At 47.6% G+C, this 115,343-nt stretch carries 110 protein-coding genes, 1 tRNA gene and 1 pseudogene (1 of these 112 cut by a window edge); 44 read left to right on the top strand and 68 right to left on the bottom strand.

Translation table 11 applies throughout. The features are described 5' to 3' along the window. The first annotated feature begins 46 nt into the window (after positions 1-46). From PKOR_RS05100 to PKOR_RS05110, 3 genes are all read left to right on the top strand, one after another. A complete protein-coding gene (locus tag PKOR_RS05100) occupies positions 47-679 on the top strand; it encodes a thioredoxin family protein (protein WP_046309506.1) in 633 nt (210 codons plus the stop codon). 463 nt (positions 680-1,142) lie between these two features. Further along, the gene (locus PKOR_RS05105; protein WP_046309507.1) at positions 1,143-2,444 is read left to right on the top strand and encodes an acetylxylan esterase; all 1,302 of its coding nucleotides are present in this window, start codon (positions 1,143-1,145) and stop codon (positions 2,442-2,444) included. Between the two features lie 98 nt (positions 2,445-2,542). Beyond that, the gene (locus PKOR_RS05110; protein ID WP_148561634.1) at positions 2,543-2,992 is read left to right on the top strand and encodes a hypothetical protein; all 450 of its coding nucleotides are present in this window, start codon (positions 2,543-2,545) and stop codon (positions 2,990-2,992) included. 40 nt (positions 2,993-3,032) lie between these two features. Here PKOR_RS05110 and PKOR_RS05115 read toward each other — a convergent pair whose 3' ends face one another. After that, on the bottom strand, positions 3,033-3,410 hold the full coding sequence (locus PKOR_RS05115; protein ID WP_046309510.1) for a hypothetical protein: 378 nt from the start codon (positions 3,408-3,410) through the stop codon (positions 3,033-3,035). Positions 3,411-3,662: 252 nt separating this feature from the next. Here PKOR_RS05115 and PKOR_RS05120 point away from each other — a divergent pair, with 252 nt between their 5' ends. The 4 genes from PKOR_RS05120 to PKOR_RS05135 all read left to right on the top strand — a co-directional run bounded on the left by PKOR_RS05120 (position 3,663) and on the right by PKOR_RS05135 (position 6,490). Further along, positions 3,663-4,277, top strand: coding sequence for a C40 family peptidase (locus PKOR_RS05120; RefSeq protein ID WP_046309511.1), 615 nt, complete (start codon positions 3,663-3,665; stop codon positions 4,275-4,277). 419 nt (positions 4,278-4,696) lie between these two features. Next, complete coding sequence (locus tag PKOR_RS05125; RefSeq protein ID WP_046309513.1) at positions 4,697-5,248, top strand: YkvA family protein; 552 nt, start codon at positions 4,697-4,699, stop codon at positions 5,246-5,248. Between the two features lie 18 nt (positions 5,249-5,266). Continuing rightward, the gene (locus tag PKOR_RS05130) at positions 5,267-5,491 is read left to right on the top strand and encodes a hypothetical protein (RefSeq protein ID WP_046309514.1); all 225 of its coding nucleotides are present in this window, start codon (positions 5,267-5,269) and stop codon (positions 5,489-5,491) included. Positions 5,492-5,749: 258 nt separating this feature from the next. Beyond that, entirely contained in the window at positions 5,750-6,490 is a 741-nt protein-coding gene (locus tag PKOR_RS05135) for a M48 family metallopeptidase (RefSeq protein WP_046309515.1), read from the top strand. 186 nt (positions 6,491-6,676) lie between these two features. Here the strand turns inward: PKOR_RS05135 and PKOR_RS05140 are convergent, their stop codons facing one another. The 8 genes from PKOR_RS05140 to PKOR_RS05175 form a co-directional block, all read right to left on the bottom strand. Beyond that, positions 6,677-6,928: an acyl carrier protein gene (locus PKOR_RS05140; protein ID WP_046309516.1), complete on the bottom strand. Its 252-nt coding sequence runs from the start codon at positions 6,926-6,928 to the stop codon at positions 6,677-6,679. 6 nt (positions 6,929-6,934) lie between these two features. Continuing rightward, positions 6,935-10,348 carry an efflux RND transporter permease subunit gene (locus tag PKOR_RS05145; RefSeq protein ID WP_046309517.1) on the bottom strand — a complete coding sequence of 1,138 codons (3,414 nt, stop codon included), beginning with the start codon at positions 10,346-10,348 and terminating at the stop codon, positions 6,935-6,937. A 19-nt stretch (positions 10,349-10,367) separates the two neighbouring features. Beyond that, a complete protein-coding gene (locus PKOR_RS05150; protein WP_046309518.1) occupies positions 10,368-11,519 on the bottom strand; it encodes an efflux RND transporter periplasmic adaptor subunit in 1,152 nt (383 codons plus the stop codon). Between the two features lie 31 nt (positions 11,520-11,550). Further along, complete coding sequence (locus PKOR_RS05155; protein ID WP_052738724.1) at positions 11,551-12,921, bottom strand: TolC family protein; 1,371 nt, start codon at positions 12,919-12,921, stop codon at positions 11,551-11,553. 27 nt (positions 12,922-12,948) lie between these two features. Further along, a complete protein-coding gene (locus PKOR_RS05160; protein ID WP_046309519.1) occupies positions 12,949-13,581 on the bottom strand; it encodes a TetR/AcrR family transcriptional regulator in 633 nt (210 codons plus the stop codon). A 269-nt stretch (positions 13,582-13,850) separates the two neighbouring features. Next, on the bottom strand, positions 13,851-14,594 hold the full coding sequence (locus PKOR_RS05165) for a LytR/AlgR family response regulator transcription factor (RefSeq protein ID WP_046309520.1): 744 nt from the start codon (positions 14,592-14,594) through the stop codon (positions 13,851-13,853). After that, entirely contained in the window at positions 14,591-15,616 is a 1,026-nt protein-coding gene (locus tag PKOR_RS05170; RefSeq protein ID WP_046309521.1) for a sensor histidine kinase, read from the bottom strand. The genes PKOR_RS05165 and PKOR_RS05170 overlap by 4 nt, the downstream gene beginning before the upstream one ends. Positions 15,617-15,629: 13 nt before the next feature. After that, on the bottom strand, positions 15,630-16,463 hold the full coding sequence (locus PKOR_RS05175) for a LiaF transmembrane domain-containing protein (RefSeq protein ID WP_052738725.1): 834 nt from the start codon (positions 16,461-16,463) through the stop codon (positions 15,630-15,632). A 582-nt stretch (positions 16,464-17,045) separates the two neighbouring features. Here PKOR_RS05175 and pheS point away from each other — a divergent pair. The 4 genes from pheS (at position 17,046) to PKOR_RS05195 (ending at position 19,643) form a co-directional block, all read left to right on the top strand. Beyond that, the gene (gene pheS / locus PKOR_RS05180) at positions 17,046-18,071 is read left to right on the top strand and encodes a phenylalanine--tRNA ligase subunit alpha (protein WP_046309522.1); all 1,026 of its coding nucleotides are present in this window, start codon (positions 17,046-17,048) and stop codon (positions 18,069-18,071) included. 95 nt (positions 18,072-18,166) lie between these two features. Then, on the top strand, positions 18,167-19,024 hold the full coding sequence (locus tag PKOR_RS05185) for a 3-hydroxyacyl-CoA dehydrogenase family protein (RefSeq protein WP_046309523.1): 858 nt from the start codon (positions 18,167-18,169) through the stop codon (positions 19,022-19,024). After that, on the top strand, positions 19,017-19,436 hold the full coding sequence (locus tag PKOR_RS05190) for a Rieske (2Fe-2S) protein (protein ID WP_046309524.1): 420 nt from the start codon (positions 19,017-19,019) through the stop codon (positions 19,434-19,436). The genes PKOR_RS05185 and PKOR_RS05190 overlap by 8 nt, the downstream gene beginning before the upstream one ends. 133 nt (positions 19,437-19,569) lie before the next feature. Next, positions 19,570-19,643 (top strand) — tRNA-Asn (locus PKOR_RS05195). 142 nt (positions 19,644-19,785) lie between these two features. Here the strand turns inward: PKOR_RS05195 and PKOR_RS05200 are convergent. Beyond that, positions 19,786-20,751, bottom strand: a complete 966-nt coding sequence (locus PKOR_RS05200; RefSeq protein ID WP_046309525.1) for a TIGR03885 family FMN-dependent LLM class oxidoreductase — start codon at positions 20,749-20,751, stop codon at positions 19,786-19,788. 382 nt (positions 20,752-21,133) lie between these two features. Between PKOR_RS05200 and PKOR_RS24980 the strand changes: the two genes are divergently transcribed. Continuing rightward, on the top strand, positions 21,134-21,304 hold the full coding sequence (locus PKOR_RS24980; RefSeq protein ID WP_158453740.1) for a hypothetical protein: 171 nt from the start codon (positions 21,134-21,136) through the stop codon (positions 21,302-21,304). A gap of 55 nt (positions 21,305-21,359) precedes the next feature. Here PKOR_RS24980 and PKOR_RS05210 read toward each other — a convergent pair whose 3' ends face one another. The 4 genes from PKOR_RS05210 to PKOR_RS05225 form a co-directional block, all read right to left on the bottom strand. Beyond that, positions 21,360-21,968, bottom strand: a complete 609-nt coding sequence (locus PKOR_RS05210) for a sterol desaturase family protein (protein ID WP_046309527.1) — start codon at positions 21,966-21,968, stop codon at positions 21,360-21,362. Positions 21,969-22,070: 102 nt separating this feature from the next. Next, positions 22,071-22,577 (bottom strand): shikimate kinase, encoded by a 507-nt coding sequence (locus PKOR_RS05215; RefSeq protein ID WP_046314107.1) that lies wholly within the window; start codon positions 22,575-22,577, stop codon positions 22,071-22,073. Between the two features lie 30 nt (positions 22,578-22,607). Beyond that, positions 22,608-23,711, bottom strand: a complete 1,104-nt coding sequence (locus tag PKOR_RS05220; RefSeq protein WP_046309528.1) for a BT_3928 family protein — start codon at positions 23,709-23,711, stop codon at positions 22,608-22,610. A gap of 49 nt (positions 23,712-23,760) precedes the next feature. After that, a complete protein-coding gene (locus tag PKOR_RS05225; RefSeq protein WP_046314109.1) occupies positions 23,761-24,309 on the bottom strand; it encodes a DUF1599 domain-containing protein in 549 nt (182 codons plus the stop codon). 35 nt (positions 24,310-24,344) lie between these two features. Here PKOR_RS05225 and folP point away from each other — a divergent pair, with 35 nt between their 5' ends. Together folP and cdaA are read left to right on the top strand one after the other, a co-directional pair. Beyond that, positions 24,345-25,211, top strand: coding sequence for a dihydropteroate synthase (folP, locus tag PKOR_RS05230; RefSeq protein ID WP_046309529.1), 867 nt, complete (start codon positions 24,345-24,347; stop codon positions 25,209-25,211). After that, positions 25,208-26,053: a diadenylate cyclase CdaA gene (cdaA, locus tag PKOR_RS05235; protein ID WP_046309530.1), complete on the top strand. Its 846-nt coding sequence runs from the start codon at positions 25,208-25,210 to the stop codon at positions 26,051-26,053. The genes folP and cdaA overlap by 4 nt, the downstream gene beginning before the upstream one ends. Positions 26,054-26,239: 186 nt before the next feature. Here cdaA and PKOR_RS05240 read toward each other — a convergent pair whose 3' ends face one another. From PKOR_RS05240 to PKOR_RS05255, 4 genes are all read right to left on the bottom strand, one after another. Next, positions 26,240-26,446, bottom strand: coding sequence for a PLDc N-terminal domain-containing protein (locus PKOR_RS05240; RefSeq protein ID WP_046309531.1), 207 nt, complete (start codon positions 26,444-26,446; stop codon positions 26,240-26,242). Positions 26,447-26,449: 3 nt separating this feature from the next. After that, the gene (locus tag PKOR_RS05245; RefSeq protein ID WP_046309532.1) at positions 26,450-26,737 is read right to left on the bottom strand and encodes a hypothetical protein; all 288 of its coding nucleotides are present in this window, start codon (positions 26,735-26,737) and stop codon (positions 26,450-26,452) included. 94 nt (positions 26,738-26,831) lie between these two features. Continuing rightward, the gene (gene kbl / locus PKOR_RS05250; RefSeq protein WP_046309533.1) at positions 26,832-28,028 is read right to left on the bottom strand and encodes a glycine C-acetyltransferase; all 1,197 of its coding nucleotides are present in this window, start codon (positions 28,026-28,028) and stop codon (positions 26,832-26,834) included. A gap of 52 nt (positions 28,029-28,080) precedes the next feature. Then, complete coding sequence (locus PKOR_RS05255) at positions 28,081-29,211, bottom strand: hypothetical protein (protein WP_046309534.1); 1,131 nt, start codon at positions 29,209-29,211, stop codon at positions 28,081-28,083. 390 nt (positions 29,212-29,601) lie between these two features. Here PKOR_RS05255 and PKOR_RS05260 point away from each other — a divergent pair, with 390 nt between their 5' ends. The 5 genes from PKOR_RS05260 to PKOR_RS05280 all read left to right on the top strand — a co-directional run bounded on the left by PKOR_RS05260 (position 29,602) and on the right by PKOR_RS05280 (position 34,164). Then, positions 29,602-30,576, top strand: a complete 975-nt coding sequence (locus PKOR_RS05260; RefSeq protein ID WP_046309535.1) for an NAD-dependent epimerase/dehydratase family protein — start codon at positions 29,602-29,604, stop codon at positions 30,574-30,576. Between the two features lie 107 nt (positions 30,577-30,683). Further along, positions 30,684-31,421 carry a DUF3891 family protein gene (locus PKOR_RS05265; RefSeq protein ID WP_046309536.1) on the top strand — a complete coding sequence of 246 codons (738 nt, stop codon included), beginning with the start codon at positions 30,684-30,686 and terminating at the stop codon, positions 31,419-31,421. A gap of 178 nt (positions 31,422-31,599) precedes the next feature. Next, a complete protein-coding gene (locus PKOR_RS05270) occupies positions 31,600-32,136 on the top strand; it encodes a hypothetical protein (protein WP_046309537.1) in 537 nt (178 codons plus the stop codon). Between the two features lie 157 nt (positions 32,137-32,293). After that, positions 32,294-32,620 (top strand): thioredoxin family protein, encoded by a 327-nt coding sequence (locus PKOR_RS05275; protein WP_046309539.1) that lies wholly within the window; start codon positions 32,294-32,296, stop codon positions 32,618-32,620. Positions 32,621-32,709: 89 nt separating this feature from the next. After that, entirely contained in the window at positions 32,710-34,164 is a 1,455-nt protein-coding gene (locus tag PKOR_RS05280; RefSeq protein ID WP_235337253.1) for a DUF4403 family protein, read from the top strand. Between the two features lie 73 nt (positions 34,165-34,237). Here the strand turns inward: PKOR_RS05280 and PKOR_RS05285 are convergent, their stop codons facing one another. Continuing rightward, positions 34,238-34,978: a DUF6503 family protein gene (locus tag PKOR_RS05285; RefSeq protein ID WP_052738727.1), complete on the bottom strand. Its 741-nt coding sequence runs from the start codon at positions 34,976-34,978 to the stop codon at positions 34,238-34,240. A 139-nt stretch (positions 34,979-35,117) separates the two neighbouring features. On the opposite strand from PKOR_RS05285, the gene PKOR_RS05290 reads away from it, so the two are divergent. Further along, positions 35,118-36,080, top strand: coding sequence for a YihY/virulence factor BrkB family protein (locus tag PKOR_RS05290; protein ID WP_046309540.1), 963 nt, complete (start codon positions 35,118-35,120; stop codon positions 36,078-36,080). A 112-nt stretch (positions 36,081-36,192) separates the two neighbouring features. Here the strand turns inward: PKOR_RS05290 and rlmN are convergent, their stop codons facing one another. Further along, the gene (rlmN, locus tag PKOR_RS05295) at positions 36,193-37,266 is read right to left on the bottom strand and encodes a dual-specificity RNA methyltransferase RlmN (RefSeq protein ID WP_046309541.1); all 1,074 of its coding nucleotides are present in this window, start codon (positions 37,264-37,266) and stop codon (positions 36,193-36,195) included. A gap of 21 nt (positions 37,267-37,287) precedes the next feature. Then, the gene (locus PKOR_RS05300; protein ID WP_046309542.1) at positions 37,288-37,716 is read right to left on the bottom strand and encodes an acyl-CoA thioesterase; all 429 of its coding nucleotides are present in this window, start codon (positions 37,714-37,716) and stop codon (positions 37,288-37,290) included. Positions 37,717-37,854: 138 nt separating this feature from the next. On the opposite strand from PKOR_RS05300, the gene mnmC2 reads away from it, so the two are divergent. Together mnmC2 and PKOR_RS05310 are read left to right on the top strand one after the other, a co-directional pair. Next, the gene (gene mnmC2 / locus PKOR_RS05305; RefSeq protein WP_046309544.1) at positions 37,855-38,538 is read left to right on the top strand and encodes a tRNA (5-methylaminomethyl-2-thiouridine)(34)-methyltransferase MnmC2; all 684 of its coding nucleotides are present in this window, start codon (positions 37,855-37,857) and stop codon (positions 38,536-38,538) included. Positions 38,539-38,796: 258 nt separating this feature from the next. After that, a complete protein-coding gene (locus tag PKOR_RS05310; RefSeq protein ID WP_046309546.1) occupies positions 38,797-39,093 on the top strand; it encodes a hypothetical protein in 297 nt (98 codons plus the stop codon). 101 nt (positions 39,094-39,194) lie between these two features. Here the strand turns inward: PKOR_RS05310 and PKOR_RS05315 are convergent, their stop codons facing one another. From PKOR_RS05315 to bshC, 3 genes are all read right to left on the bottom strand, one after another. Next, entirely contained in the window at positions 39,195-39,728 is a 534-nt protein-coding gene (locus PKOR_RS05315; RefSeq protein ID WP_046309547.1) for a TetR/AcrR family transcriptional regulator, read from the bottom strand. A 396-nt stretch (positions 39,729-40,124) separates the two neighbouring features. Next, the gene (locus PKOR_RS05320; protein ID WP_046309549.1) at positions 40,125-40,703 is read right to left on the bottom strand and encodes a 5-formyltetrahydrofolate cyclo-ligase; all 579 of its coding nucleotides are present in this window, start codon (positions 40,701-40,703) and stop codon (positions 40,125-40,127) included. Then, positions 40,703-42,280, bottom strand: coding sequence for a bacillithiol biosynthesis cysteine-adding enzyme BshC (bshC, locus tag PKOR_RS05325; protein ID WP_084694729.1), 1,578 nt, complete (start codon positions 42,278-42,280; stop codon positions 40,703-40,705). The genes PKOR_RS05320 and bshC overlap by 1 nt, the downstream gene beginning before the upstream one ends. 223 nt (positions 42,281-42,503) lie before the next feature. Between bshC and PKOR_RS05330 the strand changes: the two genes are divergently transcribed. After that, a complete protein-coding gene (locus PKOR_RS05330) occupies positions 42,504-42,884 on the top strand; it encodes a PH domain-containing protein (RefSeq protein ID WP_046314115.1) in 381 nt (126 codons plus the stop codon). Positions 42,885-42,888: 4 nt separating this feature from the next. Here PKOR_RS05330 and PKOR_RS05335 read toward each other — a convergent pair whose 3' ends face one another. From PKOR_RS05335 to PKOR_RS24985, 8 genes are all read right to left on the bottom strand, one after another. Next, a complete protein-coding gene (locus tag PKOR_RS05335; RefSeq protein ID WP_046309551.1) occupies positions 42,889-43,284 on the bottom strand; it encodes a hypothetical protein in 396 nt (131 codons plus the stop codon). Between the two features lie 125 nt (positions 43,285-43,409). Continuing rightward, positions 43,410-44,723: a 30S ribosomal protein S12 methylthiotransferase RimO gene (gene rimO / locus PKOR_RS05340; RefSeq protein WP_046309552.1), complete on the bottom strand. Its 1,314-nt coding sequence runs from the start codon at positions 44,721-44,723 to the stop codon at positions 43,410-43,412. Between the two features lie 3 nt (positions 44,724-44,726). Beyond that, complete coding sequence (locus PKOR_RS05345) at positions 44,727-45,239, bottom strand: carboxypeptidase-like regulatory domain-containing protein (RefSeq protein WP_052738728.1); 513 nt, start codon at positions 45,237-45,239, stop codon at positions 44,727-44,729. A 9-nt stretch (positions 45,240-45,248) separates the two neighbouring features. After that, positions 45,249-46,208, bottom strand: coding sequence for a signal recognition particle-docking protein FtsY (gene ftsY / locus PKOR_RS05350; protein WP_046309553.1), 960 nt, complete (start codon positions 46,206-46,208; stop codon positions 45,249-45,251). A 113-nt stretch (positions 46,209-46,321) separates the two neighbouring features. Next, entirely contained in the window at positions 46,322-46,477 is a 156-nt protein-coding gene (locus PKOR_RS24015) for a DUF4295 domain-containing protein (RefSeq protein WP_071843114.1), read from the bottom strand. A gap of 2 nt (positions 46,478-46,479) precedes the next feature. Beyond that, entirely contained in the window at positions 46,480-46,668 is a 189-nt protein-coding gene (rpmG, locus tag PKOR_RS05355) for a 50S ribosomal protein L33 (RefSeq protein ID WP_046309555.1), read from the bottom strand. Between the two features lie 298 nt (positions 46,669-46,966). Then, positions 46,967-47,206, bottom strand: coding sequence for a 50S ribosomal protein L28 (rpmB, locus tag PKOR_RS05360; RefSeq protein WP_046309557.1), 240 nt, complete (start codon positions 47,204-47,206; stop codon positions 46,967-46,969). 134 nt (positions 47,207-47,340) lie between these two features. Further along, positions 47,341-47,508, bottom strand: a complete 168-nt coding sequence (locus PKOR_RS24985) for a C1orf53 family protein (protein WP_158453741.1) — start codon at positions 47,506-47,508, stop codon at positions 47,341-47,343. A gap of 234 nt (positions 47,509-47,742) precedes the next feature. Here PKOR_RS24985 and rocD point away from each other — a divergent pair, with 234 nt between their 5' ends. The 3 genes from rocD (at position 47,743) to PKOR_RS05380 (ending at position 51,271) form a co-directional block, all read left to right on the top strand. Continuing rightward, positions 47,743-48,984, top strand: a complete 1,242-nt coding sequence (gene rocD / locus PKOR_RS05365) for an ornithine--oxo-acid transaminase (protein WP_046309558.1) — start codon at positions 47,743-47,745, stop codon at positions 48,982-48,984. Between the two features lie 232 nt (positions 48,985-49,216). Beyond that, a complete protein-coding gene (locus PKOR_RS05375) occupies positions 49,217-49,954 on the top strand; it encodes a hypothetical protein (protein WP_046309561.1) in 738 nt (245 codons plus the stop codon). A 141-nt stretch (positions 49,955-50,095) separates the two neighbouring features. Continuing rightward, positions 50,096-51,271 carry a DUF4407 domain-containing protein gene (locus PKOR_RS05380; protein ID WP_052738729.1) on the top strand — a complete coding sequence of 392 codons (1,176 nt, stop codon included), beginning with the start codon at positions 50,096-50,098 and terminating at the stop codon, positions 51,269-51,271. A gap of 238 nt (positions 51,272-51,509) precedes the next feature. On the opposite strand, the gene PKOR_RS05385 is transcribed toward PKOR_RS05380, so the two are convergent. After that, positions 51,510-52,463, bottom strand: coding sequence for an asparagine synthetase A (locus PKOR_RS05385; RefSeq protein ID WP_046309563.1), 954 nt, complete (start codon positions 52,461-52,463; stop codon positions 51,510-51,512). A 162-nt stretch (positions 52,464-52,625) separates the two neighbouring features. On the opposite strand from PKOR_RS05385, the gene PKOR_RS05390 reads away from it, so the two are divergent. Further along, complete coding sequence (locus PKOR_RS05390) at positions 52,626-53,084, top strand: Lrp/AsnC ligand binding domain-containing protein (protein ID WP_046309564.1); 459 nt, start codon at positions 52,626-52,628, stop codon at positions 53,082-53,084. Positions 53,085-53,138: 54 nt separating this feature from the next. On the opposite strand, the gene PKOR_RS05395 is transcribed toward PKOR_RS05390, so the two are convergent. The 3 genes from PKOR_RS05395 to PKOR_RS05405 form a co-directional block, all read right to left on the bottom strand. Next, complete coding sequence (locus tag PKOR_RS05395; protein ID WP_046309565.1) at positions 53,139-54,395, bottom strand: pyridoxal phosphate-dependent aminotransferase; 1,257 nt, start codon at positions 54,393-54,395, stop codon at positions 53,139-53,141. Between the two features lie 189 nt (positions 54,396-54,584). After that, a complete protein-coding gene (locus PKOR_RS05400; protein ID WP_046309567.1) occupies positions 54,585-56,948 on the bottom strand; it encodes a DUF5686 and carboxypeptidase-like regulatory domain-containing protein in 2,364 nt (787 codons plus the stop codon). A 121-nt stretch (positions 56,949-57,069) separates the two neighbouring features. Then, positions 57,070-57,957, bottom strand: a complete 888-nt coding sequence (locus PKOR_RS05405) for a phosphatase PAP2 family protein (RefSeq protein ID WP_046309568.1) — start codon at positions 57,955-57,957, stop codon at positions 57,070-57,072. Between the two features lie 267 nt (positions 57,958-58,224). On the opposite strand from PKOR_RS05405, the gene PKOR_RS05410 reads away from it, so the two are divergent. After that, on the top strand, positions 58,225-59,745 hold the full coding sequence (locus PKOR_RS05410; protein ID WP_046309570.1) for a bifunctional ADP-dependent NAD(P)H-hydrate dehydratase/NAD(P)H-hydrate epimerase: 1,521 nt from the start codon (positions 58,225-58,227) through the stop codon (positions 59,743-59,745). Here the strand turns inward: PKOR_RS05410 and PKOR_RS05415 are convergent. The 11 genes from PKOR_RS05415 to PKOR_RS05465 form a co-directional block, all read right to left on the bottom strand. Further along, on the bottom strand, positions 59,726-60,625 hold the full coding sequence (locus PKOR_RS05415; RefSeq protein ID WP_046309572.1) for a UbiA family prenyltransferase: 900 nt from the start codon (positions 60,623-60,625) through the stop codon (positions 59,726-59,728). The genes PKOR_RS05410 and PKOR_RS05415 overlap by 20 nt on opposite strands. Before the next feature lie 218 nt (positions 60,626-60,843). Next, positions 60,844-61,422, bottom strand: coding sequence for an inorganic diphosphatase (locus tag PKOR_RS05420; protein ID WP_200897429.1), 579 nt, complete (start codon positions 61,420-61,422; stop codon positions 60,844-60,846). A gap of 52 nt (positions 61,423-61,474) precedes the next feature. Further along, complete coding sequence (pafA, locus tag PKOR_RS05425) at positions 61,475-63,190, bottom strand: alkaline phosphatase PafA (protein WP_235337255.1); 1,716 nt, start codon at positions 63,188-63,190, stop codon at positions 61,475-61,477. Positions 63,191-63,365: 175 nt separating this feature from the next. After that, on the bottom strand, positions 63,366-64,256 hold the full coding sequence (gene atpG / locus PKOR_RS05430) for an ATP synthase F1 subunit gamma (RefSeq protein ID WP_046309573.1): 891 nt from the start codon (positions 64,254-64,256) through the stop codon (positions 63,366-63,368). A 70-nt stretch (positions 64,257-64,326) separates the two neighbouring features. After that, on the bottom strand, positions 64,327-65,907 hold the full coding sequence (atpA, locus tag PKOR_RS05435; RefSeq protein ID WP_046309575.1) for a F0F1 ATP synthase subunit alpha: 1,581 nt from the start codon (positions 65,905-65,907) through the stop codon (positions 64,327-64,329). Between the two features lie 2 nt (positions 65,908-65,909). Then, a complete protein-coding gene (gene atpH / locus PKOR_RS05440) occupies positions 65,910-66,467 on the bottom strand; it encodes an ATP synthase F1 subunit delta (RefSeq protein WP_046309577.1) in 558 nt (185 codons plus the stop codon). Positions 66,468-66,522: 55 nt separating this feature from the next. Then, positions 66,523-67,017 carry a F0F1 ATP synthase subunit B gene (locus PKOR_RS05445; RefSeq protein ID WP_046309579.1) on the bottom strand — a complete coding sequence of 165 codons (495 nt, stop codon included), beginning with the start codon at positions 67,015-67,017 and terminating at the stop codon, positions 66,523-66,525. A 155-nt stretch (positions 67,018-67,172) separates the two neighbouring features. Then, positions 67,173-67,430 carry an ATP synthase F0 subunit C gene (atpE, locus tag PKOR_RS05450; RefSeq protein ID WP_025608468.1) on the bottom strand — a complete coding sequence of 86 codons (258 nt, stop codon included), beginning with the start codon at positions 67,428-67,430 and terminating at the stop codon, positions 67,173-67,175. A gap of 36 nt (positions 67,431-67,466) precedes the next feature. Then, complete coding sequence (atpB, locus tag PKOR_RS05455; protein ID WP_046309580.1) at positions 67,467-68,483, bottom strand: F0F1 ATP synthase subunit A; 1,017 nt, start codon at positions 68,481-68,483, stop codon at positions 67,467-67,469. A gap of 43 nt (positions 68,484-68,526) precedes the next feature. Next, positions 68,527-68,910, bottom strand: a complete 384-nt coding sequence (locus tag PKOR_RS05460) for a hypothetical protein (RefSeq protein ID WP_046309581.1) — start codon at positions 68,908-68,910, stop codon at positions 68,527-68,529. A 5-nt stretch (positions 68,911-68,915) separates the two neighbouring features. After that, positions 68,916-69,158 (bottom strand): AtpZ/AtpI family protein, encoded by a 243-nt coding sequence (locus PKOR_RS05465; protein ID WP_046314125.1) that lies wholly within the window; start codon positions 69,156-69,158, stop codon positions 68,916-68,918. Positions 69,159-69,462: 304 nt separating this feature from the next. Here PKOR_RS05465 and porW point away from each other — a divergent pair, with 304 nt between their 5' ends. From porW to uvrC, 3 genes are read left to right on the top strand one after another with little or no spacing between them, the layout of a single operon-like run. Then, positions 69,463-72,312, top strand: a complete 2,850-nt coding sequence (gene porW, locus PKOR_RS05470) for a type IX secretion system periplasmic lipoprotein PorW/SprE (protein WP_046314126.1) — start codon at positions 69,463-69,465, stop codon at positions 72,310-72,312. 4 nt (positions 72,313-72,316) lie between these two features. Next, on the top strand, positions 72,317-74,632 hold the full coding sequence (locus PKOR_RS05475) for a penicillin-binding protein 1A (protein WP_046309582.1): 2,316 nt from the start codon (positions 72,317-72,319) through the stop codon (positions 74,630-74,632). Positions 74,633-74,644: 12 nt separating this feature from the next. Beyond that, positions 74,645-76,465, top strand: a complete 1,821-nt coding sequence (gene uvrC / locus PKOR_RS05480; RefSeq protein WP_046309583.1) for an excinuclease ABC subunit UvrC — start codon at positions 74,645-74,647, stop codon at positions 76,463-76,465. A gap of 80 nt (positions 76,466-76,545) precedes the next feature. Here uvrC and porN read toward each other — a convergent pair whose 3' ends face one another. The 10 genes from porN to PKOR_RS05530 all read right to left on the bottom strand — a co-directional run bounded on the left by porN (position 76,546) and on the right by PKOR_RS05530 (position 86,643). Then, positions 76,546-77,406, bottom strand: coding sequence for a type IX secretion system ring subunit PorN/GldN (gene porN / locus PKOR_RS05485; RefSeq protein ID WP_046309585.1), 861 nt, complete (start codon positions 77,404-77,406; stop codon positions 76,546-76,548). A gap of 24 nt (positions 77,407-77,430) precedes the next feature. Beyond that, the gene (porM, locus tag PKOR_RS05490; protein WP_046309586.1) at positions 77,431-79,026 is read right to left on the bottom strand and encodes a type IX secretion system motor protein PorM/GldM; all 1,596 of its coding nucleotides are present in this window, start codon (positions 79,024-79,026) and stop codon (positions 77,431-77,433) included. Between the two features lie 52 nt (positions 79,027-79,078). Beyond that, positions 79,079-79,882: a type IX secretion system motor protein PorL/GldL gene (gene porL, locus PKOR_RS05495; protein WP_046309588.1), complete on the bottom strand. Its 804-nt coding sequence runs from the start codon at positions 79,880-79,882 to the stop codon at positions 79,079-79,081. Positions 79,883-79,965: 83 nt separating this feature from the next. Further along, positions 79,966-80,982, bottom strand: coding sequence for a T9SS ring complex lipoprotein PorK/GldK (porK, locus tag PKOR_RS05500; protein ID WP_046309590.1), 1,017 nt, complete (start codon positions 80,980-80,982; stop codon positions 79,966-79,968). A 230-nt stretch (positions 80,983-81,212) separates the two neighbouring features. Then, positions 81,213-82,175, bottom strand: a complete 963-nt coding sequence (locus PKOR_RS05505; protein WP_046309592.1) for a PorP/SprF family type IX secretion system membrane protein — start codon at positions 82,173-82,175, stop codon at positions 81,213-81,215. Between the two features lie 163 nt (positions 82,176-82,338). Then, the gene (locus tag PKOR_RS05510; protein ID WP_046309594.1) at positions 82,339-83,142 is read right to left on the bottom strand and encodes a uroporphyrinogen-III synthase; all 804 of its coding nucleotides are present in this window, start codon (positions 83,140-83,142) and stop codon (positions 82,339-82,341) included. A 52-nt stretch (positions 83,143-83,194) separates the two neighbouring features. Continuing rightward, positions 83,195-84,274: a DUF4271 domain-containing protein gene (locus PKOR_RS05515; RefSeq protein ID WP_235337257.1), complete on the bottom strand. Its 1,080-nt coding sequence runs from the start codon at positions 84,272-84,274 to the stop codon at positions 83,195-83,197. A 210-nt stretch (positions 84,275-84,484) separates the two neighbouring features. Continuing rightward, positions 84,485-84,892, bottom strand: a complete 408-nt coding sequence (locus PKOR_RS05520) for a hypothetical protein (protein WP_046309595.1) — start codon at positions 84,890-84,892, stop codon at positions 84,485-84,487. Then, positions 84,876-85,610, bottom strand: coding sequence for a lipoyl(octanoyl) transferase LipB (gene lipB / locus PKOR_RS05525; RefSeq protein WP_046309597.1), 735 nt, complete (start codon positions 85,608-85,610; stop codon positions 84,876-84,878). The genes PKOR_RS05520 and lipB overlap by 17 nt, the downstream gene beginning before the upstream one ends. A gap of 1 nt (position 85,611) precedes the next feature. Next, entirely contained in the window at positions 85,612-86,643 is a 1,032-nt protein-coding gene (locus tag PKOR_RS05530; RefSeq protein WP_262501863.1) for a bifunctional phosphoglucose/phosphomannose isomerase, read from the bottom strand. A 22-nt stretch (positions 86,644-86,665) separates the two neighbouring features. On the opposite strand from PKOR_RS05530, the gene PKOR_RS05535 reads away from it, so the two are divergent. Beyond that, positions 86,666-87,028, top strand: a complete 363-nt coding sequence (locus PKOR_RS05535) for a YraN family protein (protein WP_046309599.1) — start codon at positions 86,666-86,668, stop codon at positions 87,026-87,028. Between the two features lie 507 nt (positions 87,029-87,535). On the opposite strand, the gene PKOR_RS05540 is transcribed toward PKOR_RS05535, so the two are convergent. Further along, positions 87,536-88,453, bottom strand: a complete 918-nt coding sequence (locus PKOR_RS05540; protein WP_235337260.1) for a toxin-antitoxin system YwqK family antitoxin — start codon at positions 88,451-88,453, stop codon at positions 87,536-87,538. 287 nt (positions 88,454-88,740) lie between these two features. Here PKOR_RS05540 and PKOR_RS05545 point away from each other — a divergent pair. Then, positions 88,741-90,264: pseudogene (locus PKOR_RS05545) on the top strand (IS1182 family transposase); the annotation flags it as partial. A gap of 231 nt (positions 90,265-90,495) precedes the next feature. On the opposite strand, the gene htpG reads toward PKOR_RS05545, so the two are convergent. Further along, a complete protein-coding gene (gene htpG / locus PKOR_RS05550; RefSeq protein WP_046309601.1) occupies positions 90,496-92,313 on the bottom strand; it encodes a molecular chaperone HtpG in 1,818 nt (605 codons plus the stop codon). 353 nt (positions 92,314-92,666) lie between these two features. Here htpG and PKOR_RS24700 point away from each other — a divergent pair, with 353 nt between their 5' ends. From PKOR_RS24700 to PKOR_RS05565, 3 genes are all read left to right on the top strand, one after another. Beyond that, positions 92,667-92,933 carry a hypothetical protein gene (locus PKOR_RS24700; protein WP_148561635.1) on the top strand — a complete coding sequence of 89 codons (267 nt, stop codon included), beginning with the start codon at positions 92,667-92,669 and terminating at the stop codon, positions 92,931-92,933. A gap of 179 nt (positions 92,934-93,112) precedes the next feature. Then, positions 93,113-95,494, top strand: coding sequence for a TonB-dependent receptor (locus PKOR_RS05560; protein WP_158453742.1), 2,382 nt, complete (start codon positions 93,113-93,115; stop codon positions 95,492-95,494). Between the two features lie 60 nt (positions 95,495-95,554). After that, the gene (locus PKOR_RS05565) at positions 95,555-96,088 is read left to right on the top strand and encodes a hypothetical protein (protein ID WP_046309604.1); all 534 of its coding nucleotides are present in this window, start codon (positions 95,555-95,557) and stop codon (positions 96,086-96,088) included. A gap of 81 nt (positions 96,089-96,169) precedes the next feature. Here PKOR_RS05565 and PKOR_RS05570 read toward each other — a convergent pair whose 3' ends face one another. Continuing rightward, positions 96,170-96,799, bottom strand: coding sequence for a YdeI/OmpD-associated family protein (locus PKOR_RS05570; protein WP_046309606.1), 630 nt, complete (start codon positions 96,797-96,799; stop codon positions 96,170-96,172). 281 nt (positions 96,800-97,080) lie between these two features. Between PKOR_RS05570 and PKOR_RS05575 the strand changes: the two genes are divergently transcribed. Both PKOR_RS05575 and PKOR_RS05580 read left to right on the top strand, forming a co-directional pair. Continuing rightward, complete coding sequence (locus tag PKOR_RS05575; protein ID WP_148561636.1) at positions 97,081-97,650, top strand: hypothetical protein; 570 nt, start codon at positions 97,081-97,083, stop codon at positions 97,648-97,650. Positions 97,651-97,760: 110 nt separating this feature from the next. Beyond that, a complete protein-coding gene (locus PKOR_RS05580; RefSeq protein ID WP_046309609.1) occupies positions 97,761-98,084 on the top strand; it encodes a DUF4286 family protein in 324 nt (107 codons plus the stop codon). 99 nt (positions 98,085-98,183) lie between these two features. Here the strand turns inward: PKOR_RS05580 and PKOR_RS05585 are convergent, their stop codons facing one another. The 4 genes from PKOR_RS05585 to PKOR_RS05600 form a co-directional block, all read right to left on the bottom strand. Next, positions 98,184-98,654, bottom strand: coding sequence for a GNAT family N-acetyltransferase (locus PKOR_RS05585; RefSeq protein WP_046309610.1), 471 nt, complete (start codon positions 98,652-98,654; stop codon positions 98,184-98,186). A gap of 60 nt (positions 98,655-98,714) precedes the next feature. Beyond that, positions 98,715-99,470, bottom strand: a complete 756-nt coding sequence (locus PKOR_RS05590; RefSeq protein ID WP_046309611.1) for an acyl-[acyl-carrier-protein] thioesterase — start codon at positions 99,468-99,470, stop codon at positions 98,715-98,717. Between the two features lie 117 nt (positions 99,471-99,587). Next, complete coding sequence (locus PKOR_RS05595; protein ID WP_046309613.1) at positions 99,588-100,040, bottom strand: hypothetical protein; 453 nt, start codon at positions 100,038-100,040, stop codon at positions 99,588-99,590. Positions 100,041-100,211: 171 nt separating this feature from the next. Next, the gene (locus PKOR_RS05600) at positions 100,212-102,404 is read right to left on the bottom strand and encodes a prolyl oligopeptidase family serine peptidase (RefSeq protein ID WP_046309614.1); all 2,193 of its coding nucleotides are present in this window, start codon (positions 102,402-102,404) and stop codon (positions 100,212-100,214) included. Between the two features lie 264 nt (positions 102,405-102,668). Between PKOR_RS05600 and PKOR_RS05605 the strand changes: the two genes are divergently transcribed. After that, on the top strand, positions 102,669-103,322 hold the full coding sequence (locus PKOR_RS05605) for a 2OG-Fe(II) oxygenase (RefSeq protein ID WP_046309616.1): 654 nt from the start codon (positions 102,669-102,671) through the stop codon (positions 103,320-103,322). A gap of 164 nt (positions 103,323-103,486) precedes the next feature. On the opposite strand, the gene PKOR_RS05610 is transcribed toward PKOR_RS05605, so the two are convergent. Then, positions 103,487-104,488, bottom strand: a complete 1,002-nt coding sequence (locus PKOR_RS05610; protein ID WP_046309618.1) for a sugar phosphate nucleotidyltransferase — start codon at positions 104,486-104,488, stop codon at positions 103,487-103,489. Between the two features lie 243 nt (positions 104,489-104,731). Between PKOR_RS05610 and PKOR_RS05615 the strand changes: the two genes are divergently transcribed. The 4 genes from PKOR_RS05615 to PKOR_RS05630 all read left to right on the top strand — a co-directional run bounded on the left by PKOR_RS05615 (position 104,732) and on the right by PKOR_RS05630 (position 109,861). Next, positions 104,732-105,310, top strand: coding sequence for a LemA family protein (locus tag PKOR_RS05615; RefSeq protein ID WP_046309619.1), 579 nt, complete (start codon positions 104,732-104,734; stop codon positions 105,308-105,310). An 89-nt stretch (positions 105,311-105,399) separates the two neighbouring features. Continuing rightward, positions 105,400-105,837, top strand: a complete 438-nt coding sequence (locus PKOR_RS05620) for a TPM domain-containing protein (protein WP_046309620.1) — start codon at positions 105,400-105,402, stop codon at positions 105,835-105,837. A gap of 8 nt (positions 105,838-105,845) precedes the next feature. Then, positions 105,846-106,634: a TPM domain-containing protein gene (locus tag PKOR_RS05625; protein ID WP_046309621.1), complete on the top strand. Its 789-nt coding sequence runs from the start codon at positions 105,846-105,848 to the stop codon at positions 106,632-106,634. Between the two features lie 578 nt (positions 106,635-107,212). After that, the gene (locus PKOR_RS05630; RefSeq protein ID WP_052738732.1) at positions 107,213-109,861 is read left to right on the top strand and encodes an ATP-binding protein; all 2,649 of its coding nucleotides are present in this window, start codon (positions 107,213-107,215) and stop codon (positions 109,859-109,861) included. Positions 109,862-109,881: 20 nt separating this feature from the next. Here the strand turns inward: PKOR_RS05630 and PKOR_RS05635 are convergent, their stop codons facing one another. The 3 genes from PKOR_RS05635 to PKOR_RS05645 form a co-directional block, all read right to left on the bottom strand. Beyond that, positions 109,882-111,258 (bottom strand): sigma-54-dependent transcriptional regulator, encoded by a 1,377-nt coding sequence (locus tag PKOR_RS05635; RefSeq protein WP_046309623.1) that lies wholly within the window; start codon positions 111,256-111,258, stop codon positions 109,882-109,884. A 194-nt stretch (positions 111,259-111,452) separates the two neighbouring features. Further along, positions 111,453-111,779, bottom strand: a complete 327-nt coding sequence (locus PKOR_RS05640; protein WP_046309626.1) for a hypothetical protein — start codon at positions 111,777-111,779, stop codon at positions 111,453-111,455. Between the two features lie 49 nt (positions 111,780-111,828). After that, entirely contained in the window at positions 111,829-112,206 is a 378-nt protein-coding gene (locus PKOR_RS05645) for a hypothetical protein (protein WP_046309627.1), read from the bottom strand. A gap of 298 nt (positions 112,207-112,504) precedes the next feature. Between PKOR_RS05645 and polA the strand changes: the two genes are divergently transcribed. Then, positions 112,505-115,343 carry the 5' portion of a DNA polymerase I gene (gene polA, locus PKOR_RS05650; RefSeq protein WP_046309628.1) on the top strand. Its footprint extends 8 nt past the window's final position, so 2,839 of the gene's 2,847 nt are visible here — the first part of the coding sequence; it begins with the start codon at positions 112,505-112,507; its stop codon lies off the right edge, out of view.

Here is a 115,343-nt window from a genome sequence, read left to right on the forward strand (position 1 = left end):
CGCCCAGTACGAAAAGCAATTCATCATCAACTATAAAGTAAGACCTATGAAAAAAATGAACCTGCCTTATGTTTATGCGGCTTGCCTGGTGCTGGTGAGCCTGTTGCTTTCGGCTGTTCCAGCTTCAGAGCACGGCTACAAAGTGGGTGACACAGCTCGCGACTTCCGGCTGAAAAACGTGGACGGCAAGATGGTATCCCTGGCGGATTACAAAGATGCCAAAGGCTTTATTGTCACCTTTACCTGTAACTCCTGCCCTTACTCCGTAGCCTACGAAGACCGCCTGATCGAGCTGCACAATAAGTTTGCCTCCAAAGGTTACCCTCTCATCGCCATCAACCCTAACGATGCTCAAGTATCGCCGCGAGATTCTTACGACAAGATGCAGGTGCGTGCCAAGGAGAAAAACTTTCCTTTCCCTTACCTGCACGACGAAACTCAAGAGATTACCCGAGCTTACGGCGCTACCCGCACCCCCCATTTATACATTGTGCAGAAGCAGCAGGATGGCAGCTTAAAAGTAGCCTATATCGGTACTGTAGATGACAATTATAAAGATGCCAGCCAGGCACAGAAAAAGTATGCAGAAGAAGCTTTAAATGAACTGGTGGCCGGTAAACAAATAAGCCAACCGAATACGAAGGCCATTGGCTGCACTATTAAATGGAAGGAAGCATAGACTGCTAGCGCAGAGTACACACATAACCTAACGCACCTGTCAATTATTGGCAGGTGCGTTTTTTATTCGGTAATTCTAAAAATGCTATACTTAAACAGTCTAGGCTACCGCATTTAAAATTGAATTGTTATATTGAAGAAGCACTATACTAACTCCATACTTGTGACTATAGCGGAATAATCTTCTACTTAGTTTTTAAAGTAAAGGAAAGCTCTCACGGCGAAACTAATCAAAGCTTTCTGTATACTCTTTTGAATTGTCTGAAGGCGGTTTGGCTATAGTGCGCTTATGTTGACAACTTTAAAACGACCGACAAAGAGGCTTTGAGAAAAGTATAAAAGTTGCCAAGTCAGCAACAGCCGAACCTAGTGCACCTTGTTGCCCAGCAGATTGGCGGCAGTCCTGAATTATGAGTTCGTGTAGCAACCTCTAACTACCGGCTCAAATATAACGCTTTAATAAAATGAAAAAGGTTTTACTATTCTTACTCTGTTTAGTGGTTGCCTGCGCCACCTATGCGCAGAACTACCCACACCAAAGTGATGTGTTATGGGTAACTACCCCTAGCAACACCAATTGGCTGTACAGACTGAATGAAGAAGCAAAAGTTACCGTCTCGCTCTATGAGTATGGCATTTTGCAAGACAACATTAAGATAAGCTACAGTATCGGGCCAGAGTTGATGCCAAGTGATAAGACCGGAACAGCTACCATAAAGAATGGCAAAGCGTTGATTTCTATGGGCACAATGTCCAAACCCGGTTTTAGAGACTGCCAATTAAAAGTTCAGCTCAACGGACAGGAGTATAATCACCACATAAAAGTTGGGTTTGAACCAGAAAAGCTGACTCCTTACACGCAGTTCCCGAATGACTTTGTCAGTTTTTGGGAGCAAGCCAAAAAAGCGGCCTCCCAATGCCCAATGGAAGTAACCAAAGTCTTTGTCCCTGAATATTCGAGCGACAAAGTAGACTGCTACCTTATTAAGTTACAGGCATTCCAGAAGGGTAATTTTGTGTACGGCTACCTCACTATCCCCAAAAAGGAAGGAAAGTTTCCTGTAGTGTTTTCGCCTCCTGGCGCAGGCATCAAACCAATGAACCCATCAAAGGATATCTTTTATGCGGAGAACGGGGTCATCCGCTTCGACATGGAAATACATGGCATACGGCCAGACCTGGATGCAGCAACCTATGCAGAGGTAAGCCGGGCTTTTGGCAGAGGGAATAACAGCTATTTAGTCAACGGACTAGAAAACAGGGACTCATACTATATGAAGAAAGTATACTTATCCTGTGTGCGTGCCCTGGATTATTTAACCACCCTGCCGGAATGGGACGGGAAAAACCTGATAGCCCAGGGAGGTAGCCAGGGAGGAGCCTTGGCCATCGTAACAGCAGGACTTGACGAAAGAATTACTGCCTGCGCAGCTAACCATCCTGCACTAAGCGATATGGCCGGGTATAAAGCCAATCGTACTGGAGGTTACCCTCACCTTTTTACCAATTATGACGGGATGGATACCCCCGAAAAGCTCAAGACTTTAGAATACTATGATGTGGTAAATTTCGCGAAACTGATAAAGGTGCCTGTATTTATGACTTGGGGTTATAATGATGATGTCTGTCCTCCTACTACCAGCTACATCGTTTACAATACCCTGAAAAGTAAAAAAGAGGCGCTGATCACACCTGTAAACGAGCATTGGATCTCACTAACAACTCGTCATCGTATTCTAGATTGGATAAAGGGGAACCTTCGGTAGAGCCAACAGAAAGTACAGCCTTGGTATAGGTGCCTGTAAAAGGTCACTACTTAGAAGAAGTGTTTTGGATAAAAGACTGCGTGAGCATAAGCCTAATCATGACAAAAATAATTCTCCTACTATCGTTTATTGCATTGTCTTACAACTCCTACGCCTGTAAGTGTAACACTTATGCTTCTATTGAGACATTCATGGAGGAAAGGTACAGTGCCTCTGACTTTGTTGTTTCTGCCAAAGTAGAATTTGTTAAGGATAGTTTAACAAAAGGCAATTACATAATGTCTGCTGACCCAACCTACTGGCGGCAAGGTGGCTACAATGCTGTCTTGAAGGTTGGCAAAGTCTACAAGGGAGATATCGACACTGACACCATTGAGATAATACCAAACTGGTCTAACTGCAGCCAATACTTCAAAACAGGCCACACTTACATCGTCTTTGTATATGTGAATAAGAAAGGAGAGTTCACAACAAATGTGTGCTCAGGAAGCTTTTCAACAATACAAGTCGACAAGTGTAAAGCATTCCAAAAGATTAGGAAAGAGTAAAGTTGGTGCTAACTACCGTAAAGCATGACGCGTTTCTGCCCTACTCCGTCTTCTTTGTATCAGCGGGCAAAGGCACATCTGTAGGCGTTATAGCGCTGGCAGCCTTATGTGTTGGGCTCATGTGCTTGCAGTGCTTCATACCGGCCACACGTGCCTCTACCTCATACTTGTTGTTATAATATCCCACCCGCCACGATTCTTTCAGGTACAGCCACAAAAACCGGAAGAAGCCATGCTCCTGAAACTGCCGGATATGACAAAGCTCGTGCGCTAGCCAACCTTCATCTTTCAAAAAATCTTTCCGACTAACGCCGCTCAGATGTATGGTTTTGCCCAACACCATCGCCACATTGCTACTTTTTAGTACCATGCGGGCAATTCTGGCAAACGGAGAGCGTTCTACAACTTTAAAATCCATAGATCAACTTAACAATTAGCCATCTAAGCCAGCCAGCAAGGTAAATGGTCTACTTTACCTGCAGAAGCATTACAGAAGCAGGCGAATAGCGTAACCTAGTAGTTTGGCGCTTAGGCAGATATAGCTTACTTTTGCACCGGCTGGGATTAAAGCTCTTCAAAAAGAAAGCTTTTAGTTAGCAAAAGCTGTACTTCCCGGCACTGAAGGTGACAACTGTTTGGCCGCTTCGGCGGCTCGAAACATGCTAAACCCATGAAAAAAGCAACCATATTAAGCGCCTTGGCTATACTGTCGTTGGTGCTTTCGCACTTCTACGAAGTGGCTCCTGCCACACCGGTGCAAGCTAGTCTACAGCCTACTGTTACTCCCTACGCAATAAACTCGCCTGAGGACATGCTACGTGCCATAGAGCTGCGTGAGCCTTTGGTAGACGAAGAGGCTAATGAGCCTTATGAAGAGTATTACGTAAAAAACCTGGGCCTGAGGTTCAGAAACCCTGCTTACCGCTCCTTGGTAGAGACAGCCTCCAAATGGATTGGTACCCCATACCGCTACGGCAGCAGCAGCAAACGCGGCACCGACTGCTCTGGCTTTGTTACCAGCATCTACCGCGAAGTATACGGTATTAATCTAAGCCGCAGTTCCCGCTCCATGTTTCAGGATGTGGTGCGAGTGCAGAAAGACAGCATACGCACCGGCGATCTTGTTTTCTTCCGTCGCAGCGTTAAAGAGCCCATCTTTCATGTAGGTATTTACCTGAAGAATAACAAGTTTATACATTCGGCCACAAGTGGCGGCGTAATGGTTAGTTCACTGTCAGATCCATACTACCGCAACTATTATTACGCTGCCGGTCGTGTTAATTAAAATAGAGCTTTAAAAGCTCTGCTTCTTTTAAGCGCGCCATTGAGCTTGCTGGAAGACGGCTTCCGCTGCCTTCACTTTCTTCAGTCTATACTCCTATTAAATATTAGATAAGAGGGGCACTTGCGTGTGCTATGCAGCACAAGCCACTCCAACACCAAATACCCCTTATCCTCATCCCCACTTTCAGTCTCATCTAGGCTGCACAATTTTCACCGAAAGCGAACCTATACAGGAATAACTGCGCTAAGAAAGGTATGGTAATCCCGCTACTAATACCTATGCATTTGTTAACTTAAAGCAGAACAATTTTATAGTGAGCAAGTATAGGAAGGTTACCGTTTGTTTAAGCAAATTGCACCTGATTTGGCATAACAGCTGGCTTGTCCATTCCAAACAGAACAAGATTAAGTACGTACAAAATGACAGAAAACAAAGGACCTGAAGGCAAAAAAGTGGCACAGAGTGCCGTCTTCAAAAAAATACTGGAGAAAGCAGAAGCATACCTGAAGCACCCTGCAGAAGTAGCCAAACTAGTTAGCGACACCCTTAAAAAAGCCACTGCCAAAAAAGGAGTGGGCGCCCTGGCCGGCGAAGTATGGGAAAACCTCCAGCTGCTGTCGCGCATGCTAAAGGCAGCCAGCTCCGGGGAGTACAAAGGTATACCTACTCCTACGCTTGTAGGCGGCGTAGCTGTTCTGATCTACTTCTTGATGCCTATTGACGTGATACCCGATGTTATTCCAGTAATAGGTTTGCTGGATGATGCCAGCCTGTTAGCCTGGTTTATGGCTAGTATAAAAACAGAACTTGATAAGTTTAAAGAGTGGGAAGCTACCCACCCTATAAGAGTAGAACCAACAGAGGCGCAGCATACGCCTGAGAAACATGATGCCGATATCTCGTTCGGAACTCCGAAGTATAGCGACCGCTCTGCCGGCGATATGCAGATGAATACCAAGACAGACATTTAATTAACCTCACTACTACCTATGGAAACAGACAAAAATAACCGCGATAAAAAGGTGCACAAGCATGGTCAGCCCAAGCCAAAGGAAGAACCAAACGCAAAACACTCCTCCCAAGGCCACAGCACTGATGTAAAAGGCACTGTAACCAACACTCGCGAAGCGACGCTTCGCTCTGCCACCACCGATAGCACACGAGTGCCTAAAAAGGATAGCGATGAAGGCGCTACCGGCGGTAACATACGCTAAACATTTTTTCCTTAATCAACAGCAGGGGCAGGCTAACGTATAGTCTGCCCCTGCTGTTTTCTTGTACTTTATGTAGCTTTTGTAGACACATCGTAGTAGCAACATCGATAAAGTAAAGTAGCCTTATCTATTACAATATAGTACAATACTAATGTGTTAATTTAAATGAAATGCCATAAAAGCTTAACCATTTGACTTTTTTTAATTAAATTAATACTTATCTTTGGCCAAAGAATTTTGTACTTTAACTTTTAGCCAGTGTCTTCATCATTCTTACGTCTTACATCCGTTAATCTACACATCGACGGAATCGGAAAGGTGCTGTTTGAGCGGAGCGATAAAGCCAAGCGCTTGAGCATCAGCGTTCGCCCTTTAAAAGGTGTGCGAGTTGCAGTGCCGCCTCACATTAGCTTCGAAAAAGCCGAGCAACTCATCTACACTAAAGCCGACTGGATCAAAGAGCACCAGGCGCGCATGCAGCAACAGGAGCAACAGGTAACGGTTTATGACCACAATAGTGAGTTTAAGACCAAGTATCACACGCTGCGTCTGCTAACCCACGCCCGCTACGACATGCGCTGTGTTATTGAAAACGGTTACATCAATGTGTTTTACCCTGCCTTCAAAGAGGTAAATGATACCGATGTGCAGAAATTTATCCGCAAGTCTATTGAGGAGGCATACCGCAAGGAAGCCAAGCAGTACCTGCCAGAGCGGGTAGCTTATTTTGCAGATAAGTTCGGGTTTGAGTATCAGAGCGTGTTTATTAAGAACGCCAAGAGCCGCTGGGGCAGCTGTTCTCACATGAACAACATTAACCTGAACCTTCACCTGATGCGCCTGCCAGATGCCCTCTGCGATTACGTGATCCTGCACGAGCTGGCACATACGGTAGAGAAAAACCATGGCCCGCGTTTCTGGTCGTTGCTCGACAGTGTATGCGGCAATGCCAGAGCACTTGATAAAAAACTAAAAGCTTACAGAATCTCTATTTTCTAATAGTTTGCCTATAGCCCTACTTTACTAAGCCAAACAATTACTTACTACTTGATAACAAACTGGCAACAGCCCCTGGCTGCTGCTTAAGGTATAATTGCGCTGTTTCTGCATAAGAGGCAGCACATTAAAAAAGCGCTGCAGGCTATTCCTGCAGCGCTTTTATTTTTAGAGTAAAACTTCCTAAAATTAATTTCCCCTGCTAATCGTGTGGGTAGCAACGTAGTTTACAAAGTCGCCCACGGTATCAATCTTTACCTCGTCCGGGATAGTGATTTTAAAGCTCTTCTCCAATTCGAGGATAATATCAACCACGTCTACGATGTCGAACCCGAAGTCCTGCAACATTCTGTCTGCCCACAGGCGATCAGCTTTTATCTCTTTGGTTTTGCTAATGATGCGGATAACCTCCCTCTCAATAGCGGTATTAGTAGCAATCATAATAGTTTAAACTGTGTATTCTCTTACTTTCCCGTTCACCGTCTGATCCTGCTGCTGCAGTTTAAGGGTGCCACGTTTTTCTTTTCCTATTAATCTGTCTTTTAGTTTTTCATTCAGCAAGTACATCACTGGCACAATCAGCAGCGTTACAGCAGTCGCAAAGCCTAAGCCAAAAATGATGGTCCAGGCAAGTGGCCCCCAGAAGGCTGCACTATCGCCCCCCATAAAGAAACCTGCTTCGAACTCTGTGAACAAAGTGTAGAAGTTAAGGTTTAAGCCTAACCCCAGCGGTATTAAACCAAGTATGGTAGCCGTAGCCGTTAACAACACTGGGTTTAGACGTGTTTTACCCGCCTCTACAATTGCCTCCTTCAACTCCTTGCCTTCGCTCAGAAGAATGTCGGTGAACTCCACAATAAGTATACCGTTCTTCACAACAATACCTGCAAGTGCCACAATGCCCACTCCTGTCATTACAATAGAAGCATCCATCCCAAAAATGGAAAAGCCGAGTAGCACACCAATAATGGAGAACAGCACCTCCGATAAGATGATGAACGGCTTGGATATGGAGTTGAACTGCGTCACCAAAATCAGGAAGATGATGCAGAAAGCTGCGACAAGGGCAATCATCAGGAAACCGGCTGTTTCCTGCTGCTCTTCCTGCTGGCCTCCCATACCTATTTCAAAGCCTTCCGGAGTCTCAAAGTTTTGCAGCGATTCTTCTATCTGCTGTACCACCTCATTGGCGTTGTAGCCATCAAGCACATTAGACTCAAGCGTTACCACGCGCTTCAGGTTTTTCCGCTTAATACCACCGTAGGTAGTTGAGTACTCTACCGTAGCCACGGATGACAATGGAATCTGGCGAATCAAACCTGAATTCATGTCGCGGTAGGTGATTCGCATTCCCATCAGGGCATCAATGTTGTCGCGGTAAGGCTCTGCATAACGCACTTGTATAGGATACTCCTCTTCATCGCGTTTAAATTTAGAAGCCTCTGTACCAAAAATGGCCGTGCGTACCTCCTGGCCAATTTGCCCGGTGCTGATGCCTTCCCGGTTAGCCCGCTCACGGTCTATGTTCACCACTATCTCCGGTTTGCTATCTTCCAGGTCAGAGCGCAGTTCTTCTATACCGGCAATGTTCTGTTGGTCAATGTACTGCTCCACCTGCTTCGACAGGGCTATCAACCCTTCAAAGTCCTCTCCTGCAACCTCTATCGATATTGGCTTACCCACTGGCGGGCCGCTCTGCTCCTGGTCCACTGTAATATCAGCGCCTGGTATACCCTGCACCGCCTCACGGATGCCGCTCATATAATCAGCGGTTGTTTTTTCTCCCACACGGTCTTTATACTCTACAAAGGCAACGGTAACCTTCCCTTTGTGAGATTGTGCTGTGGTGGAGCGGTCGTTTTGATCTCCGGCCCCAATGGCCACGTTCGAAATCACCGATTCCACATTCGGGTTTTTCTGCCCGATCACACTGTAAATGCGCTTCTCCACGATCTTGGTCACAGAGTCGGTAACAGCCTGGTCAGTACCAATAGGCATATTGATGTAAGCATACACAAAGTTGGGATCGCTGCTCGGGAAGAACTCTACCTTTGGCGGACGCACTGTTGTCAGGAATAACGAGAAGAACAGTAAGCCGATGACACCAAAGAACACCCCGATTGGCCGTTTACCTACCAACATCCAGCGCAGCAGCCTTTCATAGCCTGTCATAAAACGTGGTAGCACGCGACCCTGAAACTTGTTAATCAGGCCATTCAGGACGAATTTGTTTAGCAGCACCAGCAAAATCGCCAGCATGATAAGGTTAGCCAGGCCATATGAGCCGGCAATGTAGCCTATTACCGCCACCACAAAACCCACGGCAATCAGAATCCAGAAAAGCTTGCTGCCTCGCTTTGAAGTTGGCTCCGCATCGTGCTTCTTCATGAAGGACACCGCAAACACCGGGTTGATGATAAAGGCCACTAACAACGACGACATCAGGGTAACGATAAGGGTAATTGGCAGGAAGAACATGAACTTACCCACTATACCCGGCCAGAAAGCCAGCGGCAGGAACGGTGCCACAGTAGTAAGCGTACCTGCCAGCACAGGCACAAACACCTCACCGGCAGCTGCCTTTGCAGATTTAACAATGTTCAGGTTGGTAGTCTGGTAAATCCGGTGAGTATTCTCAATAACCACAATGGCATCGTCTACCACTATACCTAAGGCCAACAGGAACGAGAACAGTACGATCATGTTCAGCGAGAATCCAAAAGTCGGCATCAGGATAAAGGCCAGGAACATGGAGATTGGCACCGACAAACCCACGAAAATGGCATTGGTGGTACCCATAAAGAACATCAGGATCAGGGTTACCAGCACAAAACCGATGATGATGGTGTTGATCAGGTCGTTTAGGGTATGGCGCGTCATTTTAGACTGGTCGCCAGTGATGGTAATGTTCAGGTCGCGTGGCAAAGCAGCACCCTGCATCTCCTCTATCGCATCACGTATTTTGTCAGAGGCCTCAATGAGGTTTTCGCCGCTTCGCTTAATAACGTTGAGGGTAATTACCGGTTGGTCGCCCAGTCGTGCGTAGCTTTCCTGCTCCTCAAAGCCCTCTCTCACTTCAGCAATGTCACCAAGTTTGATGTTGGCACCACCTAACGATTTCAGCACAATGTCTCCTATCTTCTCAGGATCGGCGTACTGCCCTACCACGCGCACAGAGCGTTTGGCTTCGCCTACCGTTATGTTGCCACCAGACACCGTTACGTTTTCGCGAGCAATCGCTGTGGAAATATCATTAAAGGTTACCTGGGCGGCCTGCATCTTGTAGAGGTCTACATTTACCTGTACCTCCTTATCCAGTGCACCCACCATATCTACTCGGGTTATTTCCGGGAAGGCCTCAAAACGATCCTGCAGCTCCTCTGCATAATCTTTCAATTGGTCCAGGCTATGGTTACCCGCCACGTTCACGTACATGATCGGGATTTCGGAGAAGTTCACCTCCTGCACATCTGGCTCCACTGTAAGGTCGGTGGGCAGATCAGTGCGCGCCTTGTCCACGGCGTCTTTTACCTGCTGCTTGGCATCCGACACCTCCACATCAGTATTAAACTCCACCACGATCATGGAGAAATCCTGCATGGAGTTGGAGGTAACTTTCTTTACTCCGGAGATGGCCTTTATTTCTTTCTCTATAGGCCGCGTTACCAGGTTCTCCATATCCGATGGAGAGGTGCCCTGGTAAACAGTGCTGACGAACATCGTCGGGATTACGATATCGGGGAAGTTCTCTTTCTGTAGATTGATGTAGGAGAAGATACCCGCCAGTGTGATGATGATGGTGATGATATAGATACTGGTCTTGTTATCGATCGACCAACTGGTTGGCTTAAACTCTTTCATAGTTTTATACTTTTAGGTCTTACTTCTTTGTCAGGCTGTTTCCTGCAAATACCACGGGCTGCCCCTGGTTTACACTCTGATAGCCTGCTGTAATCACCATATCACCGGCAGATAGGCCGCCCAATACCTCAATATTGCCGCCATAGCTTAGCCCCGTCTCTACCTCCTTTCGTGTCGCTATATATTGGTTACCCTGCTTTTGAGCCACGTATACATAAGCTGATTTCTCATCTTTCTGTACCAGGTTAACAGGCAGCGTAAGCACACCCTCGTTTTGGTAATCCTGAATGCGCACTACGGCCACCATATTTGGGCGAAGAGTAATGTCCTGCCCGTTGTTCAGGCGAAGCTCTACCGTAAAAGTGCGGCTGGTTGGATCGATAAAGCTGCTAACAACCTCTACAGTAGTCTCCACTTCCTTCTTCAGGTCCGGGAAGTATACTACTGCCTGGTTGCCTTCGCGTACTTTATCCTGATTGGCTTCCGATACCTCCGCCACTATCTTACCGCCCTGCAGATTTACCACCCTTATGATACCGATACCCGGAGATACCGCCTCACCGGCATTCGGAATAACCTCATCTACCACCCCACTGATAGGTGCTTTGATGTTGTATTGCTCGCGTTGCTGCTGCAGGGTTGCCAGGTTGCGCTCCAATGTTTCTTTGTTGTTTTTGGCAGTCAGGTACTGCATTTCGGTGCCTATTTTCTGGTCCCAGAGGTTTTTCTGCTTTTCATAGGCAATGCGGGCTAAATCGAGGCGGGTTTTTACTTCCGCTATACTTTGCTCCAGCACCTGTGCATCAATAGTGGCCATAGTCTGCCCTTTAGATACACGGTCACCACGCTCTACGCGCATACTTGTCAGCACACCAGGCACCTTAGGACTTACCATCACGTTTTGAGTAAAATCCACACGGCCCTGCACCTCCAAGTAGTGGCGGAAAGTATCTTTCTGCAACGTAGTAACTGACACCGGCACCGTCTTTAAGTCAGCGGCCACAGCTTTGCCGTCAGCTTTCAGCTCTGCCTCCAGTTCAGCAATCTGCTCCTGTAGCTTTGCCTGCTGCTCCTTAAGCTCTGCCAGCTGCGCCTCTTTGTCGTTTCCGCTGCTACAGGCTGCCAGACTTAGCAACAGCACCATAGATACTATTTCTATAGATCGTTTCATGTTCAGTAGATAGATTGGATTTTCGATAGTTTTATTTTGTGAGTAATGTACCGCTGGCTTTCTCCAGGTTTACCTTGGCAATCAGGGCATCGTACATAGCCGCGTAGTAGTTAGTTTGTGCCTCGCGCAGGTCTGTTTCGGCAGTAACTACCTCTAGGTTGGTGCCTACACCCTCCTGAAACTTGATCTTAGCTACGCGGGCAATCTCCTGTGCCAGTTCAAGGTTCTCCTGCTGTGCGTCCAGCACATCCAGGGCATTGGTAAGTTCTGTGGATGCTTGTTTCAGCTCCAGGTCTATACTTTGGCGCAGCGTCTCGAAGCCTAGCTTCGTGTTCTCCACCGTTATCTTAGCCTGCTGTATCTGGTAATGCTTGCGCAATCCGTCAAATATTGGCAGCGTTAGCTGTCCGCCAACATAACCATACTCCAGGTAATTGCCTGTCCTGGTTACATCCCTGAACTCATTACTAGCTGCATTGTAACCGTAGCGCGCGTTTAAGTATAGCTTAGGAAGATAACCTGACTTACGGTTGCGCAGGTCCAGTTCGGTCAGGCTTTGTTGTGTCTCTAGTAAAGAATACTCTATGCGGCTGCTGTAATTAAAGCTTTGAGGGTGCAACTGGCTCATATCTATGTCTACCTCAGCCAGCTTGTCGGTTAGCAGCACGGGCTGGTTTTGTGCCAGCCCCATCTGGAACTTGAGCAGATTTTCACTTAGCTGCATCAGGCGCTCTGTTTTCTGTTGTTCTACTTTCAGGTTATTGAGCTGCACACGCAGGCGATCCACATCCAGCTTTTCGGCAACGCCATTTTCAAACATCACACGGGTTTGGTACAACAGCGTGTCGAGGCGAATAATATTTTGCCTGAGCAGCTCCGTACGCTCGCCATTGACCAGCACACCATAATAAGCCTTGCTTACTTGCTCAGCTACCTCAATTTCGCTTTGGGTAGTGGTTTTGCGGGAGAGGTCTGTATAGGTTTTTGCAGCCTTCAGGCCTATCAGGTAAGATCCGTCGAACAGTAGCTGGCTGGCTGTAAGGGTGGCATTACCAGTATAGGCCGGAATAAAAGTAACTGGCACAAAAGTACCTGGCGGTGGTGAGTTGGGGTCGTCTGGATTCTGGAAGAACTCTGCCGGCAGGAAGCTTTGCTGTTGCACAAAATTATCGCCAACCTCCAGCGATGCATCTATCTGTGGCAGCCCTGTTGCGCGAATCTCGCCCACCCTTGCCTTGGCAATCCGTTCTTCGTTCCGGGTTGCCTGCAGACTGGCCCTGTGCTGTAAAGCATAATTTATACTTTCCTGCAGACTCAGGCGCATTGGTTCCTGCTCTCCCTGGCCGTAGCTTGTACTAAGCAGCGTCAGCAGGGCTAGTATCAGGCTAATCTGTTTTTTCATAGTTTTATTTGTTTGTGGTAGTAGTGATTACTCTTCTTCGGTTACCTGCTTGTACTCATTGATCAGCTTATGACCTTTAAGGGTCGCCATGCCTAGCATGTAATGTTCCAGTACCGCCAACTGCACCTGCTTAATGTTGTACTGGTGGGGCGGAAACACAGCAGCATTGAAGGGTAGCTCTAATACTGCCAAGCGCATGCGGGCCATGATCTCCACATCAAGGTCTTTCCGGTAGAGCCCTTCCCCTATGCCGCGCACAATATTTTCCTTCACCTTACCCAGCATAAATTTTTGTTTATGCTGCACCCACAGATCCCAGCTATCGCCATGATACTTCTGCAAATCATGAAAAATGGAAGGGTGTATGATGGAGAAAACCTGCTTGGTGAGGTCCATGATCTTGAAGAGCTCATCAATGGCGTTCTCTGTTCCTTCTATCAACATTTTACAGTCCTTCTGCACCGTAGCCAGATAGCCTGCCGTGGATTCAAACACCACTTGGTCTTTATTCTTAAACCACTTGTACAGTGTCTTTTTAGACATCGCTAAATGCTGCGCAATGTTATCCATTGACACACTTTTGATACCGCGCTGGCAGAACAGACTGAAAGCTGCCTGCAGTATCTTGTTTTTAATATCGTTTCTCTCTATTGTCTCCATATTACTTTGCTGCACAAAACTATGGAAACATTTTTCATTCCTAAAGTTTCCTATATTATGCAAAGGTTACGTTTAATTTTACTAATAAAAGTTAATAAACTGTATATCAAATAAATACAGCTAAATCACATCAATAATGAGGTCTGTACGCCAACTATAAAATCGACGAACAGCAATAATATTTGGACATACACATCCCGTGCAAACCCAGTAACACAGGCTAACAAGCAAGGCTAGTTTCCTAATACAGTGCCGTTTAAATATGATTGCTATATACCCAATACAGCGCGCAGCTTTGTATAGCCACTTCGGCTTAACGGCACACGTACCCCATTCTTTAGCAGGGCCACATGGGTATCTTTTTCCAGCGGTTCTATGCGGGTGAGTTGGGAGAGAGGTATTATATAGGATCGGTGCACACGTACAAATTGTTTTGAGTCCAACACACGCTCATAGTAGCTCATGGTTTTCTTTTTCAGGAAGAGGCCCTCAGCAGTATGCACCTTTACATAATCGTCATAAGCCTCCAGGTACAGCACATCCCTTACCGGTATTATGCGGATATCGTTGGCAGCTTTTACCACAATACGCAGTTGCTCTTCAGGCTGCTTGGCAGGTACTTCATTCAGGTCAGCGGCTTTGTTTTCGGCAGAGCTTATATTTCTCTTCTCCAGCCACTTTTTTATAGCAGCATCAAAGCGCTCCTGGCTGAAAGGCTTGAGCAGGTAGTCTACAGCATTGGCCTCGAAAGCCTTTAGAGCATATTCATCAAAAGCTGTAGTGAAAATAACGCCCGGCGCCTGTTCCACCAGCTCCAGCATTTCGAACCCGTTAATCTTGGGCATCTGTATGTCCAGAAAGATTAGATCAGGCTGATGCTGCATGATAGCCTTCACCCCTTCGAAACCATCACCACACTCCTGGGCTACTTTTATCTCAGGATGGCGTTGCAAATATTCCGTCACAATACTTCGGGCCAGGGGCTCATCATCTATTACTAAACACTTGATCATAGTTTTTGCGGAATTTTGATGCTGGTAATAAATTGGTTCTCCTCTTGCTTTGTCTGAAGCAAATCCTGCCGGGCATAGAGCAGGTACAGGCGGCGCTGCACTGAGCTAAGGCCGAAGCCGGTGCCATGCTGCGGGCGCGCAGTAATAGGGTCGTAAGGGTTTTGCACCTGCAACAGCAAATGGTGGTCCTGTATAGTGGCCTTAATGTTGATCACCGTATCGCCCACAGTATCGTAAAGGCCAAACTTGATAGCATTCTCCACTACTGGCTGCAGCAGCAAGGCTGGCAGGTGCATGTTCATCGTTTCATTTTGTACTTCAATGGCAGTTTGCAGGCGATGCCCGAAACGTACTTTTTCGATCTCCAGGTAGAGCTCCAGGTGCTTTAGCTCATCTGCCAGGCTTACTTGCTGCTGATTGTCTTTGCGCAATGTGCCACGCAGAAAGTCGGAAAGCTGCTGTATCATTCTTCGCGCCTGCTCCGGCCTTGCTACCACCAGTGCGCTAATAGAGTTAAGGCTGTTAAACAGGAAATGGGGCTGCAGTTGTTGGCGCAAAGTATGCAGTTCCGCTTCACGTGCTAACTTCTCAGCAGTGGCACGGCGTTGCTCATCTTGTTGCCGTTCTAAAGTATAGAACCAGAACCAGCTAAGCAGCAGCAGTAGCAGTACCAAGAGCCAGGTAAATACGAACCTTACAGGCAAGGTGGCATCAACAAAATCGAGGTATACTACATCACCTGCGAAAACCCTACTAGTAACCCAGTAAAAAAGCGCTGTGCTCACGGCTGCCAACCCCATGCTCCAGCCCAATAAGTAAGCGGCCTCTTTTATACTTGGCTGGTAGTAGCGCAGACCTGTACCCATAGCATAGCCTCCGGCTGTAAGCAACAGGTTAGTTAGCAGTGCATCAGTTGCCGCTACGTACAGGCTAAAACCAATCCACCATAACAACACTGCCTGCACCGCTGCCCACAACAGCGCCCATACAAGGTAAGCAAGTATAACGCGGCTCGGAGACATGTGCTTTTAAACTTTAGTAGCTTTTAACCTGAAGACCGCCAAAGACTGAAGTACCCTTCAGTATAAGTACTTTGTTGGGATCATAGCCACCAGGCATTATGGGACGTTTATCGTCGAAGCCGCCAAGTATGGCTACCACTTCTGACTTTACCAGCCAGTGCGGTGGCACTACCAGCGTAGTACCTCCAAATATTTGGGTAGTTTCCAATACAGCAGGATGCTGCATATCCGCTTGGCTAAGGTTAAGTTCGTTACCACCAAATACACTCACCACTTCGCCTCCTTTAAAATTCTTAGAGATGATGTTTTTCTTGATTCCACCTAGTATGGCAGTAGCATCCACAACATCCTCGGAAGAGTAAGTGCTGTTTGTATAAGTATCTGCTTCCGGAGCGCCTGTACCAGTACCGTTGCTGTAATTCTGATACGTTGGCCCTGCGCCTCCCCTGCCTGGAGCAGGATTAAAGCGGCGCTCGTAACGGGCACGCGGCTTTAGCATCACCCAAAGGCCAATGCCTATCAGCATAATGGGCCAAAAGTAAAAGCGCAGGTTAAAGCCTTCCACTAGGTCGTTTATCAGAAAGACTGAACCAATTAGCACCAGAACCAGCCAGCTGGACTTTCTGAAGCTGTGGCGGAAACCTACAAAGAGACCGAGTACAATCAGGAGCATTTGCCATGAGAAAACCCAGTAAGGCAAAAAGAAGATGTTAAGCTTGGCCGCAAGTATGACTAGACCTACTGTTATCAGGAGCAAGCCTGCTATCACTTTGCCACCGGTACCTCGGCGTGGGCTTTGCCAGTTGTCACCGTAGTTGTCGTTCGGAGTTTGATTTCTGTTTTCCATAGTTCCTTTTCTTTAAGTTTCTGTTGTAAAGGTACTGTATACAAACCCGCTCGTCTACAGGCAATAGGCAAGCATTGGAGAGAAGTCGGTAAGCTGCGGAAATTTGTCGGTAAGCTACGAAGTATATAGTGCTTCTGCAATTTACCGACACGGTGGTATGCACTGATGGTGAGTATCGTTAAGCTAGTGTAACGATCGTTCATCCACGGCCCCACTGGCGGCTAGTTCTATAGCTACTGCTTGTGCGCTCCAAGTCCGCGAGGACTCGTTTTCCCACTCGGCGCTGTGTTCCCTCCTGCGCCAAGGCGCGGCCTCTCGCGCGGCACCGGATCTCACAAGGCTCCTCCCGGAAAAACTGGGAAATCTTTTTCTTCGATCAGCAAGAGGTAGCCCAGCCGGCCAGACGAATGGTCAGCTGGAACAGTTAAGCAGAAGTTAATTGACGTAGCCTGAAAAGCACCATACTATTTGTCTGCACTTCTCTCTCTTGCACCTATCCTATACCCTCTCCCCCTACTTGCGTACCAACACAGAATTACCTAACTAGAGGCAGAACGCGCCAAATTATTATCTTTGCATATTATGGTGGAGAACATACAACAAGTAGCACAAGAGATAGAAGCAGCACCACTTACCAATGCTGCCGAGCTGGAGCAATTCCGCATTGCTTATATAGGCCGCAAGGGCCGCATAGCTGACCTGTTTAACAACCTGAAGGAAGTTGTTCCAGAGCAGCGCCGTGAGGTGGGCCAGCAGCTAAATACCCTGAAGAACCGTGCACAGGAGCGTTTTGATCAGGCACAGGAGCAGTTAGCTAATGCCGCCGACAGTAACGCTGACACTGGATTTGACTTTACACTACCAACTATACCAAACACACTGGGTACACGCCACCCGCTCTCGCTGGTGCGCCAGGAGATCGTCCGTATTTTTGAGCGCATCGGCTTTAACGTAGCCGAAGGACCTGAGATGGAAGATGATTGGCATAACTTCTCAGCCCTGAACTTCCCAGAGAACCACCCAGCGCGTGAGATGCAGGATACTTTCTTCCTGAGCGAGGATAAAGAGAAGCTGCTTCGTACACACACTTCTACCGTTCAGGTGCGCCTTATGGAGAATAACCAACCGCCGCTCCGCAGCATTATGCCGGGCCGTGTGTATCGTAACGAGGCTATTTCGGCGCGTGCGCACATGGTATTCCACCAGGTGGAGGGCCTGTATGTAAACAAAGGCGTAAGCTTTAAAGACCTGAAAGAAACTCTTTATTACTTTGCCAAAGAGATGTTCGGTCAGGACACGCAAATTCGTTTCCGTCCTTCATTCTTCCCATTCACGGAGCCAAGCGCTGAGATAGATATTACCTGCTTCATCTGTAAAGGTGAGGGCTGCAACATTTGTAAAGGCAGCGGATGGGTAGAGATAGGCGGCTCAGGCATGGTGGATCCTGCCGTGTTGCAAAGTTCCGGCATTGATCCTGAAGTATACTCTGGCTTTGCTTTTGGTATGGGTATAGAGCGTATTACTATGCTGAAGTACCAGATAAAGGACCTGCGCCTTTTCACCGAAAACGATGTACGCTTCCTGCGCCAGTTCGAAGGCGTGATCTAAAAGATTAAATCATGGAGTAAATGGATGAGTGAGCATTTTGCCGTACAAGTATAGCAAGATGTTCACTCATCTTTTTTATAACCAATAGCAGAAACATGAGGTTAGAGGAAATCAAAACCATAGGTGTAGTAGGTGCTGGTACCATGGGGCAGGGCATTGCTCAGATCTGTGCACAGGCCGGATATAAAACTATCCTCTTTGATATCAATGCACAAGTGCTGGATAAGGCAGAGCAAATTACCATCAAAAACCTGAACAAGGGAATTGAGCGGGGCAAGCTGACCGAAACCGACAAAGAGACGGCTCTACATAACCTTACCTTCACCAGCGACACACTACAACTGAGCTGCGATGTGATTATAGAGGCTGTAGTAGAGCGCCTGGAGGTAAAGCAGAGTATATTTCAAGAGCTGGCCAGCATTAACACACCCGACACTATACTTGCCTCCAACACCTCCTCCATCCCGATCACACAAATTGCTGCAGCTGTACCGAACCCGGAGCGCGTGGTAGGCATGCACTTCTTTAACCCGGCACACATCATGAAGCTGGTAGAAGTTATCTCAGGTGCTGCAACTGATCCTGCCACAGCTCAAATTATAAAGGAGCTAGCTGAGAAGCTAGGCAAAACAGCCGTTATGGCTAAAGACTCTCCCGGGTTTATTGTTAACAGGGTTGCTCGTCATTTTTATGTGGAAGGACTAAAGCTTTTAGAAGAAGGTGTAGCTGACGTAGAAACCATCGATAAGCTAATGCAGGCCAGTGGCTTTAAGATGGGGCCTTTTGAACTCATGGATTTGATTGGTGTTGATACTAATTATTCAGTAACCACCTCCATGTTCGAGGCTTTTCATTATGATCCAAAATTCAGGCCTAGCCGCATACAGCAACAAAAAGTGGATGCAGGACACCAAGGGCGCAAATCAGGCAAGGGTTTTTATACTTATGAATAGACTTTGGGCAATCTTTCTGCCGCTGTTAGTTCTGCTTATAAGCTCTTGCAAAGACAGCAGCAACAGCCCTATTATACCTAATGTTCCTGTAGACGCTCAGCTTAACATCAACAGCCAGCTTTACCCAGAACTGCGCCAGGATGGAGGGTATGCCTACCTGCCGGAAGGGTATAAAGGTATAATTGTAGTACGCCAGAGCGCTAGTGTTTTTCTTGCCTTTGAGCGTGCCTGCCCCTTCGACCCTACCAACTCGTGCAAGCTAGAGGTAGACCAATCGCGGCTGTATATCGTGGATCCTTGCTGCGGGTCGCAGTTTAACTTACAGGGTCAGGTAATTGGCGGCCCAGCCATTCAGAGCCTCCGTCAGTACAGAACCTCATTGGTAGCGTCTACCCTTTATATTTCTAATTAAAATTTTCAGGTTGATTTACAGTAAATTATACTTGTTTTTAAGTTTTTTTTAGGACTACACTTGCGTATTAAGCTAAGCCGCCGTAATATTGCATCATCAAACGGCGAGAAAGTCGCCGAAGATAACATAAGATTCCTCCTTAGCTCAGTTGGTTAGAGCACCTGACTGTTAATCAGGGGGTCCCTGGTTCGAGCCCAGGAGGGGGAGCTAAAAAAGCCACTTAACGAGTCAACTCGTTAAGTGGCTTTTTTCATTTAGACACCCTTTGCATAAACAGCACAGGCAATAAGCTATCGGGATACAAAGTTTACCTGAGTCATTGTACCCAAATGCTTTCCAAGTGCATTTACTACCTCCCTTGGAAATGCGGTAGCACCTTCTCTCCAAACACCCGTATAAATTGCTCCTGCTCTTTGTTAACGTTGTGCAGGTCCAGTTTACAGAATCCCAGTTCAATGTACTGTTCCAGCCACTCAATGTGCTTTTCAGGATCACTGGAAATATTGACACCTCCATCCATTTCGTCCGGCTTTACAAATTGCGCAGCCTGATCAAATTGTTTTGGCACTCTTAGCTCAGCCAGCATATCACTCTCGAAGATGTTCGTTTTCCACTGCTCATGCGCACCCTCACGTGCAGCCTCATCGGTCTTATCGTAAGAAAGCTGAATCTTCAGAACCATTGGTTTATTTTCTCCACCGTTCGATTTCCAGGCCTCAACAACTTTTTCAAGCTTCTCTATAGGCTGTGAGGTTGTAATCAGGCCGTCAGCCCACCCCGCCAGCCAGCCAGCTGTTTCCGGGGTGATAGCCGCTCCAAAGACAGGAACTTTCACTTTTGGGCGGGTATATAACGTGGCTTTTTCTACTTTTATCAAACCATTGTGTGTTACTGTTTCACCGCTCCACAGGGCTCGCATAATATCCACGCTTTCCTTCAGTCTCTCGTTTCGCTCTGGCTTTGCAGGCCAATGTTCACCTGTTATTGCCTCATTAAGCGCCTGCCCGCTACCTACCGATATCCAGAATCTACCCGGAAACATCTCATCTAGTGTAGCTGCCGCCTGCGCTATAATAGCAGGATGGTAGCGATGGGTAGGGCTGTTCACTACACTGTAGTCTATGGAAGTTTGTGCCATGGCTGCTCCCAACCACGACCAGGCAAAACCTGATTCGCCCTGGTTTTCACTCCAAGGATGAAAGTGGTCGGACGAAACGCAAAACTGAAATCCTGCCTCTTCAGCTCTCTTAGCCAGCTGAAGCAGCTGACTTGGCGGAAACTGCTCGTGCGAAATATGATATCCTATGCTTACCATTATGCTGTGTTATTATGTAGTGCCATAGATCTTTAGAAGCCCACTTTAACTTACAGGTGGATAGTCAGCTGTAGCTAAGGCTACTAATTTTAAGCCCTTGTTACTTTAGTATTGGTGGTAACGGATATCAACTCTATCAGTTTCGGCCGGGCAAGGAGGCATCTTAATGCCTCCTCACAAGACATGCCTTTACACCCTGGATTTAGAACATCGGCTATTGCCACAGCGCGACTAGCCCTCATGCCGATATACAAATCAGGGGAGTTACTAACCTTTTTATTGCCATCACAGTAGTTATGAATGGCAATATTATCATATTCTGCACTGCCTATACTATTGCCATACTTATTATAGGTTAGTGTATAACATTATGCATAAAACTATGAAAAACATAAAACCATACGTATTAGCATTGCTCATGCTACTAACTTTTACAATGAGTAGCTGTGAGCTGATAGGAGACATCTTTGAGGCAGGAATGTGGACAGCCCTAATCATCATCGTACTGATTGTGCTGCTAGTTTCCTGGCTATTCCGAAAGTTTAGGAGATAGAGAATCATAAGCATAAAAAAAGGAGCCTTAGAGGCTCCTTTTCTTTATTGTTCTATTACTTCGATCGTTTCGGCATCGTGCCTAAAATATAGTCCCAAAGCGGGGAAGACACGCCATAAGCAACCTCTGGATCTTTGTAATGATGAATACTATGGTGTATCCAAAGCTGCTTCAGGAAGTTCTTTGGTGGTGGGTACGCGTGCACTACATAGTGCACCAGTAAGTACATAGCATAGCCAAATAGCACGCCAGCTACCACTCCAAATACAAACGTCCCGAAGACAACTTTAAAGATGAAGAAGAACGCAGAAGCATACAGTATACTTACCACGGGCGGCATAGCCAAGCGCTTTTTGTCTTTCGGGAACTCATGATGATTACCATGGAACAGGTACTGCATACGTGCTTTAAGCGGAGTATCAGTATCCATATGGAATACATAGCGGTGGGCCAAATACTCTATCAAAGTAAAGATAAACCATCCCAGAAAGAAAAAGCCGATAGCCTCTAATATGCTGATAAAGCTATAGGCAATACCGTAATATATCAGCCCAACGGCTATGATCAAGAAGATAGATATAGGCAGGGCGATGTGCGTTCTAGACATCTTCTCCAGAACGGGGTTCTTAAAGAGCTGTGCGCTTCCTTTGTGATTAGGTTTCATAGTTAGACTTTGCTGAAAACTTTAACGCTGCAAAACTACTTAAATTTTATAGCCAAGCCACTTTTAGCATTAAATCGTCTTACGTATAACGAGGGGTGGTTGCTATAAGTTGAGCAAGCTTAAAATGCTTTCCGGGCTCAAGCTGTTTTCTGATATAGTATGCTTTGCGCGTTCGTAAAACTGCCTGCGGTAGGTTAATGTTTCAGTTAAATAAGATTTTAATTCAGCTATATTCTTACCAGCTAATAGCGGTCGTTCCTCCTGCCCTTGGGTTAACAATCTCTGCACCAACTCTTCTACCGGCACATCCAGGAAAAAACTCTCACCGTGGAGGTTGATAAAATAAATATTATCAAAGAAGCATGGAGCTCCGCCACCTGTAGAAATAACGACCCGCTCATACTTTTGCACCAGTTCCTCCAGTGCCTGCCGCTCTAACTTACGGAAATACTCTTGCCCCTGCTGTTCAAAAATTTGGGCTATACTTTGCCCCTGCTGTTGTACAATATGTTCATCCAAGTCAACAAACGCATAGTTAAGCCACTGCGCCAGTTGCCGCCCCAAGGTGGTTTTGCCACTGCCCATCATGCCTACCAGAAAAATCCGCATTGCCAACATACAAGATTACGATCGGGAGCCTTATTCCTCCTCTGCCAGTGCTTCTTTCACCTCCTCAATATCCGGTGTGTCGTTGTGGTGCCACTTGCCTTTCACAACACCATCTTGCAACAGCACTAATCCTGGATTAGAGCGGATGATAGTCTTGAGCACAGTACCATCGCCGAAATAGTAAGGCGCAGCCAGGTTTACTTCGTGGCGGAACGCCCCAAAGTCTTGTGAGCTACTGCTGGTAATAACTAAAGGGGTAATGCCAGCCGTCTCGGCAGCTTTTACCAGCTCATTTATACTTTCAAAGTTCTGTTGGTCGGCCTTTAGTACATTCTGCACCAGGATCAGCAACTTGTTCCCGCTCAGCACTTCCTGGGTATGGTCCCCCTCGTCATTCCACACATTAAAATCGGTAACCTTCGGACCATCCTCAGGGTTTACCGCCAACATCTCCTTAAAAGTGTAGGTGGTATCCATTGGGTATTCTTCAAACTCGTGCTCCTCGCCACCTTTGGTCATCACGTACTTGTACCGCAGGGGAGCAGAAGGCTTCATGAGTTCAGGTATGTTGTTGCCCACCTTATAAGCACGGAAGTCGATGTAAGGCAGGTGCTCGTAAGCATACCAACCTACTACTACCGACAAAGCCGCTGTTATAATGGTAATAATGGCCCCGGAGGAAGTGCGCATAATTGGTGGCAGATATTTCTGTGTAAACAGCAACACCAGGATCATCACTAACAACACCACATCTTTGGTAAACGATTCCCACGGCGTTAGTTTGATAGCATCCCCAAAGCAGCCGCAGTCGGTCACTTTATTAAAGTAGGCTGAGTAGAACGTGAGAAAGGTAAAGAACATGATCATGATCAGCAGCAGCCACAGCACTGCCTTCAGCTGGTATCGCACCAATAATGCCACGCCCAGCACAATTTCGGCAGCACTTAAAAATATGGACAGGAACAGCGAGTAAGGCTCCAGGTTCTTGAAGAACGGAGCAATGTCTGTGGAGAATACCTCAAAGTACTCCTCCAGCTTTATAGCCGTGCCAACAGGATCGTTAATTTTGATCAGGCCTGAGAAGATGAACAGCACCCCCACAAAAAGCCAGAAAAATTTACTTATAAACTTCATCAACCTTAAAAGTTAAAGAGTTAAAAAGTTAGAGAATTAGAAAGTTGAATTAGGCTTTAGCAAAATCAGACTTGATAAGCGCAAATACAGCGTAATTGATCATGTCGCGGTAATTAGCCTCTACACCTTCTGAGATCAGCGTTTGTCCTTCGTTATCTTCAATCTGCTTAGTGCGGTAGAGTTTCATCAGGATAATATCGGTGATGGAGCTCACGCGCATATCGCGCCAAGCCTCGCCATAGTCGTGGTTCTTAGCGTTCAGCAGCTTGATATTCTCCTCGATATGAAAGGTATACTGCCGCTCCACCTCCTCTGCTGAAAGACTCATAGGCGCATCAGCAGGCAGGTTCAGCTGCATTAAGGCAATCACACAGTAGTTGATAATGCCTACAAACTCGCCGTTGATATCGTCCTCCACCAGTTGCTTACCCTTCTCCTGAATGGAGCGGATGCGCTGGGCCTTGATAAAGATCTGATCCGTGATGGATGGCAGCCGCAGCACACGCCAGGCGGTGCCATAATCCCTTGTCTTCTTCACGAAGGTATCTTTGCAGCGCTGTACTACCTGATTATATTCCTGCAGTGTTTGACTAATCAACTTTTTAGATTTAATTTTAAAAATAATTGACGCACATGCCAACATTGGAAGCGAAAGATACGCTTTTTAAGAAAAAATCCACACTAAACTGCCGTGGAAAGCTCCTATCTCTGGAGGTGCCGCTGGTAATGGGCATACTTAACCTTACCCCCGATTCTTTCTATCCGGGCAGCCGCCTGAGTTCTGCCGATGAAGCTGTGCGCAAAGCCGAAAAAATGTTGGCTGACGGTGCTGATATATTGGATATTGGCGGCTACAGCACCCGCCCCGGGGCCACGGATATTTCACTACAGGAGGAACAGGACCGTATTATACCGGCTATAGAGGCCATACTTCAGCACTTCCCGGAGGCTGTTATCTCCGTAGATACTTTTAGGGCTGATGTGGCAGAAGCAAGTGTAGCTGCTGGTGCCGCCATCATAAATGACATCGGGGGTGGCCTTCTGGATGAGGCCATGTTCGAGACCGTGGCACGGCTGCAGGTGCCATACATACTGATGCATATGCGGGGTACACCGCAAACCATGACAAGCTTAGCAAAGTATAATAATTTAGTGGTTGATGTTCTGGATGAGCTGCAGGTACAATTAGCTAAGCTGCAACAGCTCGGAGCGAAGGATGTTATTCTGGATCCCGGCTTTGGGTTTGCCAAAACCGTGGAACATAATTTTGAACTACTGCGCCATTTGGATGATTTCCGTATCTTCGGCCTACCTGTACTGGCTGGGCTTTCGCGCAAATCCATGGTATACAAGTCGTTGGACATCGATCAGGCTGATGCACTTACTGGCACAATAGCTGTTAACACTGTGGCGTTGATGAAAGGTGCCGACATTTTGCGGGTGCACGACGTAAAAGAAGCTAAGCAAACCGTTATACTTTTAGAGAGAACAAAACTTTGATTTTTTTATTCAGCATAGGCTTTTTAGAGATTGAACTGCTCGATATCATTGATATCCTGCTCGTAACGGTGCTACTGTATCAGTTGTACAAGCTTCTGACAGGCAGCGTTGCGCTAAAGATCTTCCTTGGGCTGCTTTCCATCTACCTGCTGTACCTGGTGGTACGCGCGGCAGGCATGGAGTTGCTGAGTATTATACTTGGCCAGTTTATGGGAGTAGGTGTGCTGGCTGCCATCATACTCTTCCAACCTGAGATCCGGCGTTTCCTGCTGCTGATCGGTAAAACCACCTCTCTTAACCACGACCGCTTCTGGGGCTTTCCATGGCGCCGTGAACAAAGCGAAAAGCTGAGCCTGACACCTTTTATCGAGGCTGCCAAATCACTGGCTGGCAAGAATACAGGAGCACTTATTGTGTTTGCCAAAAGCTCGGAGCTGAAATATTATGCCGAATCAGGCGACTTGATTGATGCAGTGATCTCTAAGCGCCTGCTCATGTCTATCTTTAATAAGCATAGCCCGCTGCACGATGGTGCTGTAATTATCTCCGGAAACCGCATCAAGGCTGCTCGCTGTATTCTTCCCGTTTCAGAGAACCAGGAGATTCCAGCCTCTATGGGTTTGCGCCACAGGGCTGCCATTGGCCTTACTGAGATCACAGACAGTATTGTGCTGGTAGTGTCGGAGGAGACGGGACAGATTGCCTTGGTACGTAACGGGGAAGCATACCGCAACCTTTCCTCTGCTGACCTGCGCGTTAAGCTAAACCAGTTCCTGTTCGACACAGATCAGAAACCGGCTGCCGCATCTGCCACTTCCGAGAAATCGGTTAGCGCTGCCTAGAAGGGCTGTTCTCTGAAAACTTATTGGTTTCCCCTGATTGGGTAAGGAGGACAGTTGGTACAGTTTTGCAATCTGGGGATCTGGAGGTCTGCAGCAGAGTAATTCCAGAGAAGGAAGTCCGGAATAGCAAATTATGACTTCAGAAAGCTCCTCTTTAACTCCAAAACTCCCTATCTCAAAAAGGCTTTATAAGCGTCCTTCCCGCCTGTACCATACCAGCCAATAGGCTGCGATACCCAGTGCGGGCACAACCCATAGTATGGCCATCCAGATGAGGCGCGAACCAACAGGATAATCAGACTTAAAGATGAGGTGAATGAGCGCCACTGCCACCAGCAGGTAGTTGAGCGATACTAGTAGAAAGATAACAGGATTACGTGCGAGCAGCTCCATGGCCTAAAATAATGTTTCGCTTACAAACCACATCAGGTACAGCAGTGCAGGTGCAATCAGCAGCAGAATAGTGCCAAAATGCACGCGCGTCCACTGCGGGTTCAGCAGCATGCTCAAATACGCCTCTACCGACAGCAATAGCGAGAAGTAGAATGTTATCTGCAGCAGCGTGTACATGATATCAGCCTCGCCGCGCATATCCGCAGTAGTATAAGCCAGAAACGAAATCACCATCCACGACAACACTGTACCTAACAGTACCTGCCCCGGCTTTATCTTGATGTAGTTCATACTTCTGTGTCCTGAGTTTGATACAAGTTATAAAAAAACAAAGCCACTCCCATAGCAGGAGTGGCTTTTCTATGTTTCAGCATTGATTTATACTTTATTTCAGCACACCAAGCTCTTTTCCTACCTCCACGAAGGCAGCAATACACTTGTCGATGTGCTCTTTGTCGTGCACGGCAGATAACTGCACACGGATACGTGCCTGGCCTTTCGGCACCACTGGATAGTAGAAACCAATTACGTAAATACCTCTGTCCAACATGTGGGCGGCAAATTCCTGCGCCAGTGGGGCATCGTACAGCATTACTGGCACAATCGGATGGTCGCCTGGCTTTATGTCGAAACCAGCCGCTGTGATCTGCTCACGGAAGTACTTGGTGTTCCACTCCAGTTTGTCGCGTAGCTCCGTTGTAGCGCTCAACGTATCCAAAACTGCTATAGAGGCACCTACAATAGATGGCGCCAGTGAGTTAGAGAACAGATACGGGCGCGAACGCTGGCGCAGCATATCAATAATTTCTTTATGGCCGGAGGTAAAACCACCCATCGCACCGCCAAGGGCCTTACCAAGTGTGCCTGTGATGATATCAATTTTGCCCATCACGTTGTGGTACTCGTGCACCCCACGGCCTGTCTTACCCATGAAACCGGTAGAGTGAGAATCATCCACCATAACCAATGCCTTATACTTGTCGGCCAGTTCCACAATTTTGTCTAGTTGGGCAATTGTACCGTCCATTGAGAAGGAGCCATCCGTAACTATAATACGGTGCTTTGTATTGGCGTTAACAGCCTCCTGCAGCTTCGCCTCCAGGTCAGCCATATTGTTGTGCTCGTAACGGAAACGTTGCGCCTTGCACAGACGAACACCATCAATAATGGAAGCATGGTTCAGAGCGTCCGAGATAATAGCCGACTCTGCATCAAAAAGTGGTTCAAACACGCCACCATTAGCATCAAATGCTGCAGCATACAGAATAGTATCCTCTGTGCCCAAAAACTCAGAAATCTTGCGCTCCAGCTCTTTATGGATATCTTGAGTGCCACAGATAAAGCGTACAGAGCTCATACCATAGCCATGGGTTTCAATGGCTGCTTTGGCAGCCTCAATTACTTTCGGGTGCGCTGATAGGCCAAGGTAGTTGTTGGCACAGAAGTTCAGTACATGCTGCATCTGTGTAGTATCAATATCAGCGCCCTGCGGCGTGGTGATAATGCGCTCCTGCTTATACAAACCTGCCTCTTTTATCTCGACAAGCTGCTGTTCTAAATCTGGTTTTAACGTTTCGTACATAGGTAATTTCTCGTTATACGTTGCTCGTTTCTTGCTTTTTATTCGGCACTACTTACTCTCCTGCCCTTTCGCCACCTGCGTCAGTTTTTGGTGGTGGCCTGCGCATTATTGGCCTAGGCCTTGGCGGCTTCAGATTTGACTGCTCTTCCTGTATTTCTGGTCTGGCTGACTCCTGCGGCTGCTGTGGCTCAGCTTGAGACAGGTTGTCGCTTTGCTCCTGTTGCTTCGGCTCCTCAGTAGGGGGCTTTTGCAGAGCTACAGGCCGTTTGATAACAGGTCTCGGACGCGCCGGTTTTGGTTTTTCTTCAGCAGGAGGTACAGGTGCCTGAGCTACCTCCTCCTGTTTTTCTTGCTTCTGTTCCTCAGTAGGCTGTTCCTCTTTGGGCTTCTGCAGTGCCACAGGCCGTTTTATTACCGGCCTTGGTCTTGGTGCCTTCGGGGCATCCTCCGCTTCCTGGCTTCCAGGTATAGAAGGCTGCTGTGGCTGCTCTTCTTCAGGCTTAGGAATCTGCAGCGCCGCCGGACGCTTGATAACGGGTCTTGGTCTGGCTGGTTTAGCCGGTTGATCTCCTTCCGTAGCAGGCTTTATACTTTCTTCCGGAGATGAAGTACCCTGTTCTGGCGAAGGTCTTTGTAACGCTGCCGGGCGCTTGATGACCGGCCGAGGACGTGCAGCTGGTTTAGGCTCTTCAGCGCCTTCTGCTTTCTCCGCTGTTCCCTCTGCCGCTGGCTTAGGTATAACAGGGCGTTTTACCACTGGCCTTGGCCGCGCAACTGGTTTGGCCTCTTCTCCGGTCGACTCTGAGGCAACGGGCTTTTCAGCAGCCTCACCCTCTGCGGCCTTTTGCATAGCGGCAGGGCGACGTACTACCGGCCTTGGCTTAGGCGCACTTTCCTCAGTGCCCACACCAGTCTCTTCTGCAGTAGCCGGTTTGGCAATCGTGGCTCTTCTGGCAGCAGGTCGCGGAGCCGCCGCAGGAGCTGCTGCCGGCTTCGGAACATCCTCCTCCGCCAAATGATAGCGCAGGCGAATATCGTTTATCACCATCTTCACCTGCACCAGAAAACTATTGGGGTGCATTTGGGCATACATCTCCTGCCACGCCGCAAAACGCGCCGGCTCAGCCGCCTCAAAAGCCGCCTTGTCTATTCGTTTCTTTATCAGGTACTCCTCAAATGTCATGCTGTGCAAGCCTTCATGCCGCAAGTTACGTTTTCAGCCTTAAATAGGCTACCAAATCGCTTGTTAGTGCCGGCGTCCCTACAAATATAAGAAAAACCGACTGGCACGTCCGGCGCAGGTTATCCTTAGTTTACCTATATTAACTAATCATCAAATCTATTCTTCCCTCTTTTCCTAAGCTAAAAGCCACCTTACCTTTGATGCAAGGTGAAAGTAAAGGTTAGTTAGATTAGGTTGATGAGAGGCCGCGGACCCTAGGGAAGCGGCTTCTTCTCTTTTTGCACCAACTAACCAATTCCTTTCCCCCTCCTGCCCCCCACCTTCTCCCGAAGTATATTTTTTGGATTGCACCTAATTCGGTTACTTTGTGCAAAGATTACTTTTTACGTTATGGCAAACACAAGTGACACGGTATTGGTGATTGGTGCCTGCGGGCAGTTGGGTTCTGAGCTAACAATGGAACTGCGCAGTATATACGGTGAGGCAAACGTGGTGGCGGCAGATATTGCCCCGCCTAAGCAAGCCGACCTGCGCGACTCAGGACCTTTTGAGAAAGTGGATGTGTTGGACACAAACGTGCTGGCCGAGATGTACTCTAAATATAAATTCAAGCAGATATATCACTTGGCAGCCGTGCTGTCGGCAACTGGTGAGAAGAACCCTAAGTTTGCCTGGAAGCTGAACATGGATGGCCTGTTCAATGTGCTGGACCTGGCCCTCGAGCATAAGGTAGGTCGCGTGTACTGGCCTAGCTCCATAGCTTGTTTTGGCCCGAGCACACCGCGCCAGAATACGCCACAGCAAACCATCATGGATCCTAACACTGTGTATGGCATCAGCAAGCAGGCTGGTGAGCGTTGGTGCGAGTACTACTTCCAGAAGTATGGACTGGATGTGCGCAGCCTTCGTTACCCGGGCCTGATTGGTTATAAAGCTCTGCCAGGCGGCGGCACTACGGATTATGCCGTAGACATTTACCACAAGGCATTGGAAGGCGAGACTTTTGAATGTTTCCTGAGCGAGGACACCTACCTGCCAATGATGTACATGCCGGATGCCCTGAAGGCTACCATTGACCTGATGCATGCCCCAGCAGAGCAGATTAAGGTGCGTGACTCCTATAATCTCAGCGCCATGAGCTTCTCGCCTAAAGAAGTTGCCGCTTCTATACAGAAACACATTCCTGATTTTGAGATAGTATATAAGCCGGATTCGCGCCAGCAAATAGCTGACTCGTGGCCACAAAGTATAGACGACAGCGCTGCAAGGCAGGACTGGGGCTGGGATCCAAAGTATAACCTGGACGTTATGACAGAAGACATGCTGGTGAACCTTAAAAAGATGAAAGAGGAACACGCGGTTTAGTCGCAACTAATAATTACTAGGAGAGGCGATGCGGAAGCATTGCCTTTCCTTTTGCCCTAACCCTTACCAGGCATTTGTAGTTAATACTTGCAGCTATAGCATATACTATGATTGTAAACACTATAACAGAAGGGTGGGAGGTGATTTACCAGCAGGCGCATGGCTTACTGGCAGCTGAGTTAGCTTACTACTTGAAGCCAGAACTGCAATGCCCTCACTGGGTAGATACCATTGTGGCTATTGCGAACCACGATAACCGCCAGCGCACCTGGCGTGGCAAAGACGGACTTACCCCCGCCGGGGCTCCGGCCGATTTTACGCTGCAGCCAAATAACCTGGAGCAAGCCCGGGAACTGATGCATGCTGTACGCTTCCAGAGCCGTTGGGTAGCCTTGCTTACTTCTATGCACATGAGCTACCTCTATGAAAGCCGTCGCAGCGAAAATAAAACTACCGCCGCGTTTCTGGATGAGCAGCTAGCCCTACAGAAAGCCTGCCGCCAGAGCCTTCGCATTTCTAAAAAGCAAACAGAACAAGCTTATGCCATCATGCAATGGTGCGACCGCTTCTCACTTATACTTTGCCGCAACGAACTACCTGCCGATGAGCGCGTGTTAGAGATCACAGCCGGCCCAGATGGAAGGACGTACTTTGTAAAGCAGCTGCAAACAGGTGTGGTACACGTGGAACCTTGGCCTTTTGCACAGCCTCAGTTGGAGGTACAGGTAGAGTACAGGATTCTAAAACAGCTACAGTTCATGGATGACAAAGAGCTGGCACAGGCGCTGCACGAGGCTAAGGTGCAATACAAGAAGTGGACCTTGGGCCAAACCCTTTCTTCTTAAGTTTGCATAAACACCTCAAAAGCATATATTTGAGTATAGGAATTATATGATATTCAAATGACTCTAAAAAAACAAACTTACCCTCCTGACTCTTGCCTGCGGCCTTTCCTTTGCAGCCAACGCTCAAACTACAGAAGGGGAAACGTTCAAACCAACTGCAGGCAGCAAAGCATTCGAAGTGGGAGTAAACCTGAGTGGCGGCACTTCTGCAGGGCTTAAGCTTCGGAAATTCACTTCTGAGAGCACTGCGCTTCGGTATGGAGTGTATACATCATACGACCACAGCAAGTTGTCAGGTGACGCCCGCCACTCTAATCTCTTGGTGAGCTTTGCTCCGGGCTTTGAGAAACATTTCGCCGGCACAAAGAGGTTCTCGCCCTACCTGGGCTTAACCATGCCCCTCTCTGTGAGAGGCGCCCGCTATAAAAGTGATTTGGTAGTAGTAAAAGGCTCCACCTCTGAAAGCTATCTAGATAACAACAATCGATCTTATTTCGGAGTTAGACTAAATGGCCTTGCTGGTGTAGACTTTTATATAGCCAAGAACTTTTATGTTGGTTTCGAAGCTGGCGTAGGCATTGGCTACAGGAAGTACAGCGACGTTGAGGTAGAGTATAAACAGGAGTTTACCAGCAACAGAACCGTAGAAGGTTACCACGGCTTCAATTTCGGCACGTTTACTACCGGAGGCTTAAGAATCGGATTTGTGTTTTAGCAACAGCCATACCTAAAAACAAAGGCCGGTAAACACGTTGTTGCTGGCCTTTGTTTTTGCTCCTCTTGTTTGGTTAGGCTAATATCTGCTCTAACCCATATTTCGCAAACCACGTCTATACTTCAGTAAATGATGCCGCCACTGGAGAAGACTAACTATGATGGTAACCGAATCAAACGACAACGAACTCAGGAGACTAATATTCGAACGAAACAAGGTGATTGTAAAATTCACCGACGCTGACTGCCCAGTATGTAAGACCATGGAGCCCAAGTACAGGAAGCTATCTAATGCCCCAGACTATAGCAGAATAGCTTTTCTGCGCATGAGTGCCAAAGAAAATCCTGTATCAAGTAGAGAAGTAAAACTTAAAGGTACTCCCTTCTTTGCCACCTACAACAGGGGCACCCTTGCCGATTGCGGCATCAAAGCAACCGAAGAGGAACTACGTGAAATGCTGCAAAAGCTACTGCAACTTTCCTGATCCACTTTTTTTCACGGAACGCCCGCTACCCTATAGCTGTTATGAAAAACCTGTGCTACCTTGCGCCGCTTTTTTAAATAGCTAAAACCGTGATCTTAAAACCTTTCCGAAAACTGCCTGTATTGCTGATGTTAGTGACTGCAGGTTTTAGTATGCCAAGCTGCTCCAGCACCAACAACTTGAACACTGCGGCTCCTGCTACCTCAGCTGCCGGAGTTCCTGAGTACAAGCCACAGCTCTCCTCTGTTACCGTGCCTATCTCTATCTCCATTGCGGCTATGGAAGACAAGTTAAACCATGAGATAGCGGGCCTGCTCTACAAAGACACCAACCTTGATGATGATAACGTAGCCGTTACCGTATCTAAAAACGGGAAGCTGAGCATACGTGCCGAGAAAGACAAAGTATACTTCTCGGTGCCGCTCCGCATCTATGCCAAAGGCCGTTGGAAGTGGGACCCTTGCAAGTTCTGCCCTGTCATCGATAAAACCGAAGACACTGCTTTCGATATCATTATCAAGACCGAAAGCCGGATTGTATTAACAGAAGATTATAAAATCAACACCATTACCACCGGCGACTTTGAATGGGGCAAAACCAAGCCTGTGTTGGAGCTAGGGCCGATGAAAATAGGTTTAGCTCGCTTTGTTGAACCTGCTCTGCGTAGCCAGATGGCTAACCTCTCTAAGCAGCTAGATAAAGAACTGCAAAGCCGCCTGGATGTGAAGAAGTATGTGGCTGAGGCATGGCAGCTACTACAAGAACCTGTAAAGCTGGATGACGACATGAATGCTTGGCTAACAGTGGCTCCAAAAGAAATACGTATGGCGCCACTTCAGGCCCAGAACGGCAACTTGAATACCCGCCTTGGTATTACCTCCTACATCACCGTTACGACTAATGGCAAGCCTAAAGTGCAGTTAAACAAAAACCTGCCAAAGCTTATTGTAGACAGCCGCATGAGCGATGACATACAGATCGGCCTGACAGCGAATGTTCCTTATGCACACGCTAGTAAAATGCTACAGGAGCAGGTGGCTAAACAGACCTATACTTTTGACGGTGGCAAGAGCCAGGTTACGGTAAATGATGCCGTTATCAGCCCTGCCGGAGACCAACTGGTACTGATGCTGGACGTGAATGGAAAGACTAAAGCCGGTATCTTTACTAAGAAGATAGTAGGCAAAGTATACCTCCGCGGCACGCCATTCTACGATGTCGCAACGGCGTCCATCAAGGTACGCGACGTTGCTTACGACCTGGATACCAAAGACAAAATATTAAGCACCGCCAGCTGGCTTGCCAAAAACAAATTTGAGGAAATGATACAGCAGCAGGTAAATATACCTGTAAAGGGAGAGCTGGAAAATGCCAAAAAGATGCTGCAGGCGAACTTAGATAAGCAGGCACGCGTGCACGAATCGGTGATGCTACGCGGTAGCATCAAAGACATCACTCCGGACAATATATACCTCACACCGGAAGGTATAAAAGCAGTAGTGAACGCTAAGGGTACGTTAACTGCCACGATAGATAAACTATAACAACATAAAAGGGCTTCTCTAAGTTAATGAGGAGCCCTTTTATATTGCTTGATATGGTTCTCTTTGTAAAAGATCAGAGTTTGTTAATTGGCTTAGGGCTGTTAAACACTTTATCCGGCACCTTGGTTGGCGCAGCAATATGAAATAACTCGAAGTCACTTTGTGGATTGCTCCGGTCGCTGGCTAGCTTTATTTTTCCGTAATCCTTGTAGTTGCTCCAGCGGCGGGTAAAGGTTGGCTCAGCATCCTCAACGTTACGAAAGAAGGCCCACTGCGTTATCAGCCCCTTCTGCTGATCAACCCATAGCTTATACTTATTTTGTGGTGTTAGCCCTACTTTCTCAAATGTCATCTCCAGCACATCGGCCGGGGCACCATCCATTGTTTTCTCCTCTCCTAGATGTTTTAGCGTAACGCCTGAGTCCTGCAGCTTGAAAGGCATCACAAGCCAGTATGAATTGTTAATCCAGAGGGTATAGACTCGCTCCAGCAACTTCTGCTTTTCCTGTGGATCTTGCAACTCCTGCCCCTCCACATATACCTTGCCCTCTTTTGTGTTTGTGTCTATAATGACAATCAGGCTGTCTTTCTCCCAGCGGAACCTGTTCTGGTGCTTATCCCAAACCTGATATTGGTCATTAAAAGTCCAGGCGAGGTAGCGGGTTTTGTTCCATCCCTCTTCTCCACCTATGTTCTTCAGTACTTGCTGGGCTATACTATTTGCCCGTGCATCAGAGGGTTGTGCAGCAGTTACAGCCGGGGAGAACATTGAAAGGCACAGAAGCAACAGGCCTAGCAGGATTTTCAACAGCATCGCGTTAGTCTTAGAAGGTGCGCTCCCATCTACGCATTTACATCCAAACAGGATGTCGCCACATCCATGCAAACCGCTACTTATCAACCCTATTAGTAGGCACCCCGTAACTAAAGCCACAAAGACAGAACATACGCCTATGGCCAATTATACTATAAAAGGAATTTTCCAGCTGCTGAAAATCTCTGTAAATGAGTTCTTGGAAAACAACTCGCTTCGGTTGGCCGCAGCACTGGCTTTCAATGCTATTTTCTCCATACCTCCGCTACTGCTGATAATTATAAAGGCAGCTGGCTTCTTTTTTGGTGAGCAGGCTGTATCAGGAGAATTAGAACACCAAGTTTCTGAGGCAATCAGCCCGGAAGCTGCCTCCGAAATACAAAACATGGTTAGAAATGCCAGCACACAGGAGTCTTCGGGTTGGGCCATGTGGGTAGGTATAGGTACGCTTATCTTTGCCTCTACCACCTTTTTCGCCACACTACAGCAATCGCTCAATAGCGTCTGGAACCTGAAGGTAAAGCCTAGCAACGGCATCGCACGCATGGCCAAAGAGCGCTTATTCTCTTTTGGCCTCATCCTAAGTATCTCATTGCTGATGCTTATTTCCTTTGTTATCAGTGCGGCTATCTCTGTACTCAGCGACTACCTAAGGGACTTGATACCCGACATAGGCGTGTGGGTAATTAAAACTATAGACTTTATTATATCGATAGGCTTAATTACGTTACTTTTTGCCCTCATATTAAAATACCTGCCCGATGCCTACATCCGCTGGAAAGATACTTTGATTGGCGCCTTGATTACAGCTATTCTCTTTACTGTTGGTAAGTTTTTGATTAGCTGGTACCTGGGGACTTCCAATCCAGGATCAGCTTATGGCGCCGCAGGCTCTATAATTCTTATTCTTGTCTGGATATACTACTCCTCGCTGATCGTATTTTTTGGGGCAGAATTTACGCAGCAGTACGCCGAGAAGTATGGCCAGCGCATCAGCCCTAAACCACACGCTGTGTTTGTAGAGGAGCGGGAGGTTCCAGAAAAGCCACAGTCGCGCAAAGGCACAGGCAGACCAAGAGCCGAAGGCAGGTTTAAAGGATGACAACGCTTAGCAAGAACGCCTTTAAACTTGTCTGGAGTGATAAAGCAGAAGAGCCCCTGCTATACAATAGCAGGAGCTCTTTTTTATACTTAAGCTGATGTTTTACCTATTGTTAGGCCGGCTGCTTTTCTTTTACAGCTAACTGACCGCAGGCAGCATCAATATCCTTACCACGGCTGCGGCGCACGTTTACTTGCAGGCCTCTATCTGCCAGGTAGTAGATAAACTGCTGCAGCCGATCATCGTCGGTATTCACGAAGTCTGCATTCTCGATTGGGTTGTACTCAATCAGGTTAATCTTGCAAGGAATGATTTTAGAGAAGCGCAGTAGCTCCTCGGCATCCTGCAGAGTATCATTAAAGTTATCGAACACGATGTACTCGTAGGTTACTTTACGGCCAGTTACCTGGTGGTAATGCTTCAACGCATCCTTCAGAGCCTCTAGCGAGTTGGTCTCGTTGATCGGCATGATCTGGTTACGCTTTTCGTCGTTAGCCGCATGCAGCGACAGCGCCAAGTTAGCCTTTACACCGTCATCAGCCATCTTCTTGATCATTTTGGCAATGCCGGCTGTACTTACCGTAATGCGGCGAGCTGCCATACCAAGGCCATCATGTGCCGTAATACGCTCAATGCTTTTCATTACGTTGGCATAGTTCAGCATTGGCTCACCCATACCCATGTAAACAATGTTTGTGAGTGGCTGACCGTACTGGCGCAGGCTTTGCTCATTTATGCGCACTACTTGGTCGTATATTTCAGCAGCGTCGAGGTTTCTAACACGATCCATATAACCAGTGGCGCAAAACTTACAGGTAAGGGAACAACCGACCTGGCTACTAACGCAGGCGGTTTTACGCTCATCGTGCGGTATCAAAACACCTTCTACTATATTGCTATCGTACAGCCTGAAGGCAGATTTAATAGTGCCATCGTTGCTTAGCTGCTCTGTGGCCACCTGCACTGCATTTATGGCGAAGTTCTGCTCCAGCTTCTCGCGCAGGGCAAGGCTCACGTTATTCATCTCCGTAAACGACTGAGCAGAATGCTTCCAGAGCCACTCGTATACTTGCTTAGCTCGGAATGCTTTCTCCCCGTTATCCACCAACCACGCTTTCAGGTCGTCCAGCGTCAGCTTACGGATGTCCTTCTTATTCAGGATATTTATATCTGCAATCAATGTCATACTGCAAAATTACAAAAATCCTCAGGCTTTAGTTTCAATCTTTGCCTTTACTTCGGCAGGCAAGCTCATTAGTTTGCGCTCCTGATAGTTGAAGCACAGCATACCTGTCTTGGCACGGGCCACTTCTTTGCCATTTTGGTTCGTGATGTGGTAGGTAATGTCAAAGCCATACTTGTGCAGGTCATCAAAAGCCAAACCTATAGTCAGCACATCCCCATAAAAACCTTCGCCTTTATACTCAATGGCGACATCAGCCATAATCATACTTGCGCCACTCAGGCTCAGTTCGCTCCAACCAAAGTGGCCGAGCAGTTGCATGCGCGCCTCATGCATGATGGAGAGCAGCGCGTCGTTGCCAAGATGGTTGCCGTAATTGAGGTCTGTTACGCGCACCGGAATTTGTGTTGAAAAGTGAGTACGTGTGGGGATATCTACTTTTACTCTTGCCATAGTGTAAAGAAGAACGAGGGCAGGAAAAGAATTGAGTTAGTACTTACCTGCTTTCTTTTTAAATTTGTTAAATTCTGGTTCGTATATATTGCAGCCTCAGCACTGTAATACGTACCTTTGCAATGTAATACAAAAAACATGCACCTCGAAATAAGACAGACGAAAGACGGCTCTAACACCTTATATGTGCCCGAACTGAACGAGCACTACCACTCGGTGCATGGGGCCCTGCAGGAGTCGCAGCATGTGTTTATTAAGTATGGACTAGAGCACATGCTGGAGCAGAAGAAAGACCTGAAGGTGCTGGAAATTGGCTTTGGTACTGGCCTTAATGCCATACTTACTTTCCCTTTTGCCTTGGCCAAGAAGGCGTTCATCCAATATGACACATTGGAGAAGTTCCCGCTAACAGAGGAAGTAGTAGCGCAACTACACTACGAAAACATTATCCTGAACCCGGAGCTGTACGATTACTTTAAGGCTCTGCATGCAGCCCCTTGGAATGAGCCCACAGATATTATTCCTTACTTCACGCTGCAGAAGATACATGAGTCTTTGGAGGAGTTTCTGCCGCCTCAATCTTACTACGATGTAGTATACTTTGATGCTTTCGCACCAGAGAAGCAGCCTGAACTTTGGGCTGATGCTATGTTCGAAAAGCTTTATAAGGCCACTCGCCCAGGCGGTGTGCTGGTAACTTACTGTGCTAAGGGTTCTTTTAAGCGCAGTCTGAAAGCTGCCGGCTTTCAGGTAGAGGCCTTGCCTGGTCCTCCGGGTAAACGCGAAATGACGCGAGGCCTCAAGCCTTTGCTGCCTCACTAGCCAAGGCATCTACACCCGTCATACCTGATACACAAATAGTTATATTTAAACTACAGTTATACCTTTAGCACATTCTGGCATCTCTGCCAGCTGCTGCACAAGCTACTTTTGTTTTGATATTGTGCAGATTATAGATGAACTTAAGCATGAGGCAATTGGTTAGGAGCTAAATTGCATTTTTTTGTCGCCTCATTCTTTGATTTAGTTTTTAAAGTAGTAGATTGCAGCGTCGAAAAGCATCTCCTAAAAAACCCCTATATGAAAAGCTTGCTTAAAAAAGTTATCAAGCCATTCCTCCCAAAGTATGAGGTGGTTTGCACAACCTACCAAGTTATTCCGGGCTTACCGGTAAACGGCAATCACCAGAAGCATACGTTTGAAAAAGGTGCTTCTGAAGAGGCCAGAAAGTTTTATGTAAAGGTGATCAACTCTGACATGACCAAAACGATGGCCCCAGTAGAGGTTCACCTGAAGCGCCGTGGCAAGACTATTGAAAAGCAGCATTTTGGCCCGATTGATGAACTGAAGAAGTTCAACATCGTGTACAAAGGCTAAATTTCGGTTTGCCTGCCTACAAAAAAACCTTCCGATACAAATGGAAGGTTTTTTTGTGTCTTCTGTAGCTTAAGCTTTCTGTTGCAGCACTACCAGCAAAGCTATTTAATATACTTGCTCTTTATCAGGACTAGCATTTTCTCAAAGTGGCTCTTGTCCTCATTTGTCAGGTAAGCTCTCCATAGCCCTTCTACCAACAGCATCAACACTTCTGTTTCCAGCTCAGGCTCTTTGTAGCCAAGCTTGCGGAAAGCCTCCACCAGCTTCTGCATAACAGAATGAGAATAGCGAAGGTGGTGCCTTTGCGATATCTCTTCGTCTACCAGGCGGAACTGCATGCGCCAGAAGTTGCGCTCTTCCTCCACCAGTTTCTGTGGCATGTCGAGCACATTGCTGATTAGCTTGTTCGGGTCATTCTCCTCTACAAAGCCCTTGCTCTTATCTGTGATGCGTCTGTAACCCGCCTTAACAACAGCCTCCAGCAGGTTTTCCTTACTTATGTAGTGCTTAAATATAAGGCCCTCTGAGACGCCAGCTTCTCTGGCGATTAGGCTTGTAGGTGTAGCATCATATCCCTTATCTGCAAAGAGATTTAATGCTGTCTCTAAAATTATTTCTTTCTTGGTCTTAAGCATCTCAACTTCAAAAAATTTAACTACTCATATGCAGGCGTTCACCTATAGCCTTTAAAGTAGTTTGGGTTTGCACTCAATCTGGATATGCAAAGTTATAACATAGGTTGCAAATCATCAGCCCTGTTAGCTTTGCTTTTATAAAACAATCTTAACAATTTGATAACCAAGACTACCCTTGTTTAAAGAATAAATTTTATTCAGGATGAATAAATCAATGATTCTTAAAAGAAGGCGGAAAATTATGCAAATTTGGTTTCCAATGCAAATATCGATAATTTCTTTATATAATGCAGAAGCACACGAGATTTTAAAATATTCTCACACTTGCACTACATATTCAGCTAACAAACAGTCACATATACTTTTCACAGCTCTACAAGTTGTATACGTATAGCGCTATTTCTTGCTCTGCCAAACCCTATTAGGCATTACCACAGCATCCAGTGGCACATCATAGGGATTAGGATCATCGATACGTTCTACGGGAGGCTCCAAAGATAAGCCAATTTTCAGAACATTAGGGCGGCAATCAGCCAGAAAGCGATCATAAAATCCTTTTCCATAACCTACACGGTGTCCTTCCCTGTCGAAAGCAAGCAATGGCACCAGCACCACATCCACTTCGCGGGCATGTATGATCTGAGCATTCTGTGGCTCCGGTATCCCCCAATTATTCTCAACTAGTACGGCCTCATCAGTAAGGTGGTGGTGCGTAAGAATATTCTGCTCCACATCTGTTACCGGCACAACCACACGCACCCCAGGGTGCTCTTGCCGCAGCCGTTCTATTATAAACCAGGTATCTACCTCGTTGTTTTTCAGGATAGGCAGGAAAACATGCACTGTTTGCCCCGGCTCAAAAAGGTAATACCCAAAGAACTGCTCTGCTATTTGCCGGCTGCGGTGCTTTACCTCTTCGCTAGGTAGTGCTCGCCGCTTTTGCAGCATATGCTTGCGTAGCTCCGCCTTCTGCATTAAGCCTCCTCCAGTATGGTAAACTTAAACTCAAGTGGGTCGAAGGCCTCCACCAATGCAGGTATAAAATCTGGATTATTTGTCTGGTAAGTAAGCAGGTTATCTTTACGCTCCTGCAGGCTTCCTCCCGGAAACAATTTATCCTTCAGGTTCTCCAGCTGCTTAAATGTCTGCTCATGCTTGCTGTCGCGGGCTTTGGAAATCTTCTTCTCTAGCATCTGCAACGAGTTATTGGCCTTCTGTGCCTCAGCTCCGACAGCTTTTACAAGTGTTGGGTCAATGCTTTCGGCCAGCTTCTCTACCTCAGCAAAGGCTGCTGCTACTGCCTGCCGCTGTGCCTCCAGGTTTATTTCTTCATCATGCAACTGGTCAGACAGCTGCTTTTTCAGCTCCTGATAATCCTGAAACAGGTCCAGTGGCTGTAGGCCTAATTTGTGCATGCGGTTGGCGTTACCCCGGCTAATGTACAAAGCAGAATTACGCAGCATCAGCATAGGGAAAGCTACTTGATAAGCTTCAAACAGCTTTTTAAGCTGAAACCAGTAGGCTACTTCTGCCCCTCCCCCAATGTAGGCCAAGTTTGGAAGTATAAGCTCTTCGTACAGGGGCCTTAAAATTACATTAGGGCTGAAACGCTCCGGGTGCTCCTTTGCTTCCTGCTGTATCTCCTCTAAGCTAAAGCTGATATCTGTATTAAGTATTTTATACTTTCCCTCTTCCCGCACTATGCGCTCACGTAGCCCATCTGTCAGGTAAAACAGGTTGATTTCACGAGAGTAGACCTGCGGCTTATACCCTAGCTCCTCTAACTGCGCATTGGCTTCTTCTACCAACTTATTCGATAGCTGCTCTGTCAGCTCCTTCTCTACAACCGGCGTCAGGGCTTTCTTCAGCGCAGCATGGTCGCCGTCTATACTTACTAATCCGTACTCGCCAAACAGCGCGTGCGTAATAGCGCGTGTAGCATCTGCCAGATTCTTACTGTTGCGGTAAGCTTCTTCAAAAATTGGGTAAGCCTCCGGAAGCTCTGCCAGCAGTGGCTCCATATCTTTAGTAGAGAATCTACCTACTGCTCCAGACTGGTCGCTCTCCCAGGTGTACTGCTTTCCGAACAGGCTGAAGTGATTAATCTCTGCGAAGTCGTGGTCTTCGGTAGCCATCCAGTACACAGGTACGAAGTTGTAGTTAGGGTACTTCTCCTGCAGCTGCTTACAGGTGTTGATGGCTGTGATGATTTTATAGACAAAGTATAGCGGACCGGTAAAGATATTAAGCTGATGCCCGGTGGTAATGGTGAAGGTATTAGGTTGTAGCAGCAGGTCGATTTTCTGCTGCACCTTCGGGTTTACAGAGGAGAGGGAAGTATACTGCTCCTGTAGTGCCTGATGCAGTGTCTGGCGTTGAGTTTCGCTGAAGCTTTTCTCCTTTAGCTGGGCCTCAAAAGCCTCTAAGGTTGGGAAATGATTATAGAACGGTTGCAGCTGCTCGCTACAACAAAGGTAGTCTGTGATAGTCTTGGAGAATGCGCCTGTAGCAGCGTAATCTATGTTATTGATCTTCATGGTTTGTACTTCCATCTGCTTTGTAGCCGTAGGTTTAGCCCTTTTAACAGTTTAGCGGGAAATGTGTTGCAGCTATTTTATACTTTACCGCCTCAGCACAAAGTAAAGGTTTTATTTCCGGTTTTGCAGATGATACGATAGAAAGCAGTTAGAAGAGGATGAGCAGTTGGTGTACCATTGATTGGAAGTATGTGCAAACCATTCCGCTCTTACACGTATGTACTTTAAAAACACAACCATGGGACTATTAAGCGGTATGATGGGACACGCCTCCGAAGTGTCTATCGAAAAACTGGCAAAGGAATTTCAGCCAATCCTGATTGATGACGAGCGGATTGAGCGGGCCTATAAATTGATCCGGGACATGCTCGTCTTCACCAATAAGCGCTTAATCCTGGTAAACAAGCAGGGGCTCACTGGCTCCAAATCCGACTACCAAAGTATACCTTACGGCAGCATCAAAATGTTTTCAAAAGAGAGCGCAGGCATTGCTGATCTGGATGCAGAACTAAAAATCTGGCTTACCGGCGAATCAGAGCCAACTATCAAGCAAGACTTCCGCAAGGGCGATAATATTAATGAAGCGTATCGGGTGCTGAGCAGGTATGTGCTGAAGTAGGCTTTTACAGATTCGTTAGCCAGCCTTCGGCTTCATGCACGGTTTCGAAGCCTTCCACTATTCCTGTCTGCACCATTTTGATAGCTTTATCTGTGGAGAGCCTGCTAAAGTGACTTTTGGAGTAGACAACTGCATGATACTGGAGACCTGCTTTTTCAGCCCGTATGTGCCAATCCTGAGCAAACCATTCTGCAAGATCCGCCCATATCCCCTCCACCTCAAGGTGGTTATCTAATAGTTTCTGGCAATGCTCTTTCTTAAGGTAGTATAGTGTTTGATCATACCCTTGTATTATGGCCTCATTTTCCAGAGCACCGAACCATTCCACATACAGGTAGTTATCCAAAGCATTGTACTCAAGCTTCAGGTAATTAGTAGTAATAAGTTGTATATGCCTCATACTGTTGCTCTTGGTTTTTACTAATATTAACTAAAGCTCAGGTTTTAGCAAAAAAAATCCTTACCAGTCCATACCGGTAAGGACTTTTCGCTTAACTAATTATCGTTTAGCTCTTCTTAGTTTACCTAAGCTACCACTTCACCATAAAGGTCAAAGTCAGAAGCATCTGTGATTTTGACGTTAGCGAAGTCGCCTAAGCGCACATAGGTATTATCAGCTGGCACAAGTACTTCGTTGTCTACCTCCGGTGAGTCATACTGCGTACGGCCAACAAAGTAACCGCTCTCTTTACGGTCGAACAGCACTTTATATATTTTGCCTATCTTTTCTTCGTTCAGCTCTACAGATATTCCCTGCTGCAGCTCCATGATGGCGTCGGCACGCTCCTGCTTCACTTCTTCCGGCACACTGTCCTCTAGCGTAAAGGAGTGCGTATTGTCCTCATGCGAGTAGGTAAAGATACCAAGTCTGTCGAACCTGGTCTCCTCTACCCAATCATATAGCTCCTGGAAGTCCTGATCTGTTTCACCCGGGTGACCGGCAATAAGAGTAGTTCTCAGCGCAATGTCCGGCACACGCTGACGAATCTGATCTACCAGCTCAATTGTGCGGCGCTTGCTGATGCCACGGCGCATCGTCTTGAGCATGTTATCAGAAATGTGCTGCAGTGGCATATCAAGGTACTTGCAGATGTTCTCGCGCTCGTTCATTACGTCGAACACTTCCATCGGGAACTGCGACGGGTAGGCATACTGCATCCTGATCCACTCAATACCATCCACATCGGACAGGTTACGCAACAGGTCAGCCAACTTGCGCTCGCCGTAGTGCTGCAAACCATAGTAGGTCAGGTCCTGGGCAATCAGCACCAGTTCTTTTGTACCCATACTTGCCAAACGCTTCGCTTCACGTACCAAGTCCTCAATCGGACGGTCTACGTGCTTACCGCGCATCAAAGGTATGGCGCAGAAAGAGCAAGGGCGGTTACAACCTTCGGCTATTTTGAAATATGCATAGTGGGATGGCGTCGTTAACAAGCGCTCACCAATCAATTCGTGCTTGTAGTCAGCCTCCAGCTTCTTCAGCAGTTGTGGCAGCTCTAATGTACCGAAGTAAGCATCCACCTGCGGTATCTCCTCCTCCAGCGAATCCTTGTAGCGCTGCGACAAGCAACCCGTCACATACAGTTTATCGATCTGACCAGACTCCTTAGCCTCTGCGTAGCGCAGAATGGTATCAATGGATTCCTGCTTGGCATTGTCTATAAAGCCACAGGTGTTCACGATGATGATGTTGGAATCGTCCTTGTCAGACTCGTGCGCCACCTCAAACTCGTTGGCACGCAGCTGCCCCATCAATACTTCCGAGTCCACCAGGTTTTTAGAGCAGCCCAATGTAACTACGTTTACCTTATCCTTCTTAAGCGATCTTACTTTCACGGATTAATAACTTGCTTGATAATTGATTAGAAACTCTACGGCTGTTACCTGACCTTTCTGCACCTCTACTGGGTTGATGTTCATCTCTCCATCGTAAAGGCTGGCGAACAAGCCCTTCTCTTCTTTTGAGAAAAGGCTGTACGTGCCGGGCTCCAGGCTAACAGCAAAGTTACCGTTAGCATCTGTAACAACCTGAGTCACTAAATTAGTTTGAATGTTGGTGTGAAAAACACCGTCTGTAGTTTTTGCTTGGCTGGCGTTGGTAAATTCATACACGTACAAGGTACGTTGCACGCCTCTACCCTTGCTGGGTGGCGCATCTGGTGAAGGCATTTGGTTTCCCGATATCCACAGCACCTGTCCGCTTATACCCTGTGCTATGGGAGCTTGCTGCTCCTGCACTTCTTTTGCTTGCTCCTGGTTTTCCATCTGTTCTTGTGTGTTCTGATGGGTTTGATTAGCACCGTTGCACTGCGACAGGAGCAGAGCAAGCGGCATCAGCAGGAGCTTAACCATGGCTATACTTTATGTGCGTGAGAAGAAAGACTCTACAAATTCGTGCTTGTCGAACAGTTGCAGGTCTTCAATTTTCTCGCCAACTCCGATATACTTCACCGGAATCTTAAACTCATCTGAAATACCGATTACTACACCACCTTTAGCTGTACCATCCAGCTTGGTAATAGCCAGTGCTGTTACATCAGTAGCTTTGGTAAACTCACGGGCCTGCAGCAGGGCGTTCTGTCCTGTACTGCCATCCAGCACCAGTAGCACCTCGTGTGGCGTATCTGGTGTTATCTTTTGCATTACGCGCTTGATCTTGGCCAGCTCGTTCATCAGACCTACCTTGTTGTGCAGTCGTCCGGCCGTGTCGATGATCACCACATCGGCATTCATCTCTACACCTTTCTTAACAGCATCGTAGGCTACAGAAGCAGGGTCAGTGTTCATGCCATGCGAGATAACCGGCACACCTACACGCTCGCCCCAGATAATGAGCTGATCTACGGCGGCGGCACGGAAGGTATCGGCAGCACCAAGTACTACCTGTTTGCCCGCCTTATGGAACTGAGCAGCCAGCTTGCCAATGGTGGTGGTTTTACCCACACCGTTAACACCTACTACCATGATCACATACGGCTTGATATCCTTTGGAAGGTCAAAGTTAGCGCCGTCTCCGGCACGGTTCTCCTCCAGCAGGGCCGCTATCTCTTCGCGCAGTATATTGTCCAGCTCATCAGTACTTACATACTTATCGCGGGCTACGCGCTGTTCAATGCGGTCGATAATTTTTACCGTGGTATCCACTCCCACATCGGCATGTACTAGAATTTCCTCCAGTTCATCGAGCACCTCCACGTCTACCGTGGATTTGCCCATAACGGCTTTACTTAGCTGACCGAAAAAGTTACTCTTGGTTTTCTCAAGACCTTTGTCCAGCGATTCTTTTTTCTTCTCTTTGCTGAAAAAGTCAAAAATTCCCATGCCGGTTTATGATGTAGGGTGAATGCTATCTCACTGATACGGTAATATACTAAAAAAGTCCCAATATTGGGACTTCTTCATGTTATCTATCTATCGATGTAGAGTAGGCTGTATTACTTTTTAGAAAGGTACTCCTGTACTTTGTCAACAGGTACCATCTCCTCTTTAAAGCTGTAAGCACCAGTTTTTGGAGACTTCACAGCTTTGATCACTTTTGCCCAGTCTTTACCTGTAGCGGTCTTTAGGGTTGCAACTACCTTCTTAGCCATGGTTATTTAATTTCTTTATGTACAGTTACTTTTTTCAGATTCGGATTGTACTTCTTCAGCTCGATACGCTCAGGAGTATTCTTTCTGTTTTTGGTAGTGATGTACCTTGAAGTTCCAGGTACGTCAGTAGTCTTCTGCTCTGTACACTCCAATATAACCTGGATTCTATTACCTTTTGCTTTTTTAGCCATCTCGACAGTAATTTTTTATTTAGGACTGCAAATATAAAAGCTTAAATCTCTAATTACAAACAATGTATAAATTTTCTTGTGAAACATAAGTTAATGCTTCACAGAATTTACACCCGCTGCGTAACGCGCTGCCCTCTTCTCTGTGAGAGGCATACGGCTAAGGTCAAAAAAAGGGCAACGGAGCGAAGGCATCTACAGCTTCTCTCCGTTGCCGATTTGTATCTTGAGGTACCAGATGGCTCTTTCCGGATATATCTGCAGGAGTTAAACTACCCGTGCAGCCGGAAGCATGCCACTACTAGTACAGGATATAGCCTTGCTCAGCAGCTTTCTTCAACACTGCAGAGATACCATTCTTGTTGATAGTTCTCAGTGCAGAAGTAGAAACTTTCAGCGTTACCCAAGCATCCTCCTCTGGGATGTAGAAACGCTTCTTCTGTAGGTTTGGATAAAACTTACGCTTAGTCTTGTTATTAGCGTGAGAAACGTTATTACCTACTTGTGGTCTTTTACCTGTTAAGTCGCAAACTCGTGCCATCTTGTATTCTTTTCTGGTTTATTTCAATAGGGGTGCAAATATCTATAAAAAGATACAGAAAATCAAACCCGTACCTAAAATTTTCATCCTGCTGTATAGAAAATGCTTCGCCGCCTCTGGCTCGGTGACAGGTTTTATACTTTTTTCTGCTTTGTCGCCACCTTCTCATGGAAGCCATAGGGGCAGTGCTTGCAGGCATTTTTGCAGCAATAGCCACGTTTCTGCAGGTATTTCGCTGTCAGGACCATCAGCCCCTGCTCGTTAAAGTAAAAATCTTCTCCTTCGGTTAACTTCTGCGCCAAAGCTGTTTTTCTTTTTTACACAAAGTACGCCAATAAAGTGTAAGCGCACAAACATGACAACACAAGCATGTAACCCAAAGCCGCGCCAGTACACATCTAGGTGACCATTGGAGCTTGGTTTTGAAGTGGGGCCGAAATATGTAATTTTGACAACTATAACCTATATATGTGGTAAGTATACTGTAGGCAGCAAGGCTGCCGTACTACTACAAAGAATCTGAATTATCGAAAACTATGAACACTCAAGTTATTACCTCTAGCCAGCAAGCCATCGACACAGAGCATAAGTATGGCGCCCACAATTACCATCCGCTTCCTGTAGTGCTAAACCGCGGCGAAGGAGTACACCTGTGGGACGTTGAAGGAAAGCACTACTACGATTTCCTTTCAGCCTACAGTGCCGTTAACCAGGGCCATTGCCATCCTAAAATAGTTGGAGCTTTAACCGAGCAGGCGCAGCAACTAACGCTTACCTCACGTGCCTTCTATAACGACAAGCTTGGTATAGCTGAAAAGTACGTTTGCGAGCTGTTCGGCTACGATAAGTCGTTGTTCATGAACTCAGGTGCTGAGGCCGTAGAGACAGCAATTAAGCTGGCGCGCAAGTGGGGCTACCTAAAAAAAGGCATCGCACCGCATAATGCCGAAATCATAGTAGTGGAGCACAATTTCCACGGTCGCACCACCGGCATCATCTCCTTCTCTACAGACCCTGATTCTACCAAAGGCTTCGGCCCCTACATGCCTGGCTATAAGGTAATCCCTTACAACGATATAGAGGCACTGGAGCGAGCACTGCAAGAAAACCCAAATGTGTGCGGGTTCCTGGTTGAGCCAATACAGGGCGAGGCTGGTGTGGTAGTGCCTGACGAAGGCTACTTGGCTAAGGCACATGCTTTGTGCAAGGAGTACGATGTGCTACTAATGACTGATGAGATCCAGACTGGTATTGGCCGTACAGGTAAGCTACTGGCCAGCTACTACGATGATGTAAAAGCTGACATTCTTATACTTGGTAAGGCACTCTCAGGCGGTGTACTGCCGGTATCATGTGTGTTGGCTAACGATGATATCATGCTCTGCATACAGCCAGGCGAGCACGGCTCTACCTTTGGCGGCAACCCTCTAGCTGCAATGGTTGCCATCGCAGCTCTTGAGGTGATCAAAGAAGAAAACCTGACAGAGAATGCTGACAAACTAGGTGAGGTGTTCCGGGAGCGTATGCGCCGCCTGATGGGGAAACGCCCTGAACTGGTGACATTGGTACGTGGTAGAGGTCTGCTTAACGCTATTATAGTTGAACCAACAGCCGATGGCCGAACTGCCTGGGACGTGTGCGTGGCGCTGAAGGACAAAGGCCTTTTAGCTAAACCAACCCATGGCGACATCATCCGTTTTGCACCACCGCTTGTCATGACGGAAGAGCAGCTGCACGAGTGCTGTGACATCATAGAGAACGTTATTCTGAGTTTCTAACGTACCGCTAACCATACGATTGAAAGGCAGAGGCTTTGGCTTCTGCCTTTTTTATTGATATCGCTGCCAAAGCACTACGAGCCACTAAACAGGTTAATTTTATACTTCTACTAACTCCGCCCAAAGCTCGGCCATCATTCATAATAATTGCTGCTACTCTAGCTATGAATGGCACTATATATGCTAATGCTATACTTGTAGCTAAGCTACCTGTACCTCAACCTATAAAACTATGAAAAACCATTTGATGGCTGCTGTGCTGCCGGGAGTGCTGGCGCTGCAGAGCTGCTCTGTTCCGAACATGGCTGTTGACTCAACCTTTAAGCAACAGGCACAGGAACTGCCCGTGGAAGGGCGCAAAACATTTAAGCCGAACGGCAACTTTTTAATTGGCGACTATACAGTAGCCAATGTACAACGGGGCTGGAAGAACGGCGGTGACTTCAACCTCTTTGGCTACGAGAACGTCAAGTCTAAGCAGCAGCACGAGTTAAGCCTGCAGAGTGCAGAAGGGCGGGAGTGGTATATATTTGGTGCCAGCCGCCTGCATGAGAAAAATCTGAAGTCCAATAACGGTTTTACGATTCGTCTTTCGCCTAACCTGGAGTACTATGCCAGCTACTTCACCTCGCCTGAGAGCGGACAATGGCACCTGCTTACCGCTGACCCAGGGCATTACCAGGATCGTGAGCGCTTTGAGGGCGAACTGTCTAACGGTTCCACAGTATACACCGTGTCTCCGGTGTATAAGTTTGAGGGCAAAGGCTTACCACTTCCTGACATTGTTGGGTATGAAGTTAAAGCTGGCAACGAGCTGTTGGGTGCGGTGCAGGTTCTGAATAATGGTAAGGTGTGGTTACAGCCTAACCTGACAAACGATACGCGTATGGTATTAGCTAGTGCGATGGCCTCTTTATTGCTTTACGAGAAGCTGCACGACTCTAACCTTTCCCTTGAACCAAATCCTTAAGGCTCACTGTTACCGATTTTGTAGTAGTTATCTGGATATTAGTCGATTATACTGCTACAAAAGTATACAACGAGCTGCACCATACGTTATACACGTATAGTTTGCAGGCAGTGTGTTTTCAATCATCTTGACGAAGTATAGATGAAGAAATTCTTTTGGTGGTGCGCCGGCGCCGACGACACCATTCTTGAAAAGTGCTCCAAATCGGAGCACATAAAGTACGCCGGAGTAGGTGCCACCGTGCTTTTTACAGGCTTGCTAGCCAGCATCTCGGGTGGCTACGCTCTTTACACAGTTTTCGATTCGGTGCCGATGGCAGTAGCGTTTGGCCTGTTTTGGGGTGCTGTTATTTTCAACCTCGACCGCTTTATCGTTTCCACACTGCGCAAAGAAGGCAAGTTCTGGAAAGAGCTGCTGATGGTAACACCGCGTATTCTGCTGGCTTTGGTATTGGCAGTGGTTATCTCAAAACCTTTAGAGCTGAAGATCTTTGATAAGGAGATACAAGCCGTGCTGAAGGAGAAGCAGGCGGAGCTGGCCATTCAGCACAAGCAACTGGTGGGCCGGCAGTTTGCTGAGGTAGACTCTGTAAAAGCAGACATTGCCGCCATACGCCAGGAGGTAGAGGCAAAGCTACAGGAACGCAACAGGCTATATGACGCAGTGGCCGCCGAGGCCGACGGCACCGGGGGCACCGGCAAAGTAGGCCAAGGTCCGATCTATGAGGAGAAGAAGCGACAATATGATAAGGTGGACGAGGAGTTGAAGCTGTTGCAGGCTGATGCCCAGGAGCGCATTAATCAGCGCCAGCAGCGTATAAATGACCTGATGGCGAAGTATGACGAGACTGTGGCCGAGGGGCAGGAAAGTTTCTCCAACTACGATGGCCTGATGGCTCGCATTAATGCACTGGATGAGCTGCCATGGTTGCCAGTGTTCTTTATCACACTGCTTTTCATCTGCCTCGAGACTGCGCCTATCTTCACTAAGCTAATCTCCAGCAAGGGTCCTTATGACGATATTCTGAAAGGGATAGAACATGAGCGCACCACCCAGGAGATGCAACGTGTGGCCGAGCGCCAGAAGCAGTATGATACCCGCCAGGAGGTAGCCGAAGCTAAATTTGCTGCCCGCCGTGAGTATGAAATGGATGCCAAACGTGAGGAAGAGCGCGTTAAGTCGGATGCTCACCTGGAGGTAGTGCGGGAGTCTGCAGCGGTATGGAAGCAGCGCAAGCTGGCAGATATACATCGCAGCCCTAACACTGCAGCCGAGATACTGAACGATAACGAGGAAAACGGCTACTACAAGTGGTAGTCTGAATCAAAGTATAAATCAGCCTGGGCCATAGTGGTTCAGGCTTTTTTGCGACCAGTTATTCCTTACCCACAGTACCTGAAAAAGCAAAAAGACCCGCAGCTTGGTAGCAGCAGGCCTTTTCACATCATCTTAAACCACTCACTTACTTTATTATCCGGAAGATTATCCGCATTATCATCATTGTCATCCATAGTTTTCTAGTCATTCATCTTATTCTTAACGTTATTTCCATACTTTAAAAAACAGCTTTTGTACATGGCTTGCGCGAGAACACAGTGGCCTCATCTACATCTTTTAACCGGCAGATAAAGCGTGTCATGCGTTCTACACCAAAGCCACCACCGGCAGTCTTTGGAATACCGCCTGCTTTAGCGATGTCCAGGTAATGGGCGAATACCTCCTCATTTGTTCCGACTTCAGCCATACGTTTACGGATTTGGCGATACTCGTGCTCACGCTCCGCTCCTGACAGGCCTTCGCCGTACCCCTCTGGCCAGATAAGGTCATAATTCAGGTAAGTACCCGGTCTCTTAGGATCTTCTTTATCGTAGAACTCCCGTTTGTGGTTCAGCAACCAGAAAGGCTTTGTTGCTTCTTTTGATTTTAGGTGCTCATAATCCGGTCCAAGGGCTGCCTCCAGCTTTTCGGTACGGCACACCTCCCACTTCTCGTACTGCGGCAGCAGCTCTCCACGAAGTTCAAGTATGATTTCAGGAATCTGCTCGTTCAAGCGGCTAAACACAAAGTTTACCAGCTCCTCCATAAACTCCATCACAAAAAAGCGGTCTTTCCCTCTGAACTCGAAGTCAATCTGTGTAAATTCGAACAGGTGGCGTCCTGTATCGGCACGGTCTGCAAATTCCAATCGCACGTTTGGCGATACAATGTACAGGCTGTCCAGCTCCGGGTTCATCAAGGCTAGCTGCTTGTGGAAGATCATAGACTTGGTAAGGCTCCAGCGCTGATCAGCATAACCTATAGTAGCATCTACTACTCCATGGTTCAGTGGGTCCGTGATCGGTGACAGCATTAATGGCATCAGCTGCGTAAGACCTTCTTTGAACATAAACTCATGAGTGGCACGCACAATACCCTGCTGTACCTTCAGTATTTTAGGCAGCGAAGTGCGCTTCAGGTGACTTACGGTGGCCTCCAATACTGTTGGCTCTGTTAGTGTCTCTAGGCTCATTACTTGAAAATTTGTTAAATATTTTAAGCTTATTACATATTAAATTTAAAGATTGTTGTTTCTATTTAACATTTTTTCAAATAATATTTTTCAAGTTTAATAATCCTTCATTTTAAAAGCATTATATTTGCAAAATGTTAATAGCAGCAAGTACACAAGCCTATGAATTACGAAATTGACAATCTGGATAAACAAATTCTGAGCCTGTTAATGCAGGATGTAACCCGTGCTTATACTGACATTGCGAAAGAGCTGAACGTATCGGGAGGCACCATTCATGTTAGAATGAAAAAGCTAACCGAAATGGGTGTTGTAAAAGGAGCGCAGTTACTAGTAAACCCATCTGCCGTTGGCTTTGATATCTGCGCCTTTATTGGTGTGTTCCTGGAAAAAGGATCTGGGTATAAAGAGACGGTAGAGAAAATGCGACAGATACCTGAAATTGTAGAGCTACATTATACTACCGGCTCCTACAGCATGTTCGCCAAAATAATTTGCCGCGATACAAACCATTTGCGCGAGGTGTTAAACGAAAAGCTGCAGCCTATACAAGGTGTTCAGCGAACCGAAACCCTTATATCGCTGGAGGAAAGCATAAACCGACAGATCAAAATAGAATAGAAATAAAAAAGAGACGCAAAACCCTGCGTCTCTTTTCTTTTATAGTTGATATAGTTACTTCAGCTTCTGCAGCGCTTCGCGCAACCTGCCCAACGAGGCTTTGATATCCTCCAGAGAGGCACCTCCTACCGATAGTCTGAACCAGTTCAGGTCTTTTCCAGAACCGAAAGCAGAGAACGGCACCACAGCCAGCTTCGCTTCGTGCAGCACATAGAAGGTTACATCCTGGCTTATTTCCAGCACTTTGCCCTCCGGCGTAGTTTTACCAGCCAGATCCATCTTAGCAGATAAATAAATGGCGCCCATAGGTTCGATGGCGTCTACTGGATGCCCTTCAGATTTCAGCTCCTGAAACCCGTTGTAGAGCACAGTAAGGCTCTCCTGCACTTTAGGTTTAAACTCGCCCATGAAGCTGTTTACTTCCTCTGACTGCTGCAGGAATTCTGCAGTAGCCATCTGCTCTGCTTTAGGTGCCCAAGCTCCTACATGCCCAAGTATAGACTTCATCTTGTCCATTACTACAGTTGGTCCGAAGGCATAACCTACACGCACACCTGTAGCAGCAAAGCACTTAGAAGTACCATCAATGTAAACAGTATAGTCGCGCATTTCAGGGCGAAGGCTAACCGGATCGAAATGCTCGGCATTACCGAAAGTCAGCATCCAGTAAATTTGGTCGTAAAGCATGTAGAGCGGCTTTTCACCTTTGGCGCGGTTACGGTTCTCCTCCAGCACCAGGTCACATATCTCCTCCAGGTCCTTTTTAGAGAACATCGTACCGGTCGGGTTCAGAGGCGAGCACAGCGCCAGCATAGTGGCTCCTTTCAAGTGCGGACGTACATCCTCAGCGGTAGGCATGAAATTATTCTCCGGACGTGTTTTAACCTCTACCGGAGTAGCACCAGATAAGTGGCAGTAGTGGTTGTTGTTCCACGATGGAGTTGGGTACACCACCTTGTCGCTTGGGTCTACCAGGGCCAGGTAGGTAGCATAGATCAACGGACGAGAACCGCCGGCCACCAGAATATCGTTCTCAGGGTAAGTAAGACCAAGACGCTCCTGCGTAAACGCTACGACTGCCTTGCGCAACACCGCAACGCCATTGGCAGGCGGGTAGTTAGTGTGCCCTTGTTCGTAAGCTTTAGTTATGCCCTTTCGCAGCTCCTCCGGAATTGGGTAGATACTTGGGTTAAAGTCGCCGATGGTGAGGTTACAAATAGGCTCTCCCTTGGCTATCATTGCGTTCACCTCGCCAGCCACCCGAATAATCTCGGAGCCGATCAGGTTCTGCGCCATTTTAGAAACTGTCATGTTAAAAAACGGGATTTAAGAAGGTTCAGGCTAAGTTATGGATTTCCGGCCAACTACGCAGCGCCGCATTACAAAATGTCTAAAAAAATAGAGACATACAGAAGAAATCCTCATCCAAACCAAAGCCTCATTGCATGTTTCACAAGCAATGAGGCTTTTGATTTTTTTAGCCATAACACTACCGCTGCCTTAGAACAACAAGCTAATTGTCAGCTTAATACGCAGGTTATCTTTGTCCTCATCTAGGGCATAGGGGCCGTAGCGGTAAAAAGCTCCTACTCCAACACCACTAAAAGGAGAGCTGATAATGTTATTTAGCATCAGTCCTGATTCAAAAAACCCCTTGCGCATGCTGTTAAGCTGTAGCTCCGTAGCCTCTTGTAAGGGCTCTTCCAGGCTACCAATGCCAATATTAGTTACAGCCACCAGATCCGGAGCAAAAAAGCGGGTATTGAGCAGGCGTTTGCCAAAGTTCTGAGAGAAGAACAAAGCACCATACCTGTCGGAGAAGAATTCGTAGGGCTGCAGGGTCTCGAAACCCTCACCGGTGTATACTTTATACTCCGGGTTAAAACTACCGTAGCCATTGTAGCGGCTTACGAGTGGTGCATTACCAGTAATCCAGCCACCGGCAAGTATGATATTACTCTCGCCAAAGGTACGATGGCGCAACAGAGCCTCCAGCCGCAGGTCGTACTTGTCGTACCCATAATCACCATCTAAAAAGCCGTCGAGCCCGCGGGTATACTGCAGCCACAGCACAGGGTGCTCCTGCCTTGATAGCGGCACAAGGCGGTTAAATTGCTGCATATACTTTTCGCCAGGGGCATAGCGCAGGCCCAGCACTGCTTCCGAAAGGTGGAAAGTTGGTAGCGACTGCCCTTCCTGCTCTAGTAAGGTAGAACGCCTCTCTTCCTGCCTTAGCTGTGCATTTGCCTGCAGGTAACGTAGCACGCGCCCTTGTAAGGCTATACTTTTGTGAGTGGTATAGTCCATGTCTTCCAGCAGTGCCCGCCGCAGACTGCCTAACAGGCCACTGCCCTCTTCAAAGACTAAGCGGCGGCCGCCCGTCTCCAGTACATCCTCGAAGTAGATAGCCTTTAGCTGCAGCGCCATCGGCTGCCAAAGTATAACCGAGGCATCCGCGCCATACTTTGCTTCGTCGTCTTTAAAGCCGTAGCCCCAGTAGCCTCCTACCTGGAATCTTTCTGACAGGCGGTTGTTGGTGCGCAGCCCTAGGCCCAGACGTAGGCCCTCAAAATCGCTCAGCCGTAGCAAGTGCCTCAGGTTAAGACTCACAGGCCCAACCGGAATCTGCTTGCTCATCAGGTACTCCAAAGTTCGGACGGTGCGATCCAGCTTCTGGGCGCGGCCCACGCTGTCGAGGCGTTCGTAAGTTCTTTGCTCCAGCTGTGTTAGCGAATCGGGTCGGTAAGCCTGGAAAAAGCTGTCTGGCTGGCGGTGTGCGTCAGGGGCATGCTTCAGGGCCACTACCCCAAACTCGGAGCGACGCAGGTTAGGGTTTAGGTTGATGTTTGTGACATAGGTGCGCATGTGGGCATAAGGCTGATGCCCATTCAGGCTAAGTTGTGGAATCGTCAGCTCCACATCCAGCTCCCTAGGGAACCACTGCTGTTGTGCTCCAACCCGTTCATACTGCTGCTGCAACTGTATATTGCGCTTGTCGTCATTGCCTGCAGATTGGGCCAGCACGTTCTGCACTGCCCAGCCGCTGCTGTTGATGTACAGAAGCCCTTCCAGCCCCTCGAAGTTCTTTCCCTGCTCAGGCTTAAAAGAGATGACAAATACTGTGTCCGCTCCCTGCACCAGTGTTTCCTGCAGCACGAAATTATACTTGCGGGTGCTCCCCGGGCTTATGGGACTCAGGTAGCGCTTGCCAAAGAACACAGGCAGGTCGTCGTATACCGAAAATTCACGAGCCTCGGCAGCCACTACACCAAAGCTAGGTTGCTGCAGCCCCGATACACGCGTAGCCAGTACGGTTTCCTTGGTGAGGTTTGGCTTTAAAAAGGCATAGTCGGTAACGCTTTCAAGCAGGAACAGATGCTGCTTGCTCAGGAGGTTACGCATTTTCAGGTAGGCAGAGTCCCGGCGGGAGAGTTGCAGCGTGTCGCGAAGCTCCTGCTCCCCCACATCGTTAGCCGTAAGTATAAATTTGTTGTAAGTGCGACAAGTATAGCTGTCCAGATTTTGCAGCCGATGTTGTTCCCTGTGCTGCGTAGCCAGCCTGATAATGCGGTGGACCGGGTTCTCGCCAGAGCCTAGCACAACCACCTCCTGCAACCTTGCTGCTGTTGGCTGCAGCTGCACATTTATACTTTCCACAGAGTCAGGGCGTATAGTTTGCGGCAGGTACCCCACATAGCTAAAGCGTAGGCTATAGATGGGCCTCTGGTGGCGCAGATGGTACTCTCCCTCCAGGTTAGTGGTAGTACCTGTCTCACCCTCGTTGGCAACTATACTTACAAAAGGCAGGCGCTCGCTGGTAGCTGCATCGCGCACAGTACCTTGCACCTGCTGCACCTGTGCCATGCTTATCAGTGAGCACAAGCACAAGAATAAAAGTATGGGACAACGGAGATACAGCATACATGTAAATATAAAAAGAAAAGGCGCTACTCATGCAGCGCCTCCTCCTGTTAACAAAGTATAATTAGAACTGTACACTCAAACCAAGCCCCGGCCTTCCGTTAGGAAGCACTGTAGGAGCAACGGTGGTGTTCAAGCCTTTGTCTTTGGCCAGCTTGTCGTGCAGCCAATACACCGTGTTTACCGATAGGATACCTACGCCGGCGCCAGCTATTACATCGGCCATCCAATGCTCGTTGTTGAGCATGCGCATAATACCCGTGCCCGTGGCAATAGCATAGCTACCCACGCTCACCCACGGGCTCTTGTGCCTGAACTCCTTATCCACCACTGTGGCAATGGTAAAGGCATAGGCCGTATGCCCCGACGGGAAAGCATAGTTATCGTTATTGGGGCGATCTATGTCCGTCAGCTTTTTGGTAGGCCATACCAGTGCAGAAGTAAGTGCTCCGGAGGCAATCAGCAGTTTTGTCTGGCGCCCCACCTCGTGTCGGTTCTGAGAGGAAAAAATGTTGAAGCCATACAGGTAGGCCAGCGGCACGAAGAATACATAGTCATCCACCTTGGTGGCAAACTCCGGCGCATGCCTGTTACGGGCGTCACGGGCGTCAAAGCTACTGAACAAGCCATTCCCCTGTATAGTATATACACCTGCTCCAATTAGCGCGGCAGCTGGCAGTACAGCACGTGTAAGATACCGCTTGTTTTCTCCTTCACGTCTTTGGGCCTCCGTAAAAGGATTTTTCTGCCCTTGCGGTATGGTATCACCCTGCGTCAGTGTGATAGAAGCCGCAAGCAAATTTGTTGAAGGCTGTGCAACACTGTCTGTTGCTAAGCTGGTGGTAACAACCGTATCCGGTCTTGTGTCAGGTTGCTGTGTTTGCGCCAGCACAGGGGTTGCCAGCATTGTTAACCACAGCAAATGTGCAGTTAGTTGCTTTCCTAGTTTCAATCTGTGATCGTTTAAAATTAAGCAATAGCTAATAAACCTCATTTTAACATTTTTTGTGCCACAACAAGTAGTTTTTCACTGATGCGCTTGCAAAATTTACCGCCTAAACTGCCTTGAAGTTTTGGCAGCTGTCAGAGCTTCACATTGAAAAGCTTTCAAGTACCCCATCCTTTACCTTGTTTCAGGCTTCAGCCTATCTCCACCCGCAGCTGCAACCGAACCAAAGCAGTATAGTATATTTAGGCAAACTAAACGCACCTGCCCCACATGAAGATTCTTACAGCTGCACAGACCCGCGAAGCCGACGCCTACACAATCCAAGAGGAAGGGATCTCCTCCGCTGAGCTGATGGAGCGAGCGGCAAAAGCCTTTACCGGTTGGTTTGAGAATAAGTTTCAGCCGGGCGGGGAGGTACACATCTTCTGCGGCCCCGGCAACAACGGCGGTGATGGGCTAGCCGTCGCACGCCTGCTGCACGAGCGCAACTATAATGTGCAGCCTTACCTGGTGGGCGATATAAGTAAGGCTTCGGATGATTTTGAAACAAACTTGGAGCGTCTGCCACAGGACCTGCAGACTATACACGTGGAACAGGAGGCAGCTATTCCTAACTTGATAGGTAAAGGCTCCTGCGTTATTGATGCTCTCTTCGGTACCGGGCTAAACAGGCCTGTTACGGGCCTGTACGCTAAGGTACTTGAGGCGCTAAACAGTAGTGGCGTAACTGTCACTTCTATAGATATCCCTTCTGGCCTCTACACTGACAGCCAAACACCTGAGGATGGCGCAATTGTCAGAGCACAGTACACGGTTAGTTTTGAGCTACCAAAGCTGGCCTTTTTGCTACCGCAGCACGAGCCGTTCGTGGGCGAGTGGCATGTAGTATCTATTGGGCTAAGCCAGCAGTTTATCTCAGAAGTTAATACCAACTATTTCTGCACAAAGCAGGAAGATGTGCAGCGCCTGCTGAAACTCCGCAAAAAATTCTCCCACAAAGGCCTCTATGGACACGCACTCCTGCTGTGCGGGGGCTACGGCAAGATGGGCGCCGCCGTACTGGCTGCTCGTGCCTGCCTGCGCAGCGGTGTTGGGCTACTAACAGTGCAAGTGCCTCAAGCGGGTTACCCTATCCTTCAAACTGCCGTGCCAGAGGCCATGACACTAACCGATAGAAACCGGAAGCACCTTTCTGAGCTTCCCCAGGATATTCAAAAGTATGATGTGATAGGAACAGGCCCGGGCATAGGCACTGAGCGTGTCACGAAAACTGCCATTGGACAGCTGTTGGCTACCTCCTCACACCCTACAGTGATTGATGCAGATGCAATCAACCTCATTGCTGCCAGCGATAAACTGAAGGCACAGCTGTACAAGAAAAAGCTCATTTTCACGCCACACCCAAAAGAGTTTGAGCGCCTGGTGGGCAAGGTTAAAAACGACTACGACCGGCTGCAGCACCTGCGCGAGTTCTGCATGGAGTATGGTTGTTATGTTGTGCTGAAGGGTAGCCATACTGCTGTTGGCACGCCTGAAGGTAAAGTATACTTCAACACGACCGGCAACTCTGGTATGGCTACGGGCGGCACTGGAGATGTGCTCACGGGCATTATAACAGCATTGGTAGGGCAACAGTACACTCTGGAGGAGGCTTGCCTGTTGGGAGTTTATGTACATGGCTTAGCCGCTGATTTAGCGTTCCCTTCTCTAGGAGACATTGCCATGACGGCATCAGACGTAATTGACCATCTACCTAAGGCTTTCCTGCACCTTACCCAACTAATGCCATAGTCACGCATACCAGGCCTGCGTGCAGCAACATAGCACCATCTGCCAGTATGGCGAAGTATATTCGCGGACGGCTTGCTGAGGAGTACCAAACAATTAGAGCCGCACCAACTGCGCTCGCAACTAACGCCCACAGTACTTCGCCACCTTCGCTACTTATCAAAAGCAGAACATACAGCAGCAGAAGTGTAAGGGAGATCAATTTTGTGTTCCGCACACCTATCCAACCCGGAAAGGTTAGCGTGTTGGTGTCACGATCGTAGGCATAATCGCGGATATCGAATAGAAGCGCCAGCGCCAGTATAAACAGGAAACGGCGCAGGAAAAGCCATAGTGTTTCTGGCTGCCATACTTCCATACCTGCATCTAACAGCGGAAACATGGCCGTTACCACAGCCCATACATAAGCGATCAGAAAAACCTTGAGCAGTGGTACGCTTCGCAGGGGCTTTACCCGCTGCCGCTTATAAAGTACAGGTACTGTATACCCCACGGATATTACTGCCAGGTGCAGCAAAAACCAGAGGTTTATTTCTATACCTGACCAAAAGTATGCTGCTACAGCTGCACCTATACTTACTAGTCCGAGTATAGCCAACTCTCGCTTATGGCGCTGCCCCCATGCAGGGTTATTTTTGTTTATCTGCTGGCACGGGCGGCGCAGGATACTCTGTACGCTACTAAGGTTGTAGGTAAAAAGCGTAGCCAGAAACACAAACACTGCCATAGTCCACGACACAGGAAGCCCCGCTAACAGATAGGTTTCTACCGTAAGAGCAAAGCCACAGAAAGAGATAAACACACTGCTATACAGCAGCGCTTCCAGCAGCCTATAGGGCAAGCTGGTTGCTTTTCTTCTTCCGTTGTGCCTGGTCCATTCCATCCTACTTTGCAATTACGCAACAATTCATTGCTCAATCAAACACAGCTGCTCTTGTGTAAGCTGCTATCTGCAATTTGTGCATTAGTGTTTTTTGCTATGATCTCAACAACGGCAGCACTTTATAGTTGCCTGCCATTTCCTGCTATACTGCTGGCCGTAAAAATAGAAAGCCCGGCACAGAATACTCCACGCCAGGCTTAACAGGAAAAGTAATAAGGTTATAGTGCTCTTTCTTTCTTTGTTGGCTCACCGAAAGTGGTGTTGTAAAGCTCAATGCTGTCCTGAATAATTTTGTAAGCATGCTCACGACCTAGGAACTGCTCTACGATCACCTCTTTGTTTTCAAGCTTCTTATAGTCCTCAAAGAAACGACGCATCTCTAGCAGCGTGTGTGGAGGCAGCTCAGAGATATCATTGATGTGACGCACCGACATGTCGTTATAAGCCACAGCGATGATTTTATCATCCTCCTCGTTATTATCTATCATCTGCATCACACCGATTACCTTCGCATCTATCAAACACATTGGCTGTACATCGATAGAGCAGATTACCAGTATATCAAGAGGGTCTTTGTCGTCGCAGTAAGTCTGTGGGATGAAACCGTAGTTAGCCGGATAATTTACTGACGAGAACAGTACACGGTCTAGCTTCAGCATTCCGCTTTCCTTATCCAACTCATACTTTGCCTTCGATCCTTTAGGAATCTCAATGATAGCTGTTACCACTTCTGGCGCCATATCGCCGTAGCTCACGCTATGCCATGGATTGTTGTTGTCCATATTCTCCATTTTCATCTTTGGTTTTAAACACGCCGTCAATTAATTCTCTTCTTCAGGCGCTATGGTTTTATTTCATATATACTTGTAATGGCTTGCCTACACTTCCGTTTGGCTCCTGTATATACAGCCAAGCGGCGATAGTGGCGGCAATATCTGATACGGCTGCCTCGGCCTCACTTTCTCCGGCTTTTACGTTCCAGCCGTACCATACTAATGGCACGTGTGTATCGTAGTTAGCCTGTGATCCATGCGTAGTACCTTTCGGATCGCTGCCGTATCCTTCAAACCACCCTGGCTCCAGCAGCAGCACAACATCACCAGAGCGTTTGGCATTAAAGCCGCTTTCTACACGAGCCATCATGCCTGTGCCCCAATTGCTGCTTTGCAATGTGGCAGCTGGTACAGCACGCATCACTCCGTCAAAGCGCAATACATAATCAGCTACTCGCTGCTGTACTTCCGCTCTGGCAAGCTTTTTACTGTCTATCAAATTACGGTTCAGGTACACCTGCTGGTTTATATAGCGCTCTACCCAATCGCCTTTGCCATACAATTTGTCCAGGTAGGCATCAATAGAGTCGCGCACAACATGAGAGGTAGCTACACCTGCAGGCACTTTCATGCTTTGCATGTAAGCTGGTACGTGTGCCGCACCATGGTCAGCACTTAAGAAGAAAAGTACCTCTCCCTTGCCTACTTCATTCTCAATTGTGCTTATCAGTTCTGCTATTTCCTGATCCAGACGTAAAAAAACATCCTCAGCTTCGATAGAGTTCGGTCCAAAAGAATGGCCTACGTAATCTGGAGTAGAAAAGCTTACCGCAAGAAAGTCAGTTACGTCATCTTTTCCTAAACCTTCACCACGTAGTGCTGCCAGAGCAAAGTCTTTGGTGATGGTATTTCCTGCAGGTACAGAACGTATCAATTCAAAGTCTTTGCCACGTATTGCAGGCAAATTGTGCGGAAAAACCGGCTTCTGCTCTCCGCTTAAAGCTCTCTCCCATGGCATATCATCGGCAGTGCTCTCCGTGTACTGCTCAATTGGCAGTAACGTTTCCCAAGGCTGGCTTAGGTACTGATCCGCTAGCTTCCGGTTGTTAAACTCCTGAGCCCACTGTGGCAGTTGCTCGTGGTAATAAGTACTTGTAATCCAGTTGCCACTTTCAGAGTCGAACCAGTAAGCGCCATTGGCCAAGTGGCCCGCGGGCAGTATAGATCCTCTATCTTTCAGTGCCACCCCTACTACCTTCGCTTCCTTGTTGGTTGCAAGGCGCAATTCGTCTGTAATAGTTGTTGTTTTGAGGTTAGCCGGCGACATCAGGCCTGCATCAGAGGTGCTACCTACCGTCTTTACCGTCTTGTCCTCCACACAATATACTACCTTTTTCTGATCCCGCTCATACCAGTTGTTTCCTATGATGCCATTGAGCGCTGGTACACTGCCTGTGTATACCGATGCATGCCCCGGACCAGTGTATGTTGGAACATAGCTGTACTGTGCGTTTTTGAAGTTAAAGCCCTGCGACAGCATTTTTCTAAAGCCGTCGTTGCCATACTTGCTCCAGTAGCGGTACAGGTAGTCGTAGCGCATCTGGTCCACCACAATTCCAACTATCAGTTTAGGTCGCTGCTGGATAGGGTCCGCTTGTACAGTTTGTGCACTGCTTTCTGCAGATGCAGTAGGTGCATTGGGTGTTGTTCCGGCACAAGCACTCATCAGCAGAACGCTTGCGGTCATCACTTTTGCTCTTGTTACTTTTTTCAGCAACTCTTTGTATCTCATTTTACTATAGTTCGGTTACTACAAATATAATAAGTACAGCCTACTATTCTTGTCAGATTGCACTGCCTTTGTGGGTTTATCAATTTGTTAATATACCTTTTGGCACAGTACCCACAAAAATAAGCAGCGCCCACTTGTATCGGTGGGCGCTGCTCCTGATTTCTTTTGCTCCTGTTTATTCTGCAGCCAAGGCCTCGGCACCACCCACGATCTCCAGGATCTCTTTGGTGATGGCTGCCTGACGCGTTCTGTTGTAAGTTAGCTTTAACTGCTTCAGTAGCTCACCTGCGTTTTCAGTCGCTTTATCCATGGCCGTCATACGGGCACCATGCTCAGATGCATTAGATTCCAGTACCGCTTTGTATACTTGTATCTTCAGCGATTTTGGTATTAGCTCCTCAATGATCTGCTCTTTTGATGGCTCAAATGTATAGTCAATCAACAAAGCTGCAGCGTCTACCTCCTCAGCTGGTTTCTCCACGATTGGGAGGAACTGCTCCTGGCGCAAGATCTGCGTTGCTACGTTTTTGAACTCGTTGTAAACTATTTCTACCTGGTCGAACTCTCCTGCTACGAAACCAGCCATAGCACGCTCAGCTGCTACACGTACTGTGTCGAAAGAAAGGTTTGCGAAGGTATTGCTGTAGTCACCGATAACATTGTAGCCTCTCTTGCGGAAGGCATCAAAGCCTTTGCGGCCGATAGTCAGGATGGTCAGGTTACCTGCTTCGTACTGGCTTCTGTATTTATCAGCAATCAGCGCGTTCACACCTTTCACAATGTTGGAGTTAAAAGCACCAGCCAAACCACGGTCAGAGGTTACCGCAATAATCAGCACCCTGTTCACGTCACGCTTCTCTGTGTACGGATTCTCTACAGCACCCTCAGCCATTGACGAAAGATTTGTCAGGATACCGCTCAAGCGCTGCGCATATGGGCGCATACGTAAGATGTTGTCCTGAGCACGTCTTAGCTTAGCAGCCGACACCATTTTCATGGCTTTTGTAATCTGCTGCGTAGACGATACAGATGTAATGCGGCTTCTAACCTCTTTTAAACTTGCCATATTTAGTTGCTATGAGCAAAAGCTGAGGTTAAAGTCTTTTGCCTCTAACCTCAGCCTCTTTACTTAAAGTCTATTTGTTATACTTCGAAGCAGTTTCCTTTGCTACCTGCTTGATAACAGCAGTAGTTTCGTCATCCAGCTTACCAACTCTCAATGCATTAAGAGCGTTAGCGTGCTGAGCGCGTAATGTGCGCAGGAAGTCTTTCTCAAAGTTTCTTACCTCATTAACCGGAACACTATCCAGCAGACCGTTAGTGGCTGCATAGATGGTAGCTACCTGCTCTTCTACCGGTACCGGAGAGAACTGTGCCTGCTTCAGGATTTCTAGGTTACGACGACCACGCTCGATTGTCAGCTTCGTAGCAGCATCCAGGTCAGAACCGAATTTAGCAAAAGCCTCAAGTTCGCGGAACTGAGCCTGATCCAGCTTCAGTGTACCTGCTACTTTCTTCATCGACTTGATCTGAGCAGAACCACCTACGCGTGATACCGAAATACCAACGTTAATAGCCGGACGGATACCTGCGTTGAAGAGGTTAGTCTCTAAGAAGATCTGACCATCCGTAATCGAAATCACGTTAGTCGGAATATAAGCAGAAACGTCACCAGCCTGTGTCTCGATAATTGGAAGGGCTGTTAATGAGCCACCACCTTTTACCAAATGTCTGATAGACTCTGGTAGGTCATTCATGTTTTGAGCGATCTCGTCCGATGCATTGATTTTAGCAGCACGCTCCAGAAGGCGAGAGTGCAGATAGAATACGTCACCTGGGTAAGCCTCACGTCCTGGTGGGCGACGAAGCAACAGAGATACTTCACGGTAAGCAACAGCTTGCTTAGAAAGGTCGTCATAAACTACCAGTGCAGGACGGCCAGTATCACGGAAGAACTCACCGATAGCAGCACCTGTAAATGGCGCGAAGAACTGCATTGGAGCAGGATCAGCGGCAGAAGCAGCTACTACTACAGTATAATCCATGGCACCACCTTCTTGCAGGGCTTTAACCACCTGAGCTACTGTAGATGCTTTTTGACCAACAGCTACGTAGATACAGAAAACAGGCTCGCCTCTGTCGTAGAATTCACGCTGGTTCAGGATAGTATCGATAGCAACCGCAGTCTTACCAGTCTGGCGGTCACCGATAATCAATTCACGCTGGCCACGGCCGATCGGAATCATTGAGTCGATCGCCTTGATACCAGTTTGCATTGGCTCGTTTACTGGCTGACGGAAAATAACACCCGGTGCTTTACGCTCCAGTGGCATTTCGTACATTTCGCCAGCGATAGGGCCTTTGCCATCTATTGGCTGACCTAGTGTGTTTACAACACGGCCAACTATACCGTCACCTACTTTAATAGAGGCAATACGGTTTGTTCTTCTTACGGTGGCGCCTTCTTTGATCTCGCTGTAGTCGCCAAGCAATACGGCACCTACATTGTCCTCTTCCAGGTTCAGAACGAGTGCCTGCAGACCATTCTCAAACTCTAAAAGCTCACCAGACTGAGCCTTGGAAAGGCCATAGATACGAGCGACACCGTCACCCACTTGCAGTACAGTACCTACTTCTTCCAGTTCCGCTTCGGTACGGAAGTTAGATAGCTGTTCTCTTAATATGGCTGATACTTCGTCAGGTCTTACTTCTGCCATGATTATAGTTTATTAATGTATGGGTTGTCTTTAAATTGATTTCTCAGCTTGCGAAGGCTATTCCTCACAGAGCTGTCGATTTGTTTATCTCCTACACGCAGCACAAATCCTCCGATTAGCGACGGGTCTACACGCTCTATAAGCTCTATGCGCTTTCCCGTTTGAGCAACCAGCTTCTTGCCTAGCTCATCACGCAGGGCCGGTGTAAGCGGCGCTGCAGAAACTACTTCAGCAGTTTGTATTCCCTGAAGCGTACGATACTGTTCCTGGAATGAAGTAGCTACCGTCTCAAGTACAGCCTCACGGTTTTTGCGGGCAATCAGGTTAAAGAAAGCCAGCGTCAGCTCCTGTACTTTACCTTTAAATACACCGTTGATAATAGCCAGCTTCTTATCTGACTTTACAATCGGGTTCTGCAGCAGAAGCTTAAAATCACGGTTCTGAGAAACTACCTGTATGAACAGTTGCATATCTGCATTTACCTGGTCCACCAAGTTTTTCTCCTCAGCCAGTTCAATCAGCGACTTCGCGTATCTGGAAGCAACTCTAATATCTGACATAGTGCTTGTTTATAATGCAGCGGTCTTACCTTTAGGCACCCGCTCTTGTACTTTGTTAGTTAAGCGTTACTTCACGGATATAGTCCTGAGCCAGCGCCTGCTGAGCAGTTTTATCGCTAAGCTCTCTTCTCAGAATTTGCTCAGCAATCTCTAGCGACAGAGAAGCAGCCATGTTTTTCACTTCAGTGATAGCAGCACGCTTCTCGTTTTCGATTGACTCACGCGCCTGGGCAATCATGCGGGCACCTTCCTCATTCGCTTTCTGCTTAGAAGCCTCTACAATGCTATTAGCAGCCTCTGTAGCTTCTTTCAGAATTCTGTCACGCTCCAAACGAGCCTCGGCCAACAGTTTTTCGTTGTCAGCTTTCAGCGCCTGTATCTCCAGCTTCGCTTTTTCAGCGGCACTAAGAGCATTCTCGATAGAGGCCTCACGCTCATGAAGCGCGTTCATGATTGGCTTCCATGCAAACTTACCAAGCAAAAACAGAACGATCAGGAACGTTACCGTCTGCCAGAAAAGTAGACCTATACCAGGGGTTACTAATTCCATTGTTTATGAAGATTGAGTATTAAATTCTTTTTAAGCGACCACCCTGGCCACCTTTTAACTACAACTGAACTATGTTTAGACCTCATCGTCTGGGCCATACGCCCAGACGTGAGATCATGTAAGCATGTTAGCTTGTTACCTTTTGTTAAAAGTAATTAAGCAATAGCGATCAGAAGACACACTACTACACCGAACAGGGTTACACCCTCGATAAGTGCAGAAGAGATGATCATGGCAGTTTGGATTTTGCCACCAGCCTCAGGCTGACGAGCAATAGATTCCATAGCTGAACCACCGATACGACCGATACCAAGACCAGCGCCAAGGGCAACTAGACCTGCACCGATACCGGCACCCATGATACCAAGACCAGCGCCTTCAGAAACAGCTTGAAGCAGAATTGCTAACAACATAGTTATAGTTATATATAGTTAAAAAATAAAATTCTATTAATGGTGTTCATCCGCATGCTCATGCTCCTCAACTGCGCCGCCAAAATACATGGCAGACAGCAGGGTAAAGATATAAGCCTGCAACAGGGCCACGAACAACTCCAGGAAGTTCATGAAAGTAGCAAACGCCACACTAAGCGGACCAACCGCTATACTTTGGAAAATAAAGATCAAGCTAAACAGCGACAGGATGATGATGTGACCTGCTGTGATGTTGGCAAAAAGTCGAACCATCAGGGAAAACGGCTTTGTCAGGATACCGATTAATTCCACAGGGATCATGATCGGAGCAAGCCATGTTGGCACACCCGGAGTCGCAAATATGTGCTTCCAGTAGCTCTTGTTACCACTGAACACTGTTATCAACAATGTGATCAGGGCAAGCACCAGCGTCACAGCAATGTTCCCTGTCAGGTTAGCGCCGCCTGGCATCAAGCCCAGCAGGTTGTTAAACCAGATAAAGAAGAACACTGTAAGCAGGTACGGCATATAACGCTCGTACTTCGGCCCAATATTCGCCTTAGCAATCTCGTCGCGAATAAAGATGATGATTGGCTCAAAGAAAGACTGAATACCGCGAGGAGCAGCTTTTGGATTGTTTTTGTACCGACCTGCGATAACAAAGAAAATTATCAGCAGCAACGCCACACTAACAAACATAGAAGCCACGTTTTTAGTGATAGAAAAATCAAGTAGGCCTGCCTGATCAGCCAGCGGCTTACCTGCCTCATCTACTCGCATAATATGGCCATGCTCCAGCGCATAGCCATTATAAGGCACAGTCTCGTGGTTTTCGTCGTAGAAATTGTGAGAAGAGAACACCTTAAACTCACCATTGTCTACCAGTATAACGGGCAGGTAAACAACAGCCCCATCCGCAAAATGCCAGGTATAATCATCAGCAATGTGATGTGTGATCATATCTCCTGGCTGAAACTCACCGCCTTCCACAGGCGCATCAGCAAAAGCAGTCAGCGTAAGGAAGGAAAACAATAGAACGAATAACCTCTTCATTAAGAATGATTTAGAAGCAATATTTAACAGACAGAACCTACCGTTAATTCTGCCCTCTCAAATGCGGGCGCAAGTTAGCCAACAAACTGTAAATTTCAAACCCGGTAAACAGGAAATATAACGCGAAGAAGTTGAAAACGAACTGCAATCTCCCTTCTTTATAGAACCATACATACAGCGCCACCACACCTATACTTAATACTACCCTAAAACCCATCGAGGCAAAATAGTACACTTGAAAGTTCTCCGGGTCGTTCTTGTGTCCTAGCTGCGTTAGATAGTAGGTGAACCCGGTAATGAAGACAAAAAAAAGCAGCATGTGCCAGATATAGCTGTGCAGCAGCGTGTAACCAGTAAATTGCAGCATTGCCCCAATTATTATGCAGAGTATGGCTGTAAGTATAGCCAGGTTACGGGTAAACCTCATGTGCGTTACTTCTTATTTATAGATATGATTGTTAGAACCATGGTGGCGATGACAGCAACCAGTAGCAAGGCGATCGTAAACCAGGGCTTTTCGTTACCCATATAAGCATCCAGCTTCCGGCCTGCAAAGGCAGCCACCACTAGTGCCCCGATCATCTGGAATGCCATTCCCGAATACTTTACATAGGGTTTGATGCTCTCCTGCCTGCGCTGCTCGGGCTTTTGTTCTTTTTCTGGGGTATTTTCCATGTACTTCAGAAGTTTGCAAAGATACTCCTTTTTACGTGCATAACCGCCAAAGCTGTACATACCCCGCAAAGTACGCCTCGCCTGAAACCATTTAGATTTTTGTATAGTTCAATAGCAGGCCCCACAACAGCTATTTGCTTAACTATCCGATGATTATTGTATTTTTGTAGAAGGCCTATGGCCTGAACGAACTGTTATTAGTAACGCACCTGCCATCACGGACCTTTAGTCTATACTTTTAGCAGGAAGCCTGACGTTTATTCTTTATATTATAGTGCCCAAACTTGCTGCACATTTAACAGCCTTGAACAAGAAATCGCTTCACATACTCTTCATACTTGCCGGACTGCTGTTAACAGCATGCTCCACTGAGCGCAATAACCCCCTGAGCAAGGCTTATCACAATACTACTGCCCGCTACAATGGCTACTTTCTGGCGAAGGAGAAAATGAGGCTTTTAGAAGAGCAGCTACAGGAGCAAACGGCTTATGATTACAGCCAGCTGCTCCCTATCTTCCCTGCCATCGATTCCACCACCGCCAATACGATGGCCGCAGACCTGGAGGACATCAAAAAGAAAGCATCCTTCCCGATACAATACCACCAGAACAGCAAGTGGGTAGACGACAGCTATGTATTGATTGGCAAAGCAAACTATTATGAGCTGAACTTTGAGGAGGCTGTGCGCACCTTTAAGTATGTTAATGCAAACGGCAAGGGCAAGAATGAGCGCCATGAGGCACTGGTTTGGCTGATGCGCTCTTTTATCAAGCTGAATGAGATGGAGAATGCACAGCAGGTGTCGGAGTTTCTGCGCAAGGAGCGCCTTAACAAGGAGAACGCCCGTGAGCTGTACCTTACCCGTGCCCATTATTACCGCTTGCAGGGAGACACGGCACAAGTGATAGAAAACCTGACCCTGTCTCTCCCAAACTTCGACGTAAAAGATAATGAGTCGCGGGTGCGCTATACTTTAGGGCAGCTTTTCCAGCTTACTGGCAAAAACAAGGAGGCCATTAAGCAATACAGCAAGGTATTACGCAACAACCCTCCTTACGATCTAGGCTTCTTCAGCCGCTTAAACCTGGGGCAGGTAACCGAACTTGCCGACAACAACGATGTAGAGCGGGTAGAAGGCTATTACCAGAAGCTCTTAAAAGACGATAAGAACAAGGAGTATCGCGACCGGATCTATTACGAGATGGCGCAGTTTGAGCTTCGCCAGCAACATTACGAGAAAGCATTAGATTACCTGGAGCAGTCGTTGCGCACACCTGGAGCTTTACCTAACCAGAAGGCATACAGCTATGTGGCTGCTGGTGAAATTTACTTTGATAACCTAAACAAGTATAACCTGGCTGCTGCCTATTACGACAGCGCAGTACAGGTGTTTCCGCCGCAGGCGGCCATGTATGAAGCTGTAGCTGAGCGCCGGGATATACTTGCTGATTTTGCCCAGCAGTATACTACCATCCAAACCCAAGATAGCCTGCAACGTATTGCCAAGATGCCAGAAGCCGAGCGACTCGAATTTTTGCAGCAGCTGGTGCAGCGCGAAGAAGAAGCCCGGCTGGAGGCTCTTGCACAACAGCAGGAGCAGGCACAGCGCCAGGAGCAAGATAACCGCCGTAGCCCAAGCCGTAACCGTAACAGTGATGATTTTGGCGCAAATAACAGCACTGGTGGGGTTTGGTATTTCGATAACCCTTCAGCCATGGCCACGGCACGAGCAGAGTTTACCCGCCGTTGGGGTGACCGCCCCAATCAGGACTTCTGGCGCATCCGAACCAGAGGCGAAAGTGGCACTCAACCTGCAGTAGTAGCTGAAGTTGCGCAGCCTGAAGCAAGCCCAGAAGAAGAGGTTGCCCCTGAAGAGCGAATGAAGGCGCAGGTGGAGACTTACCTGCAAGAACTACCTTTAAGCACTGCCGCCCTACAGCGTTCAGAGCGAATGGTAGAAGAAGCCTTGTTCAGACTGGCTGTGATATATGCACAAAACCTTCGCGAACCAGAAGAGGCCATTGCTACTTATGAGCAACTACTGCAGCGTTTTCCTTTAACTGAGCATGCTGCCGAGACATACTATAGTTTATACTTGCTGCATGGCCGAGCCGGTAACGAAGAGCAAAAGCAGGTCTATTACAATAAAATAAAGCAGCAGTTTCCGCGTACTACTTATGCCCGCCTTCTGGACGATGAAGGTTTCATGGCTAAAAATGCTGCTGATAATGTAAAGGTACACGCTCTTTACGACTCTGCCTATGCGCATTATGACGAGCAGGAGTATACGAAAACTGTAGAAATCCTGAACCGCATCACCAGCCAGTATCCACTCAATGACATTCAGGATAAAGTTATGTTCCTGGATGCTATGGTGACTGCCAGAACCGAAAAGCCTGAAGTGCTCCGGGACAAGCTAAACAGGTTTAAGAAGGAGCATAAGGGTAGCCCATTGATGAAGCAAGCAGATAAGCTTTTAGTTACCTATCAGGAGTTAGAGCAAAAGCAGCAGCTACGGGCTGAGGCTCCTGCTCCACCTGCTCCTAAGCAGAAAGCTTCTGAGCTAAGCCCAGAGCAAAAAGTTAGCACAGAAATTGCACAGGCTACTGCGTCAGTAAGTAAGGCGACACCTGTTCTGCCACCAACGCCAGCCAAGGAAGCGGACATGGCTTCGGCTCAGCAGGAGCAACAGCCAGCTACGGTTACCAATTCTGGCGATAGCTCTGAAGTAGAACCAGCCGCTATGGCTGCCACTACAGATTCTGCGGCGGCACCTTTAGAAAACCCTATGGACTATAAGCCTGAAGCTGATTCAGCTTTCTATTTTGTGCTGATTTACCCAAACGATGCTAAGGTGTTTGTGGATATACAGCAGAAGTACGAAAAGTATAACAGCACATACTATAGAGCAGAGCAGTTAGAAGTACAAACCATGGACTTTGGAGGCGGTAAAACTATGCTGGTTGCTCGCTCTTTTCAGGACCTGAAACTGGCACTGTCTTATAACATTAAACAAAAGGCGCCACAAGCGCCAGTAGGTAGAATTAGAGGCATAGATTTCACTACCTTTGTCATCTCTTCTGCCAACTTCGGAAAATTTATACAGAAGAAAGATCCCGAAGTATACCTGACCTTCTTCAAAGACAATTATTAACTCCATGACTACGCGTCAAAAAACCGTAAAACCGAAGAACCCGATTTACCCTAAAGTTGTATCGGCATTGTGGCTCCTGTTTATCGGCGGCTTTGTTGCCTTTATACTTTATATCTACGCTGTAAGCATCAACTTCCTGAATTTGTTTGGTGAGTTGCCTAACCTGCGTACTCTTGAGAACCCAAAGAGTGAGCTTTCGTCTGAGCTTTACTCTGCAGATAACCAGTTACTCGGTAAATATTTCCGCGAGAACCGTACCCCTGTAGAGTACGAAGAACTTCCTGATAACCTCGTTAATGCTTTGGTGGCGACGGAAGACATCCGTTTTGAGGATCACGCAGGTATTGACCCACAATCTATGATACGCGTGGCGGCTGGTATACTTACCGGCCAGCAGAAAGGTGGAGGTAGTACTCTTACACAGCAGGTGGCTAAAAACTTATTTGACACCCGTAGTGATGAGCTTAACAATGGTCTTCTGAATGATGTGCCAGGTGTGCGTATGCTTATCCTGAAAACAAAAGAGTGGATTATGGCTGTGAAGCTGGAACGCTCTTATACAAAGCGTGAGATCCTGACCATGTATTTGAATACTGTGGATTTCGGTTCTAACGCTTTTGGTGTAAAAGTAGCAGCTAAAACGTTCTTCAATAAAAAGCCTGAAGAGCTGGAAGTGCAAGAGTCTGCTGTGTTGGTTGGTCTTCTAAAAGCTCCTACCTATTATAGCCCTAAACTGTATCCGGAGAACTCTAAGCGCCGTCGTAATACGGTGCTTGCTCAAATGGTGAAGTATGGCTACATGACGGAGGCGGAGTATAACCAACTAAAGGAGCAGGATATTAAACTTGATTATCGTGTAGAAAGCCATAACATAGGACTTGCCCCCTATTTCCGTACCGAGGCTAGTAAGTTCCTGTTACAGTGGTGCCGCGAAAACGGGTATGACCTGTATGCTGACGGCCTCAGAATCTTCACTACCATTGACTCCCGCATGCAAAAGTATGCCGAGGATGCTGTGGCTGAACATATGAAGGACCGCCAGAAGGCTTTCTTCGAGCACTGGAAGGGCCGCAACCCTTGGGTTGACCGCAGCATGCGTGAGATTGTTGACTTCCCGGAGCAGGCAATCAAACGTACAGATCGCTATCGTCGCCTAAAGGAACGCTTTGGTGATGACACGGACTCTATCAACTACTACCTCAACAAGAAGGTCCCTATGACTATCTTCTCGTGGGATGGAGAAAAAGAGGTGGTGATGAGCCCAATGGACTCGCTCAAGTACTACAAGCATTTCCTGCAGACTGGTTTTATGGCCATGGAGCCTCAGACCGGCCACATCAAGGCTTGGGTTGGTGGCATCAACTATAAGCACTTTAAGTACGACCACGTAAAGCAAGGTGCACGTCAGCCGGGCTCTACCTTCAAGCCTTTCCTTTATACTACTGCTATCGAAAACGGCTATTACCCATGCTACGAAGTTCTGGATACACAGACCTGTATTCCGTTGCCAGATGGTAATATGTGGTGCCCTAACAATGCTGACAATAAGTATAGCGGAGAGAAATATACTTTGCGTAGAGCGCTTGCTGAGTCTGTCAACTCTATCTCTGCATTCCTTGTAAACAAGCTTGGCGCACCGTCTGTAGCGCAGACGGCCCGCCGCATGGGCATCTCCACTCCTCTTGACGAAACTCCTTCGTTGGTGCTCGGTACTAGCGATGTTACCTTGTTCGATATGGTTGGTGCCTATGGCACTTTTGTGAACGGCGGTACTTGGGTACAGCCTAACTTCATCACCCGTATCGAAGATAAGCATGGTAACGTGATCGCTGAGTTTGTTCCTAAAACTGTAGAGGCTCTTAGTGAGGAAACTGCCTACATGATGATACATATGCTGAAGGCAGCTGCTGAGCCAGGTGGTACGGCCTATTATGGCCTGCGCTTCCGCAATGGTTTGAAGAATGAGATTGGCGCTAAAACTGGTACCACGCAGAATTACTCTGATGCCTGGTTTATGGGTGTAACCCCTGATCTTGTTTGCGGCACATGGGTTGGTGGCGAGGATCGTTCCATTCACTTTAGAACCATTGCTTTGGGACAGGGTGGTAAGTTGGCCATGCCTATCTATGGCTCATTCATGCAGAAAGTTTATAAAGATAAGTCTTTGGATGTGTCTAAGGAGCCTTTCCCTAAACCTTCTATGCCTTTATCTGTAGAATTAGATTGTGAAAAGTATAATCAGGGAGTGCAGATTGATTCGGCTCAGCAAGATGAGTTCCTGAACCTGCCGTCCCAGATTGACCTAGATGCTGAGATCTAATTCAAATCATTTATGCCAGCCAACGAAAAGCTGAAAGAGAAAATATCGCACCTGCCGCACAAGCCCGGCATCTACAAGTTCTTCGACGATAATGGCATTATCTATGTTGGCAAAGCGGTTGATATCCGGAAGCGAGTAAGCTCCTATTTCAACCGCTCTGCTCAGCATAATAAGAAAACGCTTAAGCTCGTTTCACAGATAAAGGACATTGAGTTTACCATTGTAGATACAGAAGCTGATGCTTTTCTGCTGGAGAACAATCTCATTAAGCAGTACCAGCCCAAGTATAATATCCTGCTCAAGGATGGTAAAACGTACCCTTACATCTGCATTGTAAACGAACGTTTCCCGCGCGTTATAAGTACCCGCAATAAGAAAAACGACGGCTCCCGTTATTTTGGCCCTTATCCTAGCGGCACTACAATGCATGTGGTGCTAGATCTTATTCGTACGCTGTACCCTTTACGCACGTGTACTTATAACCTTACCCCTGAAAATATTGCAGCAGGCAAGTTCAAAGTATGCCTGGAATACCATATTGGCAACTGTAAGGGTCCCTGCGAAGCGTTGGTAGATGAGGCAGAGTATAACGCCAACATCGCGCAAATCAAGAACATTCTTTCTGGTAATTTATCTGTTGCTAAGGCTTATTTTAAGGAGCATATGGCCGCTGCAGCAGCGGATTATCAGTATGAACTTGCTCATAAGTTCAAGCAGAAGCTAGATATGCTGGAGGATTTCCAGGCAAAGTCCACGGTAGTTAGCAATACACTTACCAACATTGATGTATTCACTATCACGAGCAATGAGCAGTGTGCCTTCATTAACTACCTCAAAGTAATGAATGGCTCTATTATCCTCACACAATCTCTTGAACTAGAGAAAAAGCTTGATGAGGATGATACTGATATTCTTGCTTCAGTAATAGTACAGTTACGCCAGGAATTTGAGAGTACCTCCCGTGAAGTAATCACAAATATTGAGTTGAGGCTGCCGTTGGATAACGTTACTATTACCTATCCGCAGATTGGTGATAAGAAGAAGCTGTTGAGTTTATCCCTTAAGAATGCACTATATCTGCGCAAGGAACGTGAAGGACGCCAGGAGAAGAATAAAGAGATGAGTGAGCAGCGTGAGTTGCGTGTGCTGGAAACGCTTAAAAAGGACCTTCGCCTTACGGAGTTGCCTCGCCAGATAGAGTGTTTCGATAACTCAAACTTTCAGGGTGATAACCCAGTGGCATCCATGGTTTGCTTTAAGAATGGTAAGCCTAGCAAAAAAGACTATCGCCACTACAACATTAAGACTGTTGTTGGTCCTAACGATTTTGAATCGATGTATGAGATTGTTACGCGCCGCTACCGCAGACTCCTTGATGAGAATCAGCCTCTGCCGCAGCTTATCATCATCGATGGTGGTAAGGGACAATTAGGAATGGCTGTTAAGGCTCTTCGTGACCTCAACATCTATGGTAAAATTGCTGTTGTCGGTATTGCAAAGCGCCTGGAGGAAATTTTTTATCCTGGGGATTCGCTTCCGCTTTACATCGACAAAAAGTCAGAATCGTTAAAGCTTATCCAGCGCTTGCGGAACGAAGCTCACCGCTTTGCTATTACCTTCCATAGAAGTAAACGTGATGCCGGAACGCTGAAAACAGAGCTCACTGATATAAAAGGTATCGGCCTTTCTACTGCTGATGCCTTGCTGCAAAAGTTCAGGTCTGTTAAAAAGCTAAAAGATCTAACTCTCGATGAGCTAGCTGCAGAAATCGGTAAGGCAAAAGCCTCTATACTTTATGCTCATCTACATCCTGCCGAGGGAGAGAATGCCTGATACACTTTTTTATTTATAGACAATAAAAAAGGAGACTCTGTTCAGAGTCTCCTTTTTTATTGCTTAGTAAGCTGTAGGTCTTAGTAGCTCCACAGGCTATACTCATATTCTATTAGAGCTTCCAAAGCATCCTGAGCGGCTAACAGTCCTTTTTTACCACCACCATAGATAGAAGCCAAGCTTTGGTCGCCTGGGTTCGAAATTTTAGTGATGTATGAGCTGAACAACCACAGGTCGAAAGCATCAGCCAAATTCTTGTGCTGAGCATCATTTTGTGCGTTATACCAGATCGCTGTTTCCGGATTGTTGCGGAACAAACGTACAAGGTCGCTCATTTTGAAGCTAGCTACGTTTTGCTCAAACCCTAGTGGGTTAAGCGTCGCTGGGACCTTGATACTTATTGTCTGGATATCGTGGTACATGCGCGAACGCTTTTTATCAAATACCACATTCTCCTTCAATTCTAGTAGGTACAGCTGCTTTGGAAAAAACTCATTGCTTACAGGAGCAGCCTCAGTAGTTCCAGCATTTCCGCCCAAGGCTGAACCCCAAGCATCATCCTCTTCTTGAACTTCGCCAAAACCAGCCGCAAGTTCCTCTTCACTCAGGCCACCATCTGCTTGTTTCGGAGTCATGTTTTGCAAAAACTCCTCACGCGTGATAGGTGTACTAACAGAGTCACTTCTATAGGCAGTCAATTCTCCGCTTTTTACAGCTTCGATTATAACCTTAGTTATCTCTCTGTTTTCTGAAAACAATGGCTTGTTCTGCTTCTCACGAAGGTCGATCTTACGCCATACTGTTTTCTTAAACAGGACATCAGACTCTGGAATAGGCCTTGCCGAAGGATTACTAGCCGTAGTATTCGATACCTGCTGTGCCATAGCACCTACAGATAACATTAGACCGGCCGCTACACCTATTGCTTTAACTAATTTCATACTCCTCTTGTAAGCTTCTATGTGTTAATTTAAAGGAACGTTGAAGTTTGGCGTGCCTACGTTCACGTCCACTGCCTGCCCTTTGTAGTTCAGGCGTTTCACGTCAAGAATTTCGATTACAACACGGTCACCTTTGTTTGCTTTAGCGGCAAAGCTAGTTAAGTTAGCTGTAGGGCCGTTAAATTCTCCTTGCTCTACCGGTTGGTTGTTGCGCACCAGGTACGCTCTCCACTTCGTTACTCTATAACGTGCTTCGTTAGGTAATAATTGCTTGAAGCCTTCGTCTGCTACAGCCTGTATTTCTACTGCTCTGAAAGATTGTGCAGGAACTCCACGCTTCACGTCTATTGGTCGACCATTTACCAGTGCCACAAGTTCTGGCTTTGGTATAGGGCGTACCTTGAACTTTTCAGAACCAATAGAGTTACCGCCGCTGCTTACATTGATGGTTACTTCAGTAGCATTAGGGATAATTGTTACTTCACCCTTTTTAGCTCCTTTTACTGCTGTACCACCTGAAGCGCTAAAGCTTGGGTCATAAACAGCACCCAATGCAGGCACCTGAATGTTCAGCTCGTTAGCACACTGGAAGTACAGTGCCTGTACTGAAGCAGACTGAACCTGAATTACTGGCTTCGCTACAATATACTCTTCAGTTACTGTGAATGTAGTATCGCGTCCATTCTGGTTAATTGTTACCTGACCTTTCCATGTTTGCTTTGAGTTTCCATCAGCATCGTAGTTTGAGGCAGAAGCCACGAACTCTACTTTACCAAGGCCATTCTCTACTTTCACAGGCTTACCCTGGAAAGTCATTTTAGGTGTGATGTTGTCAGAAGAAGCTGCGATGAACATATCAGCAGTATATTTAGTACCTGCTGCTACTGTCTTAGACTCAGCACGAGCCATTGCGAAGATCTTCTCGAACTTGATGATGTCTGCACCTACCTGCTGAGCAAGCTTCTGCAACACGTCCGCCTCATACTTCAGCACTTCTGCCTCTTTCTGAGATAGTACTGCTAGAGCAGCTACCATTGGAGTCTCTTCGAAGTTAAGCTGTGCAAAGTCTTTACGACGCTGTGCAGGATCATTTTTCGCAACCGGATCTTCAGAACCATCTAGTGCTAGCTTATCTGGTACGCTTTCGTTGTGCTGGTTCAGGAATTTAGCAAACTCATTTAGCTTATCCTTCAGCTCATACGCAGCGCCATTGTTTTTACTTGCTGCACCGATCATGTTCATGGCTACTATGTCATTGCCTTCCGGCTGTGCATAGCCACCTTCTGCAGTTTTACCACCTGATTTCTCGATCAGCATGTTGCGCAGACCTTGAATATAGGTGACCATTTCAGATGTTCTTTGACGTACCTCCTGTGCGTTTTTCAGCACACGCTGGTCATTAGCAGAAGGATTCTTGTTTTCTGCAATGGCAGCCTGTATATTAGATACGACCCCGGCATTATCACTCACTGTTTTTCTGTTCACGCTCTGTAAGGATTCATCCAAGAACTGAAACTTTAACAGGATAGCCGAGCTCACGTTAAGGGCTAGAAGTGCGGTCAGTACGAGGTACATCATACCGATCATCTTCTGCCTAGGTGTCTCTTTTCCTCCAGCCATTTTATACTATATTAACTGTTGTTTTCTTGAGTTAGAACTATTTAAACTGGGATTAACCTTTCATGGCCGTCAACATGTTACCATACACTGTGTTCAGAGAGTGCAGGTTTTGTGTCAGGCGAGAAACTTCCTGTTTAAACTGTTCTGTATCTTTGCTGGCATCAGTTAGGTTTTCCATGGCCATGCTTAAGTTGCCATAGAATTTATTCATGGCTTTCAGGTGGTTATTAGCGTCCTGAAGCTCCATCTCATACACTGCGTTCAGAGCACCCAGGTTGCGGGTCATACCTTGGATCTGGTTATGGTACTCTTTTGCATCAGAAGCAGAAACAGCCATTTGTGCGATGGCATCTGCTGTTGTAGCGTATGCATTGTTGATCTTATCCAATTGGCCGGCTGCAGCTCTTACACGTACAGTGTACTCTTCAGTAGCAGCAGCAGCGTTACTCATGTCCGCCATAGAAGCTGCTGTCTCGCTCAGGCGGTTTAGGCCAAGACCAAGCTGGTTGATAGTTTCTGGCGTAATGTCAGCATTACGCATCATTTCGTCTAGTTTGCCTGTTACAGACGGTCCCGCCGATACTGCAGCTGTTGCAGGAACAATACCCTCACCAGCATAATCATCAGCAAGTTGTGGATAAACTCTAGCCCAATCCGGCTCCGCATGCTGCGGCTGGAATGCACTAAGGAAGAAGATAATTGCTTCTGTGCTCAGACCAAGGATCAGCATTAAATCGGCGCCTGGCCAGTGCTGTATCTTGAACAACGCACCCACAATTACGACGGCAGCACCGATACCATATACTTTAGGCATCAACACGTCGAACAAGAAACTGCGACCTTTAGCTTTGCTCATTTTGTTTTCTAATTAAGTAGTGAACGATTGATTAATAAATAAAAGGGGGGGATTGGTGATTATTAAGTTATTGTTATTTCTTATTAAAACTCTCTACCTGAAGAACGTCCCAGGTAAATCATCGCATTACGGAAGCCAATATAAGATCTGGCAGAATCCTGGAATTCAAAGTTGCGTGTGCCTGTCTCTAGGAAGTAAGCAATGTCTTTCCATGAACCACCTCTTACAACTTTGCGTGGCTCGTTAGGATCGTTATACACTGGGTTCAAGTCCCAAGTGATCGGAACAGTAGCGTCAGAATATGCATCCTCGCACCACTCTGCCACGTTACCGGCCATATCATACAGGCCAAAGTCGTTCGGGAAGAACTGAGCTACAGGAGCTGTATAAGTAAAACCATCACTGTAGTAGTCGCCACGACCTGGCTTAAAGTTAGCTAACAAACAACCTTTGGCATTGCGCAGGTATGGGCCACCCCATGGGTAAACTGCCATATCACGACCACCTCTTGCTGCATATTCCCACTCTGCCTCTGAAGGTAGGCGGAACTGCGGCATTGGAGCGCGGCCGCTCTCAGCGTTAGCCTGGTTTTTATGCTTGGTGCGCCACTCACTGAAGTATTTGGCAGCAAACCAATCAACACCTACCACTGGATAATCATCAAATGCTGGGTGCGAGAAGTAGTACTCCATCAGCGGGTCTCCCATGTGGTACGTATAGTCTTTTACCCAAACAGTCGTATCCGGATAGAGATCGCTCATCACGTACTCTTCACCTAATACATCCAGCGAATCCTCCATCATCACATTGATGAACTGGCGGTATTCGTTGTTAGTGATTTCGGTTTCGTCCATGTAGAAGCCACCAATTGTTACTTGCTTGTTCAGGTTTGCCATGGATGCCGCGATATCCTGATCAGCTTGTCCCATGTGGAATGTACCGCCAGGACAGGCCACCATGCCGTATGGTACTTCCTGCGGATTGTACTCTGGTCTGTCCTCGGCACCAACAAGATCACCTTGCGGTCCGCGTCCCATCCCACAGCCTGCAAGCAGCACCACCGCCAATGCGAAGGAAGACAGCTTAAGTAGTTTATTCATGATGACTGTTAAAAAGTAAAATTTTCTGTAATAGATTTTAGCACACTTTTACGAGTGTAGCAAATATATGAGAATTAGGAATAAATAAAAAACAATTCACTTCAACACCTTTTTTAATTTTTTTAACGCGGTAAGGGGCTGATTATTATCACTATGCAACAGTATTTTTTCCTGCACTTTTTAAAGAAGTGCCCATAAAAGTAAAAAGGCAGTTACAATTATACTCCTCCCTACCTTGTAAAGAAGTAGCGGGGGGTTCTTACCGGAGGCTTAAACCTTATGACTGGCTCAGGCAGTCGATAATTAACCATAACTTCATGAGAGGTAGCTGCCTTGGCAGCCTTATTGAAGGTTGTTAAATCCAGTGCATAACCCACTCGCAGGGCATTGTCCTGAAACAGAGACACTCCCACAAGGGCACTAACAGCTTCTTCATGTCGATAATTCACTCCAGCCCAATATTTTTCTAAATAAGTTAATCTGCCGCCAATATCAAATGAAAAAGTTTCTGTATCGTGTTTTAGCAAGGCTGTGGGAGTGAGCGTCACATCTTGTGTGAGCGGCACATGAAGCCCTACAGTCGCATAAATGTGGTTTTCCCCTAATAGTGTACCACGCCCTGTTCTGCTGGAGTCGGCAAACTGGTATTCAGATTTTAGCAGGTTTGTCACACCGCCACCAGCATAAAACGTCCCTGATTCATACCAAACGCCCGCGCCTAAATCATATTTTGTATCCGAGCTATTAAATGGCACATTAGGATCTCCTTCATCTATGGCGCGGTATCTTCCCTTCTTGTAGTTGTTTACATTTCCCTGGATACCTAAGCCAAATTTACCTGTTTCGCCAACATTTATATGAAAGGAGTAGGAGAGTGCCGCTGTAAGTATGGTCGTGTTGGCAATCTTGTCACGCATCAGGTTTAACCCAACGCCACCGTGCAGCAACCTTACCGGTGTATGAGCTGAAAGGAAGAGTGTCTGCGGAGCACCGCCGTCATCGAAAGAGGCATCATATCCCAGCCACTGATAACGGTAAATAGACATGAACTCAGGGCGGTTTGTAATGCCAGCGTAGGCAGGGCTTATCTGCATGCCATTAAACCCATAGTGGGTAAACTGAGGTTGCTGCTGCGCTTTGGCGAAGGGTGCTGCTAAGAGCACCAGCAGCAATACAGGTAAAAGCTTTTTCATAGGCTGCGGCAAGAAGGCAAGGTTAGGATGAGCTAATTTGCACAGAACGCTTTTCAAATATAGCTATTAAACACTAAAACGCAAATGCCAGTCTGTGTAGTGCAGCTCTGGCGTTTGCGTTTTAGTAAGTATGCAAATGCAATGTAAAAGTTGCGTTAGCAGCTTATTTTTTTGCCTCTTGCATTTGGTTCTGTATATACACCTCTATGGCCCCCGTCATAGAAGGCGCATTTGGCATTGGAGCCTCTATATCCAGCTCAAGTCCTGCATCGCGCACAGCTTTGGCCGTGGTAGGACCGAAGGCAGCAATACGGGTATTGTTTTGTTTGAAGTCCGGGAAGTTGATAAATAATGAGTGAATACCTGATGGGCTAAAGAAAGCCAGGCAATCATACGTTACATCATCCAGGTCAGAAAGATCTGCTGCAACAGTTTTATAGATAATAGCCTCTGTGTGCTTTATCTTGTTTGCTGTCAAGAACTCAGGTATATCGTCTTTGCGGATGTTAGAGCAAGGAAACAGGAACTTCTCGTTCTTATGCTTCTTAATTACCTCAAACAGATCTTTCGCAGTTTTCTCGCCTACAAACAACTTACGCTTGCGCAGCGTGATATACTTCTGCAGGTAATAAGCCGTTTGGTCAGAAATACAGAAGTACTTCATATCAGCTGGCATCTCAATTTTGCTTTCCTGGCAAATGCGGAAGAAGTGGTCTACTGCGTTACGGCTCGTAAAGATAACGGCAGTATGCGACAGGATATCCACTTTATCTTTGCGAAACTCCTTAAAAGGAACTGGCTCCACCTCAATAAAAGCCCTAAAGTCTACCTTTATGCCATACTTATCCGCGATAGACAGATAAGGTGAGTTATCGGTAGTAGGCTGTGGTTGTGTAACCAGAATACTCTTGATCGGAAACTTGTGTCTTTCAGGGTTCGCAGAGCCCTTTGCTTTGCTTTCAGCCATATTATAAATGATGCTTATAAAAGTTCGCCTGCTGCGATAGCCGCTGTCTGTGCTAGTAGTTAAATATTATAAGTTCTAGCATAATGGCCAGCGGAATCACTTCTGTGGCGCAAAGGTACGAAAATAAATGCAAATTTATCACTGAGACTTTCTTATTTACCGCGTAAAACACTCGCAGTATCGTGATAACCAACACTAAGGACACCGCCAAGCTCGATATCAGCAGGATAGCATCTGGCATCATCATGTTCAGCGACAGGTAAAGCAACATTACCAAGGGGAGGAACAGACCTAAGAAAAGTAACGAACGCATAAACTCCTGGTACTGTAACTGCACCAGCCCTCCAAGACCAAAAACGAATCCCATCAGCTTCAGAAAGGCATATTTAAACACTACCACACCGAAAATAAGTAAAGTATAAAAAAAGATCTTAGTGGTAATATCGGCTTCCGATACTGGGAACAGGCGGTTAAACAACCTTACATGCTGCACATTGGTATGGATTGCAGCGATAAGAAGGGCTAGCGACAGCGAAAAAGCCAGTACAAACAGCACGTTTGATACTGCCCCTATGGGTTTGCTGAACTGCAGCGTCTCTTGCGAGCTGGTGCGCAGAAAGCGGTTAGGGTCGAAGAGGTTTTTAAAGTCGTTGGGGTAGTTTACGCGCAGCAATCCATAAGTAAGCCCTATGAGCAGCATAAAGATGATGAAAGCATTCTGATTAACGTACTCACGCACCTTTACAGATAATGGTCTTTCACCAGGCTCTTGCACCGAATCCTTCACAAAAGGTACATTTCGAAAAGAGCTGACACTTGGCTGCTGCACCGGGTGCCACACAGTCAGCAGATACTTGCCTTCCACAGGCTGAGTCCCCCCACTGTACTTTGCCAAATCCAATGTGTAGTAAGCAGTAGAATCAGCCTTGAATATTAGCCTGTTGTTCAGGAAGAGGCATAAATCTTTAGGTGCAGTGAAGGCTATGTTAAATGGCTGCGCCTGTGTAATGGGCAGCCACTGGTGCAGCGCATTATAATCAGCATGCATGCTGGCCACATATGGCACCAGCTGGCCTGCGTCGCCTCCGCGTTGCACCAACCAGTTACTGGTAATGGTGTTTTTCTGCTCCAACGGCAATACCTGCCCTTGCGCAGGCACTTGGCCTAACCATACAAGGGTAAGTGTAATTAATATGAAGCTAAGCTTTAGTAACGCTTTGTGCACTGCGCCAACAGATTTCAGGTTACTGCCATCAGCGGCAGCTTTAGGTAATTAATAGTCAGGATGGTAAAAGGTTAATAAGTACAACTTATATGTGTCGCTACTTATACTTACCCTATACTAAGAATGCAGCACGCCCTGCATCTGCAGCATGCCTATTTCGATCAGGTTATCTTCTACTATGGAGTCTGGCACAAACACAAAGCGCTTGTCGTAAATCTGACGATCTATATAGTAGCTAACCCAGTATTCGTTATTTATGTGGAATATACCCGGATCAATAGGCTCTACCTGCACAAAACTTTTTGCTTCTACGCGCTCAAACATGTGCCGCAGCACCGATGTTTTCACCTCATCTCCGTCAACAACGCCATAGCCCTTAGAGGCCACTAATACGTTATCAATCGGGAAGCTATTATTGTTAATTAAGTATACGCTCCAGTTAAGATCGCCGGAGGTAGAGTCTGTGCTTTTGGCAACTGCCACTGCAATACCCTCTACCGTCCCAAAATCAATATCCTTCTTCATGTGCAGCAGTTATAATGGAGGCTCCAAACAAGGAACCTAAGTGCTTTAACAGTTTTTCTTCTACCTCGGCCAGCGGCACTTCATGCCCCAGCTCTTTGGCCAGCGAAGTTACAGCTTTATCAGAAATACCGCACGGTACAATGTTGTTAAAGTAATCGAGGTCTGTATTGATGTTGAAGGCAAAGCCATGCATGGTTACCCAACGGCTGCACTTTACTCCCATGGCGCAAATCTTACGCGGGTTTTGCTGTTCCACGTGGTCGAGCCACACGCCGGTAAACCCTTCTATGCGGCCGGCCTGTATGCCGTAATCTGCCAATGTCAGAATAATGGCCTCCTCAAGAAAGCGCAGGTACTTATGTATATCGGTGAAGTAGTTCTCGAGATCCAGGATTGGGTAGCCTACTATCTGGCCGGGGCCATGGTACGTTATGTCGCCGCCACGGTTAATTTTATAATAAGTGGCACCTTTAGCCTGCAGGGCCTCCTGATTCAGTAGCAAGTGCTCTTCGTGACCACTTTTGCCCAGTGTGTACACGTGTGGGTGTTGGCAGAAAAGCAGGTAATTGGGCGTCGGCACCTCTTCTCCGGACTCTGCCTTGCGGTTCTGCACTTTCAGGTCCAGAATGCTGGTAAAGATTTTATCCTGGTAATCCCAAGCCTCTTTATAGTCGATTAGCCCCAGGTGCTCAAATTGTATGTCGGTATTCTTTTGCACGTTATACTTTGGAAAGTTCTCCCTTCAGGTAATTAATATTATCTATTGTTTCTGGGTCTACTTTATTCAGCTCAGCCAGGTACACCGATACCCAGTCGAACAGGTGAACCAGGTAAAGCACCTGCTCCATAAAAGTAGCTCCCACAGCCTCTATTTCCATCACACTCTGCTCCTTCCGCTCAAAGATTGCTTTGGAGAGATCCATGCGCAATTTCACACGCTGATGGTCATAGGACGTTCTGATGTATAGAACAACCAGCTGTTCGAATAGTTTCTCCGGGTACTGCCACCCCATAATCTCGTTGTGGTTCATCTCCGGAAAGACATTTACATGCGCCAGCTGCTTTGCATTTTCGTTTAGCTGATGCTGCAAGCGTACGGCCACTGGCTCAAACAGATCACTGGCGTAAAGCACCGGCAGTTTGCCGCGAAAGGTGCTGGCTAACGCACTGGCTTGTACTTTTATACTTCCGATCTGCTCCTCCAGCAAATTTATACTCTGAGCCAGCTCTACTTTAAAGGTGTCGTCCAGAAGCTCGGCATAGTAAAGCAGGTATAGCTGTTGCACTAAAGAGTAGCCCAAGCTGGCACGTGGCTGGCCCGAATCATCAGGTATAACTATGTGCGGCATGCTATTCTCCTGTGCTATCCGCAACAGCTCCCCGCCAGAGGTAACAAAGCAGACGCTAGCTTCTGCCTCCATCGCCTCACGAACCGCAGAGATAGTTTCTTCGGTATTACCAGAGAAAGAGGAGGCTATGAACAATGTGCTTGGTCCAATAAAGGCCGGTATGTTATAACCGTTACTCAGCAGCAAAGGTACCGATAGCTTATCAGCTACGTATGACTTTATGATACTGCCGCCAATGCCAGAAGATCCCATGCCCGCTATCACAACATTCTTATATTTGGGGCCTGAGAATGTAACAGAGGCACTCTCCCCAATTTCAATAGCGTGGCGCAGCTGCTGTACAAAGCCTTCAACAAGTTTCTTCATAGTTTCCGTGTTTAAGTTATTGCAGCAGTACCAAATGCCTGCAAAGTACTAGATTAATATGGCTTCTCAAATAAGAAAGCACCTCCACACTGGCCAACTAGGCGAGAATCATGCTGCTGCTTACCTGCAGCAAAAGGGTTATACTGTTCTGCAACAAAACTACAGGTATAAACGCGCCGAGGTAGACATCATTGCGCGCAAAGCCGACCTGCTAGTGTTTGTAGAAGTGAAAACGAGAACCTCTAATAACTACGGTTACCCTGAGGAGGCTGTTAATTCTAAAAAGGAAGAAATGCTGCTAAGTGCAGCCGAGGAGTATATTCTGCAGGAAGAATGGCAACATGAAGTTCGGTTTGATATAATCTCAGTAACGCTTACTTCTCCTCCAGAGATCCACCATATTGAGGATGCTTTTTATTGAGATAAGTGTATAGATTGCTTTGTTGTTCTAGTGCAAAGACAAGGTTATACTTTCTAGCTACTGTTCATCCATAGCTTTACAACCAGCTTATTCCACCTCCTACTTTGGTGCCCTCAAGGCCGGGTGGCCTCGTCCTTGGGGTACGGGCTCTCGATAAGGGCATCGCGCTGCTTTCGCTTCCTTTGCTCCTGAGTCGCAATGCCTCGCTATCGCTCGTTACCGGAACCTCTCGAGGCGCACAACCCAAGGACTGGGATCAGGTTTTGCTAGCTACTGACTTTACAGTAGGATCTTATCCTATACCTCACGAATCAGCAGAACTTCCTCCTTGAGGAGGGCAGGGAGGTGTTACTGCAAAGCAATAGCTGCTACAAATTCCCCCTCCTCGGAGAGGTTAGGAGTGGGTTAACCTGAATAATTTTAACTACAGCACTTATAGTCTGGAGTGGCAGCTACAGTAAAACTCTCCTCGTAGCCAAGGAAAAGACCAGGGGGTGTTTAGAAAACCTATTGATTGCTTGCTTGTGAGCGTTTATCGAATTTACCACGCTCGTAGATAGGGGTCGCGTGGCGGTTATACTCTTTAATCAGGTAAGGCTCGTGTGGCTTATCGTAGGCTGTTTCAGGATATTGATATTCGTAGCGCCGGCGGTTTCGGAAGTCATAGTAATTGATCCATACGCCTACTTTGCGGCCTTTCTCATACTGACCGCTCCACTGCAGCTGTCCGTTTTCATAGAAACGGTAGTAGGTTCCCTGCACCTCTCCGTATTCGTACGGGATCACCTCTTTTATCTTTTTCGTGTCGCCGTAATAAGTAACTACAGCATCGCGCAGGAAGCCTTTCTCATAGTGTTCCTTATCCACTAGAGTATGATCATCGTTATTGCGGTACTTCTCCCAGCGCAGGTGTTTCGTGCCCACATAAAAGTAGCCTTCTTCCACGACCTCTCCATCAACGGTCTTTTTGTAAGGGCCATGCAGCACTTTATAACGATCCGTGTCCTCTACGTTCGAGGCTGAACGGGCTAGTTTACGCTTATCAGTATCGTAATAGTATTTGTAGGGGGCGTATCGGTTTGGCTCTTGATGCTCGGGCAGGTAACTAAAGGTTTCTATGGTTTCTTTGTAGCGACCACCGCTCTTGGTATAACCGCGCTTTATCTTATAGCCTAAAAACTCTCGCTTGCTACGCTTTACCTTGCGCTTCTTCTCTTTCTCTTTTATCTCTTCTTCCAGCGGATTCTTTACCTCAATACCAGGCTTGGTTGTATCGGCAGAGGCAAGGGCATCGGTTTTAACTTTGCTGCTCTCCTTCAGGCGTGCCACGTTCAGGTTATAGTCGCTGTTCCACTTAGGCTGCCCACAGCTGCCCATGCTTAGCAGTACAACGCCTATCAACAAAGTATAAACTAACCTTTCCAATTTTGAGTGCGCGGGTTTAAGATGTTTGAGAGTTTGGTTTCTGAATATTTTGAAAAGGTATGAGTATAGATATTTCATCAGTACTTCCTTTCAAGCAATCAGCAGTTTAACAAACGTAAAGATGCACATTATAAGTATACACACCAACATAGCGTTATGTCCCCTATAACTACATCAGCGCTTGGTAAGTTTCATTGATACTTTGGCGCTTGACGCATGCAAAAAAGGGGCTGTCCAAAAAGGGCAGTCCCTTTTTCATTTATTCGCCTTTTGCTATTTTAGTAGGCATGAAAAGGCGCAACGTTGTTTTCAAGGAGCAGCCGGGCCACCAGGTGGTCCTGTTCCCCCAAAGCATCGGAGACCGCATCCCGGAAGGCCACCCGGTGCGGCTCGTGGACCGGGTGGTCGATGAGCTCAACATCGACCGCATCATAGCCACCTATAAAGGCGGGGGCACGAGCAGCTACCACCCACGGATGCTCTTGAAAGTGCTCTTCTACGCTTACCTGAACAACATCTATTCCTGCCGCCGCATTGCCCGGGCCCTGGAAGAGAACATCCACTTCATGTGGCTCTCGGGCGGCAGCACCCCCGACTTCCGCACCATCAATGACTTTAGAAGCCGTCGCCTCAAAAACCAGGTCCAGGAGCTCTTCGCCCAGGTGGTGCGCCTGATGCACCGGTTGGAGTATGTGAGCCTCGAGACCCAGTACGTGGACGGCACCAAGATAGAGGCAGCCGCCAATCGCTATACTTTCGTGTGGCGGGGCTCAGTGGAGAAGAACAAAGAAAAGCTGGAGCGGAAGATCAGGAGCGTGCTCTGTGACATCGGCCAGGCCATCAAAGAAGACAGGAAAGCGCCCCAGGAGCGGCTGCCCGAGAAGGTGGACGCCCACCGGCTCAAAGAGGAGATTCAAAAGCTCAACGAGCACGTGGCTGAGCTGGACAAGAAAGCCCGCAAGCAGGTGGCCAAACTGGAAAAAGAGCACCTGCCGCGACTACAAAAATACGAGGAGCAGTTAGAGAAGCTCGGTGACAGGAACAGCTATAGCAAAACAGACGAGGACGCCACCTTCATGCGGATGAAAGAAGACCACATGAAGAACGGGCAGCTGAAGCCGGCCTACAACGTGCAGATCAGCTCGGAGAACCAGCTGATCACCAACTTCTCTTTGCACCAGCGGCCGGGCGACACGGCCACCCTGATTGCCCACCTACAGCAGTTCCAGGAGCATTACCAGCAGCAGTCAAAAGAAGTGGTGGCCGACGCCGGCTACGGCTCGGAGCAGAACTACGCCTGGCTCGAGGATAAGCAGATCCAGGCCTATGTCAAGTACAACTACTTCCATCAAGAGCAGAAGCGCAAGTTCCGAAATGACATCTTCCATCCGCTTAACCTGTACTATAACCAGCAGGAGGACTTCTTCGTCTGCCCCATGGGCCAGCGGCTGGAGCAGGTGGGCCAGTACGAGCGTACATCTGACTTGGGTTATGTCTCGCAGGTGAGCCGCTACCAGGCCCGCCGGTGCGAGAGTTGCCCCTTAAGAGGGCAGTGCTTCAGGGGCAAGGGCAACAGAGTCATCGAGGTCAACCACCGGCTCCAGCGCCTGAAGGCAAAGGCCCGGGAGCTACTGTTGAGCGAGGAGGGGGTGCGCCACCGCAGGCAAAGGGCCATTGAGCCCGAGGCCGTGTTTGGGCAGGTCAAGAGCAACAACCGCTTCACCCGCTTTAGGTTGCGCACGCTGGCCAAAGCCGAGGTGGACTTTGGCCTGGCCGCTGTGGCCCATAACCTGCGCAAAGTAGCCCGAAAGGGAGTAAAAGCCTTCGAAGAGGCGCTGGAAAGGGCCGCCTCCGGCCTCTCTGGCGCGCTGAAACAGCCGACCGCGGCTCATGCTTGCTTGCTGGACCACTTTTCCGCCTTTTTCAGCCCGAGACGAGCCGTTCTCTACATGGCCGCCTGAAAAACAATAGCAACCGGATAAACGCAAAGAGGGCGCCCTTTTAGGACACCCTCTTTAACTGTAGGTATAATAATAAAGGTACTATTCTTTTGTGATTAGGTCAAAGCTGCGCTTCACAAAACTCGTTAAAGCAGCTCCTGACAGCATGTTCTGCGACAGCAGGGCCAAGTCGAAAGCCTGACGGGCCAACTTGCCTTTCTCTTCAGCTTTCAGCACGCGCTGGTTAAGTGGGTGGTTTGCGTTGATGGTTACGTTATACGTATCTGGCATGTCGCCCATAAACATCATACCACCACCGCCTGCACGGTTCATGTCTTTCATGCGGCGCATAAACTCTGGCAGCGTAATCACCACCGGCGCATCATCCGGAGACATAGGCGCTACATCCACCGTCATGTTCTTATTATTGATGGCCTCCTCGTACACCTTCTTCAGCTCTTCTTTTTCGGTGTCGTTCAGCACGCTTTCTTTCGTCTCGTCCTTCTCGATCAGCTTATCGACTGTCTCAGAGTCTACACGCTTCAGCGTAGTTTTTTCCAACTTCTGCTCCAGTAGCCCGATAAAATGGCTGTCGATTACGGAGTCAAGCTTCAGCACATCGTAGCTGCGGTTCTGGGCGGCCTCTACAAAAGCATGCTGCTTATCAGCATCGGTAGTGTATAGCAGCACCAGCTGGTCGCTTTTGTTTGTCTGGTTAGCCTGCACCAGTGCCTTGTATTCTTCTAACGTATAGTATTTGCCTTCCGTATTCTGAAGCAGCACAAAGTCTTTGGCTTTTTCATAGAACTTGTCGTCTGACAGCATGCCATACTTCACAAACACGCTGATGTCGTCCCAGTTCTTCTCGAACGTCTCACGGTCTTTGCGGAAGATCTCAGCCAGTTTGTCGGCTACTTTCTTAGTGATATAAGTGTTGATCTTCTTAACGCTAGAGTCTGCCTGCAGGAAAGAGCGGCTCACGTTCAGCGGGATATCCGGTGAGTCGATTACACCGTGCAACAGCATCAGGAACTCCGGCACCACGTCCTTCACCTCGTCGGTAATGAACACCTGGCGTGAGTATAGCTGTATCTTATTGCGCTGTACCTCAAAGTCGTTTTTCAGCTTAGGGAAGTACAGGATACCAGTCAGGTTGAAAGGATAATCTACGTTCAGGTGGATCCAGAACAGCGGCGCCTCAGAGAATGGATACAGCTCTTTGTAGAACTCCTTGTAATCCTCATCCTTCAGTTCAGACGGTTGCTTTGTCCAGATAGGGTTAGGGTTGTTAATGGTCTCACCCTCGAACTCCACCGGAACCGGCAGGAACTTACAGTACTTGTCCAGTATAGTACGGATGCGGGCTGTCTCCAGGAACTCCTCTGAGTCCTGCGCCACGTGCAGAATTACATCCGACCCACGCTCCGCTCGCTCAGCAGTTGTAATAGAGAATTCAGTACTGCCATCGCACTCCCAACGGGCAGCCTCAGCGCCATCCTGGTACGACTTCGTAACAATCTCCACGCGCTCAGCCACCATAAAGGCAGAGTAGAAGCCCAGACCGAACTGACCAATGATCTGATCCTGATCGCCGGAATCCTTGAAACGCTCCACGAATTCTGTAGCACCCGAGAAAGCAATCTGGTTGATGTACTTCTTAATCTCCTCAGCCGTCATACCGATACCATTATCGGAAATGGTGATGGTTTTGGCATCCTTGTCAACGGTTACCTTTACCTTCAGCTCGCCCAAGTCGCCTTTATACTCTCCGATAGAGGAGAGGCGCTTGATCTTCTGAGTAGCGTCCACGGCGTTACTTACCAGCTCACGCAGGAAAATCTCGTGGTCGGAGTACAGGAATTTCTTGATGATCGGGAAAATATTCTCGGTGTGGATGGAGATATTACCTCTTTCTTCCATTGTCTATACTTTATAGGTTTAGATTAATCTTTTGCTGATTCTATACTTCAGGGTCACTTTCAAATCCTGTTCCAGAGGGCGCTGCCGTGACAGGTTGTCAGTTTTTATGAATTCACGTATTAAACATTGAGACAGTTCTGAGGTTGAAGAAACAAAGACGTAGCAGAGTAACCAGCTGCGGCTCTTTTATCAACAGCCTTAGCCACCTACTTTGTGGCAGTGGCGGAAAAGAGCGAGCCAGGTAAATGCAACATTGTGGAATTTAATATATATTTGCTTTTGTTCGTGTTCTTACGGTGCACCGCTATCTCCAACATATCGCCCTCGTTTTGCTTCTGTTGTTCAGCAGGGCGATGGTTCCTGATGACCTTATTCAGGAGTTGCACCCGCACACGCATACCGTCCATACCGAGAATACCGACCCTCATAAGGCACAGGTAGGGATGAAGCATAAGCACTGCCAGGTAGAGGACGTTTTCAACACGCCGTACCAGGGCACTGCACTCTCCATTGACTTTACTCCTGTTAAGCACACCGCTGTTTATGCTGCCCACTATACTTATAGCTGGCAGGGTAACAGCCATACTTTATACTTCCTCCGCGGCCCTCCCGTAGCCTGATTTTCAGCTAACCGGCACTTGCTCAGCCATACTACAGGCATGGAAGCATGTGCATATCATCATTTAAACATTTATAGCCTCTCTGGCCAATGCTTGCTTTTGGCATGGCATCTGCCACTATAGGGCTTGGTAGCTGTGTTTTACAGCCGCCTCAATTTATTGCTGAAAATACAGAAGTGTTGAAGATTAACTTATTTAAGAAGAATATACTGAGCCTACTGGCGCTGCTTGCCTTACAAGGGCATCAGCTGCTGGCTCAGTCGTTACCAGCTCCAGCTGAGGTAGATGCCGTGCAGGACTGCGGTCTTACGCTTTCGGGGAAGGTGCTGGACCACGACACGCGTGATGTGCTGGTAGGGGCCACTGTATACATACCTGAGCTGGACAGAGCTGCCATTTCAGACGAATATGGCAACTACCATTTCCACCAGCTCTGCCAGGGCACCTATTCTTTACGGGTTACCTACGTGGGTTATGAGGCTGAGCGGTTCTCTGTTAAAATGGGCAACTCCGTTACCCGCGATCTGCAACTGCATACTGATGCACGGGTGCTGCGCACGGTGGAGGTAACAGGTGAGCACCTGAGAGAGCAGGCACAGACACAGCAAACACTGGCAGGGCGGGAGCTGGAGCAGACACGGGGCTTGGCGCTGGCCGAAACGCTGAAAGGTATTGCCGGTGTTACCACCCTACAAACTGGCCCTACCATTTCCAAACCTGTTATACACGGCCTGCACAGTAACCGTGTGCTACTGCTTAACAACGGCGTACGGCAGGAGGGGCAACAGTGGGGTGCAGAGCACGCTCCGGAAATAGACCCTTTTGTGGCCTCTGAAATGAAGGTAATAAAAGGGGCGGCAGGCGTACGCTATGGCGCTGACGCTATTGGCGGAGTGGTGATGGTAGAACCAAAGGCTCTGCCTAAGTCTCCGGGCATTAGCGGTGACTTACACCTGCTGGGCAGCACCAACAACCGCCAACTAGCTACTTCTGCTACTGTAGAAGGCAACCTGGAGAAGGTACCACCGCTGAGCTGGCGTTTACAGGGCACGCTGCGCAAAGCCGGCAATTCCAAAACACCTGATTATTACCTGGAGAACACCGGACTAAAGGAACAGAACTTTTCGGCAGCCGTTGGCTATAACAAAGAGAAGTATGGTTCTGAGTTGTACTTCAGCCACTTCAGTACTAACCTCGGCATTTTGCGTGAGTCGCATATAGGTAGTGTAAAGGACCTGATGTATGCCATAGAGCGCGGCAGACCCAGTAACGCAGACAATGCAGACTTTACCTATACTATAAACCGCCCTTACCAGCATGTGGAGCACGACCTGCTGAAGGCCAAAGGCTACTGGCAGCTAGGCGAGGCCGGTAAACTGGAGTTTGTATACGGTTGGCAGCGCAACCTGCGCGAGGAGTATGATGTACGCCGTGGCAGCAGTTCGCTGCCTTCGCTGCAGCTTACCCTCAACACCCACACAACTGAGACCGTATTCGAACACAAGCCGCTGGGGCGCTTTACAGGCTCGGTAGGCGTAAGTACTATTTATCAGAAGAACACTTATCAGTACAGCGATTTCCTGCCATACTTTACAGGTACTACCGCAGGAATTTTTGCCATGGAAAAGTGGCAGAAAGACCGTTTGCAGTTAGAGGCAGGCTTACGCTATGACTATAAGCACCTTCAGGTGAAGAAGTATGAGAACGACCGCAACTTGGTAAAACCAGAATATGACTTCAACAATATATCCGGTATATTAGCGGCTATGTATGATGTGGGTTATCATCTTACTTTTGGCTTAAGCGCTACATCTGCCTGGCGTGCGCCCGGCGCTAACGAGCTTTTTAGCGAGGGAGTACACCACAGTGCTGCCACTTATGAAGAAGGTAATCCGGCTCTTAAGTCAGAGCAGGCATATAACTTCGAACTGTCGGTGGATTACTTCAACAACGTCCGGCTGAACGGTACGCTGAGCCTATACCACAATTACATCCGTAACTTTATTTACCTGGCGCCACAGCCAGAACCGGTGCTTACTGTGCGAGGCGCTTTCCCGGCTTTTAAGTATACTCAGGCTAACGCTACCTTTACCGGTGCAGACTTAAACCTGAACTATACCTTTGCCCCTGGGCTAGTACTGGAGTCGAAAACGTCGCTGCTTTATGCCCGCAACTTCGATACCGACGACCACCTGATTTTCATGCCTGCTAATCGTTTCAACAACAGCCTACGCTATGAGTTTGGGCAATCTGCCGAAGGCAGCAAAATAACAGGCTCTTACGTATCGGTAGGGGGGATGTATGTAGAGGAGCAGAAGCGCGTGCCTAGTAAAACGGAACAGGATTTTGCACCGGCTCCGGAAGGTTATTTTCTTCTGCAGGCACAGGCAGGAACAACGTTCCACTTTGGTAAGCAGTCAGTAGAGGTAAGTATAACCGGTAATAATCTCTTAAATACAGTGTATCGCGAATATTTGAATAAGCTGCGCTATTACGCCGATGAACCGGGACGCCTGCTTATGCTTCGAGTTCGGATACCGCTCAACTTCAGCAAATCGTAATTTTTAGTATCATTTATTGTTAAACCTCGTATTGTTGTACATTCCTTAAACACCTATATCATGAAAAAACTATTTAAACCTTATCTTACTGCATTCTTCCTAGGCGCACTGCTTTTCTCCATTACTTCATGTAGCGACGACGATGATCCGGCACCAGTTGAAGAGGGGGAAAACATTACATCTATGACTTTGACGTTGGAACCAGTTTCAACTACTAAAGGCATCAGCACAGCTACAGCAACTTTCACTGCAGGTAATACGCCTACATTACAACTAGCTCCAAATACGCAGTATAACGCTACTATCACCTTTAACGACAATATCCAGGACGAAATCAGAGCGGAGGCAGAAGACCATGAGATCTTCTTCAGTGCTCCTGAGGATGTCTTGGAAGTACAGAAAATCATTCCGGATGATTTCGATGCCAATGGTCGTCCTGTAGGCCTGATGACAAGAGTGTTCACTGGTAATGCAGATAAAACCGGTACTCTTACTGTTACTCTTAAGCACCAGGAAGGCCTTAAAGATGATGACAGCGATGTATCAGTTGGTGAAACAGATATCGAAGCTACTTTTAACGTAAACATTCAGTAACAACTGGTACTGTTAAGTATAAAAAAGGCGGCACAACTTACGTTGTGTCGCCTTTTTCTATTTAGCCTTTTACTAAACCTGCTACTTTGCCAACTTACTTACACCCTCCACGGCTTTTGCTATGCGTCGGGCACGTGTCACATGCCTCTTTGCCTCCAGCACCGCCACCACATGCTCCTTACGATGTGTAAAAGCCATACCCTCAAACACCTCCAGCAACTCCGCTTCCTGTAAAGCATCTTTCAGATCATCCGGAACCACTACTGTTTTAGTTTTACGGTCGATGCCGGGCATATCAACGCCAAATGTGGAGGTTTCTTTACGCTCCGATGTATGCTTAAATCTCAGTGCCGACCACACGTCATCCACAGCTATCTGCCGTACCGGACTGTACTTTAGCTCTGCCATAACCTGCCATCCTTTGTCGCGGGTAAGATCGGTGTGGATACCAGAAGACTTTTTTGGGTATGCTATCCAGAGCATTCCTCCAGGCTGAAGCTGAGCCTGCGCTTTAGGACCCAAATAGGCCAAGTCTGTGGCACTTTGCACGAATAGCAGTACAGCATCATAGTTACCTGCCCCTGATACTTCGTTGAGGCTTGTATAAGCGTACTCCTCCTGTTCAAGCGCCTGCGCCACCTCTTCAGGGGCTCGCAATAGTAACAATGCCTGCTCTTTCTTTAGCTGTAGCTTCTTACCCAAGTCTGCCATATTCCGTATGGTTTTTATAAGATGAACGCCATTCTAATCTACTACAAAAATATCACTACCAAACAGCTTATTGCTTTAGCTGCTGCTGACACTTCGCTTGACAGCTGTGTTTATATTGTGCAGCTAATGTACTTATAGCGTTCTGTAATTCAGCAATATACCCGCACAGTGCTCTCTAAAGGCTGCTTGAAGAAGATAAACCGCCTTACCCGAAACTTTCACTCACCTAGCATAGTATAATTAAATATATAAAATCCTACATTTTAAACAATAGAATGCCTATGCATAAAATTTTTACTTCTGTTATTTCCGATTTAACCCGACTTGTTTTAATGCTGTTGCCGCTGCTTTTTCTGACTGCCTGTTCCACACACGTGGAACGTGAGGCGACGGAAAAGAAGCTACAGGAAGCAACAGTGGCAGTGGTGGCGCCTAAAAATGTACCAACTGTTACAGTAGCATCCTTTCAGAACGAGTCAGATGAGGTTTATTTCGACCTGATTGCCAACACCTCAAGCTGCCTGGGCGAAGACCTTTGGTTTGGAGGTAAGCTTGAAAGCCATTCCAAAGCAATGATGGCAAAATCAGGAGGATCCTCTTATCAAAAAGTTTACAAAATAACTGAGCTTACCGCCACTGGTTTAAACAGCAATAACAGCTATAAGGTAGACAACAAGACCAACACCTTCCGTGCTGTAGTAGATAAGGATGGAACGATATTTCTGCAGCTAAGCCAGGGACAGTTACAGTTAGTGCCACAGGCTAATGCAAAGCCGCTGGAGTTAGCTTACCAGCCTAACCCAAGCGAAGGTTACTACGATGGTACCATAGGGCGCTGGAGCTGCAAATAGAACTTTTTGATTTGTGTTAGACTTATTAAGAGGAGCCTGTGCTGAAATAGCACAGGCTCCTCTGTTTTATACTTTTAGCCATCTTAGCTTAGTTTTTCGTAATTTTGAGTATGATATTGTATAACGAGACCGTAAGTGTAGACAACACCGTGGCCGACGAGTGGCTGCAGTGGATGAAGGAGGTGCATATCCCAACAGTAATGGAGACAGGCTTCTTTCTGAGCAACCAGATAAGCCGCCTGATGCACGAGGTAGCGAACGATGGTACTACTTATGCCGTGCAGTACACCTGCCGCAGTTTAGACGACCTGGAAGAGTATCAGCGAGAGCATGCTTCTGAGATTGATTCACGCCATGACCAGCGCTACCAAGGGAAATATGTTGTTTTCCGCTCTATGCTGGAGGTTGTGGCCAAAGATGTTGAGCGTAAGTAACAGCGCTTAGTTTATTTAAAAAATAAAAGCGCAGAGGCAACGACTGTAATAGGTCGCTGCCTCTGCGCTTTTTAATGCTATCTGGTAAGGTATTTTTACCTACCCTACATACTGCTGAATCTGCTCATCAGTCATGTTACAGTTAATCCATTCAGGATCGAGGTTAGCGCCAATCTTTTTATAAAAAGCGATAGCCGGTTCATTCCACTCCAGCACCTGCCACTTAAAGCGTTTGGCTCCTGTCTCTTTTGCCTCACGAACCACGGCATTGAATAGCAGGCGTCCGATGCCAGTTCGGCGTAGTCGCTTAGTTACCACCAGGTCCTCCAGAAAAAGCATTCTGCCTTTCCAGGTAGAGTAGGCTGTGTAATAAAGCGCTAGGCCCACCACGCCTTCTTCGTTTTCCGCTACAAAGAACTTATAAATTGCGTTCTCGCCAAAGCCGTCACGTTCCATTTCTTCCAGTGTAATTGTCACCTCTAGTGGTGCACGCTCATACTCCGCCAGCTCCTTAATCAGGTTATACACCTGTGGCAGGTCATCTATAGTTCCTCTTCTTATCTGTATCATATTTTGGGTTGAATGATTGAACTTCCGAAATAAAGCTCAACTTTATAACTCTCTAACTTTTTAATTCTCTAACTCCCTCCATTCTGTCTTGGCCTGTACCAGCTCTTTGCCGTTCTCTTGGCTGGCGAGTTTGTGGAGGTACACATGCCCGTTCTCTGTACCTGGCCCTACCGCCGACGTTACGGTTTCACCCAGCATACTTTCTGCTTTGAATATAATATCTACCTGCTGTAGCTGCTTTTGCTCCAGCACCTCTAGCGGCAGCGAGTCTAGGGCCCACTGCAGATAGCGGGTGTTGGTTACGTGCCGGTTCAGATCGATGTCGTGCCAGCGCACCGGCACCTGCTGTTTGTACTGTACTTCCTGCAGCTGTGGCAACTTGCCTTTGGCAAACGGTAGCGGCTCACTTCCCGGCACTACCTCCACATCCATGATAAAGTCGGGCACCGATACCAGTTGTCGCTTTACCACATCCATTACCAGCCACACACTAGTAGCCTGCCCTAGTAGCTCCTGTTTTCCGTTATAAATCCTGAAATCGCGGTGCAGAAACACGCGCTCCCGCCCTGAAGCCCAGGTTTTGACAGTAATCTCATCGTTATGGCCAGGATAGCGGAACATCTCTATACGCATGCGCTGCAGCACCCACGTCAGCCCCCGCTCCAGCAGGTCGTACATCGAGATGCCCATGGCACGGGTGTTCGCCCAGGCAGCCTCCTGCATGTAACTCACCAGTGCCGGCAGCGTTGCCTGCCCCCGGTAATCTATCTCGTTAGAGCGAACGGTGAAGGTACTTTTCCCAGGGTATGATTTCATAGGTTACTTGTACTTGTTCAGATGCTAAGGTACGTAAGAATAGTGGCAGCTGCCATTGAAAACAACAAAAGCACACCTGTTACCGGATGTGCTTTTGATATGCCTTAGGTGCTTCTGTTAAAGGCTCAGCTGCGAAGCACCTGTTACCAGCATTAGCAGCGACAGACCGAACAGCAGCAGAAACAGGATCAGCATAATCACCAAAAACTTAAAAAGGATATTCAGCTGGTTAATGGCCCGGTATACTTGCTGCTGGTTTCGCTCCTGCACCCCCTGCTGCATGCGCGAAGAGAAGCTGTAGAGATACAGAGACGGAAAAAAGTATACCAGCGCCACAAAGGCATACACCACAATGGTAAAACCAGAAAAGCCAATGTCGGCTGCACCCTCCAGTGCCGGGACTTTTGCCAGCCGCTGCATAAATAGCCCAAATACCAGCGTGAATGCAGAAAGTATAAAGCCCAGCACAGCTAGCACCTTACCCCATTTAGCCGTTTCGTAGAGGTTATTTAGCAGTCTTACATCCAGGTATAGCTCATCTGGTGCCTCGTTGTTTAATCCTGGTTTCATATAGCTACTTTACACTTAGCCTTTTTTCCGAGTTAAACATACAAAAAAATCAATATCCCCCTTGTGGCTTTATGCTTCATTTTCTGAGGAATATAAACCTAAGGACATAAAAAAGCCGCGCCACCCGAAACAGGCAACGCGGCTAAGTATAAAGGCAGATTTATACTTGTGTTATTGGTTTTGCGCATATGGGTTTACGCCCATGTTCTTATAAATAAAGGCATAAGTATCAGCATACTCCTGAATCACCAGCGAAGTAGGCTTACCGGCACCATGACCTGCACGCACATCTACACGGATTAGGTACGGACTACCCGGAGCACCTTTGTCCTGCAGCTCAGAGATGAACTTGAACGAATGTGCCGGCACTACGCGGTCGTCGTGGTCAGCGGTTTTAACAAGTGTAGCCGGATACTTCACACCTTCTTTGATGTTGTGCAGAGGCGAGAAAGCATACAGGTTCTTGAACTGCGCTTCATTATCTGATGAGCCATACTCTGGTACCCACGCCCAGCCAATAGTAAACTTGTGGAAGCGCAGCATGTCCATTACACCTACAGCAGGCAGGGCAACTTTAGCCAGCTCAGGGCGCTGCGTCATGAAGGCACCTACCAGCAAACCACCGTTAGAACCACCGGCCACGGCCAGTTTTTCAGAGGAAGTATACTTCTGGTCGATCAGGTACTCGGCTGCAGAGATAAAGTCGTCGAATACGTTTTGCTTGTTCGGTGTCATCCCGGCTTTGTGCCACTCCTCGCCATACTCGCCACCACCACGCAGGTTCGGCATGGCATACACGCCACCATTCTCCAGCCACAGCATGTTAGCAATACTGAAGCTCGGCGTCATGGACACATTAAAACCACCATAAGCATACAGGTAAGTTGGGTTTGTGCCGTCCAGCTTCAGGCCTTTCTTGTGCACAATGAACATCGGCACTTTCGTACCATCTTTGGAAGTATAAAATACCTGCTTCGTCTCAAAAGCGCCTGTGTCTATATTCACTTCTGTTTTGCGGAACTGTGTTACCTTGTTATTGGCTACATCATAGCGGTAAATGGTTGGCGGGTAAGTAAAGGACGTGAAGGTGAAGAACACTTCTTTATCGCTTTGCTTGCCGTTAAAGCCCCCCACTGTTCCAAGCGTTGGCAGCTCTACTGTATTCAGCTGCTTACCTTTCTGGTCGTACACCACAACCTGGCTGGTGGCGTCTTTCATGTAAGTCACGATGATGCGGCCTCCCACGGCAGACACGCCCTGTATCACGTTCTCCGACTCCGGAACTACAACCTTCCAGTTCTGCTCCTGCGGCTTTTTCGGGTCGATCATCACCAGGCAATAGCGCGGTGCGTTCTTGTTCGTCATCACCAGCAGCTGATCGCCGAAGTTATCCACCACGTTATACTCATTTTCGAAGTTATCTACAATTGATTTGATCGTTGACTTCGCATCCTTCAAGTCTTTATAGTATAACGCATTGGCACCGCTGGCTCCTTCCGACACATTCAGGATCAGGAAGCGCTCATCATCTGTAGTTTGGCCGTAGAAGTTGCGCAGTGCGTTCTGCTTATCCTCGTATACCAGCTGGTCCTGGCTCTGCGGCGTGCCGATTTGGTGGTAGTATACTTTGTGGTACTCGTTCTTATTAGCCAGCTTGTTACCCTCAGTAGGGGCATCGTAGCGGCTGTAGAAGAAGCCATTGCCACTCCAGCTCGGGCTAGAGAACTTTACCCAGTCTATCTGATCGTCCAGCTTTTTGCCGGTGGCCGTTTCCATTACATGGTAAGTGTTCCAATCGGAGCCACCGCTGGAGGTACCGTAGGCTAGATATTTGCCATCTTTGGAGAAGGAAAGGGACGTTAGAGCTACTGTACCGTCGTTACTCAGCTTGTTCGGGTCGAAAAACACTTTTGGCTCTGCCTCCAGGCTCTCCTGCACATACAGCACGCTCTGGTTCTGCAGGCCATCGTTCTTAAAGAAGTAATACTTACCACCCTCTTTAAATGGAGCGCCGTACTTTGGATAATTCCAGATTTCGGTCAAGCGCTTCTTGATGTTGTCGCGGAAGTCGATCGAGCTTAGGTAGCCCTGTGTTACCTCATTCTGCTGCGCGATCCACTCGTCCAGCTGCTCGTCGTGCGTCTCCTGCCAACGATATGGGTCAGCTACCTTAGTGCCGAAGTAATCGTCAACGTGATCTACTTTCTTGGTATCTGGATAATTAAGGTTTGTTTCTGTCTGCGCAGAGGCAGTAGTTGTTGTTTCTGTCGTCATGCCAGTGGCAGTTGTATCGTTTTGTGTTGATTTGCAAGCCGACACAGCCGTAAGGCTCCCGGCAAGCAGTAGTACAGTTGTCTTTTTCATAAGAGCTTTAACTGGGAAAATGTTTAGATGTCTGTGCTAACAGACCGCATACAAGATATAAAAAATAAGCTACACTACCGTTTCAGGCTTGACTGGTGCCTTTGCTTTATACTTTAAAGCCAGTTCTTTAAGGGGCGAAAAATTTCCTGCCTTACCACTTGTACAAGCAATGCTTTTAATGTTTACTTTTGCGCGCTTTTCACCTGACTTGCAGCCAAATCCGTAGATACGGGCAACAGCCAAACCATACCTATACTTATTTTTATGATTGAGGAGTTGGAAGAGAAAATGCTGCAAAAGTTTGAGCAAATTGCAGACAGACTCTCGGATAAAGGATACGCCATTGTTGACAATTTTCTGGAGCCACAGGAGGTGCGCAACCTGCTAAACGTGCTGACGCACCACCAGGAACAGGGCACGTTTAAGAAAGCTGGCATCGGTACCGCCGACCAGTTTACGGTAGACAGAGAAGTACGCGGCGACTACATTCGTTGGATCGAACCATCGGAGGCCTTACCGCCTACACAAGTATTTCTGGACCGCATGGACGAAGTAATGCGCTACATTAACCGCACCTGCTTTTTGGGCCTGAAGGATTACGAGTTCCACTTCACAATGTACCCTCCGGGTACTGTATACCAGCGCCACATCGATCAGTTTAAAGAAAACGATCACCGCCGCCTTTCCTTTATCTGTTATTTAAACGAGGACTGGCTGCCAGAGCATGGCGGAAACCTGCGTTTATACTTGCCGCAGGAGGATGGGTCTGAAGAAGAGGTAGATATACATCCGATTGCAGGTCGCTTGGCATGCTTCCGCGCAGATATGATTCCGCATGAGGTACTCGTGGCCTCCCGCCACCGCTATAGCCTCACCGGCTGGATGCTGGACCAACTGAATGAACTGACGTTTTTGTAGAAAAGATACAAGTATCAAGATGCAAGACACAGGACTTTTAAGTCACAAGCCTCTACTCAAACAGTAACTCTTGCTCTTATACCAGTAGCACAGCGAATACAGTTTGTGCTATTCTAGTTTAAGAGGGTCTTGTGTCTTGATACTTGGGTTTTATGTCTTGTAGGCTACTGTCCAAAGTTAATTTCAGTGCTGTCGCCAATGTTAAGGCTATGGCTGAAGCCTTTGAAGGAGGCGTCGCTACCGATGATGGAGTCTTGCATTACGGCAAAGCGAAGCTCGGAGAAGGACCCGATGATGGAGTTGCTAAGTATGGAGTTAGTGATGGTGGTATTGTCGCCGATGGCGACGTTAGGCCCGATAATGGAGTTAGTGATCGTACATCCCTCTCCAATGCTCACTGGAGGTATGATAATGCAGCCAGGGCACATTTGGCTGTAGTCGCGGCTACGGAAGCTTGGACGGCTAAGCAGCGTAGCGTTGGCTTGCAACAGTGTTTCTTTTCGGCCACAGTCAAACCAATGGTCTACACTCCAGGGCACCATCTTTTCTCCGCTCTTGATCATGTGCATCAAAGCATCAGTCAAATGATATTCGCCTTGCGTACGCAGGTCTTCTGATATGATGTGCTCCAGCGAAGTAATCAGTTTCTGCGGCTGCATAATTTTGTAGAGCCCCACCAGCGCAAAGTTAGACTTCGGGATCTTTGGTTTCTCCACAACCTTCACCACAAAATCGTCGCTACCCATTTCTGTTACTCCGAACAAAGACGGCTTTGCCACCTTTTTCACGCCCAACACCGAATAGGGTGCTTCTATGATATCATTCAGATCCACATCCACAATGGCATCTCCAAGCATAATCAGCACACTCTCTTCCTGCTCAAATGTGTGGCGGGCTACCCAAAGTGCATGTCCTAATCCTTCACGGGGCTCCTGCACTACAAATTCTGCTTGTACCTGCGGGTACTTTTGCCGCACGTAACGCTCCACTTTCTCACCTAGGTAGCCAATTATAAAAACAAAGTCGGTTATACCTGCCTCAAGCAATTTGTCGATGATGTGCCCAAGTATAGTATTATCAGCCACAGGCACCAGCGATTTTGGCTGCGTGTGCGTGTGTGGCCGAAGTTTAGAACCAACGCCTGCTACAGGTATAACTGCTTTCATACACTATACTTTTCCTGCAATATATTTATTTACAACTATAAATTAAAGGTTATCAAGCCCTAATGCGGCATTAAGTTTAGTCATAACCTGCCAACTGCCACCTTGTTCAGGCTGTCTTATAATATCTTCATCTGTTAATTTATACATGTATAAGGCGGGCGTCTAACATGAGTTTACTAAATTCGTACTGATATGGCCTTACGGGCACACAAAAGCGTATAGTTTTAATATATACTTAAAACCATGAAAAAACTGTTTTTTTACCTAATTGGATTTGTAATACTGGCTTCGCAGTCGTCGTGCGGCTACAACACCATGGTGCAGAAAGATGAAACTGTGGAATCGCAGTGGGCAAACGTACAGAACGCCTATCAACGCCGTGCTGACCTGGTGCCCAACCTGGTGAATACTGTAAAAGGAGCTGCCAACTTTGAGCGTGAAACACTTACAGATGTAATAGAGGCACGTGCCAAGGCCACCAGCGTAAACATCAGCCCTGATAACCTTACACCAGAGAACATACAGCAGTTTCAGCAGGCGCAGGGTGAACTGAGTGGTGCACTTAGCAGATTATTGGTATCTGTAGAGCGGTACCCTGAGCTAAAGGCTAACCAGAACTTCCTTGAACTGCAGGCACAGTTGGAAGGCACAGAAAACCGCATTGCAGTAGAGCGGCGCAAGTTTAACGAAGCTGTACAAGACTACAATTCCTATATCCGCTCCTTCCCGCGTAACTTCATAGCCGGCATGTTCGATTTTGAGCGGAAAGGCTACTTCGAGGCCGAAGCCGGTGCACAACAAGCTCCCACGGTTGAGTTTTAACTTATAATTGTTTGATGGCCTACTTGCTATGCTGTTGTTCCCAAAAGGGATCAGCAAGGTAGCAAACTAACAATTTAACGATTAAACCGATGCCTAGAGACACTATTACACCGGCTGACGAGCAGAAGATAATGGCAGCCATACAGGAGGCAGAGCAGAAGACCTCAGGTGAGATACGGGTACATGTAGAGAGTAACTGCGAAGGCGATGTACTTGACCGCGCTACCGAGGTGTTTGCTGAGCTGCACATGCACCAGACAGAGCTACGCAATGGTGTATTGTTCTACGTAGCTCTGGAAGACCACCAGTTTGCTGTGCTGGGCGATGCAGGAATCAACTCTACTGTGCCCGATCATTTCTGGGAAGACATCACAGCAGAAGTTATCAAGCATTTTAAACAGAAGAAGTATGCCGAGGGCTTAGCCCGTGGTATACGCATGGCCGGCGAACAACTACAGGCCCATTTCCCTTACGATCGCCACGGCGACACTAACGAACTGAGCGACGATGTTTCGTTCGGAGACTAAGTATACTTATGAAGCACGTATTTCTTTTTCTGCACCTCTGTTTTCTTAGCCTTTCCGCTTTAGCACAGAGCAACGACTTTCCGCCTAAGCCTAACCGCCTTGTAAACGACTATGCGGATATGCTTACTCCGCAGGAAGAACAAGCCCTGGAGCAAAAGCTGCGAAACTACGCCGACACCACCTCTACCCAAATTGCGGTGGCATTGCTTTCTTCCATAGGAGGCTATGACCCAAACCAATATGCCGCAGAGCTTGGTGAACGTTGGGGCGTGGGTTCTGGTGAGTTTGACAATGGACTTGTAATTCTAGTGGCGAAGGAGGAGCGCACAGTTACCATACAAACCGGCTATGGATTAGAAGAGTATATCCCTGATGCCATTGCCAAGCGTATCACAGAGCGAACACTGAAGCCTGCCTTTTCGCAAGGGCAGTTTTACCAGGGCCTCGACCAAGCTACCACGTTGGTGATAGAGCTCGCCAGCGGTGCATACCAAGCTGATCCTTCCCAGATCGGCAGGGACGGAGGTTCTGGACCTTCGCTATTCTTTATCATCATAATTGTGCTCCTGGTGGTTTTTATACTTTCCAGGATGGGAGGCGGAGGAAGAGGCGGCCGCGGTGGCAGACGCTACGCTCGCACGTTTGGCGGCCCTATTATCGTGCCTGGTGGCTTTGGCACCTTCCGCTCAGGCGGCGGCATATTTGGTGGTGGAGGCGGCTTCGGCGGAGGTGGTGGAGGCTTTGGTGGCTTCGGCGGGGGTTCCTTCGGAGGCGGCGGAGCTAGCAGCAGTTGGTAGAAACTAATCTAAAAGCATAAAGCGGCCAGCGGTGAACTTCAGGTTGACCGCTGGCTTTTTTGTATAGGGGTTTAAACACTCCTTACCAAGGAGAGAAGTTATCCGGCAGACGCTTATACCCCTGTGACCTACAATCGTAAGTTTCACTCGTCCTCAAGGAAACAGCTACAGCAGGCAATGGCTATAAAACTGATTCCAGTCCTTGGGTGGAGCGCCTCGAGAGGTTCCGGTGGCGAGCGATAGCGAGGCATTGCGACGCAGGAGCAAGGGAAGCAAAAGCAGCGCGATGCCCGAGGACGAGCCCTCGCGAGCTTGAGTGCACCAAAGCCAGAGGTGAAACAACAAAGTTTGTAAAGCTACGGAACAGCAATAGTTAGAAAAGAAACCCAAATACCGTTTGCAAAGAACAGCGGCTACAACTGCAAATAACACCTACACCACAAAATAAATACCCCAGCAAAAGACAAAAGCATCCTAAATTCCCCAAACCGGCACCCTTCTGTAATCATTTCTGTTGTAAAGGCGTTATAAGGACCTAAGCCATTAGCAGGCACTGCACAAAAACTGTATTTTAGTACATGAAGATTTTTGGGGACAGCATCAAAACCAAGGTAATAGTAGGCTTTACACTAGCACTTAGCATTGTGGCGGCGGCTATCTACCTTACTTATACCAGCTTTACAAAACTTCTAGACTCTGTAGAGGTGCTTTCTCAGCCCAACCAGAAACTAGTAGAGTTGCAGCAAACGCTGTCTACCATTGCCTCAGCCGAAAGTGCCATCCGTGCCTATACACTTACCACTAACGAAAAGCATTTTAAGGCGTACCGAAGCCACCTCGACACGATCCAGAGCCAAATAGATTCTCTGGAGCATCGTATGCAGGGGAGCCCTAGGGAATTGGCACAAGTAGACTCTGTAGCAGCTCTGTTACAGCAAAAACAGAAGAGCCTAGACCTTTATGTAGCGCTTAAAAAGCAGCAGAAAGAGCATACTTACTCCAGTAAGGCTATGCGCCAGATTGCTTCTACTGCCGAGCATAAGCCACTCTCTACAACCATTCGCCAACGCACTACCACTACTATCTCCGATCGCCTCAACATGAACGGCATCAACGAGGAAGGTATTCAGCCAGTTGAGCCACAGCCAGCGGAGGAGAAAGAAGATAAACGTGGCTTCTTGGGTAAGATCTTCTCTAAGAAAGAGAAGCCGCAGAAGGAGCTTCCGCCGCCACCAAAAGTTATAGTGCCGCAGCTCCATGTAGAACAGGAAGTGGAAATAGATACGAGTACCGCCGCTGTTCCGGTAGCTCCACTTAACCAGGTGCGCCGCATCCTGCACAATGTACAGCGTGAGGCTGATGCCCATGCGCAACAACTGCAGGCAAAGGAATTGGCCTTACTGCAGCAGGATAAGCAGATAATGGATCAGGTACGTGCCATGATACATGAGCTCGAGCGCCATGAAAAGGAGAAGGCCATCATCAGCTCTACAAAGGCTCGTGAGGTGGCACAGGAAACATCCACCATCATGCTTGCTATAGGTATATTAGGATTAGGCAGCGGTATTGCTTTCATCCTTGTTATCCTTCGCGACCTGACACGCAGCAATAACTACAAATCAAGGCTAATACAAGCGCAGAAAGAAGCTGTGAAGCTGGCCCGTGCCAAAGAGGCTTTTGTGGCTAACATGAGCCATGAGATGCGAACACCACTAAACGTAGTGTTGGGCTTTACACAGCAGCTACGCCACACACCATTGCAACCTCAGCAGGCTGAGCATCTGCAAGCAATAGACGGTGCCGGCCAACACCTGCTGCATATTGTTAACGACGTGCTGGACCTTTCTAAAATGGAAGCTGGCAAGCTGCAAATCAACCGCACAGCATTTAGCCTGCGCCAATTGCTGAAGCAAGTAGAACAAGCATTCGCTCTTAAGGCTTTCAGCAAGAGCGTCCATTTCATTTGCCGCACAGAAACAACCATTCCTGATAACCTAACTGCTGATGCACTACGCCTGAAGCAGGTGCTTTTCAACTTAGTAGATAACGCTATCAAGTTTACGCACCAGGGGCAGGTATTAGTGGATGTAAAGCTGCGCAGCCAGCGACGTAACCGCGTAGTAGTAAGTTTATCCGTAACAGATACAGGCATTGGCATACCTCAGGAGCAGCTACAACATGTGTTCGGGGAGTTTAACCAAGCCGACGACTCTATACTCCGTAAGTATGGCGGCACCGGCCTAGGCCTACCTATCAGCAAAAAATTGGTAGAAATGCAGGGTGGTACACTCTCGGTAAGTAGCGTGCATAATGAGGGCACAACCTTTACTATTGTACTTCCGATGCAGATCTCGCAGGAAGAAGTTCCCGCACCTCCTGCCGAGACAGTACCGGTACCTTGTGCTTTCAAGGGCTTTAAAGCACTTGTAGTGGATGACGATGCATATAGCCGTACGCTCTGTAACTTGATCCTAACCCGCTGGGGTATGCAGGTATATTTGGCAAATGATGGGCAGGAAGCACTGGAGCTAGTACACCAGCACTCGTTTGATATTGTACTAACGGATATTCAGTTGCCGGGCATGAGCGGGAAAACGGTTGCCCGTAATATTCGCAAGATTGATAAACAGGTGCCGATTATCGCACTTACAGCCAATATCATGAGCAACGATCCTGGCTTCTTTAAGAACTCTGCTATTACAGGGCATATCCTAAAGCCATTTACAGAGCAGGAATTACACCAAAAGTTAGCAGCGGCACTTCCGGCAGAACCTGTTATTTCGGACATAGCAACCACTGAGCCTGCTGAACAGAATACAAGTAATTTGGCGCCAGTTGCTTCTGAGAGCACTACTGCCCTGTATGACCTAAGCGAGATGCGTTTATTTACAGGAGACGATCATCAGGCTTTAGCCGATGTAGTTGAGGTGTTGGTGCAGGACCAGGAGCAGAACCTGCAGCACTTACAGCAGGCAGCAGATGAACAGGATTGGGAAAAGGCAGGCAATATGGCGCACAAAATGCTTACGCCCTTTAAGCACCTAAAGGCTCATACTATCACGCCTCACCTACTGCAACTCGAGCAGGTGCTACATACAAACCACCAAGATGAGGTCGTACTGCAGCAAAGCGTAACAGAGGCATACCCACAGGTACAAAAGGTGCTACAGGCACTGCAAAAGGAATTAGAAAGTATAAGGGCTATGGCTGAGCAACCAGTTGAGTAGCGCAGCCTTGTCACTATATTTTATATTTCTATGTTATAAAGTTTTAGCTTGTTGTAGAGTGTTTTGCGGTCTATGTTTAACAGGCGCGCTGCTTTGGATTTATTGTATTTCACGCGCTCCAGCATCGTCAGGATCATCTCACGCTCTGTGCGTTCGTTTATACTTTTAAGGTCTGTCTCCATTGGGTCCGCAGCGCTGGTGTAAGACACAGAAGCCTGTTGAGAGGAAGCAGGAGTATAATGTGTAATTTCAGATGGCAGCTCCTGTAGCGTAACGAACTCTGACTTGGCTAACAGCACAGCACGTTTAACCACATTCTTCAGTTCGCGCAGGTTACCAGGCCAGTTGTACTTGAGCAGCGCTTCTTCCGCTGTCACATCAAAGCCTTCTACATTTTTCTCCAACTCACGGTTTGCCTGCTGCAGAAAATGATCTGCAAACAGCACAACATCTCCGTCCCGGTCGCGAAGGGCAGGTATATTGATTTTGAATTCGTTCAGGCGATGGTATAGGTCTTCGCGGAACTGCCCGTTAGACACGGCCTGCACCAAGTCCTCGTTGGTAGCAGCCAATACACGCACATCCACATCCTGGTCAGTGGTACTGCCTAGTTTGCGCACCTTTCGCTCCTGAAGCGCTCGCAGCAGCTTAACCTGTACTTCATACGGCAGGTTTCCTATCTCATCCAGGAACAAGGTACCGCCTTCAGCTGCCTCAAACTGTCCTTCTTTATCTTTCAGTGCACCGGTAAAGGCACCTTTCACATACCCAAACAGCTCACTTCCAGCCAACTCCTTAGATAAGGCTCCACAGTCGATGGCCACAAAAGGCTTTTCTGCGCGTTTACTTTGCTGGTGTATCATACGGGCAACATACTCCTTACCCGTACCACTTTCACCTTCTATAATTACAGATAAATTAGTAGGAGCAACCAAGCTGATGAATTCTTCTATCTGTTCTGCCTGCTTGCTCTGGCCCCGCACAAACTGTAGGCTACCTGCAGGTGCAGCTGATGTTACCTCTTTATCAGCATCTGCTTTCTTGCTTAGCGCATTCTGTATCACCAGCAGTGTCTCATCAGGGTTGATAGGCTTGGTGATATACTCAAAGGCTCCCATTTTGATGGCTTTTACCGCTGTCCGGATATCGGCATAGGTAGTCATCAAGATAACAGGCACCTCCTGTGTTAGCACACGGATCTGCGTTAGCAGTTCTAAGCCATCTTTATCAGGCAAGCGAAAGTCTGTCAGGATTAAGTCGAAAGATGATGCCTTTAGGTGCCGCAGTCCATCGTTTGCAGTATAGGCTGTTGCCACCTCATACTGTTGGCGCTGTAAAAAGCTCCTCAGCATCAAGCAAAAAGCTGGATCGTCATCTATCAGAAGTATCTTTGGCATAGCGGAATCTTAGGTGTTGCCCTGCCAGGTGATTGCAGGAAGCTACTAAGTAACGATTTTAACCCGTCTATTGTTCTATCGGGCTTCGCTTGTGCCAATATAACTTCTTTTTTCGTTGGCATAAAACAGAACAGCCCCTGTTTTGCAACAGGGGCTGTTCTGTAGTTTATATATTTATCTTTGTTCGTGCTGTACTAGCTTTCTATTTTCTTGCCAGTCTCATCAAATCGCACAACTGTTGCCTGCTCCTCGCTATCTAGGAACTGTACTTCATAAGTAACAGGGGCACCATCCTTGGCAGACTGCACCTTGTGCACTTCACCTACAGTTAAGTCTTTGTATTCATCACCCGTTACAGCCTGTTGTACGGCAGCTGGCAGTTCTTCAGGAGTAATTTTCTGCTTACCTTGAGTTTGCCCCTGCTGCGTAGTTTGCTGAGTTGTTTGAGTAGCTGTTTCCTGGGCTTGAGCTGTAAAACCAGCCAATGCAAAAGCTACGGCTAAAACACTTATCTTTTTCATAATTTACTGTTTTATAGTATTTAAGTTCTGTGTTTATAGTTAGCTAAGGCTATTTTTCACCCTCTGCGCCTGTTGCAGCTTTGGCAACTGGCTTACCAGTTTCATCGAAACGGGCGATGGCTTTCTTCTGCTCAGCATTAGTGAAATACACTTCGTAGGTTGCCTTGGCATCGGCACCGGCTGCAGCATCTGGAGCTACTTTGTATATTTCACTAACCTGCCAGTCTTTAAGAGCATCATTTTGTAGAGCTTGCTTCACACCTTCAGGCAGCTCCTCCTCTGTGATCTGCTGCTTGTTTGCGTCCTGCTGCTCCTGCTCTGTTTGTGGCTGCTGGGTAGAAGGGCTATTTTGTGATTGTGCTGTTGCTTCAGTTGAGATGAATCCGAATGCCGCAAAGGCAAACGCTAGTATGGTTACTTTTTTCATGGTCTAGTTCAGTTTAGAAAATGTTTTGTTCTGCCAATCCCATATGAGATAACTGTGCCAAAAAGCCACAAAACACATAAACCATTGACTATCAACAACAACTCCGTAAAAATATTCTCTTTCACACACTTGCTTTTTTGTTGACATTTTCTACAGTATGAGGAAAAGCACCTGCAGCCTGTATCATAACAGGGGCAGCACATGTCAACTAAGTCTGCTACTTACAGTTAAAGTATAAATCAGGCATGGCAGCTACTGTTTTGCCTCCTGTTAACCCGAAATTGACTAAATTAGCCACATGAGCGAATCACGTAAGAAACTGTTTCTGTTAGATGCCCTGGCATTAATATACCGCGCGCACTTTGCCTTCAGTAAGAACCCGCGTATTAACTCCAAAGGCATGAACACTGGCGCTGCCCTTGGCTTTACCAACACATTAGTAGAGGTACTGCAGAAGGAACAGCCTACTCATATAGGCGTAGCCTTCGACTCGGCAGCCAAAACTTTCCGCCACGATAACTTCGCCGATTACAAGGCAAACCGTCAGGCGCAACCAGAAGACATCTCCATAGCCATACCTTACTGCAAGAAGATTGTAGAAGCTTTCAACATACCTGTTCTGATTATGGATGGCTACGAGGCCGACGACATTATCGGGACACTGGCACAGAAAGCCGAGAAAGCAGGCTTTGACGTGTACATGATGACACCCGACAAAGACTACTGCCAGCTAGTTACAGACCATATTTTCCTTTACAAGCCTGCCTTTATGGGCAATGCCATCGAAGTATTGGATGTACAAAAGGTGCTGGATAAATGGGAGATTGAGCGCGTGGAGCAGGTAATAGACATCCTGGGCCTGCAAGGTGATGCCGTGGACAATATTCCGGGTATACCAGGCATAGGCGAGAAAACAGCCAAGTCGCTAATTCAGCGCTTTGGCTCTGTAGAGAACCTGCTTGCTAACACCGACCAGCTGAAAGGCAAGCAGAAAGAGAACGTGGAGAAGTTTGCAGACCAGGGGATGATGTCTAAAGAACTGGCCACCATACACTGCGATGTACCAATTGAGTTCAGTGAAGAAGGCTTGCATTACGATGGGCCGAATGAAGAGCAGGTAACGGAGCTTTTTGCTGAGTTGGAGTTTCGCCAACTGACACAGCGTGTGCTGGGTAAAAGCTTAGGCGAAGCTGCCGTTGCCGCACCTGCCGCCAAAGGTGGCAGAAAAGGCAAAGCCGCTTCTGTTAACCAAACCTCGTTGTTTGATGCGCCTGCAGCGGCTGCAGAGGCAGCCGTAGCCGAAGAGGCAGCTCCGGCAATCATGCAAAGTATAAACACGACGCTACACGACTACCACCTCATTAATACGCCGGAGCTGCGCCAAAACCTGGTCCAGTACCTGCTAAAACAGGACGAGATTTCGTGGGACACTGAGACCACTAGTATAGACGCTATTACAGCGAGATTGGTAGGTATGTCGTTCTGCTACCGCCCTGGTGAGGCATATTATGTACCTGTGCCACACAATAACCTGGAGGAGGCACAAAGTATACTTGAGGAGTTCCGGCCAGTGCTGGAAAACCCAAACATTGCTAAGGTTGGCCAGAATATCAAGTATGATGTTCTGGTGCTGAAGAAGTATAAAGTAGAGGTGCAGGGGCCGATTTTCGATACCATGCTGGCACATTACCTGCTGGAGCCTGAAATGCGCCACAACATGGATGTACTGGCCGAAACTTACCTCAACTATAGCCCAGTTCCTATCACCGACTTGATCGGTGCGAAAGGCAAGAACCAGAAAACCATGGCCGACCTGGAGCCGGAAGAGGTAAAGGATTATGCCTGTGAGGATGCTGACATCACGCTGCGCCTGAAGCATCACTTTGAGCCACTACTACAGGAGCAAGGCCTTATGAGGCTGTTCAGCGATATAGAGAACCCGCTAGTGCAGGTGCTGGCTGATGTAGAGCATGAGGGTGTTCGCATAGATGCTGATGCCTTGGCCGATTACTCTACACAGCTGGAGAGCGAAATTATCAACATTGAAAAACGCATTTTCGAAATTGCCGGAGAGCAGTTTAACATCGGCTCACCTAAGCAGCTCGGCGAGATTCTTTTCGATAAGTTAGAGTTACATGGCAAGTCTAAGATCAAAAAGACCAAGACAGGCCAGTATGCTACCGGAGAGGAGATTCTTATCAAGATGGCTCCTGAGCATGAGGTTGTGCGCCTGATTTTGGACCATCGCCAGCTCACAAAGCTGAAATCGACCTATGTGGATGCGCTGCCGCAGCTGGTGTGCGACCTGGACGGGCGTATTCATACTTCCTTTAACCAAGCAGTTACTGCCACAGGCCGCCTCAGTTCCACAAATCCGAACCTTCAGAACATTCCTATCCGCACCGACCGTGGGCGTGAGATACGCAAAGCTTTTGTTGCCCGGGATAACAAGCATCAGATCATCTCTGCTGACTACTCACAGATCGAGCTGCGCATTATGGCTGATTTTAGCGGCGACCCAACTATGAAAGAGGCTTTCAGAAACGGTATTGATGTGCACTCCTCCACCGCCAGCAAAGTGTTTCATGTGCCGTTGGAGCAGGTAGACGGCGAGATGCGCCGCAAAGCCAAAATGGTGAACTTCGGCATCATTTATGGCATTTCGGCCTTCGGTTTGGCTGAGCGTCTGGGTATACCTCGCCGCGAAGCTGCCGATATCATTGAAGCCTACTTCCAGGAGTTCCCGGCTATAAAGGAATACATGGATAGCACCATCGAAAAAGCTCGTGAACTGGAGTATGCCGAAACGCTGCTAGGCCGCCGCCGTTACCTTCGCGATATAAACTCGCGCAACCAAACAGTACGCGCCTTTGCCGAGCGTAACGCTATCAACGCGCCTATACAGGGTACAGCTGCCGACATTATCAAGATCGCTATGATTAACATACATGATTACCTGCACCAGGAGAAGCTGCAAACGCGCATGATTCTGCAGGTGCATGACGAACTCCTGTTTGATGCACCGAAGGAAGAGGTAGAAATCGTGACGCCGAAAATTGTAGAGCTAATGACAAATGCCCTACCACTCAGTGTACCAATGGAAGTTGGCCTGGGTGTAGGTGATAACTGGCTGGAAG

Source organism: Pontibacter korlensis, from assembly GCF_000973725.1.
Classification (GTDB): Bacteria; Bacteroidota; Bacteroidia; order Cytophagales; family Hymenobacteraceae; genus Pontibacter; species Pontibacter korlensis.

What these genes read in the sequence shown, in the direction of transcription:
- PKOR_RS05100 (WP_046309506.1), top strand. Translation starts at nt 47, where the DNA reads ATGAAAAAAATGAACCTGCCTTATGTTTATGCGGCTTGCCTGGTGCTG.
- PKOR_RS05105 (WP_046309507.1), top strand. Translation starts at nt 1,143, where the DNA reads ATGAAAAAGGTTTTACTATTCTTACTCTGTTTAGTGGTTGCCTGCGCC.
- PKOR_RS05110 (WP_148561634.1), top strand. Translation starts at nt 2,543, where the DNA reads ATGACAAAAATAATTCTCCTACTATCGTTTATTGCATTGTCTTACAAC.
- PKOR_RS05115 (WP_046309510.1), bottom strand. Translation starts at nt 3,410, where the DNA reads ATGGATTTTAAAGTTGTAGAACGCTCTCCGTTTGCCAGAATTGCCCGC.
- PKOR_RS05120 (WP_046309511.1), top strand. Translation starts at nt 3,663, where the DNA reads ATGAAAAAAGCAACCATATTAAGCGCCTTGGCTATACTGTCGTTGGTG.
- PKOR_RS05125 (WP_046309513.1), top strand. Translation starts at nt 4,697, where the DNA reads ATGACAGAAAACAAAGGACCTGAAGGCAAAAAAGTGGCACAGAGTGCC.
- PKOR_RS05130 (WP_046309514.1), top strand. Translation starts at nt 5,267, where the DNA reads ATGGAAACAGACAAAAATAACCGCGATAAAAAGGTGCACAAGCATGGT.
- PKOR_RS05140 (WP_046309516.1), bottom strand. Translation starts at nt 6,928, where the DNA reads ATGATTGCTACTAATACCGCTATTGAGAGGGAGGTTATCCGCATCATT.
- PKOR_RS05145 (WP_046309517.1), bottom strand. Translation starts at nt 10,348, where the DNA reads ATGAAAGAGTTTAAGCCAACCAGTTGGTCGATCGATAACAAGACCAGT.
- PKOR_RS05150 (WP_046309518.1), bottom strand. Translation starts at nt 11,519, where the DNA reads ATGAAACGATCTATAGAAATAGTATCTATGGTGCTGTTGCTAAGTCTG.
- PKOR_RS05155 (WP_052738724.1), bottom strand. Translation starts at nt 12,921, where the DNA reads ATGAAAAAACAGATTAGCCTGATACTAGCCCTGCTGACGCTGCTTAGT.
- PKOR_RS05160 (WP_046309519.1), bottom strand. Translation starts at nt 13,581, where the DNA reads ATGGAGACAATAGAGAGAAACGATATTAAAAACAAGATACTGCAGGCA.
- PKOR_RS05165 (WP_046309520.1), bottom strand. Translation starts at nt 14,594, where the DNA reads ATGATCAAGTGTTTAGTAATAGATGATGAGCCCCTGGCCCGAAGTATT.
- PKOR_RS05170 (WP_046309521.1), bottom strand. Translation starts at nt 15,616, where the DNA reads ATGTCTCCGAGCCGCGTTATACTTGCTTACCTTGTATGGGCGCTGTTG.
- PKOR_RS05175 (WP_052738725.1), bottom strand. Translation starts at nt 16,463, where the DNA reads ATGGAAAACAGAAATCAAACTCCGAACGACAACTACGGTGACAACTGG.
- pheS (WP_046309522.1), top strand. Translation starts at nt 17,046, where the DNA reads ATGGTGGAGAACATACAACAAGTAGCACAAGAGATAGAAGCAGCACCA.
- PKOR_RS05185 (WP_046309523.1), top strand. Translation starts at nt 18,167, where the DNA reads ATGAGGTTAGAGGAAATCAAAACCATAGGTGTAGTAGGTGCTGGTACC.
- PKOR_RS05190 (WP_046309524.1), top strand. Translation starts at nt 19,017, where the DNA reads ATGAATAGACTTTGGGCAATCTTTCTGCCGCTGTTAGTTCTGCTTATA.
- PKOR_RS05200 (WP_046309525.1), bottom strand. Translation starts at nt 20,751, where the DNA reads ATGGTAAGCATAGGATATCATATTTCGCACGAGCAGTTTCCGCCAAGT.
- PKOR_RS24980 (WP_158453740.1), top strand. Translation starts at nt 21,134, where the DNA reads ATGAAAAACATAAAACCATACGTATTAGCATTGCTCATGCTACTAACT.
- PKOR_RS05210 (WP_046309527.1), bottom strand. Translation starts at nt 21,968, where the DNA reads ATGAAACCTAATCACAAAGGAAGCGCACAGCTCTTTAAGAACCCCGTT.
- PKOR_RS05215 (WP_046314107.1), bottom strand. Translation starts at nt 22,577, where the DNA reads ATGCGGATTTTTCTGGTAGGCATGATGGGCAGTGGCAAAACCACCTTG.
- PKOR_RS05220 (WP_046309528.1), bottom strand. Translation starts at nt 23,711, where the DNA reads ATGAAGTTTATAAGTAAATTTTTCTGGCTTTTTGTGGGGGTGCTGTTC.
- folP (WP_046309529.1), top strand. Translation starts at nt 24,345, where the DNA reads ATGCCAACATTGGAAGCGAAAGATACGCTTTTTAAGAAAAAATCCACA.
- PKOR_RS05240 (WP_046309531.1), bottom strand. Translation starts at nt 26,446, where the DNA reads ATGGAGCTGCTCGCACGTAATCCTGTTATCTTTCTACTAGTATCGCTC.
- PKOR_RS05245 (WP_046309532.1), bottom strand. Translation starts at nt 26,737, where the DNA reads ATGAACTACATCAAGATAAAGCCGGGGCAGGTACTGTTAGGTACAGTG.
- kbl (WP_046309533.1), bottom strand. Translation starts at nt 28,028, where the DNA reads ATGTACGAAACGTTAAAACCAGATTTAGAACAGCAGCTTGTCGAGATA.
- PKOR_RS05255 (WP_046309534.1), bottom strand. Translation starts at nt 29,211, where the DNA reads ATGACATTTGAGGAGTACCTGATAAAGAAACGAATAGACAAGGCGGCT.
- PKOR_RS05260 (WP_046309535.1), top strand. Translation starts at nt 29,602, where the DNA reads ATGGCAAACACAAGTGACACGGTATTGGTGATTGGTGCCTGCGGGCAG.
- PKOR_RS05265 (WP_046309536.1), top strand. Translation starts at nt 30,684, where the DNA reads ATGATTGTAAACACTATAACAGAAGGGTGGGAGGTGATTTACCAGCAG.
- PKOR_RS05275 (WP_046309539.1), top strand. Translation starts at nt 32,294, where the DNA reads ATGATGGTAACCGAATCAAACGACAACGAACTCAGGAGACTAATATTC.
- PKOR_RS05285 (WP_052738727.1), bottom strand. Translation starts at nt 34,978, where the DNA reads ATGCTGTTGAAAATCCTGCTAGGCCTGTTGCTTCTGTGCCTTTCAATG.
- PKOR_RS05290 (WP_046309540.1), top strand. Translation starts at nt 35,118, where the DNA reads ATGGCCAATTATACTATAAAAGGAATTTTCCAGCTGCTGAAAATCTCT.
- rlmN (WP_046309541.1), bottom strand. Translation starts at nt 37,266, where the DNA reads ATGACATTGATTGCAGATATAAATATCCTGAATAAGAAGGACATCCGT.
- PKOR_RS05300 (WP_046309542.1), bottom strand. Translation starts at nt 37,716, where the DNA reads ATGGCAAGAGTAAAAGTAGATATCCCCACACGTACTCACTTTTCAACA.
- mnmC2 (WP_046309544.1), top strand. Translation starts at nt 37,855, where the DNA reads ATGCACCTCGAAATAAGACAGACGAAAGACGGCTCTAACACCTTATAT.
- PKOR_RS05310 (WP_046309546.1), top strand. Translation starts at nt 38,797, where the DNA reads ATGAAAAGCTTGCTTAAAAAAGTTATCAAGCCATTCCTCCCAAAGTAT.
- PKOR_RS05315 (WP_046309547.1), bottom strand. Translation starts at nt 39,728, where the DNA reads ATGCTTAAGACCAAGAAAGAAATAATTTTAGAGACAGCATTAAATCTC.
- PKOR_RS05320 (WP_046309549.1), bottom strand. Translation starts at nt 40,703, where the DNA reads ATGCAGAAGGCGGAGCTACGCAAGCATATGCTGCAAAAGCGGCGAGCA.
- bshC (WP_084694729.1), bottom strand. Translation starts at nt 42,280, where the DNA reads ATGGAAGTACAAACCATGAAGATCAATAACATAGATTACGCTGCTACA.
- PKOR_RS05330 (WP_046314115.1), top strand. Translation starts at nt 42,504, where the DNA reads ATGGGACTATTAAGCGGTATGATGGGACACGCCTCCGAAGTGTCTATC.
- PKOR_RS05335 (WP_046309551.1), bottom strand. Translation starts at nt 43,284, where the DNA reads ATGAGGCATATACAACTTATTACTACTAATTACCTGAAGCTTGAGTAC.
- PKOR_RS05345 (WP_052738728.1), bottom strand. Translation starts at nt 45,239, where the DNA reads ATGGTTAAGCTCCTGCTGATGCCGCTTGCTCTGCTCCTGTCGCAGTGC.
- ftsY (WP_046309553.1), bottom strand. Translation starts at nt 46,208, where the DNA reads ATGGGAATTTTTGACTTTTTCAGCAAAGAGAAGAAAAAAGAATCGCTG.
- PKOR_RS24015 (WP_071843114.1), bottom strand. Translation starts at nt 46,477, where the DNA reads ATGGCTAAGAAGGTAGTTGCAACCCTAAAGACCGCTACAGGTAAAGAC.
- rpmG (WP_046309555.1), bottom strand. Translation starts at nt 46,668, where the DNA reads ATGGCTAAAAAAGCAAAAGGTAATAGAATCCAGGTTATATTGGAGTGT.
- rpmB (WP_046309557.1), bottom strand. Translation starts at nt 47,206, where the DNA reads ATGGCACGAGTTTGCGACTTAACAGGTAAAAGACCACAAGTAGGTAAT.
- rocD (WP_046309558.1), top strand. Translation starts at nt 47,743, where the DNA reads ATGAACACTCAAGTTATTACCTCTAGCCAGCAAGCCATCGACACAGAG.
- PKOR_RS05375 (WP_046309561.1), top strand. Translation starts at nt 49,217, where the DNA reads ATGAAAAACCATTTGATGGCTGCTGTGCTGCCGGGAGTGCTGGCGCTG.
- PKOR_RS05380 (WP_052738729.1), top strand. Translation starts at nt 50,096, where the DNA reads ATGAAGAAATTCTTTTGGTGGTGCGCCGGCGCCGACGACACCATTCTT.
- PKOR_RS05385 (WP_046309563.1), bottom strand. Translation starts at nt 52,463, where the DNA reads ATGAGCCTAGAGACACTAACAGAGCCAACAGTATTGGAGGCCACCGTA.
- PKOR_RS05390 (WP_046309564.1), top strand. Translation starts at nt 52,626, where the DNA reads ATGAATTACGAAATTGACAATCTGGATAAACAAATTCTGAGCCTGTTA.
- PKOR_RS05395 (WP_046309565.1), bottom strand. Translation starts at nt 54,395, where the DNA reads ATGACAGTTTCTAAAATGGCGCAGAACCTGATCGGCTCCGAGATTATT.
- PKOR_RS05400 (WP_046309567.1), bottom strand. Translation starts at nt 56,948, where the DNA reads ATGGCACAGGTGCAGCAGGTGCAAGGTACTGTGCGCGATGCAGCTACC.
- PKOR_RS05410 (WP_046309570.1), top strand. Translation starts at nt 58,225, where the DNA reads ATGAAGATTCTTACAGCTGCACAGACCCGCGAAGCCGACGCCTACACA.
- PKOR_RS05415 (WP_046309572.1), bottom strand. Translation starts at nt 60,625, where the DNA reads ATGGAATGGACCAGGCACAACGGAAGAAGAAAAGCAACCAGCTTGCCC.
- PKOR_RS05420 (WP_200897429.1), bottom strand. Translation starts at nt 61,422, where the DNA reads ATGAAAATGGAGAATATGGACAACAACAATCCATGGCATAGCGTGAGC.
- pafA (WP_235337255.1), bottom strand. Translation starts at nt 63,190, where the DNA reads ATGAGATACAAAGAGTTGCTGAAAAAAGTAACAAGAGCAAAAGTGATG.
- atpG (WP_046309573.1), bottom strand. Translation starts at nt 64,256, where the DNA reads ATGGCAAGTTTAAAAGAGGTTAGAAGCCGCATTACATCTGTATCGTCT.
- atpA (WP_046309575.1), bottom strand. Translation starts at nt 65,907, where the DNA reads ATGGCAGAAGTAAGACCTGACGAAGTATCAGCCATATTAAGAGAACAG.
- atpH (WP_046309577.1), bottom strand. Translation starts at nt 66,467, where the DNA reads ATGTCAGATATTAGAGTTGCTTCCAGATACGCGAAGTCGCTGATTGAA.
- PKOR_RS05445 (WP_046309579.1), bottom strand. Translation starts at nt 67,017, where the DNA reads ATGGAATTAGTAACCCCTGGTATAGGTCTACTTTTCTGGCAGACGGTA.
- atpE (WP_025608468.1), bottom strand. Translation starts at nt 67,430, where the DNA reads ATGTTGTTAGCAATTCTGCTTCAAGCTGTTTCTGAAGGCGCTGGTCTT.
- atpB (WP_046309580.1), bottom strand. Translation starts at nt 68,483, where the DNA reads ATGAAGAGGTTATTCGTTCTATTGTTTTCCTTCCTTACGCTGACTGCT.
- PKOR_RS05460 (WP_046309581.1), bottom strand. Translation starts at nt 68,910, where the DNA reads ATGAGGTTTACCCGTAACCTGGCTATACTTACAGCCATACTCTGCATA.
- PKOR_RS05465 (WP_046314125.1), bottom strand. Translation starts at nt 69,158, where the DNA reads ATGGAAAATACCCCAGAAAAAGAACAAAAGCCCGAGCAGCGCAGGCAG.
- PKOR_RS05475 (WP_046309582.1), top strand. Translation starts at nt 72,317, where the DNA reads ATGACTACGCGTCAAAAAACCGTAAAACCGAAGAACCCGATTTACCCT.
- uvrC (WP_046309583.1), top strand. Translation starts at nt 74,645, where the DNA reads ATGCCAGCCAACGAAAAGCTGAAAGAGAAAATATCGCACCTGCCGCAC.
- porN (WP_046309585.1), bottom strand. Translation starts at nt 77,406, where the DNA reads ATGAAATTAGTTAAAGCAATAGGTGTAGCGGCCGGTCTAATGTTATCT.
- porM (WP_046309586.1), bottom strand. Translation starts at nt 79,026, where the DNA reads ATGGCTGGAGGAAAAGAGACACCTAGGCAGAAGATGATCGGTATGATG.
- porL (WP_046309588.1), bottom strand. Translation starts at nt 79,882, where the DNA reads ATGAGCAAAGCTAAAGGTCGCAGTTTCTTGTTCGACGTGTTGATGCCT.
- porK (WP_046309590.1), bottom strand. Translation starts at nt 80,982, where the DNA reads ATGAATAAACTACTTAAGCTGTCTTCCTTCGCATTGGCGGTGGTGCTG.
- PKOR_RS05505 (WP_046309592.1), bottom strand. Translation starts at nt 82,175, where the DNA reads ATGAAAAAGCTTTTACCTGTATTGCTGCTGGTGCTCTTAGCAGCACCC.
- PKOR_RS05510 (WP_046309594.1), bottom strand. Translation starts at nt 83,142, where the DNA reads ATGGCTGAAAGCAAAGCAAAGGGCTCTGCGAACCCTGAAAGACACAAG.
- PKOR_RS05520 (WP_046309595.1), bottom strand. Translation starts at nt 84,892, where the DNA reads ATGAAGAAGGATATTGATTTTGGGACGGTAGAGGGTATTGCAGTGGCA.
- PKOR_RS05535 (WP_046309599.1), top strand. Translation starts at nt 86,666, where the DNA reads ATGGCTTCTCAAATAAGAAAGCACCTCCACACTGGCCAACTAGGCGAG.
- htpG (WP_046309601.1), bottom strand. Translation starts at nt 92,313, where the DNA reads ATGGAAGAAAGAGGTAATATCTCCATCCACACCGAGAATATTTTCCCG.
- PKOR_RS24700 (WP_148561635.1), top strand. Translation starts at nt 92,667, where the DNA reads ATGGTTCCTGATGACCTTATTCAGGAGTTGCACCCGCACACGCATACC.
- PKOR_RS05565 (WP_046309604.1), top strand. Translation starts at nt 95,555, where the DNA reads ATGAAAAAACTATTTAAACCTTATCTTACTGCATTCTTCCTAGGCGCA.
- PKOR_RS05570 (WP_046309606.1), bottom strand. Translation starts at nt 96,799, where the DNA reads ATGGCAGACTTGGGTAAGAAGCTACAGCTAAAGAAAGAGCAGGCATTG.
- PKOR_RS05575 (WP_148561636.1), top strand. Translation starts at nt 97,081, where the DNA reads ATGCATAAAATTTTTACTTCTGTTATTTCCGATTTAACCCGACTTGTT.
- PKOR_RS05580 (WP_046309609.1), top strand. Translation starts at nt 97,761, where the DNA reads ATGATATTGTATAACGAGACCGTAAGTGTAGACAACACCGTGGCCGAC.
- PKOR_RS05585 (WP_046309610.1), bottom strand. Translation starts at nt 98,654, where the DNA reads ATGATACAGATAAGAAGAGGAACTATAGATGACCTGCCACAGGTGTAT.
- PKOR_RS05590 (WP_046309611.1), bottom strand. Translation starts at nt 99,470, where the DNA reads ATGAAATCATACCCTGGGAAAAGTACCTTCACCGTTCGCTCTAACGAG.
- PKOR_RS05595 (WP_046309613.1), bottom strand. Translation starts at nt 100,040, where the DNA reads ATGAAACCAGGATTAAACAACGAGGCACCAGATGAGCTATACCTGGAT.
- PKOR_RS05600 (WP_046309614.1), bottom strand. Translation starts at nt 102,404, where the DNA reads ATGAAAAAGACAACTGTACTACTGCTTGCCGGGAGCCTTACGGCTGTG.
- PKOR_RS05605 (WP_046309616.1), top strand. Translation starts at nt 102,669, where the DNA reads ATGATTGAGGAGTTGGAAGAGAAAATGCTGCAAAAGTTTGAGCAAATT.
- PKOR_RS05610 (WP_046309618.1), bottom strand. Translation starts at nt 104,488, where the DNA reads ATGAAAGCAGTTATACCTGTAGCAGGCGTTGGTTCTAAACTTCGGCCA.
- PKOR_RS05615 (WP_046309619.1), top strand. Translation starts at nt 104,732, where the DNA reads ATGAAAAAACTGTTTTTTTACCTAATTGGATTTGTAATACTGGCTTCG.
- PKOR_RS05620 (WP_046309620.1), top strand. Translation starts at nt 105,400, where the DNA reads ATGCCTAGAGACACTATTACACCGGCTGACGAGCAGAAGATAATGGCA.
- PKOR_RS05625 (WP_046309621.1), top strand. Translation starts at nt 105,846, where the DNA reads ATGAAGCACGTATTTCTTTTTCTGCACCTCTGTTTTCTTAGCCTTTCC.
- PKOR_RS05630 (WP_052738732.1), top strand. Translation starts at nt 107,213, where the DNA reads ATGAAGATTTTTGGGGACAGCATCAAAACCAAGGTAATAGTAGGCTTT.
- PKOR_RS05635 (WP_046309623.1), bottom strand. Translation starts at nt 111,258, where the DNA reads ATGCCAAAGATACTTCTGATAGATGACGATCCAGCTTTTTGCTTGATG.
- PKOR_RS05640 (WP_046309626.1), bottom strand. Translation starts at nt 111,779, where the DNA reads ATGAAAAAGATAAGTGTTTTAGCCGTAGCTTTTGCATTGGCTGGTTTT.
- PKOR_RS05645 (WP_046309627.1), bottom strand. Translation starts at nt 112,206, where the DNA reads ATGAAAAAAGTAACCATACTAGCGTTTGCCTTTGCGGCATTCGGATTC.